Genomic DNA, 115,343 nt, shown 5'->3' on the forward strand with positions numbered 1-115,343 from the left:
TTAGTTACAAAGACCATTTGCTTTTCTTTGCCTTCAAACGTGTATGAAAAGAGGCCTTTGTCTTTACTGTACATTTGCTTCATCCAATCGCCTTCACCTGCCGTTCCGGCCTTGGCTTTCGGGTGGGCAACGTATTTTTGATCAGCGCTTGAAATAAATGCAAATCCGCTTGTGCCGATTTTTACATCATTGGTCGCTTTAATCAGCTCGTCGATGTTCAAACTGAGCGCGGCAACCCCTGAACCGTCTTGATTTTGTTTGGCGATGGTAATGACCGTATTGCCTGTAGCGGCAGACTTGTAAGGCTCAGTGACAATGATTTCGCCTTTTTTCGCAACGGCTTCTTGATACCAGCCTCTTTCGACGGGATCATAGTTTTCCGGCATTTTTGTCCGAGGGTACTGGACATAGATGCTGTCTTTTGAACCCGTAAAAACGGCCTCGACATCTTTGTTCTGTTTTGCGTATTGCGCAAATTTTTCTCTTACAGAAGCCTGATCTTTTTCCTTGTATGTTTTGTCCTGAATCGTTTCGCTAAAATAGGCGATGGCATCGGCCTTTTTTTCGACGTTTTGATCAATCATCTTGTTTAATTGATCAACACTGTTTCTCGCGCTTATCATCATTTCGCTTTCAAGTGAACTTCCAGCCGTATAATATGAGCTGCACGCAAGTACTGCAACAGGAATTGTTAAAATGAATAAAAATGAGAATATTAATCTTTTTGAAATAGACGGACGCTTGATCCAGTCCCATAATTTCACCATGGCCATAACTCCTTTTTTCAAGTCTATGACATGATTATCGGACAATTATCACATTTTTATATTAAATTTAAAAATTTCGTTTTCGAAATAAAAACCGATTCGTAAAAGATGATCTTCATGGGAAAAACGGGTAAAAATAAAACCACCCATATCCATGTTTTCAGCAAACATCAACGTCTGCCGATCGATTGTCATACCATCCCAGAATGTGTCGCTTGATTTTGACTTCACCAGTTTTCAACATCCACACGATTTCATGAATGCCGGGTGCTTCCGCCAAAATGCTTTTTAACCATGACGACGGCTGTCAACAAGAAAGGGATGATGAATTCAAATAAAACAAAAATCGAGCGAAGGACGATTTTTGCCTGTTCGATATGTTCGACATAGCTAGCTGCCGAAGCCATTGAAACCGTTAAAATGATGAAGCCGATCGGAGCGATAAGTGAAGCATGATGTTTCAGATTGAATAAATCGGCTGAACATATGATTGCTGCATAAGAAAAGATGGCCACTTTAAAGAAATTCCCCACGACGAGAACGATCATTGCAAATCCCTGCAAGCCCTGTATAAAACCGCCGATATTGATCTTTTCCACAAACCTCAAAAACGGAAAAGTGGAAGTTGACCATCCGTATACACCCAACACAGCGATTTCTAAGACGATCGTCATGATTAACACAAAGCCCGCAAATATCATGGCAGTCAATCCGAATTTCATCCCATTCCGTGACCTATTGATATAAGGGAAAATAACGGTAAAACAAACCAGCTCGCCGTAAGGGAAGAAAACACGTTCAAGAAATGCTGTTGTTACAACAGGCTCCCAGCCGTTTTCCAGGACGGGAAGCAGGTTTTCAAAGCGGATGACATTAGATGCCGCTAAAAAGACAAATGTCAATATAATCAGAAACAAAAGCAGCGGGAAAATCAATTCTGCCGTTCTGGCCAATACTTCTATACCTTTGTACAGCGCGTAGCAAACGAGAAGCATCGTAATTCCGCTGACGATATACATGGGGGTTTGATTGTATTGAAGCAAAAGGAGTTCGCTTGAATCCCGCAAATCTCTTGAAGCTCCATAGATAAAAAACAGAACATAAGAAAGGCCGATCAGAAAGCCGAGGTGCTTTCCCAATATCTTTTGAAAATAGCGGGTCGGCAGCAATTTAGGGTACTGTTTGTAAAGATAATAATAGTGAAAAAATAACACGGTTCCGCCGATCATACCTATCAGTTCCGCCAGCCATGCGTCTTGTTTGGCACCTATCCCCAACGGAACGATCAGAGCTGTGCCAAATTCGAATAATACAATTAAAGTAAATAGCTGTTTTGGGCTGACTTTTGCTGTTTCCAAGTTTCCTCACCCTCAAAGAACCTTTTTTGTCAATGTACAGTTAATCATTGACAAAAAAGGTTTTGGATAATCAAAGGTCTTGGATGATTCTTCTTCAAAAGGATAAAACGGAGACAATAAAGGGATAGTAAAATCAATTACAAATGAAAAGTGGGTTCATCATGAGTTTGTTTAGAAAGCGGTATAATCGATCCTTTTCCATCACAAAGCCTGCCGAAGATCATGCCGGTCCGAAAGATATATTAAGTGTAGCCCTTGCTGAAAATCTCCAGCGGGTCAAAGAAACGCTAGGAGGAAGCGATGATATTATCATTCGCGAATTTTTAATCGGTAAAGGCGCGAATGTGAAGACGGCAATCATCTATACCGAGGGCTTAATCGATGCACAATCGATTGAACATTCTATTCTCGGGTCCTTATTGTTCCACTTAAGGGACATAGACATCTCGATTGAAGAAAGCCCGCTGGAAAAGCTGAAAGAATCGGTGTTAACCGTCTCTGACATACAGGAGTTGACGGAATATGGCCGGCTTTTCAGCCTGCTCCTGAGCGGTCATGTCATCTGTCTGCTTGACGGTTATCAACGGGGATTTGCCATTGGGATGAAGGGCGGCAAAGACCGGGGGGTTACGGAAGCAACCGTTGAAAATACGGTGCGCGGCCCAAAAGAGGCATATTCGGAAAATCTGCGGACAAATACAGCATTATTGCGGCGGAAAATCAATGATCAACATCTTTGGTTTGAAACTAGGAGCATCGGCAATGTTACGAAAACGAAGGTTTCGATTGCATATATAAAAGGAATCGCAAATCAAAAGATCGTTGAGGAAGTCCGAAAACGGCTGGATCAAATCGATGTTGACAGCATTTTAGAGACCGGCTATGTCGAAGAGTTGATACAAGACGAAACATACACGCCGTTTCCCACCATTTTTCATACTGAACGCCCTGATGTGACAGCGGCAAATCTGCTCGAGGGGAGGGTCGCTATTTTTGTCGACGGAACACCTAATGCGCTGTTGGTTCCTTCTTTATTCGTGCAATTTTTTCAAACTGCTGATGATTATTACCAGAGGGCCGACATCACAACGCTGCTCCGAATTCTTCGTTTTATCGGATTTTATATAGCGCTGCTCGGACCATCATTTTACATCGCCATTACCACTTTCCATCAGGAAATGCTGCCGACCCCGCTGCTTGTCAATCTGGCTGCACAGCGTGAAGGCGTTCCGTTTCCCGCTTTTGTTGAAGCACTTTTAATGGAAGTCACGTTTGAAATCCTCAGGGAAGCCGGCGTGCGCATGCCGAAGACGATTGGACAGGCGGTCTCGATTGTCGGTACGCTTGTTATCGGTACAGCGGCAGTTGATGCAGGGATCGTGTCCGCCGCCATGGTTATTGTGGTTGCGATCACGGCGATTTCAAGCTTTATCGTCAGCTCTTTTAACCTGGCTATTGCCGTTCGAATGCTTCGGTTTATTTTTATGGGACTTGCCGCGTCATTCGGATTATTCGGGCTGATTGTGGGGCTGATTGCTCTTGCTCTTCATTTATGCAGTTTGCGGTCGTTTGGAATACCGTATATGTCCCCGTTCGCTCCTTTTATCCAGGAAGACCAAAAAGATGCGATTTTCCGGATGCCGCACTGGGGATTGTTTTCCCGCCCCCGTTTGATAAACCAGAAAAATGTCCGGCGCGAACATACAGCTTCACCAAAGCCGCGGCGAAGAAACTAAAATTGAGAGGAGGATAAGGGGTGCGAAAACACATCAGTTTATTGATGATACTATTCCTTGCATGGCCTCTGGCATCAGGCTGCTGGAACAGGCGTGAAATGAATGAGCTTGCCATTGTAGGTGCGATGGGGATTGATAAGGCGGGTGATCAAAAGGTTGTCACAACTCAGATCATCGACCCGGGACAAGTTGCCGCCAAGCAAAGTAAAACTGTGCAAACTCCGGTTATGACATATCAGGAAAAAGGCAATACGATATTTCAAGCAGTCAGAAGAATGTCAACCGAGACGGCGAGGGAGCTTTATTTTTCACATTTAAGAGTGCTGGTCATCGGCGAGGAGCTGGCGAGGGAAGGGATAGGTGAAATCCTTGATGTTTTTTCACGGGATCAAGAGGTGCGGCCTGACTTTTTTATTGTCGTCGCAAAAGATGCAAAGGCGGAAAATGTATTGAAAGTTTTAACCGGATTGGAAGACATTCCTGCAAATAAATTGTTTTCCTCTTTAGAAACGTCTGAGAAAATGTGGGCGCCTTCCATGACCGTTACCTTGGACAAGCTCATTTCCGATACGGCTAGTGATGGAGTGCAGCCTCATTTAACAGGGCTTCTGATGACCGGCTCAATGAGAAAAGGGGAAAACCAGGCAAATGTTCAAGAAATTTCACAGGATGTCAGACTAAAATACAATGGAATAGCGGTTTTTAAAGATGACAAATTGATCAGCTGGATGAATGAAAGCAACAGCAAGGCAGTGAATTACGTGTTGGGCAATGTGAGGGGAACGGTTGAAGAAGTGCCTTGTTCAGCCGGAAAAAGAAAAATTGCGCTCGAGGTCATTCGCATGAAATCGAATATGGGAGTTAAAGTCGCAAATGGTTTACCGAGAGGAACCGTTCAAGTCCATGTGGAAGCCAACATTGGTGAAGTTCAATGCAAAGTTAAGCTGATGAAATCAAAAACGATTGAAGATGTAGAGACAAGAGCGAATGAACAGCTGAAAAAGAACATTGAAGAAGCGATCAAAACAGTGCAAGAACAATATAAAATCGATATATTCGGTTTTGGAGAGGCGCTTCATCGCTCAAATCCGGTTTATTGGAAAAAGGTTAAAAACAACTGGGACGAAAAATTTGCAACAATGCCGGTACACATAAAAACCGATGTACAGATTCGACGTGTCGGCACGATCGGAAAATCACCAATGGAAAAACTGGATTGAACAGTCATCTAAAATATTGACAATGTTTCCCTTCGAATATATACTGTTTGATAAATACAGTGAAAGGAAAAGGTATAGGGGACATGATTCAGTAATCTTATTTTCCATCGTTTTTCATATGAAAAAACGGAAACTTGGAGAATAGGATACGTCTGCCCTTTTATACCTTTTTTGCATTGCCTTACACCCGCATGTTTATTTGCCATGCGGGTGTAAGGAGATCAGTTCATGCTGTTTTCACGATGCATATGTTGGCACACGATCCTCTCCGGGTTTCCGCGAGAGGTTTTTTGTTGTTCGGCCAAAAACATACAAGAGGTGAACAGTATGACAGTTTTGATGAAAATAAGAGGATTGAAAAAAAGCTTTGGAGACCAAACGGTGTTAAAGAACATTGAATTTGATTTGGCCACAAATGAACGAATTGGTTTAGTGGGATACAACGGAACGGGAAAAACGACGCTTGCCAACATCCTGGCCGGCCGCATGGACGCTGATCAGGCCTCGATTGAAACAGCGTACCCGCTTAAAATAGGCTATCTGCTGCAATCCATTGAATATTCGATCCATGATTTCAGCCAAATGTTAACTGATGATGAGAGCGGCGGATTATATAAACTGACGAGCCAAATGGGGCTGTCGAAGGTTCAGGCCTGGAAAACTGAACGGCTTCGCCACATGAGCGGCGGAGAAAAACTGAAGCTTGCCCTCGCGCATATCTGGAAAACGATGCCGGAGATTCTCATCTTGGACGAACCGACAAACCACCTGGATATAAACGGCATCAACTGGCTCCTTGAAGAGCTTGAAACGTATCAGGGCGCCGTACTGATCATTTCTCACGACCGCTATTTTTTGGATCAGTCCGTTTCGAAAATTTTAGAGCTTGAAGACGGAAGGCTGCATGCTTATCAAGGAAACTATTCCGACTACCAGCGCGAGAAAAAACGGCTGTATGAAGAGAGGCTGCATCAATATGAAGAACAGCAGAAGTATAAACAAAGAATTGAATCACAGATTGCAAACCTTCAAAACTGGTCCGGGAAAGCCCATCGGGATTCAACAAAAAAAGAAGGCTTTAAGGAATATTACCGGTTAAAGGCCAAAAAGCTCGACAACCAGGTGAAATCTAAATTAAAGCGGCTCGAACAGGAGCTGACGAAACATAAACTCGAAAAACCGAAAGAAGAAGAATCCGTCAAGTTTCAATTTTCTTCAAATGAAAAAAGAGGAAAGCGGATTATTGAGGCGAAAAACCTGGCAAAGGCTTTTGACGGCCGCACGCTGTTTGAAGACAGCAGCTTTTTTATCAAGCATGGCGAGCGGATTGGACTGGTCGGGAGCAATGGGTGCGGAAAGACGACTTTGATCAGAATGATATTGGAAGGTGAACCGGTGACGAGCGGAACCCTTTGGAAAAGCCGCTCCATGAAGGCCGCTTATTTAAGCCAGGATGTCAATGATTTAAATACAGATCAAACGATCGCACAAGCGCTGCAATTGTCTGACAGAGACAAAACGGCAACCGTGCGGACGATTTTGGCCAATATGGGCATAAAAGAAAATCGATTCGACCGGCCGATCGGGACGTTTAGCTTGGGTGAGCGCACTCGGATCAAGCTCGCGGGCATGATCGTAAAGGATTATGACATTCTCATTTTAGATGAACCGACAAATCACCTTGATTTGCCCAGCAGAGAACAGCTTGAGGAAACATTGCTTGAATTTCAGGGAACCATCATCATCGTTTCCCATGATGTATATTTCATGGAAAAATTGTGCGACAAGCTTCTTGTATTTGAAAACGGGAAAGTCCAGCGAATCGAAAGGGGTCTGAAGGACTGGCAGAACAAAAAGGAAAAACCCAAAACCGAACATGATGAAGCCGAGCGTCTGCGGATCGAAACCCGAATGACGGCGGTGCTCGGGGAGTTGGCCGGGCTTTCGCATGAGGATCCCCGATATCATGAATTGGATCAGGAATTTTCACAGCTTTTGAAAATGAAACAAGCGCTTTCCAATGAAAAATAAGGAAAGACAAAACAGCCATCTGTGTTTTTCGACGGATGGCTTTTTTTTGCTTATCCGGATCAATCGTGGTTTAAATTACCATATTTATAGAAGTCATCCAAGGCAATAATAGGTTAAAAAAGATGGTATTAGCAAAACAGACGAGGGTGATGACAATGTGGAATACGATCGTGTCCTTTCTTCCGAATTGGGTGGTTATCATGCAGGCGATTTTTGTATTTTTAATTCCGTATGCCATTTCAAAATTTTTTCATTGGATTCAAATAAAAGAGGATGAGGGATGACATGAGGTGGTGGAAATCAAAAACAAGGCGAATTACAAATCAGTCTCTTGAACGCCGTTCTACAAACAAGACGCCGTCTCAAGAATCAACCGGATTTTTCACCGGTGATTTTGATCATGATCTGAAAGTGATTGAGACGAAAATAGGACATAACTCAGATGTGCATTTCCGTGAATTTGACATCGGAAGAACCGGTACCAAAGGGGCTATCGTGTTTATCGATGGGCTTTCAGATAAAGACCTGATTAACAAACATATCATGAAATCGCTGATGGCCGATTTCTCAGACGAATATAAAATCGAGCCCTCTGCATTAAAAAACAGCCTTATTCCCCTGATTAAAAAACAAATTCTGCCCATTAGTGAATTGACAGAAATCAAGCATATCAGCGAACTGGCGCCGGAAGTATTAATCGGTTCAACAGCCCTTTTAATCGATGGTTCTGCAGAAGTATTCATATTGGGGACAGCCAAAGGAAACAAAAGGAATATTGAAGAACCCGTATCAGAAGCTTTGGTCAGGGGGGCCAGGGTGGGCTTCACTGAAGCATTGAGCACAAATACCGCCCTTTTAAGACAGCAGGGGAAAAATGAAAGTCTGACGATGATTCAGCTTCAAGTGGGAAAACGGGCCGTAAAAAGGCTTGTCATTGCCTATATTGAAGAGTTGGCTGAATCGGAGCTTGTGGAAGAGGTCAAAAAAAGAATTCAACAGATTGACATTGATAATGTTCCGGAATCAGGCTATATCGAACAGCTGATTGAAGACAATTATCTGAGCCCGTTCCCTCAGGCGCAAAGCACTGAACGTCCCGATCGGGTCATGAGCGCATTGATGGAGGGCAGGGTGGCCATTCTGCTCGATGGCACGCCTTTTGTTTTAATCGTTCCGGTTACATTCAGCATGATGCTGCAATCGCCTGAAGATTACTATGAACGCTGGTTTCCAAGCTCATTTATCCGCATCTTACGGTTTGGAGCTGCGATGATTTCGCTATTGGGGCCCGCTTTATATATTTCATTTATTTCGTTTCATCCCGGCTTGATACCGAGTGAGCTGGCGATTTCCATTACAGGGACGAGGGTTGGCGTTCCGTTTCCTTCTTTAATCGAAGCCCTCATTATGGAAGTGGCCATTGAAATCTTGCGTGAAGCCGGTTTGCGTCTGCCAAAGCCGATCGGGCAGACGATAGGAATTGTCGGCGGTCTCATCATCGGCGAGGCAGCCGTTCAAGCGGGGATCGTCAGTCCTATCATGGTCATCGTCGTAGCGGTAACCGCGATTTCTTCATTTGCGATCCCGCAATACAGCGCCGGGATTTCTCTGCGGATGCTCAGATTTGTAGCAATGTTTTGCGCGGGCGTATTTGGATTATACGGCGTTATTATGTTTTTCCTGATGCTCGCAAGCCATGCAGTGAAGCTGAAAAGTTTTGGCGTTCCATATGCAAGTCCAGCCGTGCCATACCGTTTAACCGATTGGAAGGATTTTATCATCCGCATGCCGATTTCGGTGATGAAGCGCAGGCCAAAAATGATGAAAACGAACGATTCGTCGCGCAAATGATAGCCCGGAAAGGAGTGAGGCATGAAGATGATCAGTCAGAAAGAGCGGATGACCACTTCACAGACAGCTGTTATCGTCACCAATTTCCTGCTTGGAACAGGCATCTTGACGCTCCCGAGAACTTCTGTAGCTGAAGTGAAAACGCCGGATGTTTGGATCTCACTATTATTAGGCGGCCTGATCGCCCTTATGGCGGGGATCATCATGGTGAGGCTAAATCATCATTATCCTGATAAAACGTTTTATCAATACAGCAGGGATATTGTGGGAAGTAAGCTCGGCGGATTGTTCAGTTTGTTATATATTTTTTATTTCATGGCGCACTCCGGGTTTCAGGTTCGTTCAATGAGTGAAATTACGCAGTTTTTTTTGCTGGAAGGAACCCCGCTTTGGGCGACCGCCATCATTTTTTTGTGGGTGGGGCTCTACTTGATGATCGGCGGCTTATATCCGATTGCACGTTTGTTCCAGATCATTTTTCCGATTACGGTTCTGTTGTTTTTGCTGGTAGCTTTTATGAGTATAGGGATATTTGAATTGGACAATTTACGGCCTGTAATGGGAAAAGGAGTTTCGCAGGTGCTGAAAGGTGTCAAAGTAACGGCTCTGTCTTTTTCGGGCATTGAAATTATCCTTTTCATGCTGCCCTTTATGAAAAAGCCTGATCAAGCGATAAAAGCCGTCCTGGCGGGGGCGGTTCTCCCGCTGCTCTTTTATATGATAACCGTCGTGATGGTCATCGGCGGCTTATCGGTTGAGGGGGTGGTCACCCGCACTTGGCCGACCATCGATCTGATGCGCAGCTTTGAGCTGCAGGGACTGATATTCGAACGCTTTGAATCCTTGCTGCTTGTGATCTGGATCATGCAGCTTTTTACGACCTTTGTGATTTCTTTTTACGGTGCGGCTTTAGGCATATCACAGCTCTTTCAGAAAAATATTCAGCCGATTATGTACGGGCTGCTTCCAATTATTTATTTGACGGCAATGGCTCCGAAAAATATCAACATCATGTTTGCATTCGGCGATTTCATTGGCAATAGCGGAGTGTTTTTAGGCGGTATTCTCCCGCTTTTGCTCCTTATGATTTCAAAGATTAAAAAACGAAAACAATCGAATCCATGAAATAGGGCGTGCAGAGGGATTGAAAGGAAGTGAATACATTTATGACGGCCAGTCCCAAAGACCGAATTACACTTTCTCAAACCGCCATTATCGTGACGAATTTCCTTTTAGGAACAGGTATCCTGACACTCCCCCGAACATCCGCAGCAGACGTAAAGACGCCGGATGTTTGGCTGACTGTCGTATTTGGAGGACTGATCGCCATGATCACAAGTTTTATCATGGTGAAATTGAACAAGGAATTCCCCAAAAAAACGTTTTACCAATACAGTCAGAGCATCGTTGGCAAGTGGGCGGGAGAACTGATCAGCCTGCTTTTGATTTTTTATTTTCTCATGACCTCGGGCTTTCAGGTGCGTTCGGTTTCTGAAGTGACGCAGTTTTTTTTGCTGGAAGGAACCCCGCTCTGGGCGACCGCGATGGTTTTTTCATGGTGCGGCATTTATGCAGTCATCGGCGGTATAAGCACGATTGCCCGGCTGTTTGAAATCATCTTTCCGATCACAGTCATTATTTTTTTATTGGTGGCATTTATGAGCGCGGGGGTAATTGATTTAGACAATCTGCGGCCTGTATTGGGGAAGGGCATCAAGCCCGTGATGCAAGGCGTCAAAACCACGGCATTCGCCTTTACAGGCATTGAAATCATGCTCGTTATCGGACCTTTTATGGAACGGCCGAGTCAAGCATATAAAGCTGTATTGATCGGAATATGCTTTCCCATCATTTTTTATATGATTACCGTCATCATGGTCATTGGAGCGATGTCTGTCGAAGGCGTTGTAACGAGAACATGGCCGACGATTGATCTGATGAGAAGCTTTGAAATGCCGGGCCTTATATTTGAACGGTTTGAGTCTTTGCTGCTGGTGATCTGGATCATGCAGATTTTTTCGAATTTTACGATCAGCTACTATGCTGCCGCTTTGGGGCTGTCCCAGCTTTTCAAAAAAAAGATTCAGCCGATCATATTCGGACTGCTTCCATTGATTTATGTGATTTCGATGACGCCTAAGAACATTAATCAGCTCTTTCAAATCGGAGATCTGATCGGCAACACCGCCATCTATTTATGCGGCTTGGTTCCTCTGCTGCTCCTTGTCATCTCAAAATTAAGGAGGAAAAAACTTGAAACCAATTAATAAAAAGATCTGCCTCATCTCCGCCGTTATGCTTCTGCTGTTAACCGGATGCTGGAGCAGCCAAGAAATCGAAGAGCGCGGTTTAACATTTGCCATAGGGCTTGATAAAGGAAAGGAAACTTCTCTGGAAAAATCGTTTGATAAAGAAGGTGGATATTATCCAAAAAAAGACCGGATTACCATGACCTTTCAGTATGTAAATGAACAGGCCGCCGGTTCAAAGGCATCCGGAGGAGGAGGAGGCACGCAACAAAAATCTTATATCAATGTATATGAAACAGGAGACTCCATCCAGCAAATCACGACAGAAATCGCCTTAAGAAAGGACAGACCTGTATACAACCCCCACTTAAAAGTCATTGTCATCTCCTCTGATCTCCTGCGCACTTATTCCCTGGAAGAGCTGCTTGATCAGCCTCTCCGTGATAATGAAATAAGACCAAGCAGTCTCGTCCTCATCACAAGAGGCCAGGCGAGAGATACACTTGAGCTAAAAGAAACAGGGGAAATGCCGGCGTTTCGTCTGCGCAAAATCGTTGACAATGCCAATGAGGCCAAAAAGATTCTGCCTCCTGTGACCCTTGCCAAACTGATAGGAAAAATGAGAGCGGGGACTAGCTATTTGATCCAAAATGTGGCTAGTGCCGAAGGAGAAATTAAATATGCGGGAGCCGCCGCAATCAAAGGAAAAACGAATAAACTTCTCGGATTTTTGAATGAACAGGATCTAGACGGGATCATGTGGATTATCGGAAGGGGAAGAGGCGGTGCCATTAAAAGCTATGATCCAAAAACAAAAAAACTGACCACTTTCCAGGTGGAGCACATCAATAGTAAGATCAAGCCAATTGTCAAAGGAAACCGGATCTCATTTGAGGTATCTGTTCAATCCGAAGGCCATCTTGCCGAAAAATGGGTGCCTTCTGAAAAAGCGTTTGATAACAAATTTATAGAAAAAGCAGAAAAGGATGCGGCATCTGTCGTGAAACAATTGATGGAGAAAATCACAAAGAAAATGCAGGAGGAATACAAAGCTGACCTTGCAGGCTTCGGAAATGAGCTCAGAATTACTCATCCGCGGCTTTGGGATAAGCTGAAGAAAAATTGGGATGAGACATTTACTACGATACCGATTAAATATCATGTGAAAATGAACATTAAAGATTATGGAACCGTAGGGGAGCAGTGATAGAACAGCTTTAGGGACCAGATAGGCGGTGATGAAAAATGATCAGTTCCCAGGATAAAATAACGACGCCTCAGGCAATCGTCGTCTTTGTCAGCTACATCATGGCGGCGGGGATTCTTTCGCTGCCGAGAACAGCCGCAGCGGAAGCCGGCACCCCTGATGTGTGGCTGTCCGTGATTATCGGCGGCCTTATTACGATGGTAGCAGGTGTGGTCATGACAAAATTAAGCCAGGGCTACCCCGGAAAGACCTTTTTTGAATATGGCGGAGATATTGTCGGAAAATGGCTGAGCGCGTTGATTAGCTTGTTTTTTATCGGACATTTTGTAATGATCGGAGCATTTGAAGCAAGGATCATGGCGGAAGTCATCGGCTTTTTTTTGCTGGAAGGAACCCCTCTCTGGGCAATCATCATGACGACGATATGGGTCACATTCTATGCAATAAAAGATGGCATGGGTTCAATCGCCCGTTTGGCTGAAATCATATTTCCAATCACAGTGATCATTTTTTTGACGATTGTCTTTTTGAGCAGCAGCATATTTGAACTGGATAATTTGCGGCCCGTTCTGGGAAAAGGGATCATGCCGGTCTTTAAAGGAACAAAAGCAACCGTTCTTTCCTTTATCAGCGCAGAAGTGATGGTGTTCCTTTTAGCGTTTATGAAAAAGCCGGAAAAAGGCGTCAAAGTCGTGGTAGTAGGCCTGACCATTTCTTTGGTTTTTTACTTGATAATCGTTATATTCGTCATCGGCACGCTTTCTGTAGACGGTGTGGTCACAAGAACATGGCCGACGCTTGATCTGATGCGCAGCTTTGAAATTCCAGGTTTGATATTTGAGCGGTTTGAAACATTTCTTCTCGTCATCTGGATTATGCAGCTGTTCGCGACGTTTTCGATTTCGTACTTCACGGCGTCTCTCGGCCTGTCACAGCTGTTCGGCAAAAACATCAGACCGGTGATGTTTGGTCTGCTGCCTCTCATGTATTTGATCGCGATGACTCCCAAAAATCTTAATCATGTATTTGCGTTTGGGGATGTGGTCGGCAGAATAGCCGTTATCTTATTTGGCCTGGTGCCGATTCCGCTTCTTTTGATCTCCAAAATGAAAAAGAAAAAAGCAAAAACGTAAACAACGCTCATTTGAAAAAAGCCGGAAAAATGAGGACGTTTCTCCGGCTTTGTTTATTTGCTTTTGGCGGTTATCTGCATCCGGTCTTTCGGCATAAGGAAAACGAGTAAAAAGGCGGCAGCCGCAGACAAAATCGCCCATGAAAACGTATGGACAATAGAGTTTGACAGCGCTTCTGTTATCCGGTTTAGAATATCCGCCGGAATCGAGGATCTCGCGCTTGATAAGATCTGATTTGCATCATGCTGGGAAGAGAGCCCCGGCATTTCCGCACCTGTAAAAAGATCTGACATTTGTTCTGAAAAACTGTTCTTTTGCAGCATGCCGAAAATGCTGGCGCCGACTGTCATCCCGAGCGAACGCAGGAAGTTGCTCGTCGAAGTCGCCGAACCGCGCTGTCTTGGACCAAAATGGTGAATGGCTGCCATGCTTAACACAGAAAATGAAAACCCTACCCCTAAGCCGACAACGATCATATATCCGGTTAATAAGAGGCGGGCGGTACCGGTATGCAGCGTGCTTAATAAAGAAAAGCCCGTCACTAACAACAAGCCTGAGATCAGCATGATATTCCGGTAGCTCATCTTCGTTGTTAAAAAACCGCCGATTTGCGCGGAGATCACGGAGCCGAGCATCATCGGCAAAAGGATGAGCCCCGAATTTGTCGCTGAGTCACCATAGACGCCCTGGACAAAAATCGGAATCTGGATCGTCGCCGAAATAAACGTCGCTCCGTAACATAATGCAACTAGCGTGCTTGCGGCAAACAGGCGGTTTTTAAACATCTCAAAGGAAATGATGGGCTCGCTCGCCTTCCGCTCAATCAGAAAGAAACAAATAAATAAAATAGCTGAACCGCCAAAAAGCAGAAGAATGATGCTTGAATCCCAAGCATATTTTTCACCGCCAAGCTCAAGCGCGAACATGAGGCAAACGACTGCGCCCACGAGTGTAATCGCGCCAAACCAGTCGATTTTTTGTTTTTCGTGCTGCTTTGCCTCTTTATAAAACAAGAGAATCAAAAGGAAAGAAATCAAACCGAGCGGCAGGTTAATATAAAACACCCAATGCCAACTGATGTAATCTGTGATATAAGCGCCGATGAGCGGACCGAAGATGCTTGACAGTCCAAAAACGGCGCCGAACAGCCCCGAAACCTTGCCGCGTTTTTCCGGCGGAAAGATGTCAAAAATAATCGTAAAGGCAATCGGTATCAGCGCGCCGCCGCCGATTCCCTGTATGGCACGGTAGATGCTGAGCTGCTCAATACTCGCAGCCGTTCCGCACAATGCCGAGCCGGCCATAAATAAGATGCTTCCAAAAAGAAAAAATCGTTTTCGGCCGTACATATCCGACAGTTTGCCGAAAATCGGCATACCTGCCATTTCCGCGACCATAAAAGCCGATACGACCCAGACAAAGCTGTCAAGTCCGCCAAGGTCGCCGACAATCGTTCCCATTGCGGTAACGACAATAGTGTTATCCATAGAGGCCATGAGAATGGCCAGCAGCAATCCTGCTACAATCAATCCTAATCGCTGATGCTGAGTATGTGACAAAATCATCTTGCTCCTTTAATGAAAAATTCAACCTTAGCAGTTGTTTGGCATGAGAAGATCATTCCTGTTATAATCATTTTATATTAGGAAATAAATATCTTAGGCGCTAAGATAATTTGATTTTAAAGAAGGGTGTTACAGATGTCAAGAAAAAATCAAACAACAAGAGAGGAACTGATCAGGGAGCTGGCCCGGCAGCTGAGATATCACAGCACGGCGACCGTTTTCATGCATCAGGCGATCGCCGAAAAGATCGAACTGAACAGAACGGATCACAAATGTCTTGAAATCATCTCGCGAAGCGGAAAGTTAACAGCCGGGGAATTAGCGGAAAAAAGCAACCTGACGACCGGAGCCATCACGGGGGTAATCGATCGCCTTGAAAAGGCGGGATATGTCAGACGCATCAGAGATTCAGCAGACAGAAGGCGGCTTTTGCTTGAGCTCATTCCGGAAAATATGGGTGACATTCACGACATATTTGAAAATCTGACTGAATCTTCCGTCGAGTTTCTCAGTCAATATACGGACGAGGAGCTGAAGATTATTACCGGCTTTATCAAACATAGCACCGAATTTGCCGCAAACTATGCAAAACAATTGAGAAAGGCAAAGGATAAACAAACGAAAAAAGGCGCCGGGGCCCAAAGATGATGGAGCATCTCTTTTGGGCCGGCGCCTTTACTCATGTTTTTAGCGCAGAAGCTGCAACACGTTTTGCGGCTGCTGATTGGCCTGGGCCAGCATCGCTTGGGACGCCTGGGAAAGAATATTATTCTTTGTAAACTCGCTCATTTCTTTCGCCATATCCACATCGCGAATCCGGGACTCTGCAGCTGTTAAGTTTTCAGAAGAAGCCCCTAGGTTGTTGATGGTGTGTTCAAGACGGTTTTGAACGGCACCGAGTTTGGACCGCTGTGCAGATACTTGTTTCGTCGCCGAGCCAATTGCCGCCAGCTGGTTTTGGAACGAGTACTTCGTTTTGTCATCATCGCTTAAAGGCGTTCCATCCGCATTTTTACCGGTGAATTTCGTGACATCAATATCGGCGATTTTGAAACCGGATGTCGTCACTTTTTTCCCGTCTTCGTCCTCTGATGTGCTGTCTTCAAGGCCTAAAGCGGTGACAGACATGTTCTCGATGTTCACGCTGATCGTTTGACCGCTGTTGGCGCCGATTTGGAACTGCAGTTTTTCTCCTCCATCTGATTTAAAGGTGCCGTCCAGCAGGTTCTTTCCATTGAATTGCGTACGGTCCGCAATCCCTTTGCTGGCGTTTTCTCCTTCTTTACCGCCAATCTCTTCGAGCAAAGAGCTGATTTCATCTTGAATGGCGCTCAGGTCAGTCGTATCCTGTGTTCCGGTGTTGTTCGCCTGAACGGCCAGTTCGCGGATGCGCTGAAGGATTGAGTGGGTTTCAGTCAATGCACCTTCTGCTGTTTGAATGAGAGAGATTCCGTCTTGGGCGTTTTTAGACGCCATTTCCAAGCCGCGGATTTGCCCTCTCATTTTTTCAGAGATTGCAAGACCAGCCGCATCGTCTCCTGCTCGGTTGATCCGAAGGCCGGAAGAAAGCTTTTCCATGTTTTTTTGCGATGCTCCGTTGTTTACTGATAGCTGCCGGTACGTGTTAAGCGCTGCAATGTTGTGGTTGATTCTCATGTTTCCTTTACCTCCATGTAATCGGTTGATATGTTGAGATCTTGGAAAAAAGATCCCAGTCGGGCCCTGACATATTTTGCATCGGCATATATTTACTATTTTTAATGATAAAACCTAACAGTTCAAAAAATAGACAAAAATGATAAATAGAAGGAATGTTGGTAATATTGTGAAATGCCTTTCGTTATGATATCAACGCAAAAAAGACCGGTAAAAAACACCGGTCTTTTTCATACTCACCCTTTTTGAATGTCAACTTTTCCGGAAAAAAAGGTTGCACCGCCGCCCATATCTGCTAATCGGTCAGGTGTCAACGCATTGACGAGATAATTTTTTCCCTCTGCATCGGCCCACAGCCCCTGGCTGACCACTACGCCGGGCAGGACGTTTTCTCCGACCGCTGCAGTCAGCACACAATCCCCGCGGTCATTCCAAATTTTCACGGCGTCTCCGTCTTTGATGCCTTTTGCTTCCGCATCTTTTATATTCAGATGTACCTTTGGCTCTTTCTCCAGTTTGATGTGTTTTGCATTATTTGAAAACGTCGAATTTAAAAAATTATGATTTGGCCCAGGCACAAATAAAAACGGATAGTCACTTGTCTCCGCAAGGGGAGTATGGGTCGGCAGAGCCGGATATCCGTCCTGCTCCATCTGTTTGGAATACAATTCGATTTTTCCGCTTGGCGTCGGGAGCCTGTCAGGAAAAATCGCTTCTCTTTTTGCTTTCACAAAATGCTTTTCAGACAAACTGTCGTAATCGATCCCTTCAAGCCAGGGGTTTTCGGGATAGTCGAGGGCCTGCCTGATCATCTCTTCATCCGAATCCTTCAGAGGCTCGTCATCAAAGCCCATCGCTTCTGACAAAAGGCGGAACACCTCTGTATTCGATTTGCTTTCACCGTACTTTTCGATGACGGGTTTTTGAATTTGCGTGTAGTGATGCCAATACGATGTATAAAAATCTGTATTTTCAAAAGCGGAAGAGGCCGGCAGCACAATATCGGCATACCGTGCGGTTTCCGTCAAAAATAAATCATGCACGACCGTAAACAGGTCTTCGCGTTCAAGCCCTTTTCTGACTTTGTTCGCTTCAGGAGCGACAACAGCTGGATTGCTGCTGTAGACAAATAAAGAACGGATCGGCGGGTCGGCGATTTCCAAAAGGGATTTGCCGAGCTGATTCATGTTGATCACCCGCGGCGTTCTGCCATTTAACAAATCCGGACGCTGTAATGCCTTTGTATTATAGGCTAAAAATGCTGTGTTGCCTTTAATCGCACCTCCGCCTTTTACCGTCCATTGACCGGTAATCGCGGGCAGACAGGCAATGGTTCTGACAATCATCCCGCCGTTGTCGTGATGCTGCAGCCCGTTCCCAATGCGGATAAGGGAAGGGGAAGTTTTTCCATACAGGCGGGCGAGCTTGATGATATCCTCACGGGGAACGCCGGTAATTGCCGCAACCGTATCTGGATCATATTGCAAAACATGCCGGCGGAGCTCTTCATGACCGACCGTATATTCTTGAAGAAACGCTTCATCAGCCAGGCCTTCGGCAAATAAAACGTGCATGATGCCGAGGGCGAGGGCGCTGTCCGTTCCCGGCAGGACCGGGATGAACCAGTCCGCCATTCGGCCGGTCTGATTTTTATGAACATCAATTACAACGATTTTCGCGCCGTTTTTTCTCGCTTTCTGAGCGATCGTGATCTGGTGCATGTTCGTTGATACCGCATTGATTCCCCAAAAAATAAACAGCTTCGTCTCTGTTGTATGTTCCGGGTCTGTGCCGATGCTTCCGCCCATTGTGTATTTATAGCCCGTCGAACCGGCAGGCGTGCAAATCGCCCGGTCAAGCTGGCTTGATCCGAAGCGGTGGAAGAAGCGCCTGTCCATTCCTTCGGCTGTCAGATTGCCCATGTTGCCGTAAAAGCTGTAGGGCAATATAGATTCTGCGCCGTCTTTCTCAATCAGCTCCATCCAGCGGGAGCGAATCGTTTCAATCGCTTCATCCCAGCTGATCGGTTCAAATGCCCCTGATCCTTTCGGGCCCGTTCGTTTCAGCGGCGTTTTCAGTCGTTTGGGATCATAAATCCGCTCAGTCATGTTGCGTACTTTGTTGCAGATGTTGCCCTGTGTGACAGGATGATCGGGATCACCCTGTATTTTAACGATTTTGCCATCTTTTTTATGAATAAGAAGACCGCATTGATCCGGGCAGTCAAGTGAACATACCGATTTGAAAATGCCGTCCCTTTGCTGAATATAAGATTCCATGGAATACGTTCCTTTCCGGTAAAATAACTATGATTCTAGCATTATAACATGTCACAACATCCCGTCAATTCTGAAAATATATGCTGATCAAGTCATGTTGCCGGTTTTCCTATACAAACACATCATTTTTTCTAAGTAAGAGACATTCAGCGACAGCTGGCTGACCTAGCGGCCAAGGGGAAATGATATGGCGTGCTGGATGAAAAAACCCCCGGAAGAGAACACCGGGGGAGTAAAAAAGCCGCAGGCAGATATTAATTTTCGTCAAAATCGGGCGCAACAGCTTTTTTAATTAGTAATGAAATAAAGAAAGCGGCGCAGCTTAAAGCCAAGGCAAACCAGTAGGCATGATGGACACCGTGTGTCATTGCTTCATTTATGAGCTGTTTGCCGGCTGAAGCCGCCTGATGTTTTTCCAAGAAGCTTTGCTGACCTTGGCTCATGATGCTTACAAATACCGAAACGCCAAGCGCGCCGGCAACAGGCTGCAACGTATTGGCGATTGCCGTTCCATGAGGATATAAATGCTTTGGCAGCTCATTCAATCCATTCGTCTGTGAAGGCATCATGATCGCGGAGATGGACAGCATCAATATCATGTATACCACGATAAACCACCATATCGGTATCGACGGGCCGATATTGCTGAAGAAAATCATCACACCGACCAATACGATCGTTCCGGGAATGATCAGTTTTCTCGGTCCGAACTTGTCGAATAAAGCGCCCATGGCAGGCGACATGAGGCCGTTTAATAGCGCACCCGGCAGCAGCAATAGCCCGGCGGTTTTGGCAGAAAGGCCGAGCGGGCCTTGTAAATACATCGGCATCACAATTTCAGAAGCAAACATCGCCATGATGACGATGATAAAAAGAATGACCCCGCGCGTATAATTTTGATAGGCAAACACGCGTACATTCAATAACGGCTCGTCCAGCTTCAATTGTCGGAGCACGAACAGCAGCAGACTGATAAAGCTGATCACGATCACGGAAATGACCGTCACGGACGCAAATCCGTGCTCAGCTTCACCTGCGCTGCTGAAGCCGTAGACCATTCCTCCGATTCCAATGGTTGAAAGGATGATCGACAACACATCCGCACGCGGCTTTGTCACTTCTCCGACGTTTTGCAAATATTTCATCGCAAAAAGAATCGAGAATACTGCAAAAGGAATCACAATGATAAACAGCCAGCGCCAGCCTAATAAATCAACGATGACGCCTGACAGCGTAGGACCGATTGCGGGAGCAAACATAATCACCAGTCCGAACGTCCCCATAACCTTGCCGCGGACTTCCGGACGGTAAATTAACAGCAAGGCATTCATGATAATAGGGATTAACAACCCTGTGCCGACGGCCTGTATCATGCGCCCGGCGAGCAGCATGGGAAAGTTCACCGCACAAGCGGCGATCAATGTCCCAACCAGAAAAACGGTCATCACGCCGATAAACATCTGTCTTGTCGTAAACCATTGAATAAGCAATGCGGAAACAGGCATTAACACACCCATGACAAGCATAAACCCTGTCGCCAGCCATTGAACAGTCGCAGCATCCACGCTGAATACCGTCATTAATTCAGTTAATGCAATATTGAGCAAGGTTTCGTTCAATATTGCAAAAAATGCGCCAATCATAAAGGTGATCATTATCGCCTTAGAATTAAGTTTTTTTTCCATACCATTCCTCCTAATCGTTACAATGGTGCCAAAGCCGCGTCACTGTTCCGGCCTTTAGGCACAGCTTACATATTGATCAAATGAAGGTTTCCCGGAAAGTGAATACCAGTTCGGTTTTACTTCCCCCTCTTCATGTTATGTTCTGGATTTTCGTCATATCTGTTTACGTGTCTCCACCGCCATTATATAGATTTTTTTCTTACGATTGGCAACTATATGAGTATACTTGGTCTGTCCCATTTTTACAATAAAATTGTCAGGGTGTTTCTTAAAAAATCTCAACAGCGGATTTATGACAAATGGCTGATATTTATACGGGGTGAAATACGGGGCTGAGCTTTTTATTTGTTTGCGTATTGGGATTTCTTTATACTTTTCATGTGACATACATATGGAAAGGAAGTTTTACTATGCAGTCTCTACAACATAAAACAGCTCTGATTACGGGCGGAGGCAGAGGAATCGGCCGTGCAGCCGCCATCGCCCTGGCTAAAGAGGGCGTTCATGTCGCTCTGATCGGACGGACAAAAGCCAATCTTGAAAAAGCGGCTGAAGAACTGAAGGCGTTCGGTGTAAACGTATCGATTGCAGAAGCCGATGTAAAAGACTTAAAAGCCGTGGAAAGTGCGGTTCAAGCGGTGAAACAAGAGCTTGGCCACATTGATATTCTGATTAATAATGCCGGAATCGGCGGTTTTGCCGGTTTTCTTGAACAGACACCTGAAGAATGGGAGAATATCATCCAGGTCAACCTGATGGGCGTATACAATGTAACCCGCGCCGTCTTGCCTGAAATGGTGGAAAGAAAGACAGGGGACATCATCAATATATCTTCTACAGCCGGCCAACGAGGGGCAGCAGGCACGAGCGCTTACAGCGCATCTAAATTTGCTGTTCTCGGCTTGACGGAATCCTTAATGCAGGAAGTCAGAAAGCACAACATCAGAGTGAGCGCACTTACGCCAAGCACAGTCGCCACAGATTTGGCGATCGATTCAAAATTAACCGACGGCAACCCTGAGCGTGTCATGCAGCCTGAAGATCTTGCGGAATTCATGGTGGCCCAGCTTAAATTACATCCGCGTATTTTCATTAAATCCGCAGGCATGTGGTCAACAAATCCTTAAAGCAAACGAAAAAGGACAAGAGCCCCCCAGGGCCTTGTCCTTTTTTATGATTGAGATAAAAGGCGTACCGGCAGGCGGCGGACGCCGAAAACAAACGGGCTTTGAATCGCTTCGAGCTTCTCTGATGGTTCTCTTACAATTGAAGCGTGCCGCAAGAGATATGAGAGCGCAGTATTTGCTTCCAGACGGGCGAGGGGAGCTCCCAGGCAAAAATGGATGCCAAACCCGAAACTCATATGGGGGTTTGATTTGCGATCAAGCCTAAAGGCTTCAGGATCATCAAATTTTGTTTCATCCCGATTGGCTGAAGCCACCCAGCTGATGATGGTAGAACCTTTTGGAATCGTAACACCCTTGATGTCAGTGTCTTGGGCTGCAATGCGGCCGATCGCCTGCACGGGAGGGTAGTAGCGCAGCGTTTCTTCAACGAGATGAGGGACGAGAGACAGGTCGCCTCTCACGGTCTCCTGCGTTTTTGGATCTTCTGTCAGATAGCGGACGGCATTGGCTATTAAATTGGTTGTCGTTTCATTGCCCGCTACCAAAAGAATCGTGCAGAATCCCAACAGTTCGTCTTCTGTCAATCTTTCTCCTTCCACTTCAGCCTGAATCAAAAGCGAAATCAAATCCTCTTTGGGGTCTTTTTTTCGTTCTTCAATGATCGTTTTAAAGTAGCCTCTTAAAAATTCGCTGCCTTCTTCCCGTTGCTTGTTCATCTGCTTGATGGCTTCATCTGAGCTGTCTTTCGCGCCTGAAACCAAAATATCGGAATAGTGTTTGAAGATGCGCCGGTCTTCGGTAGGAACACCGAGGAGCTCAGCAATGATAATCACCGGAAGCGGTCCGGCCAAATCCTCGACCATATCAAATGTCTCTTTGTCTTTCGCTTCATCAAGCAGAAAAGCGGTCACTTCTTCGATGTGCGCTTCCAGCTGCTTCACTGTCTTAGGGGTAAAAGCCTTATTGACGATCGCCCTCATTTTTGTATGCCTTGGCGGGTCCATCGTCAATATGCTTTTTCCTTCCATGTCGCCGCCCCGTTTTGATGAAAAAAGCTTTGGCGTTTTTAATACGTACTGAACATCTTCATAGGCAAAGATATCCCAGCACTTTCGATCTTGATCATAACGCACCGGGCTAGTCTTTCGGAGCCGGTTGTAAATCGGAAACGGAAAAAGCTGATCTTCATTTGAGCTGATTTCTTTCATCGGAATCCAATTTGCATAACGATTGCCGGATTGAATTGATTTTGCCATGGTACCTCTCCTTTTTCGAATCATTCGATGTCCATGAACCGATTCATAAAGATACGTTATCACTCTTTGTGCGTTCATTTCAACGGACATGTTTTGAAAAAATTGTCAATTGGGCGAAAGTCGCGCTTTGAAAATGCAGTGAAAAGAAATGCGGGCATTATATAAGGATCTGTTTTATGATTTTTAGATTAGCCGCAGAATATTCACTTTTGCGATGGAATCTATTTACATCTCTTTTTCTATCTGTTACATTTTAAACAACAGAATAGTTTAATAGACGAAAGGGATGATAACGCTTACAAATAAGTCGAGATGCGGAAGAAAAGTAGTCTGCCGTGAAAGCCTCGGGCTGTTTTTCATTTTAATCGTAAAGGAGACTGTGCAATGAAAATCAATGTTTCAGAGTCTTTTCACGAGAAAACCGCAGGCATTCGGACAGCAGAATCAGACGGAAGGACAGCGGCAGAGAAAGTGCCGCGGTTTACCGCATACCCGTTTACGTTAGGAGTCTCATCTGGTGAGCCTCTTCCAGACAGTGTCGTGCTGTGGACCCGGCTTGCACCTGAGCCGCTGAATGGAGGGGGCATGCCTCCGGAAGATGTGATGGTAAGATGGGAAGTTGCCCGCGATCCTGATTTCCGGGAAGTTGTCAAGCAGGGAGAGGAGGCGGCCAAGCGCGAGTACGCCCATTCCGTTCATGTCGAAGTAGAGGGGCTTGAACCTGACACTGTTTATTATTATCGGTTCCATGCGGGTTATGAAACAAGCCAAACCGGCCGGACGAAGACGCTTCCTCTCCAAACCTCCGCAGTGGATCGGCTTGTATTCGCATTTGTCTCATGCCAGCATTTTGAAGAAGGATATTACACCGCATACCGCCGGCTTGCCGAAGAAGATCTCGACTTTGTTTTGCATTTAGGCGATGCGATTTATGAATATGGCCCGGGGACTTCCTCTAAGTGCGTCCGCCTTCATAAAGGCGCGGAAACCTTGACGCTTGAAGACTACAGAACACGCCACGCACAATACTTGTATGATGCCGACTACAGACTCGCCCGCTCGCTGTTTCCGTGGATCGTGACTTGGGACGATCATGATGTTGAAAACAATTATGCCGGATTGATCCCTGAAAAAGACCAATCTCCTGACCGTTTTATTTTGCGGCGGGCAAGCGCCTACCAGGCCTATTATGAGCATATGCCGCTCAGACGCTCGTCGATGCCTAGGGGAGGGGACATGCAGATGTATCGCAAAGTGACCTGCGGCGATCTGGCAGAATTCCATATCCTTGATACGCGTCAATATCGGGACGACCAGGCCAATCAAGACGGCAATAAACCGCCGAGCTTTGAATCGACAGATCCTTCAAGGAGCATATTAGGCCATGAACAGAAGAAATGGCTGTATGACGGACTTCGCCGTTCACAGTCGACTTGGAACGTACTCGCCCAGCAAGTCTTTTTTTCACAAGTGGATCATCAGGCAGGTGAAACTAAGGTACTGCCGATGGATGGGTGGGACGGCTATTCGGCCGAACGCAACGAGCTTGTCGAATTTTTGCAAAAACAGCATATTGCCAATCCAATCGTCCTGACAGGCGACGTTCACACGAATTGGGTATTCGACATCAAAAGCGATTATGACAATCCCAATTCCACAACAGTCGGCGCTGAATTTGCCGGAACCTCCGTGACATCGGGGGGAGATCGAGCGAATACGATCAAAGATCCGGACATCCTTTACATGGAAAACCCTCATTTGAAATTCTTTAATGATCAGCGCGGCTATGTGCGCTGCACGGTGACCAAGCAATATTGGCGCAGCGACTACCGGCTTCTCGATTATGTCTCAAAACCCGGCGGGCCGATCAGCACCGTCGCCTCATTCATTTGTGAGAATGGACGTCCGGGTGTCCGCCGCGTATCGGAAACGATGTAAATAAAAAAGGCTGTGCCCAAAAAGCGTTTCCTGACGCTTAGGCACAGCCTTTCCTTTAGCCGGCGGCTTCTTCCTGTGAAAATTGGCTGTTATACAAATCAGCATAAAAGCCATTTTGGCGAAGCAGCTCATCATGGCTTCCTTTTTCAATAATATCTCCGTTTTTCATGACCAGAATAAGATCCGCATCTTTAATCGTAGAAAGACGGTGGGCGATGACAAAGCTCGTACGGTTATCCATCAGTCTGTTCATCGCTTTTTGAATGTTCATTTCTGTCCGGGTGTCGACGCTGCTTGTTGCTTCATCCAAAATCAAAATCTTTGGATCAGCCAAAATCGCTCTGGCGATCGTCAGCAACTGCCGCTGCCCTTGGGAAATGTTTTGCGCATCCTCGCCTAGTATCGTGTCATAGCCGTCAGGAAGGGTGCGGATAAAGTCGTCGGCGTAGGCTCCTTTTGCCGCCTGAATGATGTCTTCGTCTGTTGCGCCTTCACGGCCGTAGGCGATATTGTCGCGGATCGTTCCGTTAAATAGCCATGTGTCCTGAAGAACCATCGCAAACATGCTTCTTGCCTGTTCACGCGACAGATTTTTAAGATCCATGCCGCCGACTTTGATGGTGCCTTTGTTTAATTCATAAAATCTCATCAGTAAATTAATAATCGTCGTTTTTCCGGCGCCGGTCGGTCCGACAATCGCAATCGTCCGGCCTTCTTTGACATCAAGGCTTAAATCATGGATCACCGGAACGTTTTTATCATAGCCGAAGGCGACGTGTTCAAACGATACATCGCCTGATAATGCCGCAAGATCGACATCTGCAGGCGTTTCCCGCATCTCTTCTTCTTCATCCAAAAGGCTGAACACCCGCTCTGCTGAAGCGATCGCCGATTGGATCGTATTCGCGATTCCGGCGACTTGAACAAGCGGCTGGGAAAACTGCTGGGTGTATTGAATGAAAGCCTGGACGCCGCCGACCAGCAATGTTCCGTTTAAGACAAAAATACCTCCCGTGATGCTGACGAACACATAGCCAAGGTTGCCGATGAACGTCATCATCGGCATCATCAATCCGGAGATAAATTGCGATTTCCAGCCGGATTCGTACAAACGCTCGTTCATTTTATCAAATTGCTGAATCGCTTTGTCTTCATGACCGAATGCTTTCACTTCCTGATGTCCGGTAAACATTTCCTCAACATGGCCGTTTATGGAGCCGAGCTCTTTCTGCTGTTCGGCAAAGTGCTTTTGTGAAAAAGATGCAATCAGTTTGACGGCAAGCATGCTGAGCGGAATGGTGATGCATACGACAAGCGTCAGCACCGGACTGATCAGCAGCATCATGATGATGATTCCGAGTATCGTAATCACCGATGTGATCATTTGTGTGAGCGCCTGTTGAAGCGAGTTGTTGATGTTGTCGATATCGTTAACCGCGCGGCTGAGCGTATCTCCGTGCGGATGTTTGTCAAAATATTTTAACGGAAGCCGTGACAGTTTTTCATTGACTTCCTGGCGCATTTCGAATATTGTTTTCTGCGCCACTCCGGCCATTAAATACTGTTGCAAAAATGTAAAGAAAGCCGAAAGAAGATACAGCCCCGCAAGGATCAGCGTGATCTTCCCGAGAAATCCGAACTGAACGCCGGTGCCTTTCGTAAAGCTTGCAAAGAGGGAGGAGGTGGCGTCTCCGAGAAGCTTTGGACTGATGACATTAAACAAGGTTGATAAAATTGCCGCAAAAACAACCAGGACGAGCTGAAATGTCCGCGGCTTCAAATAGCGGGCCAGCCTTAAAATGGTTTTCTTAAATTCTTTCGGTTTTGGCTGCTGCATATTGGGAGACATAGAGCCGGAATGCTGTTGCTCTTTCTTACTCATGCGCTCTCCTCCTCACTCTGCTGGGATGCGACGATTTCTTGATAAATGCTGTTTTCTGCCAGCAATTGTTGGTGTGTGCCGATTCCGGCTATTTTTCCTTCATTTAAAACTATGATTTGATCAGCGTCCATGATCGTGCTGACCCTTTGGGCGACGATGATGACGGCCGCATCAGCAGTTGTTTCCTGCAACGCTTTTCTGAGCTTTTGATCAGTTTTATAATCCAGCGCTGAAAAGCTGTCGTCAAACAGATAGATTTCCGGTTTTCTGACGAGCGCGCGGGCGATCGATAGCCGCTGTTTCTGTCCGCCTGACAGATTGGCGCCGGCTTGTTCGATATTGGAGTCGATTCCGTTTTCCTTATCATTTACGAATTCAGATGCCTGGGCGGTTTCCAGCGCCTCTAACACTTCTTCGTCTGTCGCGTCTTCTTTTCCGAAGCGGATATTTTCTTTAATCGTGCCGCTGAATAAAGACGCTTTCTGCGGAACATACCCGATTTTCTCCCGCAGATCTTTCTGCGGGATCTTTCTGATATCGATTCCGTTTACGAGCACCGCGCCTTTTTCAACATCGAAAAATCGCGGGATCAATTGCAGAATTGTTGTTTTCCCCGCACCTGTGCTTCCGATAATCGCGGTCGTTTCACCGGGCTTAGCCTGAAACGAGATGTTCTCGAGGACGGGTTTTTCAGCTCCGGCATAACGGAACGTCACATCTTGAAATTCAACATACCCGTGCAGCCCGGTGTTTTCTGCAGGCCTGGTTGAATCGGTCATATTCGGATTGCTCATCAGCACCTCATTAATACGGCTGGCGGAAGCCTGAGCCCTCGGGATCATCACGAATGTCATCGCAAGCATGATCAAAGCGATCAGAATCATGGATGCATATTGGAGAAAGGCCATTAAATTTCCGACCTGCAAGCTGCCCTGATCAATGCGAATTCCGCCAAACCAGACGATGGCGATGTTTGTAAAGTTCATCATGATCATCATTACAGGGAACAAAAAAGCCATGATTCGATTGACCGCGATGCCGGTATCGCGAAATACCTGATTGGCCTGACGGAATCTTTCTTTTTCGTCATCCACCCGATTAAAAGCGCGGATGACGCGGACCCCTGTCAGTCCTTCGCGAAGCACAAGGTTGAGGCGGTCCGTCTTTTTTTGCAGGACGCCAAAGAGGGGAACGGCCTTTCTGGTGATCAGAAAAATCAGTCCCGCCAAGATCGGGAGCGCCGCCACAAAAATCAGAGACAGCTTTGCATCCCGGTATACGGCCAGCACGATCCCCCCCATCAGCATCAACGGAGCTCTCGTCATCAGCGAAAGCATCATATTGAGCACATCTTGTATTTGTTTGACATCATTTGTCGTCCGGGTGATGAGGGAAGAGGAGCCGACTTTTCCAAACTCATCCATCGAATAATGCTCGACTTTCACAAACAGCTCTCTCCGGATGTCTCTCCCAAAAGCAAGGGCCGCTTTGGAAGCGAAAAAAGCCTTCGCTATTGTCATCAAAATCGCAAGGAGTGAGCAAGCCACCATCCACACGCCGGTTTTCAGGATATATGTAATATCTGAATTGACAATGCCGACATCAACGACATCAGCCATCAAAGTCGGCAAATACAGCTCAAGCAGGCTGCCGAGCAGCGTAAAAAGCGCCACAAAAATGACCTGCAGCTTGTAAGGCTTTAAATATTTTAAAAGAGAAATCATATGTCACCCTTCTTTTTTATCTGACTTTTCCATTTCCATAAAATCGGACATTTTATCAATCAAAGAGGCAAACTGTTTGCTCTCAGCCTCGCCAAGATAAGAGACGAGCTGGCAAAACCATTGATTCGTCTTGTTATGAACTTCGTTTGCCGCTTTTTTTCCCGCTTCTGTTAAAAAAATGCGGACGATCCGCCTGTCCGTTTGATCCATCTGCCGGATAATCAGCCCTTTGCTCTCGAGTCTGTTTAAAAGCTGCGTCACAAAAGGAGAGGTGACATGCAGAGCCTGGCTGACTTCCGTTACCATTTTGCCTTCCCGTCCGGTTCCTTCATTTAAAAACATCAAGGCTTTGGCTTCGTTTCTCTTCCACTCCATGACGGGAAAGGATTGTTTCATTTCCGTGTAGCGGAGCCGCTTAAATGCTTGAACTAATTGTTCAACCGTTTCATAGTTAATATCATCTTGTTTCATGAAAGCACCTGCTTCTCAAATTTAAATAAGTAAGTAAACTATCATTATATTATATAGAACAACAAAAAATTGTCAAAGAAAAACCATTGAAAAAAGGACGGGCCCGACCCGTGTTGAAAACAGGCCAGGCTATTGGACGAGCTTGCTGAAAAAATCCTTTGCATCAATGTGCCGAAGGTGTGCGGGAGCTTTTTCAGCGCCGATGATAATCATCGGCGCCAGACTGTCCGTTTTATAAAGAGAGCCGTGTCCGCCGCCCCCGGGATGAGTAGGGGATGTTTCGCCGGCAAATTGAAAACCCGGCTTCGCATCTGCGATGATATAACGTCCGGGGTGGGAATGAAGGGCGCCGTAAAGCCGTGCGAGGGCATCGGGATAATTTCCGTAGCGGAGAGAATGTCCACTGGCTGACAGATCCAATACAGAAAAATCGCCGGCAATCGCCCAGGATTGTCCATACTGATCGGCATATGCTCCCTTGGGACGGAAACGCAGCGGATTTGCCGCATGTTTTGCGGCAACATATACCCAGCCATTCTCTTTCCAGGCTGCGAAGCCGACCCGTTCATCCTGCAAGAGCGGTTTTGCCGCATCTTTTGCAGGGATGGTTTGATCCAATACATAAATAAACGACATTCGGTCGTTTACGGCAAAAAGCAGTTGATCTTTCTCATACGGCCCTTTGTTTATTTTCGCAATCCGATAGTGTTTAAATAGAGAGTGCAGCCGGATGACTGCTTTGTTTTGATCGTGGCCGATGGAGGTCTGGCCGCTGTCGCCCATGACGACCCATACCGCTTGCTGGGCGGCCGCATCCCAAGAATCAAATGCGTTTAATATGCGCTGCAGCTGTCGGTCTGTTTTTTCCAAACCTGAAATATCAGCCGGCCCTTTTTTATGAGTGCTGTGGTCATTGTCCGGCAAATAGGCCACCGTCAGGGAAGGAAGCTTGTTTTTCCTGATTAAATAGGAAAGCTCCTGTGCCGTGAATTGATCATTTAATCCATAGCCTTGCCAAAAACGCTGATGGCGGTTTTTCGGATCTAATTGAGCGAATCTGCCGAACGAAAAGATGGCCGGGCCCTTTACGGTCATGTGTTCAGGCATCAGGCGGAGGCGTTGGACAGGAGGCGGAACATTTAGATCATGATGATGGTTTCCGCGGTACACAAGGCCGTTTATGGAAGCCGAATGTTTTTTCCGTCTATCGAGTTCTTCATGAACGGTTTTGACCCGTTGATCTAAATGTTTTTGATTTAACGAATACATGCTGTCTTTAATCGCCCGCCTCACACCGAGTGCGGCGATTTCTTTTTTGCCGCTGCCGTAATTGACGATTCGGCGTTCGTTCTGGTTGTACCAGACGAGGCCTGGTACACGGTGGCGGTCAGGATAGGTGCCTGTCAGCAGGGTGCTGTCAATCGTGACAGACATGGTCGGATAAGAGCTGACGACTTCAGGCTGATAATGTCCGTGTTCGAAAAAGAATTGAAGTGCCGGAGCACGCCCTTCGTTGATGGCCCTTCTTAAAGAATGATCCATTAAAGAATCAATCACCAGCACGATGACAGGCTTTTTGGCAACTTTAACAGCAGCGCTTTCTTCAGTTGAAAGCCCCAGTTTTTCATCTCCGGTATTGATCCAAATGACAAATGAAAGCAGCGCGCATAACAAAACGATGACAATGATGATGGTTTTTTTCATATCGCTTCAGTCCTTTTACAGCCGATCTGATGATATGCATATCTTGGCATAAACGTAAAACATCTATAGCTGGTAATAGGTTCTAACCCAAATGAATTTTTGAAAAAGGGGAAAGCTAATGCTTTAGAAAGGAGGGTAAACCGCTTGAGAAAACATAAATGGCTGACAGGCCTCACAATCGTTGTTGTTTTATTGGCGGCCGGCTACATTACAATTCGGTTCCTCGAACCTGAATATGCTTATATGCCGCCAAAAGAAAAAGTCATTTCCAAAGAAAGCCGCAAAAACGGATATGACATGTGGGGACGTTTCGTTTCAAATGAAGAGGCCCGGCGGTCGGGGTTCTCCAGCAAAAACGGTGCGGTGAAGGTTGATGATCAGCTCTATGATTTGGGCAGGGAAACATTTTATAAGGAAACGTTCGGAAACGAAGTGTTTTTGACAGACATTCTTGGGCTGATTGACGGACCGATTACGTTTGCCAATATGACAAAGGCGATCACTGAACTAAAAGGGAAGGGAACGACAAATTTACGGGTTGAGCTGGCTAAAACGGCCAACATCGGCGGGAGAACGTATAAAAAAGGAGAGAAGATCGACACGGGAATCGATGTGCCAAAAGGAGCGTATGCCCCTCTCGGTATGCCGTTTAAATATTCAGATGGGAAAATCAAAGTCGGCATCAGCTGCGCCGCCTGCCATGCGACGACACACCCAAAAACAATGCAGGTGATGGAAGGGGTGACAAATCCGGATTTAAATACAGGACTGATGCTGGCCCTAGCCACAAATTCTGCCGCTTATTTTACCCATTCAGAAATTAAAAGCATTAAACAGTTCATCAATGGCAACAGTCCGGGGATTACTGGGGCTAATGGGAGGAAGGAGCGCCTTCCTGATCCGGATCGGCTTGAAAAAGCGGTTGATCAAGTCTTTCTGAAATGGCCGCGGGGCTACTTCGATTCGACAATCGATATGAAAAGCAATCCGACGCAAATTCCGGACGCCTTTACATTGGGCGACCATCCGTACAGCTGGAGCGGAGCGGCCATGGCCGGTCCGTTTAAAGGACTGAGTGTGTTCAGCAATAACGTTCATGCGCAAAACTCTGACAGCCTCTCACAAGTACCGGGAAGCCAGGCTCTTTTCGGAATGAGCCGGGACGTATACCTCGGGACGATTTTGCAGCGCGCGGCCAGTAAAACTTATCGCTATCATCCGAAAGGTAAGGATAGCCCTTCTGCATTTTTTGCAAAAGCAGACCCGACACCAGGCGCTCCAGGTGTCAATGAGCTGATTAAGCCGCCGAGCTTTCCGAAAATCACGATGGTTGCGCCGGACGGGGTAAACGCCGGTTCTTCCGACAGAAAAGCAAACGAAGAAAACAATGCCATGGCCGCCTGGCAAAATACGCTTTCGCCTCCTGAACCGCCTCGTAAAGCAAACGAAGAGACGATCAAACAAGGAAGAGCCGTTTTCGAAAAGGCAGGGTGCATATCCTGTCATGCAGGGCGTTATTTGACAAACAACAAAGTTGTTTCAGCGAAAGAAATCGGAACGGAGCCGACAAGGGCGCAGTCTTTCAAAAAAACGGAAAAGCTCTTTGGGAAAAGCACCATATACGCCCCGAATACGAATGTGCCCGTCAAAAACAACGCAAAGGTGCTTAAGGTGCCGACCGGCCATTTTGACAAAGAACAAATCGAATTGGCTTGGGCAAAAAACGGTTCGCCGGGAGGATATAAGGTTCCAAGCCTCATCGGGCTTTATTGGAGCGCACCGTACCTTCACGACGGAGGCGCCGCTGTCGGCAGCTCATTGACAGAAGCCGGCATCCCGGAGACCCTTGCGAAGGGAAAACCGGCTGACCCGTATCACAGCTTGCTTGCCTTGATTGACAGAGATTTGCGACAGCGGGTGATCAAAAGCAATGCCGCTTCACCGGATGCTCGGGCCGTCCGAGTCACAGGGAAAGGACACGAATTTTGGATCGATCAAAAAAGCGGCTTTTCCAAAAAGGAGCAAAAAGCAGTCATCGACTATTTAATGAGTCTTGATCCGCCGAAAAATGAGACAGGCCGCCCATAAGAAAGGCGGCCTGCTGTTTAAAACCCGGTGATTGCGACAACGCTCGGCCGCGGGATATCATCGCCATTGCGGTGCGGCCACATGCTCGTCGGTTTTGCAAGGTCTTCCGTTTCTTCACCGGGGTGCTGAACAGAAAGAAACAGTGTTTTTTCATCAGGGGTAAAGCAGGGGCCGGTCAGTTCTGCTTCGACAGGAGCTGAAGCAAATTGAAAGGCTTCACCCTCTTGTTTGCCATGCGTCGGGATGACAAATACTCCATTATTCCCGAAAGGTGTCCAAATGGCGGTGTTCATACTGCTGCTGGAAATATCTGTGACAGTCCATAGATTTCCGTCTTCATCAAACGTCAGGTTATCGGGGGCGCTGAAGCCGCTTTGAATACCTCCGGCGGCAAAAATCGCAAACTGGAATTCCAGTGCTCCGTGATCATCGTCTTTTTCATAAAACCTTGTAATATGACCGTGGAAATTCCCGTGTTTGTCATTGTTTGTATGAGCGATAAAAATCGTACCGTCAAACGGGCTGATTTCAACATCTTCCGGCCGGTCTGTCGGCGTTCCGCCAAGCAGGAGCGCCGCTTCATGGCAGTTGACCAAAACGTCCGCCTGGGTTTTAAATCGTTCAAGCAGCGCGCTGTTTCCTTCCGCTTTTTTTCTGACGGCTTCAATTGTCAGCGGAATCCATTGTCCTTTTGCAAAATTCGCCGCATATAACACGCCTTCTTCCAACAGCTTCGCGTTCTTTTTGCCGGCTTTTGGCTTGTATGTACCCTTGCTGATAAATTTGTAGACGCAGGCATCTTTTTTGTCGTCTCCCATATACACGACAACCCGGCCGTCTTTTGCAAGCCCCATGCACGTATTTTCATGATTAAATCTGCCGAGCGCCGTATGTTTGCGAATCTGGAAACGAGGGTTGAACGGGTCGACCTCGACGACCCAGCCGTAATGGGGTTGGTTCAGCTTGGCGGCTTTTGAGGTCGACTCAAAGTTTTCTTCACACGTTAAGACCGTATTCCATAATGTACGTCCGCCTGAGCAATTGGCAAATGTCCCTTGCACCGTCACCGCCCCGTCTACGGCCGCACTGCCTCTGGCGGGCCCTGTTAAATCGATCGGCGTCAGTCCCGTGACACGGCGGGCGTATGTTGAAGAAGGGTCCATTTTCCAGCCTTTGCTGTCTTGATACACTTCGATGACAGAGCCGCCCTGGTTGTACAGCAGGGTATTGATCTGTTCCGCTGTGTAGCCGGTTTCAATGGTCCGGCCGAAGACGAACAAGTCTGAAACGTATTCATGGTTGACCCACAGAAGCCCGCGCCCTTTTTTGTTGTCCATAGGGAAATAAAGCGTGTAGTCATTGTTAAATCCAAACGTATCCCCCTTTGGATTGATCTTGTCGCCGTATGAAGCGATTACATCGTAGCGATAGCCTTTCGGAAGCACAAGCTCGTCCTTTGTCGAAGGCTCAATCGGTGTGAATTTTAAAGGGCCGTACTTCGGTTTTTTCGCTCTGCCTGGCTGATGGAACAGGCCTTTCGCTTCAGCCGTTTTGACCAATCCGTCCAGCCCGGCTCCGGCCGCGGCCAATGCGGCTGTGCCTGTGCCAAGATAGCTTAAAAATTTGCGGCGGTTCAATACAGGGGACATATATAGACACCTCATTTTAATAGATTTGCTTTCATCGTAAAGGAAAACTGTTAAGAATGATTTAATGCAGTATAAAGGATTTGAAAATTCGGCATCTTAGTTTGATATGCGACATAAATATATGGGATATGGGCGTTTATTATAGAAGAAACTGATTCGGGGTTAAAAAGACGAAAAATTCAGATATTTATTTTGTTTTATGATAAAATAAAATCAGCCAAGCTTCCCGCCCGGCTGATCGATGTTTTTGAAATGACCTTCTATTGATATTGCTGAAGGCGCGAGAAGAACTTTTTCACAAACTGGTAAAAATCCTTCGTAGAAGGGGAGAGATCCCTGTTTTTTGGGGTAATGATTCCGACGGTCCGTTTGACCTGAGGATAATCAAGCGGGATTTTCTTCGTAAAGCGGGGGAGTGTTTCATTAAAGGCGCTTTCCGGCAAAAGCGTCACCCCTATCCCGGCGGATACCAGCCCTTTGACCGCATCCAAATCTTCGCCCTCCGAGGATATTTTCGGCGTATACCCCACCTGTTTACAAGCATCTACCGCCATTTTCCGAAAGATGAACCCATCCGGAAACAGGACGTAATTGTCGTTTCTAAGATCGCCCAAATGAAGGCTTTTCTGTTCAGAAAGCGGATGGTCGACCGGAACAAGGGCAAAAATGCTTTCCGTAAACAAAATGTCTCCTTTAATATCGGCGTTGTTCGTCGGAACAGGTCCGAGAAAGGCCAAATCGATATCCCTGTTTTTCACCGCTTCAATTAAAAATTTATATGAACCCTGTCTTAAATGAAAAGCGACGTTCGGATACTCTTCTTTAAACGCGGAAATGACGGTGGGGAGAAACTGGCTTGCAAGGCTTGTCGGAAAGCCGATCTTGACGGTTCCTCTGTGCGGATCCAAATACTCATCAATTTGTTCCTTCGCAAAATCGATCGCTTTCATCGCCGTTTCTATATGATCTAAAAACTGCTTTCCGATCGGAGTGAGTTTGACATTTCGGCCTTCACGTTCAAAAAGGTCGACGCCGAGCTCTTCCTCCAGGTTGGCAATCTGCCTGCTGATCGCCGATTGGGCGACGTGGAGATGCATGGCCGCTTCTGAAACGTGTTCTCTTTTTGCGACTTCCATGAAGTAATGCAATTGGCGTAATTCCATCGTGTTTCACCTGCTCATCTCAAAATGAGATAGTTTTAATCTAAATTATATATTGTTTGTATAGATTTGAAAACCTACAATAGAATTAGAGTTTGTAAGATTTTATGACTGGGGACAAACGGGAAAAATGAACGGGGGAGAGGAACTATGACTTATAACCAATTACCGAAGGCACAAGGTCTCTACCGTCCTGAATTTGAACATGATGCATGCGGAATCGGTCTTTATGCTCACTTAAAAGGCCTTCCTACTCATGATATTGTCAAAAAAGGATTGCAAATGCTTTGTCAATTGGATCACCGGGGCGGCCAGGGCAGTGACCCGCATACCGGAGACGGAGCAGGGATTATGATGCAGATTCCTGATGCTTTTTTCAAAAAAGTCTGTCCTGACTTTCGCTTGCCTGTCAAAGGACGCTATGGGGTAGGCATGATTTTCTTTTCAAAAGATGACAGTGAACGCGGTCAAATCGAAGCCCATATTAACCAGCTGATTGAAGAAGAAGGGCAGTCGGTGCTCGGATGGAGAACTGTGCCGACAAATGTCGGAAAAATCGGAACAGTGGCACAACAGAGCGCCCCTGTCGTCCGCCAGGTATTTATCGGTGCTAATGAACAGCTGAAGGACAATTTAGCGTTTGAACGCAAATTATATATCATCCGCAAGCAGGCGGAAAACTGGGCACGCGAACGGGAGAAATCGTTCTACGTCGTAAGCCTCTCAAGCAACACCATTGTGTATAAAGGGCTTCTTACACCTGAGCAGGTTGACGCTTTTTATGAAGATTTGCAGGATGAGGATTTCGTTTCGGCTTTTGCGCTCGTGCATTCGCGCTTCAGCACAAATACGTTTCCAAGCTGGGAAAGGGCGCATCCAAACCGCTATCTCATCCACAACGGGGAGATCAATACGCTTCGCGGCAATATGAACTGGATGAAAGCGAGAGAGCAGCAGTTTGTTTCTGAAGCGTTCGGAGAAGACCTGCAAAAAGTTTTGCCGATTTTAGATGAAAACGGGAGCGACTCTTCTATATTGGACAATGCTTTTGAATTCTTCGTACTGGCCGGAAGAAAGCCGGCGCATGCGGCCATGATGCTGATTCCTGAACCATGGAACGAAAACCCTTATATGTCTAAGGAAAAGAAAGCGTTCTATGAATATCACAGCTCATTAATGGAGCCGTGGGACGGCCCGACGGCGATTTCTTTCACAAACGGAAAGCAAATCGGAGCGATTCTTGACCGGAATGGCCTCAGACCTGCCCGCTATTATGTGACGAAAGACGACTACATCATTTTTTCCTCAGAAGTCGGCGTGATTGATGTTGAACAGGAAAATGTATTGTATAAAGACCGTCTCGATCCGGGAAAAATGCTGCTCGTCGATCTTGAAGAAGGGCGGATCATCTCAGATGAAGAGGTCAAATCAGAAATCGCCGGCGAGTTTCCATATCAGGAATGGCTCAGCGAAGGGCTGGTGCATGTCAGCAATGACATCCAGGAAACCGAAGAAAAGCCGGTGCCGGACCTTTTGACTCGCCAAAAAGCGTTCGGCTATACGTATGAGGATATCCACAAATATTTACTGCCAGTTATTACAGAAGGAAAAGATCCGCTCGGGTCAATGGGGCATGACGTTCCGCTTGCGGTTTTGTCAGACCGGCCGCAGTCGCTGTTCAATTACTTCAAGCAGCTGTTTGCCCAAGTCACCAATCCGCCGATCGATGCGATCCGTGAACAGATCGTCACATCAACTTTGACATGGCTTGGAGCGGAAGGAGACATCCTTCATCCGAACGAAAGCAGCTGCCGCAGAATTAAATTGTATACTCCTGTGCTAACAAACGCACAGTTTAACTCGCTGAAGGGGCTCGTGCATCAAGATTTCAAAAGCAAAACCATCCACACGCTGTTTACCGATGATTTGAAAAGCGGGCTTGACGATATGTTCAAGGAAGCCGACAAAGCGATTGCAGAAGGTGTGACACTGCTGATTTTATCCGACCGCAAAATGGATCAACAAAAAACTCCGATCCCTGCACTTCTTGCTGTCAGTGCGCTGCATCAATATTTGGTTCGCGCCGGGAAACGCACGAAGGTGAGCATCATTGCCCAATCGGGTGAAGCCAGGGAAGTCCACCACTTTGCCGCATTGATCGGCTACGGAGCGGACGCGATCCATCCGTATCTTACGTATGCGACATATAAACAAGTGATTGAAGATGGAGCCCTGTCGATCAGCTATGAAGAAGCCGTTACCAAATACAGCAAGAGCGTAACGGAAGGCGTCGTCAAGGTGATGTCAAAAATGGGAATTTCCACGGTTCAAAGCTATCGGGGCGCACAGATTTTCGAAGCGGTCGGCATCAGCCAAGACGTGATTGACCGTTACTTTACAGGAACGGCGTCGCAGCTCGGCGGGATCGGGCTTGACACGATCGCAGAAGAGGCGAAGCGCCGCCACAGGGAAGCATATACAGACACCTTGAATGAAACGCTCGATTCAGGCAGCGATTTTCAATGGAGAAAAGGCGGGGAACATCACGCCTTCAATCCAAAAACGATTCATACGCTCCAATGGGCGTGCCGCAAGGGTGACTATAATCTTTTTAAGCAATATTCAAAAGCTGCTGATGAAGAAAGAATCGGATTTTTGCGAAACCTCTTTTCCTTCGATGAAACGCGCAAGCCTCTCCCTCTTGAAGAGGTGGAATCTGTTGATTCAATCGTGCGCCGTTTTAAAACAGGAGCAATGTCATTCGGATCATTGAGCAAAGAAGCGCATGAAGCATTGGCGATCGCAATGAACCGCTTAGGCGGAAAAAGCAACAGCGGAGAAGGCGGAGAAGATCCGGCGCGCTTTATTCCGGACGAAAGCGGAGATAACCGCCGCAGCGCGATCAAGCAGATCGCGTCAGGACGCTTCGGCGTGAAAAGCCACTATCTCGTCAATGCCGATGAGCTGCAGATCAAAATGGCCCAGGGCGCCAAGCCGGGAGAAGGCGGGCAGCTGCCGGGAAATAAAGTGTATCCATGGGTTGCCAATGTCCGGGGGTCAACACCTGGCGTCGGCTTAATTTCACCGCCGCCTCATCATGACATCTACTCGATTGAAGACTTGGCACAGCTGATTCATGACTTGAAAAACGCCAACCGCGATGCCCGGATCAGCGTGAAGCTTGTCGCAAAAGCCGGCGTGGGTACAATCGCAGCCGGTGTCGCAAAAGCGACGGCAGATGTCATCGTTATCAGCGGATACGACGGCGGCACAGGGGCTTCTCCGAAAACGAGCATTAAGCATACCGGTCTGCCGTGGGAGCTCGGTCTGGCTGAGGCGCATCAAACATTGATGCTGAACGGCCTCCGCAATCGGGTCGTATTGGAAACCGACGGAAAATTAATGACAGGCAGAGACGTCGTGATGGCCGCGCTTTTAGGTGCGGAAGAATTCGGCTTTGCCACCGCCCCGCTCGTCGTGCTCGGCTGCGTGATGATGAGAGCCTGCCATTTGGACACATGCCCTGTCGGGGTGGCGACGCAAAACCCTGAGCTTCGCAAAAAGTTCATGGGCGATCCGGATCACATCGTGAACTATATGCGCTTTGTCGCGGAAGAAGTTCGCGAACTGATGTCCCAGCTCGGTTTTAGAACGGTTGATGAAATGGTGGGACGCACGGATGTCCTTCGTGTGAGCGAGCGCGCCAAAGCGCATTGGAAAGCCGGGCAGCTCGATTTATCGAATCTGCTGCATCAGGCAGAAGGGGCCCGCACATTCGGTACGCCGCAAAATCATAAAATCGACGAGTCGCTTGATGTCACCGAAATACTGCCGGCGGTGCAGGCTGCAATTGAAGACGGGATTCCGGCGGAAGCGTCATTTGCGATCCGCAATATCAACCGTGTGACAGGAGCCATCACCGGAAGCGAAATTTCAAAACGCTATGGTGAAGAAGGCCTCCCAGATGATACGATCACGCTGCGCTTTACGGGTTCAGCCGGGCAAAGCTTCGGGGCGTTTGTGCCGAAGGGAATGTCGCTATATTTAACGGGAGATGCCAACGACTACATCGGCAAAGGCCTGTCTGGCGGAAAAATCGCCGTCAAGGCGCCCGAGGACTTCAATCCAGCTTTTCGTGAAAATGTCATCGTCGGAAATGTTGCATTTTACGGCGCTACAAGCGGTGAAGCGTATATCAACGGCCTTGCCGGAGAGCGGTTTGCCGTCCGAAACAGCGGGGTAAACGTTGTGGTCGAAGGCATTGGAGACCATGGCTGTGAATATATGACCGGAGGACGTGTCGTCGTTTTAGGCGATGTCGGCAAAAACTTCGCTGCCGGAATGTCAGGCGGAATCGCTTATGTGTATGCCGAAGATAAAAAAGCGTTTAAACGGAAATGCAACCTGGAAATGATCGAATTCGAGACGCTTGAAGCACCTGGGGAAGCGGCAGAAGTGAGGGCGATGGTCGAAAATCATTACCGATATACAGACAGCCCGAAAGCGGCTTCCATTCTCGAAGATTGGGACTCTGCCGTCACCCGCTTTATTAAAGTGATTCCAAAGGATTTCAAACAGATGATAGAGCGCATAAAAGAACAAAAAGAGGCCGGCTTATCAGACGAAGAAGCGATGATGTACGCATTTGAAGCCGGTACAAAGCAAAAAGTTCAAACTTCTGCCTCGGCAAAAGAAGCAGTGGCACAGTAAGAAAGGGGAGGGGAAAATGGGCAAAGCAACAGGATTTATGGAATTCCAGCGGGAAAAGCCTGCTGAACGTGATCCTCTCACGCGGATAAACGACTGGAACGAATATTCGTCTCCATTTTCTGAGGAAGTTTCGAAAAGACAAGGAGCGCGCTGCATGGACTGTGGCACACCTTTTTGCCAAATCGGCATGGATATTGGCGGCTATACGTCCGGATGTCCGATTCATAACCTAATCCCGGAATGGAATGACCTTGTCTATCGGGGAAGATGGAAAGAAGCGCTTGAGCGCCTCCTGAAAACGAACAACTTTCCCGAATTCACCGGGCGCGTCTGTCCGGCGCCTTGTGAAGGCTCTTGTACAGTGGCGATTTCCGATCCGGCCGTATCGATCAAAGGCATCGAACGGACGATTATTGACAAAGGATTTGAAAACGGCTGGATCAAACCGCGCATCCCGAAAAAACGGACCGGCAAGAAAATTGCGATTGTCGGTTCCGGTCCGGCAGGGCTGGCAAGCGCGGACCAGCTGAATCAGGCCGGGCACTCTGTCACCGTTTATGAACGCGCAGACCGCCCAGGCGGCCTGCTGACATACGGGATTCCGAATATGAAGCTTGAAAAAAGCGTCGTCGAGCGCCGCATCAAACTATTGACGCAAGAAGGCATCGATTTTATCACAAACACAGAAATCGGCAAGGATATCACAGCAGATAAGCTGAAAGAACAATATGACGCGGTCATCCTCTGCACAGGGGCGCAGAAACAGCGCGACCTTATGATTGAGGGACGCGAGGCAAAAGGCGTTCATTTTGCAATGGACTATTTAACAGGCACAATCAAAAGCATGCTGGATTCAAATTTTAAAGATAAAAAATTCATTAATACGAAAAACAAAGACGTCATCGTCATCGGCGGCGGAGATACGGGTGCGGACTGTGTTGCGACGGCTTTGCGCCAAAAAGCGCGGAGCGTCGTCCAATTCGGCAAACATCCGAAACTGCCTGACACAAGAACCGGTGAAAACATGTGGCCGGAACAGCCGCACGTTTATTCGCTTGATTATGCCTATGAAGAAGCGGAGGCAAAATTCGGACGCGATCCTAGAGAATATTGCATTCAGACGAAAAAACTGGTCGCTGATCCAAATGGCCATCTTAAAGAACTGCACACGATTCAAATGAAAAAAGTGAAAAACGAACAAGGCAAGTTCGAATTTCATGAAATTCCGGGAACAGAGAAAGTCTGGCCTGCCCAGTTTGTTTTCATCGCCATCGGCTTTGAAGGGACAGATCAGCCGCTATTGGAGCAATTCGGGGTAAAAGCGGTCAGAAACAAAGTTGACGCAGCATACGGGGATTTTAAAACAAATGTCGAGGGGGTTTTCGCCGCAGGGGATGCGCGAAGAGGCCAAAGCTTAATCGTTTGGGCCATTCATGAAGGACGCGAAGTCGCCCGTGAAGTAGACAAATATTTGATGGGGGCTTCTGTACTTCCGTAAAAACAAAGGGGTATGATCATAAATGACAGCCTGGTTCATGAACCTGATTGCAGGATCATGGACCAGGCTTTTTATTGATTCGGTACAATATCTTCGAGTCGGCAAAACATACGGTGGTATGATCTTTTTCAAGATGCGCAAGCCTATCTTGTTTCAAGAAAAAACAGCCCGTTTTGCAAAAGGGGCTGAAGCGGTGCCATAGGTTCGCTATGATTCGGCTCAGACAAGATGGCATGCTATATCCAGGAAAGAGAGGGAATCGGAATTAATCGCGATGTGTACGTACTCCATTTTATGGGATTCTGCATAGCCTAAAGTATTCAATCCCATGAGGAGGTTATGATGTTGGAAGAAAACTACAGTTTCGAAAATGACTTTGAGGAGATCACAGATGAAAGACAGCAGCCCTATTCATACTCTTATCCATACCCACGGCCAAGACCGCGGCCTCGGCCTCGGCCACGTCCGCCGTTTTTTCCTTACCCATACTTTTATTTTCAGTTTCCTTACCCGTATTATCCTTACTATCCTTACTATCCGTGGTAAGAATGAAGGCTTTCCGGCAGCCCGGAAAGCCTCTTTTTTATTTTGATGAATTTTTCAAACCGGCTGAAGCAATAATAAAGTGACAGCGCCCCCAAAAATTTCTTCTCTTGGAACAAGAAAAAAAGATGGATGTGTTGTGTTCATGTCATTATTTTCAAAAAAGATCAGCCGGGAGACCATATGGCTCTTCTTCGGCTTCACTGCAATTTTGCTTTATGTATTGCCGCTTTACATCTTAAATGAGAACGCCCATATCCGCGTTCACGACAACCTTGATTCAAATATTGCCTGGTATAAAGTGCTGGCGCAAAGCGGACAATTGCTCGGAGGCGTGAAAGCCGTCATCCCGCAGATCATCAACGGGCTTCCCCGTGATGCGTACGGAACGGAGTGGAGCGGAATCGTCTGGCTGCACGCCTTGTTTCCGTCAATGACCGCATACGCGTTAAGCCAAACGATCACACGTGTTTTCGCCTTTATCGGCATGTATCTGCTGTTAAAAAAGCACGTCATCCGTGCTGAGAAAGCGTATCTGATCAGAATCGGCGTCTCTCTCGCTTTTGCGCTTACACCGTTTTGGCCGTCCGGAATGCTGAGCACCCTCGGTCATCCGCTTGCACTGTGGGCTTTTTTAAATATCCGGGCGCGCGATTTTTCCTTGAAAGAGTGGCTTACACTCGGTCTATTGCCGTTCTATTCAAGCTTTGTCCTCGGCTTTTTCTTTTTCCTTGCAGCCGTATCGCTCTTTTGGCTGTATGATTTGATCACCAAACGCGATTGGAACCTTCCTTTTTTGGGAAGCATCGCTTTCATGACGGGGATTTTCCTTGCTGCCGAATACCGGCTCGTTTATTCAATCTTCGCTTCAGGCGAGATGATGCACCGTGTGGAGTTTATCTCATCGCGTCACGACATCTGGCACTCTTTCCGGCTGTCTTTTAAAAATTTCGTCCTCGGCCATAATCATGTGATGACGGTTCATACCGCCGTGATTCTGCCGGTGATTTTGCTCACTTTTTTCGTGACAATCGGGAAGCAGGGGCGGCGGCGCAGCGAAGAAAAACTCTTCATTTTTCTCGTTGTGCTGAATTATGCGCTTTCTTTATGGTATGCGTTTTGGTTTAACAAGCTGTGGGCTTTGCCGAAAGAAAAAATCAGCCTTTTGACGGCATTTAACTTCGCCCGTTTTCATTTTTTGCGGCCGCTTGTGATCTATGTCAGCTTTGCGGTGGCGTGCTATATCCTGTGGCGGCTCGGAAAGAGGTGGCGGCTGTTTGTAAACGCCGCACTCATCGCACAGCTGATCGTTCTCATTCCTTTTCACGAGGAGCTGACCTATGGCGCTTACCATCATTCGCCGACCTTCCGGGAATTTTATGCGAAAGAACAATTTCAGCAGATCAAACAATTCATCGGGCGTCCAAAGCAGTCATACAGGGTGGCGAGCATCGGCCTCCACCCGGCGATCGCACAATATAATGGTTTTTATACGCTCGATACATATGCCAATATTTATCCGCTGAAATATAAATACCAATTTCGGAAAATCATTGCCAAGGAGCTCGAGAAGAGTCCCGGCTTGAAGCGCTATTTCGATGAATGGGGGAGCCGGTGCTACCTGTTTGTTTCAGAGCTTGGGAAACACTATGCCTTTAAAAAGAATTCCAGGAAAAAAATCAAGAACCTGGAGTTAAACACTGCAGCCTTTAAAGAAATGGGAGGGCGCTATATATTTTCATCGGTTCCGATTATGAACGCTGAACAAAACAAGCTGACATTTTTAAAACGGTTCAGCCATCCGCAATCGGCCTGGGACATTTATGTATACGAAGCCAAATAACAGCATAGAGGAGGAAGCACATTGAATGTACCGCAGCCTTTATTAACGATCGTCATACCGTGCTACAACGAAGAGGAAGTGTTTTCAGAAACGGCCAGGCGGCTGACCGCCGTTTTAAGCGATTTGGCAAAAGAAAAATTGATTTCAGCCGACAGCAAACTGTTATTCGTTGATGACGGATCAACTGACCGCACATGGTCGTTGATCGCCATGGAAAGCACAAAAAACCATTATGTCACAGGACTAAAATTGGCCCGCAATACCGGGCATCAAAAGGCGCTCTTGGCAGGGATCGACAGGGCGAAGTATAAATCAGACTGCGTGATTTCGATCGATGCCGACCTTCAGGACGATATCTCAGCAATTCGCGAATTTATCAAAAAGTACCATGAAGGATATGAAATTGTATACGGCGTCCGCCGCAGCCGGCAAACCGACACTGTTTTTAAGCGCACCACCGCAGCATGGTTTTACCGGCTGATGAATACACTCGGCATCCGTCTGATTGACAATCACGCCGATTTTCGCCTGTTAAACAAAAGGGCGCTTGCCGAGCTTGGACGATACCGTGAAGCCAATGTTTTTTTGCGCGGCATCGTGCCAATGATCGGACTCCGCTCGGCAAAGGTGTTTTACGACCGAAAGGAAAGACTTGCAGGTGAGACAAAATATCCGCTAAAAAAGATGCTGTCGTTTGCTTTTCACGGCATTACGTCATTCAGCGTCGCTCCGATCCGCTTTTTTACATTTATCGGCTTTTTCTTATTTTTCCTAAGCGGCATTGCAGGCATATACGCGATCATTCAAAAGATGCTCGGCTACACGAATGCTGGATGGGCATCCCTGATCATTTCCATATGGTTTTTGGGGGGCTTGCAATTAATGGGAATCGGTATTATCGGCGAGTATATCGGAACGATTTTTACAGAAGTCAAGAACCGCCCGAAATATGCGGTAGACATCGATCTGTATACAGAACGGCTGGGGCGTTCCGGCCGGCAGGGCCATGAGAAAATCCAAGGAACAAAGCTGATGTAAAGGGCGGATGGATAAGAATAGCATCTACTTCTTGCGGATATTCTAATTGAGATGTCAAGTTTATTTTGTAGAAGGAAGGATGTACAAGCTAATGGCAGAAAAACAAACCTCAGGGCTGACCGTTGTCGCCATCGGATCAATTCCTGTCATCATGACATTGGGAAATTCAATGCTGATTCCGATCTTGCCTAAAATCAAGTCTGAGCTCAATCTGTCGCAGTTCCAGGTCAGTCTTGTCATTACCGTATTTTCGATTACGGCGGCCGTATTCATTCCGCTGCTTGGCTACCTGGCCGACAGATTTTCTCGAAAAGTTGTGATCATTCCGTGTTTGTTTCTGTATGGAATCGGCGGAATTCTCGCGGGATTCGCCTCCACGACATTTGAAAATGCTTTTCCTTGGGTTCTGATCGGCAGGGGGCTGCAGGGACTCGGAGCCGCAGGGACAGCTCCGCTCGCCATGGCGCTGACGGGAGATCTTTTTAAAGGCGCAGACGAAAGCCGTGTGCTCGGACTTGTCGAGGCTTCCAACGGTTTCGGGAAGGTGCTGTCTCCGATATTAGGCTCGCTGATCGCTTTAATCGCTTGGTATTGGGTGTTTTTCGCCTTTCCGGCCTTTTGCATTGCGCCTATCTTGTTGACCTGGATATTTATAAAAGAAAACAATAAAAAGAAAGAGCCCCCCGCTTTTGGAAAATATGCAAAGGGGCTTGTGAGCGTTTTTAAACATGAGGGCAGATGGCTCTTCACAGCATATTTGGCAGGTGCGATCTGTTTGTTCACTTTATTTGGCATTCTGTTTTACTTATCAGATGTGCTGGAGAAGGAGTTTCAAACGGACGGTGTAAAAAAAGGGTTGATTTTGGCGATTCCCCTTCTAGTCATGTGTACGACTTCCTATATAACCGGAAGTAAAATCGGACAAAATCAGCGGCTGATGAAAAGGTTGATGTTGATCGGACTTGGATTGATCACGATTTCTTATGGGACGCTGTCATTCTTCTCCGCTCTGATTCCGTTTATTTCAATTCTTGTCGTCAGCAGCATTGGGACCGGTTTTGTGCTGCCGTGCGTCAACAGTTTCATAACAGGCGCAGTCGGCAAAGAAAGACGGGGGTTTGTGACTTCGCTTTACGGTTCTGTCCGGTTTTTAGGGGTTGCCATCGGTCCGCCGATTTTCGGAAGGCTGATGGAATGGTCAAAATTCGGAATGTTTATGACGATCGCGGGGCTAACCCTCTTCATAGGCGTGCTCGTTCTCACCATGATCCACGTTAAAAAGGAGGACAAGCCAAAGAAGGGGCCAAAAGGGCTGCAGCCGGCTGACGCAAGATAATGGGAAAGGAAGACATGATGCGTATCGAAAGAGTTGAAACGTTTCCGCTATTTCACAAGCTTTCCTCGCCATACGGCGATGCGAATGGCTACAAAAACTACAGGACGTGCTATTTAATCCGGATGACAACGGCTTCGGGGCTCACTGGCTGGGGAGAGTGCGCTGACTGGCTTCCCTTATTGGAAGCCGGCTTTAAGAAACGGATCATCCCTTATGTCATCGGAAAACAAGCGACTGACCGCCTGAAGATCGTCGGCGTTATCAAGAAGTGGCATCAGCGGGCCGCGGCTGCTGTCAGCATGGCTCTCACGGAAATTGCCGCGAAAAAAGCCGGCCTTTCTGTCTGTGATTTATGGGGAGGGAAACTGAGAGAACGCGTCCCGGTTTACGCCTCCTTTCAATCCTATTCAGACAGAGCCGATTGGATCAGTCATTCGCTCCGTTTGATTCAACAAGCTGTCAGTGACGGGTTTGATCAGGTCAAAATCAAAACGGGCGGCAAAGCGTTTGCGGACGATCTCTCACATCTACAAGCTTTTCAAGACATGACGGAGCAAAAGGTCCGTTTTATCGCAGATGCCAACCAAAGTTACGATATGGCTGCCGCCCGCAGATGGGAGCGCTATTTTTCGGGCTGGCCGAACCTCCTTTGGTTTGAAGAGCCGATGCCGTTTGATGATGTCAAGGAGTATCAGCTGCTGCGCTCTGCTCTTTCTGTTCCGATCGCCGGGGGAGAAAATCAGAAGGGCGCCAAACAGTTTTTGCCGCTGCTTGTTGAGCATGCCGTCGACATTATTCAGCCTGATGTTATGCATTGCGATGGAACCGACGATTTTCAGAACGCGCTGCAGCTTGCCCGTCATTTCGGCAGACGTGTATCCCCGCACAGTTATGACGGAGCGCTGTCCAGATTGTACGCGGTTTTCGCCCAGGCCTGCTTGGCGCCGTGGTCAAAAATGTCCGGAGAAGACATCGAACCGGTCGAATGGGATGTGATGGAAAATCCGTTCTCGCGTCTCGTACATTTTAAACTGGAAAACGGCCATGTCCTGGTGCCGGATCAAATTGAAGTGGATGCTGAAATCGTTGAAGCACATCTTTGGGACGGGACAAACTACCGATGACCTTCAGAAGAAAACCTGTTATATTTTTGTTTTCCCCTTTCATATAGTGAAGAGAGGACAAGTTCATTTAAAGGGGATAACATCCGCATGGGAAGAAAATGTAAAATTGCACATGCTATTTTGTGGGGCAGCGTGCTGCAGGGGCTCGGCATGGCGCTGTTTTTATTTCCGAACCATATTCCTTCAGGCGGGGCGGCTGGAATAGCCGTTTTGCTGAATTTTTGGTTTCAGGTCCCACACGGTTTAACGGTCTGGGCTGTGAACTTTTCACTGCTCCTGACAGCCGTCAAATGGCTCGAGCCGGTGACGGTCGTTGGAACGATGGCATCAATTACGATGACATCCGTCTCGGTGCAGATCTTTGAATCTCTTTTTCCTGCAATGACGACGGACAACGTATGGCTCGATTTATTTTACGGAGCCGTTCTTTTAGGAACCGGCGTCGGTATTTTATATAAATACAATATTTCAAACGGGGGATTCGGCGCCCTCGCTTTAATGATTTCGATTTACCGCGGTGGAAAGCCCGGAACGGCATTATTTATGATGAATGCTTGCATCTTTCTTTTAACCGCTTCTGTCATCGCCTGGGGGATCGTGATTCAAGCGTTAGTCTGCCAATGGATTTCAACCAAAATCATCGATGCGATCTATCAGATTCGTCTCCGTCCGCTTTTTATGCCTATTGCCGGTTATCGCAATAAAAAATAGACCCGCCCGGGGGGCGAACCTATTCAAATAAATAAAACGTATCTGAACGAAGACCCAGCCTCAGCGTTTCCAAAGGAATGGCATCTTGAAAAGAAATATTCGCCAAATTCACATCGGGACCGATTTTCTCGATAAAACACGTCTGCAGTTTTTTCGTCGGCGCTTCAAAAATCAAATGTTCCGGATGAACCCCAGACATGAGAATGTCTTCAATCAGCTGGGAGCGCATCTCTCCATCGCTTTTGCATAAACCGCTCGTTCCGCCCTCTCTTGTTTCTGTGATGACCTTTTCAGATCCTGCTGCAAGATCTTCAAGGATGAAATCAATCCATTCTGATGACTGCTGCTCATTGCTGATCGCGCAATCTTTAGAGCCAACCTCGCTGAACACATGAAATTCTTTTGAAAAATCGGAAATAAAGCTGGCTTTTTCTTTATTGGACAGGCGGATCGTCCCGTTGGATATTTCCACATACCGGCAGCCGTAAGATTTGCAATAACGATAATAATCCTCAATCTTATCCTGGCTTAAAAACTTTTCAAATAAGGTGCCTCCAAAAAAGAATTGAACATCATTTTCCTTTAAACAATCGATCTTTTCCTCCAGGCATTTTGTGATGAGAGATGTTCCCCAGCCGAATTTGACGAAGTCTATATAGTCTGCCGCCCCGCTGATGGTATCTTGAAATAAATTTAGGGGAACTCCGTTATCAATCAGTATGGTGATCCCGTTTGTTCTCGGTTTGAGCTGCCTTTCAGGCAGTTTCAATTCAGATGTAATCATTCTATTACCCCTCACAATCTTTGACTTTCATAATATAGTCGCTGTATGTTCCATGCATATAAAAAATGTGTTGTTTGTCACAATGGCGGGCGGCCGTTTCTAAAAGATGTATTTTTTCCGTTTGCTTCCTCTGTCGGCTGTCCTATCAGAAGATGTTTCGCTTATCCGGCAAGGAGTTTTTCAGGTCTTCACCTCCCTAGGGGCAGCGCTGTTTGTAGCCAATCAGTTGTACAGCTGATCGCGCATAGGTATCTATCTATATTGTGAAGTCAAAGTCATTATATTCGCCCCCCTTTATAAGGTTCCTGATTTTGTTCCCGCCGCGGGATAGAGAGGGGGAGACAAACATAACATATATAATTGCCAGATGGGTATCTATTGTTTCTCCTCATTTGCCATGATATTAAATCCCTTTATGATAGGATTTCTCTTTCCCTCCAAGAAGTACTTGATACACCTTCACACCTCAGAATGGATGTATTTTCGCCTGGTGACGTTTTTGAGGCTTAAAAAAACGATGATGAAAAGCTTTTCCGGAGCACGTTTGTTTTGGAAAGTGAATAATCTGCCTATATGTTCTTTCCATTTATTTTATCGGCAGTCGGAAGGCGGAACTGTTTTTGTGACGCGTAATTCTTTATGATCCATCAAAGTGGGGGAAAACAGATGAACGACGTTTTAACGTATGATACGTGGAATGAAGACGATGCAAGAAAGGCCATGGAAAGCTTTAGCGGCGAAATGGATGTTTTGAAATGGGCATACCGCACGTATGACAACATTGTGTATGCCTGCAGCTTCGGGGCGGAAGGCATCGTTTTAATCGATTTAATTTCAAAGATCAAAAAGGATGCAAACATCGTTTTTTTAGATACAGGTTTGCATTTTCAGGAAACCTATGACCTGATTAAAACAATAGAAGAGAGGTATCCGAGCCTGTCGATTCGTTTTTTGAAGCCTGACTTGACGCTAAAAGAGCAGGAAGACCGGTATGGGAGGAAGCTTTGGAAGCATCAGCCAGACCTTTGCTGCAATCTCCGCAAAATCGAGCCGCTTCGCAAACATCTTTCCGGCATGGATGCCTGGATTACCGGACTCAGGCGGGAACAGTCGGAAACAAGAAAGCATGTCCGCTATATCAACAAGGACGAAAAATTTAAACTGATTAAAATATGTCCCCTCATTGACTGGACATGGGATGATGTATGGAATTACATCAAATTAAATACACTCACTTACCACAAGCTCCATGACCGGCATTATCCCAGCATCGGATGTGAGGTATGCACCCTGCCTGTGACAGAGGGAGGCGATTTAAGAGCGGGAAGGTGGGCCCATCGCGATAAAACAGAATGCGGGCTGCATCAATTCCGGTAGGGGCTGTGTAGAAGATGACGATTACAGTTTTGGCATTTATAATCGCTTTATTTTTCGCCATGAATATCGGAGCCAGCGGTGCAGCGGCAGCAATGGGCATCGCCTATGGAGCAGGGGCCGTCCGGAAAAGGCGGGCCGCCCTGTGGATCAGCGGTATCGGCGTTTTTCTCGGAGCGATGATAGGCGGGGGAGAAGTGGTGAAAACGATCGGTTCAGGCCTTATCCCCCCGTCCATTCTTAATGTGAATATTGTCGTGATCATTCTTGGAGCGTCAGCTGTATCGCTTTTTATTGCGAACATGGCGGGCATTCCCCTTTCAACAAGCGAAGTAACAGTCGGCTCGATCGTCGGTGTGGGCATCGCTTTTCAGGCGGTATTTACAGATCAATTGCTTGTCATTGTCATGTATTGGCTGATCGTCCCGATCATTGCTTTTTTTCTCGCTTTTTTCCTCGGACAGTTGATCAAAAGCGCAGAACGAAGACTGAAATGGCTGAAACGCAAAAAATGGTCCCGCATCCTGGCCGTGCTGGTTGTGTTGACGGGTTTTTTTGAGGCCTTTTCGGCCGGAATGAACAATGTCGCCAATTCCGTAGGGCCGCTTGTAGGAGCAGGACTGTTATCAATTGAAAGCGGAACATTTTGGGGCGGTTTGTTCGTTGCAATCGGCGCGATTTGCCTCGGCAGCAGGGTGATTGAAACAAACGGCAAAAAAATCACGAATTTCTCCCTATTACAGGGATCTGCCGTTTCAGGGCTTGGAGCCGCATTAGTGATCGGCGCATCATTGCTTGGCATCCCGGTTTCGCAAACCCAGATTACGACATGCAGCATCATCGGAATCGGACTATCTGAGAAAGGGAGAGGTGATCTTTCGTAAAAGCCTCATTGCGAAACTGCTGAAAGTATGGATTGTTTCACCTGTTTTTTCGCTTGTTATTTCTTATAGTCTTGTCAAAATCTTTCTTGATTTTGATCTTTATTCAGTCGCTGTTGTTTTCTGCGTCTTCCTCGCCACGCTCGGTATTGTCACCTGATGAAGCAGACCGGCAAATGGGAGCCCAGAGACAATCGGCAAAGGAACAATATAAAATCGATCGTCGGGAGGAGAAAACATGAAAGAGAACCAGCCGCATGGAGGGACTTTAGTTAGCCGGATGGACGCCTGCCATCCGGAAAATCAAGCTGTCTATGAAGTCGAACTGGATGATATGGCGTTAAGCGACCTTGAGCTTATTGCCACAGGCGGTTACAGCCCTTTAACCGGGTTTTTAAATGAACGGGATTATCAGTCCGTCGTCAATGAGATGCGCCTTTCAAACGGGATCGCGTGGAGCATTCCGATCACACTGCCCGTTACGAAAGAAGCGATCAGGCGGATCAATATCGGCGACTCCGTCAAACTCGTCAAAAACAAAATCGTCTACGGCGTTTTGACTGTTACCGATCTGTATATGCCCGACAAACTGCAGGAGGCGGTGAACGTCTACGGAACAGCCGACCCGCACCACCCGGGGGTAAAGAAACTGTTTGAACGTCCGAACGTGTATATGGGCGGTCCGGTCATGATGATCCGCCGCCCGGAACGGGAAAAGTTCGGCCGCTTTTATCTTGACCCGAAAGAAACGAGACAGCTGTTTAAAAAACAGGGCTGGAACACCGTCGTCGGCTTTCAAACCCGAAATCCGGTGCACCGCGCCCATGAGTACATTCAAAAATCGGCTTTGGAAATCGTTGACGGACTGCTTCTACATCCGCTCGTCGGACAGACAAAATCAGACGATATCCCGGCTGATGTCAGAATGGAAAGCTATGAGGCGCTTTTAGAACGCTATTATCCTAAAGACCGCGTTTGTTTGGCAGTATTTCCGGCGGCTATGCGCTATGCCGGGCCGCGGGAAGCGATTTTTCACGCCCTCGTCCGCAAAAACTACGGCTGCACGCATTTTATCGTAGGACGCGATCACGCGGGAGTCGGAAGCTATTACGGCACCTATGATGCCCAGCATATTTTCAGCCGATTTACAAAAGAAGAGCTCGGAATTGAGCCATTGTTTTTTGAACATTGCTTTTACTGCAAAATATGCGGACATATGGGATCGCTCAAAACATGTCCACACGGCAAGGAAGACCATGTCCATTTATCAGGAACAAAGGTCAGGGAAATGCTCAGAAATGGGCAAAAGCCGCCAAAGGAATTTACAAGACCTGAAGTGAGCGATGTGTTGATTAAAGGCATGAAAAAACAGACTGCAGAAGAGGTGAGCCCGAAAAGATGACGAATATCGTTTGGCACCAGCCATCTATTACAAAAGCCGACAGGCAGCGGCTCAATCAGCATAAAAGCGGTGTGCTTTGGTTTACCGGACTTCCGGGCTCCGGAAAATCAACGCTAGCGAACAAGGTGGATGAACGGCTGCATCAGTCGCGTATGAGAAGCTATGTGCTGGATGGGGATAATATCAGGCACGGTTTAAATAAAGGTCTCGGCTTCAGCAAGGAAGATCGGGCCGAAAATTTGCGGAGAATCGGAGAGGTTGCCAAGCTCTTTGTTGACAGCGGTCAAATCGTTCTGACCGCTTTCGTTTCACCGCATCGCAAAGACCGCGACCAAATCAGAACGCTGTTTGCCGAAGGGGAATTTATCGAAATTCATGTCAGCTGTCCGCTCGATATATGTGAAAAGCGCGATCCGAAAGGGCTTTATCAGAGAGCTAAAAAAGGGGAGATTCAGAATTTCACCGGGGTGGATGCTCCTTATGAACCCCCTGTCAGCCCTGAATTGACTATCGATACAAACCGCTGCACAGCAGATGAAGCGGCTGACGTCATTATTGGTTTTTTAAAAGAAAAAGAATGGATATAACGTTTGTTCAATAAGACGGCGGATCAGCTTTTTCGATCGTTTTTAGGGATAATGCCGAAAACACCGGAGGTTTAAACTGCATCCCGATTGTTAACAATGAAGAGAGAATCGGGAGGGAACCTTGATGGACTATTTACATTTAGCAGTTGAACTGACAATCGGATTTGCAGCTTTATTTATTACGACGAAGATACTAGGGAAAACCCAATTCGCCCAAATCACCCCGTTTGATTTCATTTCCGCGCTTATTTTGGGAGAGATGGTGGGAAATGCGATTTTTGACGAAGAAGTGACCATTTGGAAGATCCTCTTTGCCATCATTGTTTGGGGAGTCCTCATCTATACGATCGAGATTCTATCACAAAAAGTTCAAAGCATAAGAGGCTTCCTCGAAGGACAGCCGAGCATCATCATCAATAAGGGAAAAATCAATTATCAAGCCTTAAAAAAAAATAAACTGGATCTAAACCAGCTGCAAACATTAGCGCGCGAAAAGAACTGTTTTTCCCTTCATGAAATCGAGTACGCCATATTGGAAACCGACGGCTCAATCAGCGTCCTTCCGAAACATAAATACGGGATCCCGACGAGAGCAGACTTAAACATCCCGTATAAATCCATTCAGCTTCCTATCGCACTTATTCTTGACGGCCAGCTAAGAAAGGAAAACCTGAAGGAAGCCGGGTTTGATGAGAGCTGGCTTCAGCATCAATTATCACGCCAAAACATAACAGATTACAGCAAAGTGCTGTATGCGGAATGGCGGGGTGATGAAGAGGAGCTTTATATTACTCAATATTGACGTGGGAAACCGCGGGTTCCGGCTCTTTCAGACCCGCGGTTTTCCTTTTGCTGCGGTTCTGTCTTGATTTCATCCTATTGAACCGCGCCAAAAGTTCTGGATTTCCCCGCTTTCATAAGACAAAATGCCTTCTCATGACAAAACATGCATAAGGCAAAGGGCCGGTCTTTCCAAATAGACATATTTTATGCTTCCTTTTTTCTGCAAAAATCTCCATTTTCCGCATTTTCAATCCCGTCCAGTCAAAGCATGCAAACTTGACATAAATATCTAAAGTGTTAATATACTAACCGTGTTCGAAAAATACGAACAGAAATGCGAACAAAGGGAGATGTTAAAGATCAATATTAAGCAAAAAAACGTAGCTTTTATTGGAGCAGGCTCCATGGCGGAAGGGATGATTTCAGGCATCATCCAATCCAAAAAGCTGCCCGCCAGCCAAATCTATGTGACCAACCATAAGAATCACCGCCGTTTACAGGAACTCCAAAAGAAATATGGAATACAGGGCATTAAAAAAGAAGAGCTCGATTATCAGAACATCGACTGTTTCATATTGGCGATGAAGCCCAAGGACGCCGAAAATGCTCTTCATTCCATCAAACCGCATATTCAACCCCATCAGCTTATTTTGTCAGTATTAGCTGGCATCCCAATTTCATTTATCGAAAAAGCGCTGCACGATAAGCAGCCCGTCATCAGAATGATGCCGAATACGTCCAGTACGATCGGCGCCTCGGCAACCGCGATGTCTGAAGGAAGCGCAGTCTCCGCCGATCAATCACAAACCGTGAAGCAATTGCTCCAGTGCATGGGAGAGGTCTATGTCATCGACGAAAACAAAATGGATATTTTCACAGGAATTGCCGGAAGCGGGCCAGCCTTCTTTTATTATTTAATGGAGCATATCGAAAAAGCAGGGGCAGAAGCCGGATTAAGCGGAAAATTAACGAGGGAAATCGGAGCGCAGACACTGCTCGGCGCCGCAAAAATGCTTCTGGAAAGCCCTGAAGATACCGCTGTTCTGAAAGACAACATCACATCTCCTAACGGTACGACCGCTGCCGGTTTGAAAGCTTTGGAAGAAAGCGGGGGCGGCGAAGCGATCGAACAGGCGATCAAACATGCAGCCAAACGCTCGAAAACCATCAGCCGGGAATTGGAACGATTCGTCACAGTAAAGTAGCACCGGACATGAACGAAAAAACAGGAGTGATAAAATGACCTCTAAGCAAAAGAGGGTAGTTGTCAAAGTGGGGAGCAGTTCGTTAACAAGCCTCCACGGAGAAATCAGCAGCAAAAAACTCGAAAAGCTCGTCGAACAGATCGTCCGTCTGAAGGATGAAGGGCATGAAGTGCTGCTCGTATCATCAGGTGCGGTTGCAGCCGGATACCGAAAGCTCGGATTTATGAACAGGCCTGATACACTGCCCGAAAAGCAGGCATCTGCGTCAGTGGGCCAAGGGTTGTTGATAGAGGCCTATTCCAAACTCTTTTTATCCCACGGCTATATCGCTTCACAAATTTTAATCACGAGAAGCGATTTCTCTGATGAAAAACGGTACAACAATGTGAGAAACACCATGAATGTCCTGCTGAAGCGCGGAATCATCCCAATCATCAACGAAAATGACACGGTCACCGTAAACCGGCTCAAATTTGGTGACAATGATACGCTTGCAGCGAAGGTCGCCGGCCTGATCGATGCTGATGTGCTGACCATTCTTTCAGACATAGACGGACTTTATGATGCAAATCCGCGGCAAACACCAAATGCCAATCTGATAAGAGAAGTGAATGAAATCACCGCGGAAATGGAAGCATCAGCCGGAGACGCCGGAAGTGATGTCGGCACCGGCGGTATGAGATCAAAACTGGACGCATTTAAAATCACAATGGCCTCAGGCATCAAAGGTTTTTTGGGGCGCGCCGACAGTCCGGATATTTTATATGAAGCCATCAGCGGGACCGCGCGGGGAACGTATTTTGAACCGAACGCCGCTTCACACACCCTCAATCATAAAAAACAATGGATAGCCTTTAACTCTGGCCCAGAAGGCGACATCATCGTCAGCAATGAAAGCAAAGAGTTGATCATCGACCGAAAAAGCCTGTATCCTTCTAGTATTTACGAAATAAACGGCCGTTTCAGCAACGGTTCCGTCGTTCGAATCCTTGACCAGGAGGGAGAAGAAATCGGCCTCGGCGTCGTCAATTTTTCTTCATCCCAGCTTCGTAAATGGAAGAAGGGTACGAATCAGGAAACAGCAGCTTCCTCACAGGCTGTCGTAGACAGAGACGCGTTTGTCTGTCATTTGGAGCTATCCATCCCGCTTTAAGGATCAAAAAAGGAGGAATTGACCATGACGGCAATTGACAAAGGCATCCGGGCACACATCGAAGAAAAAGCGATAAAAGCAAAAAAAGCGGCAAAACGTTTAAGACAGGTCACAAAAAATGAAAAAAACGAAGCGCTGTACACGCTGGCGGACCATCTTGAGAGAAACATGCGACTGATCCTCACTGAAAATAAGAAAGACACAGAAGCCGGACGAGACAAAGGCTATGATGAAGCATATATTGACCGGCTGTCACTGAACGAGGAGAGAGTGCACGGCTTTGCCAAAAGCCTTAAAGAGGTGGCAGAGCTGGATGATCCCGTCGGCGAAACGCTGTCAGCCTGGACGCTTGATAACGGGTTGAAAGCGGAAAAAGTCCGCGTTCCTCTCGGTGTCATCGGCATGATTTATGAAGCGAGGCCAAATGTGACCGTCGATGCGGCCGGTCTTGCTCTAAAATCGGGAAATGCGATCGTTTTAAAAGGCGGATCATCTGCCAGGCATTCCAATCAAGCGATCGTCTCTGTCATGCATGAAGCCCTTGCCGGCACAAACATTCCCCATGATGCCGTTCAATTTATCGGGAGCACTGATCGGAGCGCTGCAAAAGAGCTGTTTACGATGAAGGAACACATCGATGTACTGATTCCCCGGGGAGGCGGCGCTTTAATTCAAGAAGTCGTAGAACATGCAACAGTCCCCGTCCTTGAAACCGGGGTGGGCAACTGCCATCTTTATATCGACAGAGAGGCTGACGCTGAAAAAGCGCTCAGCATTCTGATCAATGGAAAAACAGACCGGCCGGCTGTTTGCAATGCGCTAGAAACATTGATCATCCATGAAACATGGCTTGAAGAAAACAAAAATGCGTTGATCACCGCTTTAAACGAACACGGCATCCGGGTCCATGGCGACGAAAAGGCCATCCGCTTCATTCCAGACGCAAAACCCGCCGATGAAGCCGATTGGCGAAATGAATATTTAAGTCTTGATATCGCCGTCAAAGTCGTCAGCAATCTGAATGAAGCGTGCGACCATATTGAAACATACGGTACAAAGCATTCTGAAGCGATTGTCACGGAAAATAAGGAAACGGCAAAAGCCTTTTTCAGCGCCGTTGATGCCGCGGCGCTTTATCACAACGCATCCACCCGGTTCACAGACGGCGGAGCTCTCGGCTTCGGCGCGGAGATCGGAATTTCAACGCAAAAGCTTCACGCTCGGGGACCGATGGGGCTGAAAGACCTGACGACAAGCAAATATATGCTGACCGGAAATGGACACATTAGAATATAAAGCTTAAAACCCGCCGAAGCCGGCGGGTTTTTTAGTGCGTTCAACCGGGGAAATCCGCGCCTGTCCGAAATCCTCTGGCATGAAGACCGCACGTTTTTAATATAATGTTACAAAGTTTTGCCGCTCAACATATTGACGAGAAAAAAAGGGGGGCATCTGATGAATTTCGAATTGACAAGAGAACAGAAAATGGTCCGCGATCTTGCCAGAGACTTTGCTAAACACGAAATCGCGCCTCATGCCGAGCATGTGGACAAAACAGGAGAATTTCCGATTGAAACCTTTCGCAAAATGGGGAAGCTCGGCCTTTTCGGCATCCCGTTTCCAGAATGCTACGGCGGATCAGGAGGCGATACGATTTCCTATGCGCTGGCTGTTGAAGAAATCGGCAGAGCATGCGGCAGCACCGGGCTCAGCTATGCAGCCGCCGTTTCTCTTGGCGCTTCGCCGATCTATTACTTCGGCACAGAAGAACAGAAACAGAAATATCTTGTACCGCTTGCCTCAGGCGAAGCGCTGGGAGCGTTCGGGCTGACAGAGCCAAATGCCGGATCAGACGCCGGGGGCACACAAACAAAGGCCCGCGAGGACGGTGACGACTTTGTGATCAACGGGGAAAAATGCTGGATTACAAATGCGGGATACGCCCGCACCGTCATTGTCACAGCGGTGACAGGCAAGGATAAAAACGGAAAACATATCATTTCAGCGATCATCGTCCCGACAGACGCCGAAGGCTTCACCATCAAAAGCGAATACGACAAAATGGGGATGCGAGGCTCCAACACATCACAGCTTATATTGGAAGATGTCCGGGTTCCGAAGCAAAATCTGCTCGGCAGCCCTGAGAAAGGGTTTAAACAATTCCTGAAAACGCTTGACGGCGGGCGGATTTCGATCGGCGCGCTTGCAGTGGGAATCGCCCAAGCCGCTTTTGACGCTTCATTGGCTTATGCAAACGAGCGGAAGCAATTCGGCCGGCCGATCTCTTCTTTTCAGGCGGTTCAGTTCAAGCTTGCCGATATGGCGGTGGAGATTGAGCTTGCCCGCAATATGGTGCTGAAGGCCGCCTGGCTGAAGGATCAAGACCGCCCGTTCACAAAAGAAGCCGCTTTTGCCAAACTGTTTGCTTCGGAAATGGCTGTGAGAGTGTGCAATCAGGCGATTCAAATTCACGGCGGATCCGGCTATATGAGGGAATATGGAGTGGAACGGATGCTGCGTGACGCGAAGCTGATGGAAATCGGTGAAGGAACATCAGAAATACAGCGGCTTGTGATCGCGAGACAACTGGGCATGAACAAAATCGCTTATTAATGAAAACGCTTTCTGTAGAAGGGGAGAGAAACGAGTGGCAGAGCGGATCCATTTGACGATTGGAAAGCTATTGGAAAAAACGGCGGAAAAAGCGCCTGATCATGAAGCTGTCGTCTATACCGGCCTCGGCCTTCGCTATACGTATCAGCAATTTGACCAGCTATGCCGGAAAGCGGCAAAAGGATTGATGGCCCTCGGCATTCAAAAGGGTGAACACATTGCCATTTGGGCTTCAAATAGGCCTGAATGGCTGACCGTCCAATTTGCCGCCGCAAAAATCGGAGCGGTCCTCGTCACAGTGAATACGAATTATCAATTATCAGAGCTGGAATACGTACTAAAACAATCGGATTCGACCACGCTTCTTTTCATGGATTCCTACCGCGGCACTTCCTATACTGATATTCTTTATGAACTTCTTCCCGAATTGAGAAACTCCAAAGCGGGCGAACTCAAATCTGACAGACTGCCTTTTTTGAAACATATCATGCTGTTCGGGAAAAACAGGAAACCCGGGATGTATCTCTGGGAAGACCTTTTAGAAAAAGCCTCGCTGACCAGCGAAAAAGAGCTTGAAGAAAGAATGGCCAGCCTGAATGAACACGATGTGATCAATATGCAATATACATCAGGCACGACCGGTTTTCCGAAAGGCGTCATGCTGACCCACTACAATTTAGCCAATAATGCCGTCAATATTGCAGAATGTATGAATTTAACGGCAAATGACCGCATGTGTATCCCGGTTCCTTTTTTTCACTGCTTCGGCTGTGTGCTTGGAAATCTGGCCTGTGTCACCGTGGGCGCCACAATGGTTCCCGTTCAGGAATTCAGCCCGAGGGAAGTGCTCAAGACCGTTGAATCCGAAAGATGCACCGCGCTTCACGGCGTTCCCACGATGTTTATCGCCGAGATGAATGACGAAGATTTCGCTTCATACAATTTGTCTTCTTTAAGAACGGGGATTATGGCGGGCTCAAATTGTCCGACAGAGGTTATGAAAGGCGTCATTGAAAAAATGGGAATTTCCGAAATCACGATCGCTTACGGGCAGACAGAAGCTTCACCGGTGATTACCCAGACAAGAGTTCACGATTCACTCAAGCGAAGGGTTGAAACAGTAGGCCGGGCCCTCCCTCATATTGAAGTGAAAATTACCGATCCTGACAACAACCGGGAGGTGGAAAGAGGGAGGCAAGGCGAGCTTTGCACACGCGGCTATCATGTCATGAAAGGCTATTATAAAAATCCGCAGGCGACAGCCGCCGCGATTGATGATGAAGGCTTTTTGCATACAGGCGATTTGGCTGTGATGGATGATGACGGTTACTGCCGGATTACAGGACGATTAAAAGACATGATCATCAGGGGCGGCGAAAATATATACCCAAGGGAAATCGAAGAATTTTTATATCAGCACCCAAAAATACTCGATGTCCAGGTTGTCGGCGTACCTGACGAAACATTCGGCGAGGAAGTGTCAGCCTGGATCAAGCTCAAAAACGGAGAACATGCAACAGCCGAAGAAATCCGGGAGTATTGCAAAGGAAAAATCGCCCGCTATAAAATTCCCCGCCATGTTGTCTTTGTTGATGAATTTCCGATGACGGCCTCAGGAAAGGTGCAAAAATTCAAATTAAGGGAACAGGCGCATGAGATGTTTAAACTGTAATTTTGTTGTCAATGCCCGACTAACATGAAAGGGGGAGCTTTTTTGTTTAAAAAATTGCTAATTGCCAACCGCGGAGAAATCGCGCTTCGCATCATCCGCACCTGTAAACGGCTCGGCATCCAAACAGCGGCCATATACTCTGAAGCAGATGCGGAATCCCTGCATGTAAATGCAGCCGATGAAGCCTGGCTGATCGGGAAGCCGCGCGTCAATGAAAGCTATTTAAATATCGAAAAAATCATCGAAACGGCTAAACAAGCGGGAGCCGATGCCATCCATCCGGGATACGGGCTGCTTTCGGAAAACAGCCGTTTTGCTGAAAGGTGCAAAGAAGAGAATATCATCTTTATCGGGCCTTCCCCGGATGTCATCGCAAAAATGGGAGATAAAATTGAAGCGAGAAAAGCGATGGAAAAAGCGAAGGTTCCGGTTGTGCCGGGAATCACGCATAGCCTGTCAAGTTTGAATGAGGCCGTCGGCACCGCCCGGTCGATCGGCTTCCCCGTCATGCTGAAAGCCTCATTTGGAGGGGGCGGAATCGGCATGCAGCTGATTCGCAATGAAGACGAATTAAAAAAGGCGTATGAAGGCAACAGAAAGCGGGCGGCCGATTTTTTCGGAGACGGTGCCATGTATATTGAAAAGTTTGTCGAACATGCACGCCATATCGAAATTCAAATTCTAATAGACCACTATGGGAATGCCGTTTACCTATGGGAGCGCGACTGTTCGATCCAAAGGCGGCAGCAAAAAGTCATCGAAGAAGCCCCGGCCCCTCTGCTTGATGAAAACATGAGGGCAAAACTCGGTGAAGCCGCTGTAAAGGCCGCTCTGTCAATCGGTTATACCAATGCGGGGACAATTGAGTTTTTAGTAGATCAGGAGAATCGTTTTTATTTTTTGGAAATGAATACACGGCTTCAGGTCGAACATCCGGTCACAGAAGAAATTACAGGGCTTGACCTTGTCAGGGAGCAGCTGTATATCGCCTCCGGCGAACCGCTTTCTTTCTCACAGAAAGATGTAAAACGGGACGGCCACGCCATTGAAGTCAGAATTTACGCTGAAGACCCGAAAACGTTTTTTCCATCGCCGGGACGCATCACCGCCTTTACGCTGCCGGAACATCCGAACATCCGCCACGAGTGCGCCGTATCAGCCGGCATGACCATCACCCCGTATTATGATCCGATGATCGCCAAGATGATTGCGAAAGGAAAAAGCAGATGTGAAGCGATTGAAACCTTGCTCGCGGCGCTCCCGCAATACAAAGTGGCTGGAATCAAAACAAACATTCCGCTGCTTGAAGAAATCGTACGATCTCCTGCCTTTCAAAAAGGCGGGGTGCAAACCGATTTTATACAGCGGCATGTATTGAAACCAAAAGGAGGGGCTTTATGAATACAGTTGTCATCAATATGGCGGGCAACATATGGAAAATTTTAGTTCGTCCGGGAGATGAAATCGAGAAAGGACAGGAGGTGGCCATTTTAGAGTCAATGAAAATGGAAATCCCGATTGTGGCGGAAACGAGCGGCACTGTAAAAGAGATCAAAAAGCGCGAGGGCGATTTTGCTGATGAAGGAGACGTATTATTAGAGCTTCAATAGCGTCTGGGGGAAAGCAGATGAACATTCCAAATAACATCCGCATAAAAGAAGTCGGACCGCGGGACGGTCTGCAAAATGAGAACGGCGTGCTCTCTACAGGCGACAAAATCGCCTGGATTGACATGCTCTCCCTTACAGGGCTTCCCTATATTGAAATTACATCATTTGTCCATCCTAAGTGGATTCCGCCACTTGCCGATGCATTGGAGGTCGCCAAAGGAATCAAGCGGAAGCCGGGAGTCACATATGCAGCGCTCGTCCCCAATGCAAAGGGGCTTGAACGGGCGCTTGAAGGGGATATCGACGAGGCGGCCGTCTTTATGTCGGCAAGCGAAACCCACAACCTGAAAAACATCAACAAAACAATCGATGAGACGCTTCCCGTCCTGAAAGAGGTGATCACAGAAGCCATCAAGGCGAAACGTACTGCAAGGGCCTACCTTTCTGTTGTATTTGGCTGTCCTTATGAGAAAGCCGTGCCATTGGATCGGATCATCCGCATCTCTGAAACACTATTCGACATGGACATTTGCGAGCTGTCCCTAGGCGACACGATCGGCGCGGCGAATCCCGTACAGGTGGAAATCGTACTGGAAGCGCTGCTGAAACGCTTTCCAAAAGAAAAGATCGCGGTTCATTTTCATGATACAAGAGGGATGGCGCTCGCCAACATGCTGACGGCCATGAACATGGGAATCACGGCTTTTGACGGGGCATGCGGGGGATTGGGAGGCTGTCCTTATGCGCCGGGTTCTTCCGGAAATGCCGCAACAGATGACCTCATCTATATGTGCGCCCAAATGGGCATTGAGACCGGTGTTGATCTTGGGAAGCTTCTCAAGGCAGCGAGATGGGTCGAAGAAAAAATGGGAAGGCAGCTGCCGAGCCGCAATTTGCAGGCCGCCAAATCACTCGGCAAATTGCCATAAAGGAGGGAGACCATCGTGGAGCCGAACATCCTGTATTCTGTTCAGAAAGATACAATCGCCGTCTTAACACTAAACAGGCCGCAGGCCGCAAATTCGCTGTCGCTTGCGCTGCTTGGCGAGCTGTGCGGCCTGCTCCGCGACATGAGAAACAATCCGGACATCCGTTGCGTTATCATTACGGGACAGGGGAATAAAACGTTTTGCGCCGGTGCGGATTTGAAGGAAAGAGCTCGGATGAATCGTACTGAAGCGAAGCAGGCGGTTTCCTTGATCCAAAGCGTGATTCATCAGGTAGAAAGCCTGCCTCAGCCTGTGATCGCCTCTCTCAATGGCAGCGCCTTGGGCGGCGGGCTTGAGCTCGCCTTGGCATGCGACATCAGAATCGCAGCCGACCATATTGAAGTCGGCCTGCCTGAAACAACGCTGGCAATCATTCCTGGTGCCGGCGGGACGCAGCGGCTTCCCCGCTTGATCGGCAGGGGCAAGGCGAAGGAGCTGATCTACACGGGACACCGTATCAGCGCCCAAACCGCACTGGATCTAAACCTTGTCGAACATGTCGTTCCATTATCAGAACTAAGGAAAAAAACCGAAGAGATCGCACAAAAAATCGCAGCAAACGGGCCGGTTGCCGTCAGACAGGCAAAGTTTGCGATCAATAAAGGTCTTGAGACAAACATCGAAACCGGGCTTGCCATCGAGCAAAAAGCGTACGAACTGACGATTCCGACAAAAGACCGTACAGAAGGACTGCAAGCTTTTTTAGAAAAACGAAAGCCCGAATATAAGGGAGAATAACAAGAAACGGAGGGAACAGCCGATGCCGGACGAAAAGGATTTGAACGAGCGAATCAGCGACATCGCAAAAGGCGGAGCGCAAAAATACCATGACGCCAATGCAAAAAAAGGCAAATTGTTTGTCAGGGACCGTTTGAAACTGCTGCTTGACGAGGGGCTTGATCTCGAGGACGCTTTTTTTGCCAATTGTATGTCTGAAGGGCTTCCTGCTGACGGAGTCGTCACGGGGATCGGCAAAATCGGCGGGCAAACCGTTTGCGTCATGGCCAATGATTCAACCGTCAAAGCCGGATCATGGGGAGCCAGAACCGTCGAAAAAATCATCCGCATCCAAGAAACAGCCGAAAAATTGCATTGTCCGCTGTTTTATTTAGTCGACTCGGCCGGAGCAAGGATCACGGATCAAGTTGACATGTTTCCCGGGAGGCGGGGGGCGGGCCGGATCTTTTACAATCAAGTCAAATTATCCGGTCGCATCCCGCAAATCTGTCTGCTGTTCGGCCCTTCCGCAGCGGGCGGCGCCTACATCCCGGCTTTCTGCGATATCGTCATCATGGTCGACGGAAACGCTTCAATGTACTTAGGCTCACCGCGCATGGCGGAAATGGTGATCGGGGAAAAGGTCACCCTTGAAGAAATGGGCGGTGCGAGAATGCATTGTTCTGTATCAGGGTGCGGAGATGTCCTCGCTGAAACGGAAGAAGAAGCGATTCTCTCAGCGCGCCGGTATCTGTCCTATTTCCCGGCAAACTATGCGGAAAAAGCGCCCATTGCCGAAGCGAGACCCGCGCAAACATTTGACAAACCATTGGAGGATGTCATCCCGCAAAACCAAAACACCCCGTTTGACATGATGGAATTGATCCGCCGGGTCGTCGATAAGGATTCATTTTATGAAATAAAAAAATTGTTCGCACCCGAGCTCATGACAGGGCTGGCAAGACTCCACGGGCTGCCCGTCGGCATCATCGCCAACCAGCCGCGGATAAAAGGCGGAGTTTTATTTCACGATTCCGCAGATAAGGCCGCGAAATTCATCAATTTATGCGATGCCTATAACATTCCGCTTCTTTTTTTGGCCGATATACCGGGATTTATGATCGGAACAAAAGTGGAGCGGGCGGGAATAATCCGGCATGGCGCCAAAATGATTTCCGCCATGTCAGAAGCAACCGTTCCGAAAATATCCGTCATCATCCGCAAAGCATATGGCGCCGGATTGTACGCGATGGCAGGCCCGGCATTTGAACCAGACTGCTGTCTCGCGCTGCCGACGGCGCAAATCGCGGTCATGGGGCCGGAAGCCGCGGTCAATGCCGTGTATGCCAAAAAAATCGCAGAGCTCCCTGAAGAAGAACGGTCCGCATTCATCGCCAAAAAGCGTGAAGAGTATCAAAAAGACATCGACATTTTCCGTTTGGCTTCTGAAATGATCGTCGACGGCATTGTTCCGGCCGGCTCTTTGCGGACTGAACTCGGCAAACGGCTTGGCGCCTATATGTCTAAATATGTGGCATTTAGCGAGCGGAAGCACCCGGTATATCCTGTCTGATCATGGAAACACGGAAAGGAGAACGATGATGACTGAAAAAGCGGTTTGGCAGCCTGATCCGGAATTTATCAAAACAACCCGGCTGTTTCAATGGATGAAGACACTCGGCTTTTCCGATTATGCCGATTTCTTGAAAGCCACTACAGATGATATCGCCTGGTTTTGGGAGGAAGCCGAAAAAGCCCTCGGCATCTCCTGGTACAAGCGATACAGCAGCACATTAAACATGGACCGGGGCATCAAATGGCCGAGATGGTATTCCGGCGGCCGCTTAAATGCCGTGTACAATGCCGTCGAAAAATGGGCCGGACAAACAGATACAGCCGCAAAAACGGCAATCATTTGGGAACGTGAAGACGGGAAAACGGAGCAGATTTCATTTTCTTCATTACACGATAAAATTGCGCGGGCGGCCAAAGGTTTTACACACCTGGGGATTTCAAAAGGGGATGTAATTGGGATTTACATGCCGATGATTCCTGAAACGGTCATTGCCATGCTGGCAGCCGCCAAAATCGGAGCGATCTTTTCCCCGATTTTCTCAGGCTATGGGGCTCATGCGGCAGCTGCCAGACTGAATGCCGCCGAAGCGAAAATGCTTGTCACCTGCGATGCATTTGTCAGGCGCGGAAACGTAATCACCATGAAAAAAGAAGCAGATGAAGCTGTGAACAGATCCCCGTCTGTCCAAAAAGTCGTCGTCTGCCGCCTTCATGATGCAGATGTACCATGGCATGAGACAAGAGACGTGGATTGGGATGAATTGATGAAACATGAGCCGCATGAGAGGACGGAAGAGATGGAAAGCTCTGAACCGCTCATGATTCTTTACACGTCGGGAACGACCGGACAGCCGAAGGGCGCCGTTCATACCCATTCCGGTTTTCCGATTAAAGCGGCGTTTGACGCCGGCTTCGGCATGGATGTCAAACAGGGGGATGCGTTTTTCTGGTATACGGATATGGGCTGGATGATGGGACCGTTTTTAATATTCGGAGGTCTCATCAACGGAGCCGCGATTTTATTATACGACGGAGCACCCGATTTCCCCGGGCCTGACAGGCTTTGGGAGCTTGTCAGCCGCCACCGCGTCACACATCTCGGCATCTCACCGACGCTTATCCGCGCCATGATGCAGTATGGCGAAGATTTCCTGAAAAAATATGACCTGGACAGCTTAAAAGCAATCGGTTCGACCGGAGAACCATGGAACTATGAACCGTGGATGTGGCTTTTCCGCCATGCCGGAAAAGGGAAACTGCCGATTTTTAATTATTCGGGCGGAACCGAAATTGCCGGCGGGATATTGGGAAATGTGCCGATATTGCCGATCGCACCGATGACCTTTAATTCGCCTCTGCCGGGTATGGCAGCCCATGTTTTCAATGAACAGGGAGACGAAGTCATAGACGAAGTCGGGGAGCTTGTCCTGACAAAGCCTTGGGTCGGAATGACAAACGGTTTTTGGAAGGAGCCTGACAGGTATGAAAACGCATACTGGAGCCGCTGGAGCGATGTCTGGGTGCATGGGGACTGGGCGGTTAGGGATGAAGAAGGATACTGGACGATCAGCGGCCGTTCGGATGATGTGATCAATGTTGCCGGCAAAAGGATCGGACCGGCCGAAATCGAATCCGTTTTCGTCAGTCATCCGGCTGTGGCAGAAGCCGGGGTGATCGGAGTCCCTGACGATCTGAAAGGGCAGGCCGTTGTTTGCTTCGCCGTTTTGAGAACGGGCGAGCAGCCTTCTGCACATTTGAAAACCGATTTGCTGAAGCTGGCCGCCGAAACGCTCGGAAAAACGATGAAACCGAAAGCGGTATATTTCGTCAGCGATCTCCCGAAGACAAGAAACGCAAAAGTAATGAGAAGGCTGATACGGGCTGCTTATTTACACGAGCCAACAGGCGATTTATCAACATTGGAAAACCCTGAGTCATACAATGAAATCGCACGGCTTTCAGCAGCCGAAGATCTGTAGTATACTTCAAAAGGATGCAAAAACAAAGAAGAAGGATCATGTCCTTCCTCTTTTATTTTGATCAGAACAATTGATGTTCTACATACGGACAATGACCGATCCTCCGCCGCCCGATGTGCAGACGCGGTTTTGCTGCTCTTCAATGGAACGCAGGAGCTGATTGTTGCTTTCCATCAGCTTGATCAGCAAAGCCATTTGATCCTCGAGGTTTTTCAATCTTTGGGTCATATGCTGCGGGTGTTGCCCCGGCGGCAGTTGTGGCGAGGCAGCGGGCGGGTAAGATGTTTCAGAATTCCATTTTGAATGCATGGTAACTGCGCCTCCATCATCAAAACTTATGTACCTTATCGTATGATCTTTAAAAAAACAACGTTCGCCTAAATTCGGACGAAAGGGAATGAGACATGTATTTAACAATAAAAGAAACAGCAGAATATTTGTCGCTTTCTGAAGCATACATTGAACAGCTGATCAGAGAAAAGAAAATCCGCGTGATCGACGACGGGCAGCAATATTTAATTAACAAAGAACAATTCAACTCCCATCTGGAGCAGATGGAAAAGTATAAGGAACTGGTTGAGGCCATCCTGAATGAACCCATCCCCGAAGATCCGGATGTAAAAGACGAAGATTAGTATAATATAAATATATTATGTAAACTAAAACAGCGTATTGTTCTGCCCCCAACGCTACAAAACCGGCGGGGAACTGATAAAAAAGTCACAATTAAGGAAATGAAAGGGATGAAAAAGCGGCATTTTTCAAGTTTTATACGATTTTATTTCATTTCAGAAACAATCACGTTCATTTTTTGTTCAAAAAATGTTATCATTTAATAGTAAAATATATCGTGTTTTGAGATTGCAAGTTTTTCAGTCCATTGACAGGGGTACTGAAAGAAGCAAAACAAACACATCAGGGGGGCTCTTTCTCTGCGGATTTGTTTGTGCATAAATTCACAAACTCCGATCAGAAAGAACTTCCTGCAAAAAATAGCACATTGCTTATTGTAAAGGAGAATTGGTTATGCCGGAAACAATCGATCAAACAAACGAATCTGTTAGCCAAAGCCAACGCGATCTCATTGATCAGCTGCTAAAACCTGAAGTACAGGAGTCTTTGACTGTTCTAGTCGACCAGCTTCCAAAGCTGACTGAACTGGTAAACATTTTGACGAAGTCTTACGATTTCGCGCAATCCGTGGCGACTGACGAAGTATTAAAAAGCGATACTGTAGGTGCCATTACAGAAATTCTCGAGCCGGTAAAAGAAACGGCGAAAGATATCGCGGCGACGGCGATCGAAGCAAAAGACCGCGCTGACGAAAGCAATGAAGTGATCGGACTGTTCGGTCTTCTGAGAATGCTTAAAGATCCGCAGGCTCAAAAACTGTTCCGCTTTGTCCAAAGCTACCTGCAAATCATGTCAGAACGCGAAAAACAAAAATAATACCTTCAGAACACATTTAGAATAAGGACGGAGGATTCATGATGTCAAAACATATAGTCATTCTAGGCGCTGGTTACGGCGGATTACTTTCTGCTTTAACAGTACGCAAACATTACAGTAAAGAAGAAGCAACAATAACAGTGGTCAATCAATACCCGACTCACCAGATCATTACGGAACTGCACCGTCTTGCGGCAGGAAACGTCTCAGAACAAGCCATCGCTATGCCGCTTGCAAAGCTTTTCAAAGGAAAAGACATCGATCTTAAAATCGCAAAAGTAAACTCTTTTTCCGTTGATAAAAAAGAAGTCGCTCTTTCAGACGGTTCTACGCTAACATACGATGCGCTCGTAGTCGGCCTCGGTTCTGTAACGGCTTACTTCGGCATCCCTGGACTTGAAGAAAACAGCATGGTTCTTAAATCCGCAAATGATGCGAAGAAGATCTTCAAGCATGTCGAAGAACGCGTACGCGAATACTCCAAAACAAAAAATGAAGCTGATGCAACAATTCTTATCGGGGGAGGCGGCTTAACAGGCGTCGAGCTTGTCGGTGAGCTTGCTGACATCATGCCAAATCTTACGAAAAAATACGGTGTAAACCTTAAAGAAATCAAATTAAAATTGGTTGAAGCAGGGCCGAAAATCCTTCCTGTTCTTCCGGATGATCTTATCGCACGCGCGACTGCCAGCCTTGAAAAACGCGGCGTTGAATTCTTAACAGGTCTTCCTGTCACAAATGTAGAGGGGAACGTCATTGATCTGAAAGACGGATCAAAAGTAGTTGCCAACACATTTGTTTGGACTGGCGGCGTACAAGGAAATCCTCTTGTCGGCGAATCAGGCCTTGAAGTCAACCGCGGACGCGCGACTGTGAACGAATTCCTTCAATCTACTTCACATGAAGATGTGTTCGTTGCCGGAGACAGCGCTGTCGTCTTTGGTCCGGACGGCCGTCCATATCCGCCGACAGCACAAATTGCATGGCAAATGGGCGAACTGATCGGCTACAACCTATACGCATACTTAGAAAACAAATCTCTTGAAACATTCAGCCCTGTCAACTCAGGTACGCTTGCAAGCCTTGGCCGCAAAGATGCAGTTGCGATCATCGGCGCTAACTCAACAGCCCTGAAAGGACTTCCTGCTTCCTTAATGAAAGAGGCAAGCAACGTGCGCTACCTAAGCCATATTAAAGGTCTATTCAGCCTGGCTTACTAATAAAATTCCAGCACTACTTATAGTGTAAACTATAAGTGGTGCTTTTTTATGCCGTAAATTTGACGGGGAAATGAAATATTTTGAATTTTTTAGTTTACTGTTGTTCCAGGCAGCTTCAAATGCCCACACTACACAATTTTCGAAGTATATCCCGCCCCTTTTTGCAATAAAGTATTAAAACATGAGCGGAAGGGGGGAACTGAATGTCCAAAACCGTAAAGCTTTGCCTGTGCATCATGATAATATTCGTTCTGGGGATTGCGTCCCACACAGTTGGAGAAGAGGTTGCCGTCCATGCGACTGAAAAGAACGACGGCCTTGCCGCCGAACTTGACCGGATATTAAAAAATGAGCCTGACTTAAAAGGAGCGCTTGCGGGAATCAGCGTCAGATCGGCGGACACCGGAAAGGTCGTATACAGCCATATGGGAGACGTCAGAATGAGACCCGCATCCAATCTGAAGCTTTTGACCGCCGCCGCTGCTCTTTCTGTGCTTGGCGAAGATTATTCTTTTACAACAGAGGTGCTGGCTGACGGGCCTGTCCAAGGGAAAAAGGTCAAAGGGAATCTCTACTTAAAAGGAAAAGGCGATCCCACACTGTTAACAGAGGATTTTGATAAGCTGGCTAAAAGCATCCGTCAAAAAGGAATCAGGCAGATCCGCGGAAACCTTGTCGGGGATGATACTTGGTATGACGATGTCCGCTATTCGCCAGATATATCCTGGAGCGATGAACATACATATTACGGAGCACAGATTTCCGCATTAACCGCATCGCCAAATGAAGATTATGATGCAGGCACAGTGATCATCGAGGTGAACCCTGGCGGAAAAACCGGGCAAAAACCAAAGGTTACGGTATCTCCAAAAACGGCATATGTAAACATCGCCAACCATGCCGAAACCGTCCCCGCCGACGGAAAAAAAGAGATCACAATCGCAAGGGAGCATGGCACAAATACGATCAATATCAAAGGCACGATCCCGATGGAAACATCAAGAGTCAGGGAATGGATCGCTGTTTGGGAACCGACCGGCTATGCTCTTGATTTGTTTAAGCAGGCGCTCAAGCGGCACGGCATCAAAGTGCTCGGAAAAACAAAAACCGGCGTCTCGCCGCAAAACGCGCACCGTGTCACAACCCATCAATCCATGCCGCTTTCAGAGCTGATGGTGCCGTTTATGAAGCTCAGCAACAACGGCCATGCCGAAACATTGGTCAAGGAGATGGGAAGGACGGTTAAAGAAGAAGGGAGCTGGGAGAAAGGGCTTGGCGTTTTAAAAGAAACGCTTCCGAGGTTTGCCGTTGATCCAGACGCCATCCTCCTGAGAGACGGTTCGGGAATCTCCCATATCAATCTCATCTCCGCACATCAGATCACAAATCTGTTATTTTCCGTTCAGGATAAAAAATGGTTTTCCGTTTTTCTGCATTCACTGCCGGTTGCCGGCGAAAGTGACAGAATGGCCGGCGGAACATTGCGCAACCGTATGAAAAATCCGGCCCTCAAAGGTAAAGTAAAGGCAAAGACAGGCTCGCTGTCGACCGTCAGTTCATTATCCGGCTATGTTGATACAAAAAGCGGAGAAACGTTGATTTTCTCTGTCATTTTAAATCAGCTGCTTGATGATGAGAAAGGAAAAGATATCGAAGACAAAATCGCCGAGGTATTAGCCGCCCAATGACAGCACCCGTTTCTTAAGAAGCGGGTGTTTTTCTTGTCCTAAATGGAGACAACGCGCCGTTTTTCGGTATTTTGATTTATATATAACAGTTTTGACTTTTTCTTCTTTTATTATAATACAGATTCAATCATGAATTTGTTTTCTAAGGGCTGCATCTTCAATTTGTGTAAGTTCTACGAACTTTGTTAAGAATTTCACATACTTGTGACTTTTTTCACATTCAAACCTGTTCTACAGATCATAAGATATATATGTAACAGCTGTTATAAAAATGATTAAAAAAAGAGGTGGACGAGATGGAACAATGGAAAGGCTTCACCACAAATGTATGGCAAAAAGAAGTAAACGTACGGGATTTCATTCTGAATAACTTTCAGCCTTATGAAGGCGACGAATCGTTTCTGCAGCCTCCAACCGAAGCGACAACTGCATTATGGGATCAAGTCATGGAGTTATCGAAAAAAGAGCGTGAAAACGGCGGTGTTCTTGACATGGATACGGAAATCGTATCAACCGTCACATCGCATGGACCCGGCTATTTAAATCAAGACCTGGAAAAAGTGGTCGGCGTTCAGACAGATGAGCCATTCAAACGCTCCCTTCAGCCATTCGGCGGCATTCGCATGGCAAAGCAAGCCTGCCAATCATACGGATTTGATTTAAATCCGGAAGTCGAAAGAATTTTTACAGACTACCGCAAAACGCATAACCAAGGTGTATTTGACGCCTATACAGATGAAATGAAGCTGGCCCGCAAGGTCGGAATCATTACAGGTCTTCCCGATGCATACGGACGCGGACGCATCATCGGCGACTACCGCCGGGTCGCTCTTTATGGTGTGGATTTCTTAATCAGCGAAAAGAAAAAAGATGCAGCCGGCACATCAAACATCATGTCTGAAGAAAACATCAGGCTGCGCGAAGAGCTGTCAGAGCAAATTCGGGCATTGAAAGAATTGAAAGAGATGGCCGCAGGATACGGCTTTGACATTTCACAGCCGGCTGCAAATGCGAAAGAAGCGTTTCAATGGCTGTACTTCGGATATTTGGCCGCCATTAAAGAGCAAAATGGAGCCGCGATGAGCCTTGGCCGCGTCTCAACGTTCCTGGATATTTATATTGAAAGAGATTTGCAGAATGGGGTGCTGACAGAGGAGGAGGCACAAGAGCTTGTCGATCATTTCGTCATGAAGCTCCGCTTAGTAAAATTCGCCCGTACGCCGGAATACAATGAATTGTTCAGCGGCGACCCGACATGGGTAACAGAATCAATCGGAGGAATGGCACAAGACGGCCGCGCTCTTGTCACAAAAAACTCGTTCAGATTCCTTCATACGTTGGACAATCTGGGTCCTGCACCTGAACCGAACTTGACCGTACTTTGGTCTGTCAGACTTCCTGATGGCTTTAAACAATACTGCGCCAAAATGTCCATAAAAACGAGCTCGATCCAGTATGAAAATGATGATATCATGCGTCCCGAATATGGTGATGATTACGGTATCGCTTGCTGTGTATCAGCAATGGCAATCGGCAAACAAATGCAGTTTTTCGGAGCACGCGCCAACTTGGCGAAAGCGCTTCTTTATGCGATTAACGGCGGAAAAGACGAAAAGCATAAGATGCAGGTCGGACCGGAAATGCCGCCAGTCGCCTCAGACATTTTGGATTATGATGAAGTCATGCATAAGTTTGATCAAACGATGGAATGGCTTGCAGGGCTGTATATCAACACGCTGAACATCATCCATTATATGCATGATAAATATTGTTATGAAAGGGCGGAAATGGCGCTCCATGACACTGAAATTCTTCGCACAATGGCGACTGGAATCGCGGGATTGAGCGTTGTCGCTGACTCGTTAAGCGCTATTAAATATGCAAAAGTGAAAGCGGTCAGGGATGAAAATGGCATTGCCGTTGATTTTGAAACAGAAGGCGATTTCCCGAAATACGGAAATAATGACGACCGCGTGGACGCCATCGCTGTCGACATTGTTGAAAAATTTATGAAAAAGCTGCGCAAACACCAGACATACCGGAAATCCATGCCGACAATGTCCATATTAACGATTACATCAAATGTCGTATACGGGAAGAAAACCGGAAATACGCCAGACGGCCGCCGGGCGGGTGAACCATTTGCCCCGGGAGCAAACCCGATGCACGGACGCGATACAAAAGGTACGCTTGCTTCCCTTTCATCAGTGGCAAAACTTCCTTACAGCTATGCGTTGGACGGAATTTCGAACACGTTTTCCATCATCCCGAAAGCTCTCGGCAAAGATGAAGCAAGCCGCGCTGCCAATTTATCAAGCATTCTTGACGGATATGCCGAAAAAGCGGGCCATCACTTAAATGTTAACGTATTCAACAGGGAAACATTGTTGGATGCGATGGAACATCCAGAGGAGTATCCGCAATTAACCATTCGCGTATCAGGCTATGCGGTGAACTTCATTAAGCTGACAAAAGAACAGCAGTTAGACGTCATCAGCCGCACATTCCATGAAACCATGTAACATCAATCATGCGGGGCGTCCTTCGGCGCTCCGCTCCCATCACAAGGGGTGATCCACATGATGCACGGTCGCATCCATTCGATTGAAACATTTGGCACGGTCGATGGGCCGGGTATTCGCTATGTCGTCTTTATGCAGGGCTGTATATTGCGCTGCCAGTTTTGCCATAATGCGGATACCTGGGAAATCGGAACAGGAAAACAAATGTCCGTTTCTGAAATCGTCGATGATATCCAATCCTATCTCCCGTATATGAAATCTTCCGGAGGCGGGATAACAGTGAGCGGGGGAGAACCGCTTTTACAGCTGCCGTTTTTGATCGAACTGTTCAAGGCCTGCAAAAAACACGGCATTCATACGGCGCTTGATTCTTCGGGCGGATGCTATTCCAAGGCAGACGCATTCCAGGAGCAGATCAGCGAATTGATCCAATATACCGATCTCGTTTTGCTGGATGTAAAACAAATCGACCGTAAAAAGCATATGAAACTAACCGGAATGCCGAATGATCATATTTTGGAGTTCGCCGAATTCCTCAGCGATCATCATATCCCTGTCTGGATCCGCCATGTCCTTGTTCCCGGCATCACGGATATTGATGACGATTTGAACCGGCTCGGAACGTTTATCGGAGGCCTTTCAAACGTCGAAAAGGTTGAAGTCCTCCCATACCACAAGCTCGGTGTCTACAAATGGGAAGCGCTTGGACTTGAATACCCATTAAAAGAGGTCGAACCTCCCGATGAAGAACGGATTGAACATGCATACAGATGTTTGACTGCTCATGTAAACTTCAGGAAGCCGTTTACCGAAACACTTGCATAAAAACGCCGCCTTTTTACAATAGTAAAACAGATGTTGGAAGTGAAACCTGCTTCCCTATATAAAAACGGCAGGCTATAAAAACAATAAACATAAGCAGGGTGGACAGCATGATGTATCATTTGTATTCTCATAATGACCTGGACGGAGTCGGCTGCGGAATCATCGCAAAGGCGGCCTTTGGCGAGCAGGTGGAGGTACGCTACAACTCCGTCACAGGCCTGGATGTCCAGGTTGAACGGTTTTTAGACAGAGCGAAAGACAAAGGAAAAAAAAAGGGCGGTTTATTTATCACGGATTTATCCGTTCATCAAGAAAATGAAAACAGGCTGAATGAATATGCCGAAGCAGGCGGACAGGTCAAACTCATCGATCACCATAAAACAGCGCTCCATTTGAACGAATACCCATGGGGAATGGTAAAAGTCGAATATGAAGACGGAAGACTCGCCTCAGCCACTTCTCTTTTTTATGAATACTTGGCTGAAAACGGCCTGATCGAGAAAACGAAAGCGATGGATCAGTTTGTCGAGCTCGTCCGGCTTTATGACACATGGCAATGGGAAGAAGCCGGCGCACTTCAGGCGAAGCGGCTGAATGACCTGTTTTTTATGGTGTCCATCGATGAATTTGAAGAAAAAATGCTCCGGCGCCTGAAAGAGAACGGCGAATTTTCTTTTGACGAATTCGAGGAAAAAATTCTCGATATGGAAGAAGAAAAAATCGAACGGTACATTCGCAGGAAAAAGCGGGAAATCGTACAGACCTTTATTCACGGGCACTGTGTCGGAATCGTCTATGCCGAAAACTATCATTCAGAAGTCGGAAACGAGCTGGGGAAGGAATATCCCCACCTTGATTATATTGCGATCTTGAATATGGGCGGTAAAAAGGTGAGCCTTCGCACCATTCATGATGAAACAGACGTTTCAGAGATCGCCGGCACATTCGGCGGAGGAGGCCATGCCAAAGCAGCCGGATGCCCGCTGACAGACGAAGTGTTCAGGCTGTTCGTACAAGAGCCGTTTCCGATTGAACCGCTTAGAGCCGACGCTTTCAGAAACATATATAATCTGAAAGAATCTGAAAACGGATCGCTTTATGCAAACAGAGAAGAGGATCAATTTTTCCTCTTTCCGGCCGAAAACGGCTGGAACATTCAATTGAACGGGGTCATACAGCACGAAACCTTTGCTTCCTTTCAAGAAGCCGAGCGGTTTATCAAGCGGAATTATGCGGCTTGGCTTGTCAGGGATGAGCCATTTGTCCAATTTCTGATGCAGCACGTCAAAGACCATCTTCATACAACAGGCTAAGACACAAAAAGTCTTAGCCTGTTATCCTATACAAATGCACCGTTTTGACATATAATAACAGAAAGTTCAGAATTTTTCTAAAAGGGGTGGATGCTCATGAACGTGATGTGCGAAAACAGCCAATCAAGGGAATTCCGGGCGGTGTGGATCGCCACTGTCACAAACATCGACTGGCCTTCGCAAAAGGGCCTCACAGTGGAGCAGCAGAAAGAGGAGTACCTGAAGCTGCTGAATGATGTGACAGAGATGGGAATGAACGCTGTCGTCGTTCAGATCAAACCGACGGCTGACGCCTTTTATCCTTCCGCATACGGACCATGGTCTGAATATTTAACAGGGATCCAAGGAAAAGACCCGGGATATGATCCGCTTTGTTTTTTGCTTGAAGAAGCGCACCGGAGAGATCTCGAATTTCACGCATGGTTCAACCCTTATCGAATCACGATGAATCATACCGATTTGAACAGGCTGTCAGCAGATCATCCGGCGAGAAAGCATCCGGACTGGGTTGTCGCCTACGGAAGCCAGCTGTTCTACAATCCCGGCATTCCAAAAGCGCAGGATTTTATCGTCAAAGGAATAGAGGAAGTCGTCAAAAACTATGACATAGACGCTGTTCACATGGATGACTATTTTTACCCGTATAAGATAGCGGGCAAAGAATTCCCCGACTTTGATACGTATGAACAATACGGAAAAGACCGCTTTGCCAATATTGAGGATTGGCGGAGAGACAACGTCAACCAGCTCGTTAAACAGATCAACAGTGCTATTAAAAAAGAAAAACCGAATGTCAAATTCGGAATTAGTCCGTTCGGCGTCTGGCGGAACAAAGCAGATGACCCGACAGGATCGAACACGACAGCAGGAATGACCAATTATGACGATCTTTACGCAGATACGAGAGAATGGATTCAAAAAGGATACCTCGATTACATTGCCCCGCAAATTTACTGGAGCATCGGTTTTGCCCCGGCAGCCTATGACATCTTAGTCGACTGGTGGAAGAATGAAGTCAATAACCGCCCCGTTCATTTATATATTGGACAAGCAGCCTATAAAATCAATAACAACTCTGATCCGGCCTGGTCCGATCCCGAAGAATACCCAAGGCAGATCGCCTTAAACCGCACATCGCATGTGTCAGGAAGCATTCATTTCAGCCTGAAGGATTTAAACCGCAACCCGCTCGGCGTCAAAGACAGGCTGACGAGTGACCTGTACCGCACCCCCGCTCTGATTCCCGAAATGCCCTGGCTCAATTCAAAGCGGGAAACATCTCATGACCCTTCCTGACAAAAAGAAAGGAACAACAGGACCTTCCGTCGAAAAAGAACCGTACAAAAAGAGTTGACGGAAGCGGGTTCCGGCCTTTATGGATCAAATAGCGGCTGAAAAACCTGCCGGCGTTTATGAAAGAAGACGGTTTTGTTCTCGGTTTGTACGCAAAAGAAGGAAGAATGGGTGATTACAATGGGCGGGATTAGCCGATTAAAAAAATCAATCCAACACATATCGAATGGCAGCTCGGCCACTCGCCACAGCAAAATTCGTTTATACCATGCAATCTGGAATGGGGGCGAAAAAAGTGGAGGGTGTTTGAAGGCGGCGGTATGCGGATGTCCTTCATCCCCGCCCAGCAGTATGACGGGATTTTATTTTTCAAAAACGTGCATCCGGTTTGAAACAAGTGGATACTCCCGAATGTCATTTCGGGGTATTTTTTTGTTTTAAAAATTCCGTTTCAGTAAACCTTAAGAAGTAAAGACACAAAAAGAAAGGTTTACATTCACATGGATATTTTCTTAGCCATTTTACCCGCAATCTTCTGGGGCAGCATTGTATTGTTTAATGTCAAATTAGGCGGCGGACCATACAGCCAGGTGCTTGGAACGACGATCGGCGCTTTAATTTTTTCAGTCGGTGTCTATTTTGTCGTTCAACCTGAATTATCCCCCAAAATTTTTGCGGTTGGTATCATTTCCGGTGTATTTTGGGCGCTTGGCCAAACCAATCAGCTGAAAAGCATCCAATTGATCGGCGTTTCAAAAACAATGCCGATCTCTACAGGGCTTCAGCTCGTGTCGACCTCGTTATTCGGCGTCCTTGTTTTTCATGAATGGGCGACAACGATTTCGATCGTTCTCGGTGTACTGGCGCTGATCTTCATCATCGCCGGAGTCGTATTGACATCATTGGAAGACCGCCGGCAAAAATCTGAAGAAAAAAACGGAGATATGAAAAAAGGAATCATCATTTTGTTGATTTCAACACTGGGTTATCTTGTGTATGTCGTAGTCGCGCGCTTCTTTCATGTCAGCGGCTGGGCGGCTCTTTTTCCGCAAGCCATCGGAATGGTGGCCGGAGGATTGCTGTTTACATTCAGACACCATCCGTTTAATTTTTATGTAATTAAAAATATTATTCCCGGTTTAGTCTGGGCGGCGGGAAATATGTTTTTATTCATTTCCCAGCCGCGGGTCGGTGTAGCGACCAGTTTTTCTTTATCACAGATGGGGATCATCATCTCTACGCTCGGCGGAATCATTCTGCTTGGCGAGAAAAAGACAAGACGCCAGCTGATCGGGATTATCATCGGGATTATACTAATCGTAACAGCCGGCGTATTGTTAGGGATCGCAAAGGCGTAAAAGGACGGCATCCAATGTCCGTCCTTTTACATTTTGATCACGGCCTTCAGCGGCAAATGGTCAGAAGCTCCCGGATTCATGGTAACGACTTCAGCCTGAACCACCTGAAGACAAGGACTGGCAAAGATATAGTCGAGCCGTTTCTTCGGACGCCTGGACGGATAGGTAAAACCAGGTCCGCCTCCGGCAGCTTCCCATACATCGGAGAGCAGCTCTGTGACCGTTTTCCAGCCTCCGGAGCGGGGCTTCATATTCCAGTCACCCAATACAATCGCGGGCTGATCAAGCTGTTTGATCCTTCTGAGGATGTAGCCGGTTTGTTTTCTATGAAGAAAGGGATTTAAACTTACATGCGTGACAAACAGATAAACCAGCCGCCCATCGATCTGCACGGCTGTTTCAAGCAATGACCTTCCCTCAATCACCCCTCGGACAAAATCAAACTTATGATGCCGTTCATCCACAATCGGAAACCGCGTCAAAAGGGCATTTCCATATTGTCTTGCCGGTGAAGAGCATTCTGAGCGCAGCGACAGAGAAGGGCAGTACGCATGCTCCATCTTCAGCTCTTTCGCCAGCCAGCTGATCTGATCTTCATAGCGGCTTCTTTTGGAGAAATGCCGATCCACTTCATTAAGACCGATGATATCGGCCCCGCTTTCAGCAATTAAATCGGCGATCCTTTGCAGATCAAGGCGCCGGTCGCTTCCCTTTCCATGATGAATATTAAACGTCATAATGCTGAGGTTCATGGATATCCCGCCTGTTCAATGGATTCTCAATTAGGGTGCCTCCAAAGCGGAGATTTTATTTTTCCGCCCCATTTTCCGTCATGACATCTGGACAAACTGAAATTCCTGCAATTTCTTGATAAATCATCCTGGGAGGCTGGATTGAAAATCGATCATAAAGCGATCGTTCTTGCTTTTAGCTTTCCTCATTCGTTATCACTGTAAAACCGGTAAAGCAATCAACAAAATTACTTATTGATTATATAAGAAAATGTTTATATAATGATTGTTGACATTTATCAGGCAGGAGGGGAGTGGCATGGCTGTACAAACGAAGCTTGATTGCAAAAGAACCGTGAACTGTATGAAGATATTAAGCGACCCGACAAGACTGCTCATGCTGAAATTGCTTCAAGAAAAACCGTATTGCGTTTGTCAGCTCGTCGACATGTTCGAAACGAGCCAGCCCGCGGTCAGCCAGCATATCCGCAAATTGAAACAGGCGGACATGATCAAGGAAGACCGAAGGGAACAGTGGCGTTTTTATTCACTGCGTGACGATTTTCCGGAACGCGAATTAGTAGAAGCCGTTCTCAATCAATTAGAGGATGATGTTCTTCAAGCGGTCAAACAAAAAGCAAAGCCAGTGTCATGCGGCTAGGGTTTTGCACAAACAGATTCGCCGGACAGTGAAGCGCCTGCAAGCCGCAGGCTGCACACCTTTCCATAGACTATATAACAATTTGCTTATATAAAAGATTTGATACATAGCATAAAGGAGGAATGAAATTGTCTTCAACGATTTTAGCAGCCGTGATTTTTCTGCTGACGCTTATACTCGTGATTTGGCAGCCGAAGAATTTATCGATCGGCTGGTCAGCCTGCGGCGGCGCCGTATTGGCTTTCATCACCGGAGTCGTTGATGTCCAGGATGTTCTGGATGTCACGGGGATCGTATGGAATGCGACATTGACCTTTGTCGCGGTCATCATCATTTCGCTGATTCTCGATGAAATCGGATTTTTTGAGTGGGCTGCCTTGCATATGGCCAAAGCAGCAAAGGGAAACGGGATCAGGATGTTTATATACGTATCCGTCTTGGGCGCCATTGTCGCCGCATTATTTGCCAATGACGGGGCTGCGTTGATTTTGACACCGATTGTTCTTGCGATGGTACGCGCCCTGAATTTCAAAGAGGCACTCGTATTTCCATTTATAATCGCGAGCGGATTTATTGCGGATACCACATCGCTTCCGCTTGTTGTCAGCAACCTTGTCAATATCGTTTCGGCAGATTTCTTTCATATCGGCTTTATTGAATATGCGGCGCGGATGATCGTTCCAAATCTGTTTTCACTTTTAGCAAGCATGGTCGTCCTTTATTTGTTTTTCCGAAAGAGCATCCCGCGGCATTATGACATGACATATGTGAAACAACCGAAGGAAGCCATTAAAGATGAGAAGATATTCCGCTTGTCATGGCTTATATTAGCCATTCTTTTAGCCGGCTATTTCGTCAGCGAGCTCTTTTCCATTCCCGTATCCATCATTGCAGGGGTAATTGCCGTTATTTTCATAATGGCAGCGAAAAACAGTTCGGCTGTTGAAACGAAGAAAGTGCTGAAAGGCGCCCCTTGGGCGATCGTCTTTTTCTCGATTGGCATGTATGTCGTCGTATACGGTTTGCGAAACGCCGGTTTAACAGCTGTCCTCTCTCAGGTGATACAAGCTGCCGCTGATCAAGGAATGTTTGCCGGAACGATCGCCATGGGCTTTATCGCGGCAATTCTGTCTTCTGTCATGAACAATATGCCGACTGTTATGATTGATGCGCTTGCCATTCAGCACACGGATACCCACGGAATCATGAGGGAAGCATTGATCTATGCCAATGTCATCGGCTCCGACCTCGGTCCGAAAATCACGCCGATCGGCTCACTGGCGACACTTTTATGGCTTCACGTCCTTTCATTGAAAGGTGTGAGAATTTCCTGGGGAACTTATTTTAAAACAGGAATCATTTTAACGATTCCGACGCTTTTCATCACGCTTGTCGGACTATATATTTGGCTTTTGATCATTCACTAACAAAGGAGACGATAACCAATGACAAAGAAAACGATTTACTTTTTATGCACAGGAAACTCCTGCCGCAGCCAAATGGCTGAAGGCTGGGCGAAATCACATCTCGGAGACGAATGGGACGTATACAGCGCGGGCATTGAAGCTCACGGATTGAACCCGAAGGCCGTGAAAGCCATGAAAGAAGCGGGCATCGATATTTCCGGGCAGACGTCGGATATAATTGATCCGGACATCTTAAACAATGCAGACCTTGTCGTTACCTTGTGCGGAGACGCGGCTGACAAATGCCCGATGACGCCTCCGCACGTCAAGCGGGAACATTGGGGCTTTGACGATCCGGCAAAAGCCGAAGGGACCGAAGAAGAGAAATGGGCATTTTTCCAGCGGGTTCGCGATGAAATCGGCGAACGCATCAAACGTTTTGCGGAGATAGGGGAATAAAACGACCATTAGAAACAGCCGATCCCCATGATACGGGCGATCGGCTGTTTTTATGCGGCCGCATTTCCAGACCAGTGTCCATTGAATGCCATACCTGCTGCAAGACACGGGGAAAAAATGCCGATGGATACTGACATGTTATCGTTGATGAACATATCTCTTTTGTTCAGATTCCGGCACAGGCAGACTGGGGAAGCCATTACTTCAAATGAAAGACCTCCATATCAAGATCAAGCGGAGGTCTTTTTTTATAGCGAGGTTGACAACGGTGTTATTACTGTTTATATTGTATATATACAGTAATAACGAATTGAGGGATGTTATGCATTGAATATATTGATTTCAAATGCTTCTGATGAGCCGATCTACATGCAGATCGTAAACCAATTCAAGGAACAAATCGTAAAGGGGGAGCTGGCAGAAGCAGAGCCGCTCCCATCGATCAGAAATCTTGCCAAAGAACTTAAAATCAGCGTCATTACAACGAAAAGAGCCTATGACGAGCTCGAAAAAGAAGGATTTATCGTTACCGTTGCAGGAAAAGGGTCGTATGTCGCAGCCATCAACACGGAGATGCTGCGGGAGACGAAAGTGAAAATGATCGAAGAAAAAATGACTGAAGCCATTACAGAAGCCAAGCTTGCCGGCTTAACTTTGAAAGAGCTCCAAGACATGCTCAGGCTGATATATGAGGGGTGGTAGCATTGGATAAGATATTGGAAATCAAGAATGTATCGAAAAACTTTAAAGATTTTTCATTAAAAAACATTAATTTCAGCCTTGAAAAAGGCTATATTATGGGCTTTATCGGGCCAAATGGCGCGGGGAAAAGCACAACAATCAAACTGATCATGAATTTAATCAAAAAAGACCAGGGAGAAATCAATATTTTCGGTCTGGATCATGAACGGCATAATCTCGCGATTAAACAGAGAATCGGCTTCGTTTATGATGAAAATCATTTTTACGAAGAGCTGACCGTAAGCGAAATGAAGGGGATCATCAGCCCGTTTTACGCCAGATGGGATGAAGCCGCTTTTCAGCAATATGCGAAAGACTTCCGCCTCCCTCTAAAGAAACAGATTAAACATATGTCAAAAGGGATGAAGATGAAGTTCTCATTAGCGATCGCTCTTTCGCATCATGCAGATCTGCTTATCATGGATGAGCCGACTTCGGGATTGGACCCTCTTGTCAGATCTGAACTTCTCGATGTTCTGCAAACATTGCTTGAAGACGAAAACAAATCGATTTTCTTTTCGACACATATTACATCAGATTTAGAAAAAGTCGCCGATTATATCACGTTAATCAATAACGGCCAGTTGGTATTAAGCAAGACAAAGGATGAGCTTTTAGAAGAATATTGCATTGTCAAAGGGAGTCATGACACGCTCCATGCAGGAGGGGAAGGCATCCTGATCGGCCTTAAGAAAAACCGCTTTGGTTTTGAAGGGCTGTCCAGACATAAGCGGGAAGTCGTTCAGCAATTCGGGGATTCGGTGATGATTGAAAAACCTACATTAGAAGATATTATGGTGTTTTCCACTGGCAGGAGTGATCAAGATGTTCCATCTTATTAAAAAAGATATTTTGATGCAAAAAAAAGCGTTAAAATTGTCCATTCTATTAATGGTCTTTTTCACTTTTACCCTCGCTAACATCGGGCAAGTCGGATTTTTGGTCAGCGTATTGGCCGTCACATATCAATTGGCCTTAGGCGCAAGCTCTTTGGAGGATAAAAATAACAGCGATAAAATACTGATCAGCCTTCCGATCAGGAAAAGCACGATTGTATTGTCAAAATACGCATCGATCTATGTGTACGCCGCGTTCGCCATTCTGATCTACTATGTCGTTTATCTGGTCATCAAGCTGGTAAACGCTCCGCTTGATATTTCTTTCAATTTAACGGGAATTTTGGGCGCAGCGGTCACGGTCACCTTGTTTTGTTCGATATCGTTTCCGCTGATTTTCAAGTATGGCTATCTAAAATCGCGAATGGCCAATATGGTGATCTTTTTCGTATTCATATTTGGAGGATCAGGCTTATTCAAATTTTTAAACCAGGGGCCGGCGTCTTGGAATCAAAGCATCATAGCGTTTCTCCAAAATGCAACAGAGACGGGGGCGATCGCGCTTTTAATTTGTGTGCTGCTGCTGATTCTGATATTGTCATATACTGTGTCTCTACATTTTTATCAAAAACGAGAGTTCTAGCATGAAAAACCACCGGCAGCGATACCGGTGGTTTTCATTTGCTATGCTTCTTTCGTTTTGTTGAACAGCACCAAAAAACGGCAATGATCGCCATCGTCAGCCCTGCATGTCAGCCTTTTCACCTGTTCCGTGCCCAAGACTTTTTTAAACATCTCGGTCTCACAGGCACAGGCTTTTTTAAATTCTTTTGCCACAGCGAAGATGGGGCAGTTATGTTCAACGATTTCATATGTTTCATCATCTATTTTTGTAACATCGGCCATATAGCCTTTTCCATTTTGGATCGTTGTAAGCTCTTCGATTTTTTCTGATGCTGTCTTCCCCCTCATATTGGGCAAGTAGCTGTTTTTTTGCCGTTCGCTTCTTTTTTCCAACAGATAATCGATAATGTCTTCACCATGCAATTCTTTTAGATCATGAAGAAATTCAACCGCCATATGTTCATAGTTTTTCGGAAAAAGCTCTTCGGCTTTAGGGGACAGCGAATATACCAGAAGCGGGCGTCCCATCGGCTGTCTCACTTCGCTGATGGTGAGAAGTGAATCCCGCTCTAACACATTCAGATGTTTTCTGACAGCCATTTCGGTTATTCCCAAATAGTTAGAAAGCTGATTGACGGTCAGCTGTTTCTCCTTTTTTAACAGTTCAAGTATTTTATCTTTTGTCGAGAGCCTGGAATCCATTTGATCACCCGCCTTTTTTCAAGAATGTTGAACAATTAAGTTTATCATATTTCAGTAAAAGAAACCAAGCTTTAACAAGCGCGCCATCGCCTTAAAACCAACACGAATCGCCGATTGAAAAGGGGCTTCTCGTCACTGTTGGCGGGCTAATCGAACCGATCAGTCAGAGGAGGGAGAAAAACTACCGGCAACTTTTTAAACTTAATGGTTGAAAAAGTTTATAAAATGAATTTATAATAGATTCATAACCTAATCCATACATATGAGGAGGAAATAACATGTCAAAATATGAACTTCCTGAATTGCCATATTCTTTTGACGCGCTTGAACCTTATATTGACGAGGAGACGATGAAGATTCACCATGACCGCCATCATGCTACATATGTGAATAATTTAAATGCAGCATTGGAAGGCCATGATGATCTCGCCGGCAAAACTGTTGAAGAGCTGATTGCAAACCTTGATGCAGTGCCCGACAGTATTCGCATAGCCGTTCGCAACAACGGGGGAGGGCATGCAAACCACAGCCTGTTTTGGAATATCCTTTCTCCAAACGGAGGCGGCGCGCCTTCAGGCGAGATTGCAAAAGCGATCGATCAAACGTTTGGAAGCTATGATCAATTTAAAGAAGAATTTGCGAAAGCAGCGGCCGGACGATTTGGCTCAGGCTGGGCTTGGCTTGCCGTCGACAAAGACCGTTTGGTGATTACCTCTACACCTAACCAGGACAGCCCGCTCATGGAAGGTCAAAAACCGGTCCTCGGACTTGATGTGTGGGAACATGCCTACTATTTAAATTATCAAAACAAACGTCCTGATTACATTTCCGCTTTCTTCAATGTCGTCAACTGGGACGCGGTCAATCAATATTATCAGGCTGCCCGCGGATAGAAGATTTTGTTACAGGGCTTGAACGATGGAGGTTTTTTAAATGGCAAAGGTTTTATTTATCAAAGCAAACTCGCGTCCGGCCGAACAGGCGGTGAGCGTAAAGCTTTATCAGGCATTTTTGGACAGTTATAAAAAATCGCATCCTGAAGATCAAACAACAGAGCTGGATTTATTTAAAGAAAATCTGCCTTACTATGACACAGATATGATCAACGGGATGTTTAAATTGGCAAAGGGCATGGAACTGACAGATGCTGAAAAAGAAGCTGCAGGGCTTGTTCAGAAATATTTAGATCAGTTCCTTGCAGCCGACAAAGTCGTTTTCGCATTTCCGCTCTGGAATTTCAGCGTTCCATCCGTGCTTCACACATATCTGGACTACCTTTCACAAGCCGGCAAGACCTTCAAGTATACGCCTGAAGGACCTGTCGGGCTGATTCATGACAAAAAAGTGGCGCTTCTTAATGCCAGAGGAGGCGTCTACTCAGAAGGGCCTGCACAATCAACGGAAATGGCTGTTAACTATGTGAATAACATTCTGCATTTCTGGGGCGTAAAAGACTTGACAACCGTCATTATCGAAGGACACAACCAATTCCCAGACCGGGCCGAACAAATCATCGAAGATGGATTGAAAAAAGCAGAAGCCGCGGCCGTTAATTTTTAATAAAATTCACAGTCGAAAGCAGGTTTCCATTCATGACAACATCCATCAAGCTCCTGCGCGTCATCGGTATTGGTTGAAGGAATCTCCTATTTGGCCATTGCTCTTCATCGCGATGCCGTTTAAATACTTTGCCGGTTATTCCGGCCTTGTTCAGAGCTTCGGCATGATACACGGATTGTTTCTCCTGTTTGTGCTGATGCTGGTTCCTTCACCGCTGGGCGTTCATCAGCGTTCTCGGAGCTTTCATGGCATCGCTCTTGCCGTTTGGCACGTTTGTTCTCGATATCCGTCTGAGGAAAAGGCAGTGAGGCGGTAAGCGTCTGGTCTTAATCAAAAGAAGGATCTCCCAGGGGAGGCCCTTCTTTTTTATTCTGAAAGAATCTCATCAAGATGCTGCCGCACAGCCTGGGAATTCGCGGAAATATGGTCTGCCCGTTCTTGATCTTTATTCATCTTTTCCAGCGCTTTTAAAAAAATCGTCTCTTCACCTGTCTGCGGGATGATCACCACTCCATCCGCATCGCCTGCAATAATATTTCCCGGCTGAACCTGAACCCCTCCGCAGGAAATGGGCAGATCCCTGCCTTGCCGCTTGCAGCAACAGTCGTTCCCTTTGCATCTATGATTAACGCATTTCCTGGTCTCGCTTTCCGTTTCGCTCTTAGCACCACTGTGTTGTCTCCGACAGGCATTTTTTCCGGTAAAAGCTCTATCATTCTCTTTCAGAGGTTTGATGGCGGGGTCTAAATGGTTCAGTCCCTGCATGGCATCAGAAATACAGTGAGGCGGAATGTCTTCAAGCCGATTCAAAATATTATTCATTTTCATTCCTCCAACATCAAATTGATTTTACTTATGAATAACTAATCATATTAAATGCTGTTTATAAAATGTTAATATAATATTGACAGACATAACCTGTCTGCATAACAGATTCACACGACTCATGGGGGATGAAAGGATGAAGGATCAGGACTGGATCATCATACAAACACTTTATAAACATAAAAACATCACAAAAACGGCCCGGGAATTATTTATATCTCAGCCTTCTATAACGAAACGCCTCCGTCAAATCGAAAAGGAATTCGGCGTCACCGTCGTTCAGAGAGACAGAAGGGGGGTTCATTTTACAACCCAAGGAGAGTTTTTGGCAAAGGCCGCGGATGAAATTCTATTCAAATTTCGCGACATTAAAGAAAAAGTACAAAATATGGGCCAGCAAGTGACCGGAACATTAAGAATAGGCGTATCCCATTATTTTACGAAATACCAGCTTCCAGGGATTTTGAAAAAATTCAAAATGAAATATCCTCAAGTCGACTTTCAAGTGACGACCGGCTGGTCCCGGGACATTTACAATCTGGTGTATCATCGGGAAGTCCATGCCGGATTTATCCGCGGAAATTATGAATGGCCGGATCAGCGGCATTTGCTGTTTAATGAACCGATTTGCATTGCGTCGATTGATGACATCGATCTGCAAAATCTCCCAAGCCTTCCGCGAATCGATTACCAGACAGAACAATCATTTGAAGACATCCTGAAAAACTGGTGGGTCAGTAACTATTCTGAACCGCCCCTTATTGGGATAAAAGTGGACAAGGTAGATACTTGCAGAGAAATGATCATCAACGGTTTGGGATATGCGATCGTTCCAAGACGAATATTCGCTGAGGATGAAAAGGTGAATAAAATAGACATTAAAGACCGGGAGGGACATCGGATTTTAAGGGAAACATGGATGTGTTACTACGATGAAATTCTTGAAATCAACACAGTCCGCGCATTTATCGACTTTATAAAAGAGCTTGATCTGGCCCGGCAAACATTATGAAATCTTCTCCAAAAGAACCTTCTTCACGGTTCTTTTTTGTTTTAGATATTCAAAATTATTATTGTTAATCATCAAAAATGAGTATTTTTTTTATGTCTAAAACTGAACTAAAATAAGCGATATATTGACAGAAATGATATGGAGGTTGATTACAGATGTCTCAGTTTTCTGTTCCGTGCGCAGTTTACAGCGACGGTACAAGCCGCGGGCTATTTTTTATTAAGAGGGGTCTTCCTGAGGAAGCAGTGCTGCAAAGGAAGATTTCTTAGATGGAATCGATTCTTATAACCTTTCGCAAATTAACGGATTAGGAAGCGGAACGTCTCATACCAGCAAGGTTTGCATTATCAACCGGTCATCGTTCGAAGGCGCTGATATCGATTAGACGTTTTACCAGATAGGGATTGGCGAAGAATTAGTTGATTACAAAGGAAAAAGGTACGTGCGGAAACCTAATGGCCGCTGTCGGGACCTTTGCGGTCGATGAAGGGTATGTAAAAGCCGCTCCGCATGATCAAGCAGTTCAAGTTTCGATCTATAAAACGAACATCAAAAAAATGCTTCACAGCGCAAGAATATGTTACGCCGGCCGGAACACCTATAAAAGCAGAGGAGATTGATATTACAGCCAAAATGCTGTCAATGGGCAAATTTCAACGTACATTTGCTGGGAGCGGCTTATATTGTTTGGCTGCGGCTTCTTTGCTGAAAGATACTAAATCGAACCGACTTACCAGAAATAAGGGATGCCAACAGAAGCAAATCATCCGTATCGGACATCTGGAAGGAGTTGCTGAAGTAAATATCGGGTTAACCGCTGATGACCGTGACGTCTCATTCGTCGGATTGAACCGTACGGCGAGAAGAATCATGAAAGGCGATTTATAATCATGAAACAGAAGAGGGAGGAATACGATAATGAGCATGAAAACGATTTTTGACGCCCGCTCATCTTTTTTACTTAACGGAAAAAAATATTATTATTATCGCCTGCAGGCATTAGAAGATGCATGTATAGCGAATGTATCAAAACTTCCTTTTTCAATTAAGATTTTACTGGAGTCTTTATTACGCCAGTATGACGGGAAGGTGATCAGGAAAGAGCACATAGAAAACCTGGCAAAATGGGGAACCGATGAAATGAAACAAAACGTTGACATTCCGTTTAAGCCTGCCCGAATCGTTCTTCAGGACTTCACCGGGGTTCCCGTCGTTGTCGACCTTGCATCCTTAAGAACAGCAATGGCTGAAATGGGCGGTGATCCGGAACAGATCAATCCAGACATTCCGGTTGACCTAGTTATTGACCATGCCGAACAGGTTGATCAATTCGGCACGCCCGATGCATTCAAGCATAATGTAGAACGCGGCTTTGAATTAAATTACGAACGCTATGCGTTCTTTAAATGGGCGACTCAATCGTTTGATAAATTCCGTGCCGTACCGCCGTCAACAGCGATTATTCATCAGGCAAACCTGGAGTACTTGGCTAAAGTCATATGCAAAAGCAGGGGGGACAACGGGGAATATACGGCTTATCCCGATACTTGCTTAGGGACTGATTCCCACACTCCGATGATTAACGGAATCGGAGTTGTTGGCTGGGGGACGGGTGGAATCGAAGCTGAAGCGGCCATGTTGGGACAGCCGTCTTATTTTTCGGCTCCTGAAGTGATCGGAATCAAATTAAAAGGAAAGCTGCCTTCAGGAGCAACAGGAACCGATTTGGCGCTTTACGTCACATCTCTGCTGCGAAAGAAAAAAGTCGTCGGAAAATTTGTTGAATTTTTTGGAGATGGCGTCAGTGCCTTGTCTGCTGCAGACAGAGCCACCGTATCCAACATGTCCCCGGAGAACGGAGCAACCATGACCATTTTTCCAATAGACGAGGAAACGCTGAACTATTTGCGTCTTTCAGGACGTTCAGAAGAGCAAGTCATGCTTGTAGAAACCTACTGCAAAGCAAACGGGCTGTTCTTTTCTTGCGATACCGAAGAGCCGGCCTATACGGAAGTAATCGAACTCGATCTATCAGTGATCGAGACAAGCGTTGCGGGGCCGAAACGCCCGCAGGATATCATGCCGCTGTCAGAAGTTAAAGATACGTTCAGAAGATCGTTAACAAAACAGGTCGAGCATCACGGATATGGACTAACTCAAAAAGAAATCGAAAAAACAGCCGACGTATATCATAAAAACTGTAGAAACTCAAAATTAAAAACCGGGTCAATCGTTTTAGCAGCGATTACAAGCTGTACCAATACATCAAATCCGAATGTTATGATCGGTGCGGGTTTGCTGGCCAAAAAGGCGGTAGAAAAAGGACTGACCGTTCCCCCGCATGTAAAAACCAGCCTCGCTCCGGGATCGAAAGTCGTGACCGACTATTTAAAAAAAGCGAATCTGCTACCTTTTCTTGAGAAATTGGGGTTTTACCTTGTAGGTTACGGCTGTACAACTTGTGTCGGGAACTCGGGACCGCTTTCTCAAGAAGTGGCCAAGACGATCATCGATAACGATATGATCGTATCAGGTGTATTATCAGGAAATCGTAATTTTGAAGGACGCATCCATCCCTTGATTAAAGCAAATTTCCTTGCGTCGCCTCCATTGGTCATCGCATATGCCATCGCCGGAACAATCGATATCAACCTCCGCGATGAACCGCTAGGAAAAGACTTAAACGGCCATGATGTGTATCTGAAAGACTTGTGGCCCCAAGATTCTGACATTCGAAACGCGATATTCGAGACCATCACTCCGGACCTTTATAAATACCGTAACGAGAAAATATTTACCGGAAACAAAGATTGGAATCAATTAGATACCGACAAAGGACTGCTGTACGAATGGGATCCTGATTCAACCTATTTGCAAAATCCGCCGTTCTTTAGGGAAATGTCAAGTGAACCTGATGAAATCGGACCGCTTCAGGAACTTAGAGTACTTGCAAAGCTGGGAGATTCCATCACGACTGACCACATTTCCCCGGCAGGCGGAACAATACCCGAAAACAGTAAGGCAGGCCGATATTTACTGGAGAAAGGGGTAAAACCGGGAGACCTCAGCTCCTTCGGGTCCCGGAGGGGAAATCACCATGTGATGATCCGCGGAGGCTTCTCAAACATACGCCTGAGAAATCAGACGGCCCCGGGAACAGAAGGAGGGGTCACCACCTATTTCCCTACTGGAGAAATAATATCCATTTATGATGCGGCAATGAAATATCAGAAGGACGGAACCGGTCTGCTCGTTATCGCCGGAAAGGATTATGGAATGGGAAGCTCCCGCGACTGGGCGGCAAAGGCGACAAAGCTTCTCGGTGTAAAAGCCGTTCTTGCCCAAAGCTTCGAACGTATTCATCGAAGCAACCTTGCCTTAATGGGGGTTGTTCCGCTTCAATTTAAGGAAGGCGAAAATGCAGAGACACTTGGCTTAACAGGCAGAGAGCATTTTGAATTCCATATCGATGAACATATCACGCCTTGTAAAATGATAAAAGCGATTGCACTAAAACCGAATGGAACAAAAAAAGAATTCGAAGTTACCGTACGTTTTGACAGTGAAGCAGAAATTGAGTACTATCGCCACGGTGGGGTTTTGCAAATGGTTTTAAGAAACAAACTGAAAAAAAAGAACGAAAAGACGCCAAATAGATGAAGTTTGGCGTCTTGCTTTACAATAGATTCGTAAGATCGGAAAACCATATATTAATCCATACGATTTGATTCGTGTACAAGAGAATGCCGATGAAAACGAGCATTCCTCCGCCGATTTTCATCAACACATGCGAGTACTTTGTAAAAAATTTCACCTTTCCGATGAAAAACGCCATCACTAAAAACGGAATTGCAAATCCCAACGAATAGGCCGTCACAAGCATAAGCGTCCTGGCCGGATCGGGATTCGTGAAATTGGCGTACGCAATCGTTCCGAAAATGGGCCCGATACACGGCGTCCAGCCGGCCGCAAAAATAATTCCGACAAGTATGGAATTCAACACGCCGATTTTTCCTTTTCTAAACGAAAACCTTCTCTCCTTCAACATGAATGCCGGCTGAAAAACCCCCAATAAAAACAAACCCATTAAACAAATAAAAATCCCGCCAAGCATCCTGATCAGGTTTTTATATTCAGAGAAAATCGAACCGACAGAGCTGGCCGAAAAGCCGATAATGTAAAAAATCAACGAAAAACCGATCAAAAAAGAAGCCGCATGAAGCAGCACCGTTTGATTGACGCCCTTTGTCTGCCTGCTTTTTAAATCGCTTACAGAAAAGCCCGTAATGTAAGAAATAAAAGAAGGGTACAACGGCAGACAGCACGGGGAAATAAACGATAAGAACCCTGCGCCGAACGCGAGCCATATCGTTACGCTTTGCATCTGATCATCTCCTTAAAACCGCAGTAAACTACAGCAATGATAACATTCCAAATAGTGGGTCGTCTACAATTATATACAAAAGAAAAAGGGAGGCAGCTTATTAGAATCGAATGAGTTTTCTGCACATATTGTATTGTAATTGACAAAAAACCGTCCAGACGGCACAGTAAAATTACGAGGAGGGAACTGAAATGGAATCAAAAGCGAATGCAAAACGGCAGCTTATTTTACATACGGCGAAACAAATCGTCCTTGACCATGATTTTAATGCCCTAACCTTAGATGCAGTAGCGAAACGGGCCGGAATCAGCAAAGGGGGGTTGCTGTATCACTTCCCAAATAAAGAATCGTTGATAAAAGGGCTTGCGCAATTTATTTATGAGGAAATGGGTGCAACCTTAACAAAAGCCGCTGAGGCTGATCCAATTGAGAAGGGAAAATGGACCCGCGCATTAATAGAAGCGGCCAGACTGGACCTGGAACATCACGCTGAACTGAATGTGGGTGTTTTTGCAGCCTCTTTGCTGGACCCGGACGCATCTGTACATATTTCCCACAGCTATCAAGCGATCCTGTCCAAACTGGATGACGACGGAATCGATCCGGTCACCGCGACCATTATTCGATTGGCGATAGACGGTCTTTATTATGCTCAAATGCTAAATGTCGCTCCCGTAGAGAAGGAAATGCGGCAAGAGGTCATTCGGCGGTTGCTCGCGATGACCAAAAAGGAGGGATAACGGTGAACCCTTATGTACTACTAACCTTTGCTATTACCGGTGAAGTGTTCGGCAGTTCCATGCTGAAAGCCGCAAACGGATTTAAAAAATTATGGCCCAGCATTGGCGTAGTGATCGGATACGGGACGGCTTTTTATGCCTTATCTTTAACACTGAAAACGCTGCCGCTTGGAATCTCTTATGCCATATGGTCGGGATTGGGGACAGCATTGACAACTTTGATCGGAATCGCGGTATATAAAGAAGCGTTTAATCGAAAAAAGCTGTTTGGGCTTATTCTCATTATAGGCGGAATCATTCTTTTAAATGCTGCAAAAGGCGGAGCTCATTAAGAAAGGACGGCTAAAGATGAAAGGCTATGTTTATTTAGGATTTTCGATTATTGGAGAGGTATTTGCGACGGCAATGCTCAAAATGTCGGAGGGATTTACAGTCTTGCTTCCAACCATTGGAGTGATAATCGGCTATGCGCTTTCGTTTTATCTGATCTCCTTATCCCTTAAAACGATTCCGTTAAGCTTGGCTTATGCTGTTTGGTCAGGCGTAGGCACGGCATTAGCCGCTTTAATCGGCGTTGTGGTTTGGAATGATCCGTTTAACATGCAGATGTTATGTGCGATCATTCTCATTATAGGCGGAGTTGCACTTTTGAACAGTTCAAAACATCCGCAAACAAAAAAAGAACCGTCAATTTGACGATTCTTTTTTTAACAAATGAAGACCATTTAGCCGGCTTTGACTTGAAAACAGCAGATCAGCGAGTGATTCGGCGCTTACCAAGGGTGGCGGACATAAGGTCATCGGGGATCTTTGTATCAACTATAATATCAATCTGATGAGTGCAGATGAAAAAAGGCTTGACGACTTCTTTTGCCTGATCAGCAAACAAGCCAAAACACTTCCGCCGAAATAGCAGAGTCCCACGATTCAATCAAAATGCAGCAGAGATCACAAATCAATTTATCCAGCACACTTAGACATGTCAACAGTCACCGTATACAGCTAAAATAAAAAATTTGATTTACAAAATGACCAAGCTTGCTAATTATATAGAAACGTTTGTTCCGCATGAAGAAATAACACGAATATAAAAATCAAGCAGGGAACGAAAAGGCTTGAAAAGCTGTGAAAATCGACTAAAACAATGTGTTGGATGATTCAGAGCCGTATAATTTGTGAAGGTCGATACATGATACCCACTCTTTCTTTTTGTGAAAGCAACATCATGTTTCATTCTTCCATTATTTGATAAAGTCTATTTTTCCGGAAGTTTCGGTAAAAAATCGAACTTTTGACACTTTTATTTCACTTTATAATGTAAACGGTTTCGTATGTAGTATACTTATACTATCAATTCATCATATCGCGACATATACAGGAAGGATAGAAAAACAGGTGGCATTCATGAATACTAGGCAAAAAGAAATTTTATATCTGTTGTTATCTGAACCTGAGGACTACTTAATCGTGCAAGATTTCGCAGACAGGGTAAAGTGTTCTGAAAAAACGATCCGGAATGATTTGAAAACGATTGAACATTACCTCAATGAACATTCCAATGCTCAGCTTATTCGAAAACCAGGCTCAGGCGTGTACTTGCAAATAGACGAACATGAAAAAATGCGGTTAAGTCATCAGCTGCACAAAGAACATCAGCGCGTAAATGAACAAAGCGATGAAGAAAGAGTGCTGCAAATTGCATTTCTCTTGCTGATGAATACAAAGCCGGTGACAGCGAAAGAACTCGCCGAGCAGCATTTTTTAAATAAATCCGCGATTAAAGGCGATTTGAACATGATAAAAGAATGGCTGAAACGGTTTCAGTTAACATTGATTTCTAAACAGCGGCTTGGTTTGTTGATAGAAGGAGATGAGAAGAATAAAAGAAAGGCATTGGCCAGAATCTCGGATTTGATTGATAATCAAGAATTGACCAGTCAATTTATTAAAAAGCAGTTTTTGCGTCATGAGGTCACATTTGCGGCGAATGAATTGCGATCACTGCAAAAGCATCATTCTCTATTTTTCACAGACGAAACATTTGAAAGTCTATTATTGCACACATTGCTGATGATCCGCCGAATCAAAATGAAACAGCCGATCGCCATTCCCCAAAAAGAAATGGCGATTGTCCAGGAGAAAAAAGAGTATCAATGGACATCCGAATTGATGAAACGGCTTGAACACGTTTTTTCCATCCATTTCCCTAAAGAAGAGATCGTGTATTTAACATTGCATATTTTAGGCGGGAAGGTGCGCTATCCAATCGAAAAAGAGAAGAACGTTAAAAACCCTTTGCTTTTTAACGTTTTGCAGTATTTGGTTGACCGCGTGTCCGAACTGAAAATGCTTGATTTCCGCAAGGATCAGGCTTTGATCAATGGCTTGGGCGTTCATTTAAATACAGTGTTAAACCGGCTGAATTATGACCTTTCTGTCTCAAATCCAATGCTGAATGATATAAAAAAGATGTATCCATATATGTTTCATACCGTGGTTGACGTTCTGGAGGATATGAATCAGTCATTCTCCCTTTCTATTCCCGAGGAAGAAGCTGCATATCTTACTTTGCATTTTCAAGCGGCTATCGAACGCATGAACGGCATCAGCCAGACAAAAAAGAAGGCCGTCATCGTATGTCATATGGGAATCGGAATGTCGCAATTACTACGGACAAAAATTGAACGGAAATTTCATCAAATCGCTGTGATCGACTGCATCGCAAAAGCGGATTTAGCGGATTACTTAGCTGGGCGCGGTGATGTGGAGCTTGTCATCTCTACGGTATCCTTGGAAGAATTGAAGATTCCCCATGTTGTTGTATCACCGCTCTTGGAGTCAGGTGATGAGAGGAAGCTGGGCGTTTTTATGGATCAGCTTGATGAATCATCCCGCCGTAAGCAAAAAGCATTTCAGATGTTAAATAATACGACTCCTTTTTTAGTGTTCTTGCAGCAAAAATCAGAACACCGCTACAAACTAATTGAACAGTTGGCAACGGCTTTATATGAAAAAGGCTATGTCGAAAAGGAATACGCCGCTCATGCCGTCATGCGGGAAAAAATGTCGGCGACAAACATCGGGGCAGGCATCGCGATTCCACATGCAAATGCAAAATTTATTAAACAATCAGTCATTGCCATTGCCACGTTACAAGAGCCGCTTGATTGGGGGACTGAAAAAGTGTCGCTTGTCTTCATGCTGGCCGTGAAACATGAGGATCAAAGCATGGCAAGACAATTGTTTCATGAGCTTTCCTATCTGAGCGAGCAGCCTGATTTCATTCAAAACCTGACGAAGGAAACAGATGTGATGAGATTCTTATCTTATTTGGATTATTAAAAGCTGGGCAAAGGATGCCCTGCTTTTTTGTTTGATCAGGAAAAAAGCCGATTTTGCCGGAAATTGCGGTAAAAAACGGCGCTTTTATCTTCATGATTTTGATATACAGTAGTTACAAGGCCTACTACAATTCATGAATATATTGTGCCAAAGGAGGATTGACATGAAACTGTTAGCGATTACATCATGTCCAAACGGAATTGCCCACACGTATATGGCAGCAGAAAACCTGCAAAAAGCAGCCGGCAAACTGGGCGTTCAAATGAAAGTTGAAACCCAGGGCGGCATCGGAGTGGAAAACGAGCTGACCGAACAAGACATTCGCGAAGCAGACGCGATTATTATCGCCGCGGACCGCTCTGTCAGCAAAGACCGTTTTATCGGAAAGAAACTGTTGGCGGTCGGTGTTCAGGACGGTATCCGCAAACCTGAAGAATTAATCAAAAGGGCATTAAAAGGTGATATCCCGGTTTATCAATCAGGCTCAACATCGCCTGCCGCCAATCAAAATGAAGAGAAAAAACAAAATCCGATTTACCGTCATTTAATGAACGGTGTGTCTTTTATGGTACCATTCATTGTCGTCGGCGGATTGTTAATCGCGGTTGCACTCACGCTCGGAGGCGAGAAGACGCCGAAAGGTTTAGTCATCCCGGACGATTCTTTTTGGAAAACCATTGAGCAAATCGGAAGCGCTTCCTTCACATTCATGATTCCGATTTTAGCCGGATATATTGCCTACAGCATCGCTGATAAACCCGGACTTGTCCCGGGTATGATCGGCGGATATATTGCAGCGACGGGTAGTTTTTACGGCAGTGCAAGCGGCGCCGGTTTCCTCGGCGGTATTATCGCAGGATTTTTGGCAGGATATGCCGCACTGGGAATCAAAAAATTAAAAGTCCCAAAAGCGATTCAGCCGATTATGCCGATTATTATTATTCCGGTGCTGTCCTCGCTCATTGTCGGATTGGCATTTGTATTCTTGATCGGCGCTCCGGTAGCGCAAGTGTTTGAATCTTTGACGGTTTGGCTGGCGGGCATGCAAGGATCCAGCTCGATCCTTCTGGCATTGATTTTGGGCGCCATGATTTCATTTGATATGGGCGGCCCCGTAAACAAAGTGGCATTCCTGTTTGGCTCGGCCATGATCGGTGAAGGAAATTACGAAATCATGGGACCGATTGCCGTCGCCATTTGTATACCGCCGATCGGCCTGGGGATTGCAACGTTTTTAGGAAAAAGAAAATTCCAGGCGTCAGAAAGAGAAATGGGGAAAGCATCATTTACGATGGGTCTGTTCGGCATCACTGAGGGGGCCATCCCATTTGCAGCGCAAGATCCGCTGCGCGTGATCCCGAGCATCATGGCAGGTTCCATGACAGGCTCTGTGATCGCCATGATCGGCAATGTGGGGGACAGAGTGGCCCACGGCGGACCAATAGTCGCGGTGCTAGGAGCAGTCGATCATGTACTGATGTTTTTCATTGCCGTTATTGCCGGATCTCTTGTCACTGCTTTTTTAGTCAATGTGCTGAAAAAAGATATTCCCGGAGCAGACGATGTGAAAAGTGAAGCCGCAGCGGCGAAAGACATGCCGCAGCAGGAGATTCAAACGGAAAGCAAACAAATTGAAATGCCGGAAATCCAAAAGCTGACTGACATCACCGGCACAGAATTGATCGAACCAACATTATCTGGTGAAACCCGGGACGACATCATTGATGAAATGATTCAAAAATTGTCCCGTGCTGGCGTCCTGCATTCAGCAAGCGAATTTAAACAAGCGATTTTGAATCGCGAACAAGAGAGCACTACGGCAATTGGAATGAATATTGCGATTCCGCACGGAAAATCGGACGCAGTAAAAAGACCAACTGTAGCATTTGGAATCAAGCGTTCCGGAGTAGATTGGAAAAGCCTTGATGGAACAAAGGCGAAATTAATTTTTATGATCGCCGTACCGAAAGAAAGTGAAGGGAACGAACATTTAAAACTTCTGCAAATGCTGTCGCGAAAACTGATGGATGACAACTATCGGGAACGATTGCTGGCAGTCAAAACAAAAGAAGAAGCTTACAAGCTATTGAATGAAATCGTATAAAGCGGGGGATTTTTGATGGCGACGGAACCATTATTTTTTGAACCGATTTTCAAAGAAAGAATATGGGGCGGCAACGCTTTAACCTCTTTCGGCTATGACATTCCATCAGAACGAACGGGGGAATGCTGGGCTTTTGCCGCACATCAAAACGGACAAAGCGTTGTACAAAACGGAACGTACAACGGGCTCACACTGAGCGAATTATGGGAACATCACCGGCATTTATTCGGACACCTTGAGGGAGACCGCTTTCCTCTTCTGACGAAAATGCTGGACGCAGCTCAAGACTTATCCGTTCAAGTGCACCCGAATGACGAATACGCAAATGCTCACGAAAACGGGGAGCTCGGAAAAACGGAATGCTGGTATATCATTGATTGCCAAAAAGACGCGGAAATCATTTATGGCCATCACGCAAAATCAAAGGAAGAACTGAAAGCGATGATACAGCTTGAAAAATGGGACAGGCTCTTGAGGCGAGTAAAGGTGAAGCCGGGAGATTTCTTCTATGTACCAAGCGGAACCGTACATGCGATCGGGAAAGGCATTCTCATTTTAGAGACGCAGCAGAATTCTGATACAACCTACAGATTATACGATTATGACAGAAAAGATGCGGAAGGAAATCTGCGCGAGCTCCATTTGGAAAAAAGCATTGAAGTGATAGACGTTCCATCTGCGCCGCATCAGCCGGCAGTTCATACTGAAAAAACGGATGATCTCCATGTAACCACATTTATCGAATGTCGCTATTTTTCTGTGGAAAAGTGGGATTTATCCGGATCAGCGGGATTCAAACAGGAAAAGCCGTTCCTCCTCACGAGCGTCATCAAAGGAGAAGGCTCCATCATATCCGGCGAAAATGAATATGTCTTCAAAAAAGGCGATCATATTTTACTGCCACACGGGTTTGGAGAATTCGAACTTTCCGGACATGCCCAATTTATCGTTTCAAGCCTGTAAATAAACCGGTTCCTTTATTCGAAGGAACCGGTTTTTTATTTTCTCAATGGCGCTCCGGCTATTCCTTCATAATTCGAAAATCGATGATATTTCCATATCGATCAGATTCGATATGACAGCATCTCATCATCAGCTGTTTTAGTTTTTCCCGTCCCCGCTGCACCCTTGATTTTGCCCCGGAATATGAAATGTCCATTTTTTCGCATAAGTCTTTTTGGGATAATCCTTGGATTTCGGTCAGTTCGAGCGCCACCCGATATTTCTCCGGCAGTTTTTTTATACTGGAGCGGATACATGCAGCCGCTTCCTTTGTAAAGTTTTCTTCATCGGCTTCATCGCTGAATTCAATATGATCAGGAAGTTGATCAATTGATCTTTCTGTTCGGTAAAAATCGATGATGCTATTCCGGGCAATCCGGTAGATCCAGCCGCGGATGCTTTGTTCATCCTTTAGACCCGGAAGATGAATTTGGATTTTCATAAACACGATTTGCAATATATCATCAACCATCGATTGGTCACGGACTCTTGACGCGATAAATTTTTTTAAAGGCTCATGATATCTATTCCATAGATCTTCTACATTCACTTGAAAATCCTCCTGTTTAACCATTTCTTTATTTTTTTGCGTCCATATCAAAGCTGCTTCGTCTTTTAATCGTAACAGGAAGTTGGAAGGTTGTTGAATAAATTTGCTTGCAGCAAGACCTGCTACAAAAAATGATATAAGGAGAGGTTTGTTTTGGAGTATACCTTTTTAGGAAGGACAGGAATGCGTGTCAGCCGTTTGTGTTTGGGGACGATGAATTTTGGAGTCGATACAGATGAAAAGACCGCGTTCCGTATCATGGATGAAGCGCTCGATAGCGGCATTAATTTTTTTGATACTGCCAATATCTACGGCTGGGGCGAGAACGCAGGATTGACAGAGAGCATTATTGGAAAATGGTTTGCCCAAGGGGGACAGCGCCGCGAGAAAGTCGTTCTGGCAACAAAAGTATATGAACCGATTTCAGATCCGAATGACGGACCAAACGATGTGAGGGGCTTGTCTCTTTACAAAATCAGACGGCATCTGGAAGGATCGCTGAAGCGGCTTCAGACAGATCATATCGAATTATACCAAATGCACCATATCGATCGGCGGACGCCGTGGGATGAAATATGGGAAGCCTTTGAGAGCCAGGTTCGATCAGGCAAGGTCGACTATATCGGCTCAAGCAACTTTGCAGGCTGGCACTTGGTCAAGGCGCAGGCGGCAGCCGAGAAACGGAATTTCATGGGGTTAGTCACAGAGCAGCATAAATATAGTTTATTAGAGCGGACGGCGGAAATGGAGGTATTACCGGCGGCGCGGGATCTCGGCCTTGGCGTAGTGGCGTGGAGCCCGCTTGCAGGAGGGCTTCTCGGAGGCCGTGCACTGAAAGGAGCCGCCGGAACCCGAACATCCCAGAGGGCGGACTTAATCGAAAAGCACCGTGCACAGCTTGAGAGATTTTCGGCTTTATGCAAGGAGCTGGGGGAGAAAGAAGCCTATGTCGCTTTGGCATGGGTGCTGGCAAATCCGGCATTGACCGCTCCAATCATCGGCCCAAGAACAGTAGACCAGCTGCGGGACACTGTCAGAGCGGTTGAAATCATTCTGGATGAGAACGTCATCAGCGAGCTGAATGACATTTTCCCCGGACCTGGTGGGGAAACACCTGAAGTATACGCTTGGTAGGAGCAGGGCTTTTCAATTAAAAAATGATTTTAGCAAAACGATCATTTGTTGAACTGATATTTCCGAAAAACCCATTTTGATGATGCTTTATCAAAATGGGTTTTTTCTTACAGAACAATTGCGATTTCATGTAAATAAAGCAAAAGAAAAGCTTATAGGTCTCCATTTCACTTGCGGGCTCGCCGAAGGGGATGCCGGCTAAATTAATAAAGTTGTCATGATCACAGGTTGATAGGAGAGGCGGCTCTTCCATTTAAAGCTGCAATTTTGCCTTATCGATAGCATCGTATTCATTGCCCCCGGTGATAACAAGGTAATGTACGTTTATGCACACTTCATCACCTGATGGGGGATCGGGAAGCAGATCACAAAAGACCATCAGTCGGCAGGAAAGGTTGGCAAGCCTTAAGAATATAACCAAGCCTGTAGCAGTAAAATAAATGCAACCGCAAAAACATTTGGAAACTTTCCAATTATTTGATATGCTTAGTTTGGAAACAAAATTGAACATCAAGAGCTTTGGAAGATTTAAGGTTAGTCGGTCTAACGAAATGCAAACCAGAAGCAAGCAATATGACTCAATATCCAACTCCGAATAAAGAAATGGCAAAAGACCTTAGCGTAAAAACACACCATAGAAGAGAAGGCGATGTTTCGCAGCACGAAATAAATGTAAGCGGATACATCACCTTTTTATCACAGCTTTTATTCATGAATGAAAGCGAGGCGGAAAGCGATGGGCAAAGCGGAAGTTCAACGGAATGAACCCTTCATGTTTCATCATGAATCAGCCGCTGAAGTATTTACTTCAGACGATTTTAACGAAGAAGAACAACTCATTTCAAAAACGACAGAATTATTTGTCAGAAACGAAGTCATGCCCTTACTCGAATCGATTGATCAGCATGATCACGAGAGTGTAAAAAAATTGTTTCAAAAAGCGGGAAATCTAGGCTTGCTCAGTATCGAAGTGCCGGAAGAATATGGCGGCCTGTCTCTGAACAAGAAGCTTTCAGGGCTTGTAGCCGAGAAGATGGGGGCCGGCGGATCGTTCAGCGTCTCCTTTAATATTCATGCAGGTGTCGGGACATTGCCGTACATTTATTATGGAACAGAAGAACAAAAACAAAAATACCTCCCAAAGCTCGCGACGGGAGAATGGATCGGAGCATATGCCCTAACAGAGCCTAACGCAGGATCAGACGCTTTAAACGCAAAAACGACGGCCGTTTTGAATGAGCAAGGAACCGCCTGGATTTTAAATGGCGAAAAACAGTGGATTACAAACGCTCAAGTGGCTGATGTCTATGTCGTCTTTGCGAAAACGGCGGAAGGCATGACCGCATTTATCGTAGAGCGGTCGTTCAAAGGCGTCTCGATTGGACCTGAAGAGAAAAAGATGGGGATAAAAGGTTCTTCAACAGCAACCTTAATCTTGGAAGACGTCACAATACCGGTCGAGAATGTTCTCGGAAAAGTCGGAAAAGGTCATCATGTCGCCTTGAACATTTTAAACATGGCGCGATTAAAGCTGGCGTTTTCGAACATTGGAACATCAAAACAGGCTTTGATGCTTGCCGTGAACCACGCCAAACAGCGTAAACAGTTTGACAGGCCCATCATCAGTTTTTCGATGATTCAAGAAAAAATTGCGGATATGGCGATTTCGATTTATGGAGCGGAAAGCGCCGCCTACAGGACGGCGGACAGCTTGGACCATGTTTTTGATTCTGCCGATCCATTAAACGAAAGATTGAAAAAACTAGCAAACTATGCGTCCGAATGTGCGATCAATAAAGTAAACTGCTCCGAAGTGCTCGACCGGGCCGCAGACGAGGCGGTGCAGATTCACGGCGGCTACGGATACATGCAGGAGTATGAAGTGGAACGATTGTATCGGGATGCGCGGATCAGCCGGATTTTCGAAGGAACAAACGAAATAAACCGTCTGACGATCGCAAAATTTTTGATGAAAGAGATGCAACAAAAAAGCGGCACAAAGCCTGAAACCTCATTAAGCCGAAACCGGCAATTCCTTTACTTGTCCTACCAGCTTCTCAACAAATCTCTGAATGCACTGATATATTCTAACATTGATATTCAGCAGGAACAGGAATACTCACGGCTGCTCGCCGACATAAAGAAAGGAATCTATGTGATGGAATCCGTTGTCATGCGAACGGAAAAAGCGATCCAAAAGAATGGGAAAGAAAAAGAACGGTTGAAAGAGATGATGACAAACGTCATATGTGAAGAAGGGTTTCGCAAAATTAAAGAGATGACGGTGTCTGTTTTATCAGGGGCAGAATCAGATGAAACCGAAAGAAAACTCATATTGGAAGAGATTCATAGCCTTCCTGTCCCCCTCTTCAGCGACCTGTTTATTCAAAAACGTGAAATCGCAGAAATCATAGCCGATCATGAAAAATATATAGTGTGAACGGAGTGAAGTCTTGTGAAAAAAATCGGATTTATCGGTTTGGGAAACATGGGTCTGCCTATGTCGCGAAATCTGCTTTTGGCAAACTTTACTGTGTATGGAATGGACCTCAGCAAAGAAGCTGAGATGTCCTTCCATCAAGCAGGAGGAACGATCGGCCTTCCGGTTGAAAAAATGGTTGAATTATGTGACGTCATCCTTACGAGCCTTCCTTCGTCAAACGCAGTAGAAAAGGTTTTTCTAGGGGAAAAGGGACTCGTCAACCTGGCTGAACCCGGCATCCTGCTGATCGATACGAGCACGGTCACTCCTGAACTGAATCACCGGATTGAAAAGGCGGCCAGACATAAAGGCGTTGATTTTCTCGCGGCGCCTGTCAGCGGCGGTGTGATCGGGGCGAAAAACCGGACGCTTACCTTTATGGTAGGGGGTGCGAAGTCCGCTTTCGATAAGGCCATGCCTGTTTTTAACGCAATGGGCGAAAATATTTTTCATGTGAATGAGAACATTGACAGCGGAACGAACACAAAGCTGATCAACAATCTCTTAATCGGGTTTTATACAGCCGGTGTCAGTGAAGCTCTGCATCTTGCAAAACATAGCAATCTGGATCTTGATCGGCTGTTTGAGATGCTCAACGTCAGCTATGGGCAGAGCCGTATCTATGAACGCAACTATAAAAGTTTCATAGCAGATGATCACTTTGAACCCGGGTTTTCTTTAAAGCTGCTGCTCAAAGACCTCGGCTTTGCACTGGATTTAGCCAAAAAGAACAATGTGGAACTGCCGGTGAGCAAAATCCTTTTTGACCTATATGAAGAAGCCGAAAAGAGCGGATACGGCGAAAAGGATATGTCTGTCTTATACAAAAAAATAAGCGGACAAACGACAACTTTTTCGTAAGGAAAGGTGAGAAAGCAAATGATAACAACCAATGCAAAAAAAATGAAAAACAATATCAATGGAGAATGGGTGGATTCTACAGGCACCGAATCAGAAGAAGTGATCAACCCTGCTAACGGAAAGATCATCGCCTATGTGCCTCTATCTACGAGAGCAGATGTAGATCGGGCCGCACAGGCTGCCCAACATGCTTATCAGGCTTGGTCATTGGTGCCCGTCCCCAACCGGACAAGACTGCTATACAAATACCTGCAGCTTCTGCAAGAGCAAAAAGAACAATTGGCTGACATCATTACGATGGAAAACGGCAAAACATTAAAGGATGCCCGCGGAGAAGTGCAGCGGGGAATCGAAGTCGTTGAGCTTGCGACCGCTACACCTACTTTAATGATGGGAGAATCCCTGCCCGCGATCGCAAACGGCATCGATGGATCGATTTGGCGCTATCCATTGGGAGTCGTTGCCGGTATTACGCCATTTAATTTTCCGATGATGGTTCCCCTGTGGATGTTTCCACTCGCGATCGCGTGCGGAAACACGTTTGTCCTGAAAGCTTCGGAACGGACGCCTATTCTTGCCGAGAAACTTGTCGAGCTGTTCTATAAATCTGGTTTTCCAAAAGGAGTCCTGAACCTTGTCCATGGTGGGAAAGAAGTCGTAAACGGTTTATTGGAGAATGAAGATATCAAAGCCATTTCCTTCGTTGGTTCAGAGCCGGTCGCAAGGTATGTGTACCAAACGGGTACAGCTAACGGAAAACGCGTTCAGGCACTTGCCGGAGCTAAAAACCATGCGATTGTCCTGGCGGATTGCCATCTTGAAAAATCGGTTCAAGGCATCATTGGAGCGGCTTTCGGCAGCAGCGGGGAACGCTGTATGGCATGCTCTGTGGCTGCGGTCGTTGATGAAATCGCCGATGAATTCATGGAGTTGCTCGTTTCTGAAACGCGAAAGCTGAAAACAGGAGACGGCAGATCCGAGGATCACTTTGTCGGTCCGCTGATCCGTGAAGTCCACAAAAACCGCGTCCTAGATTATATCGACAGCGGCATACAAGAAGGAGCCGCTTTAGCCGTTGACGGACGCGATCCGGATGTTCAGGAAGGATACTATGTGGGAGCCACGATTTTCGATCACGTGACACCTGACATGAAAATCTGGCAGGACGAAATTTTCGCTCCGGTATTGAGCGTCGTCCGGGTAAAAGACCTTGACGAGGGGATCGAACTCGCCAATCAATCCAAATTTGCCAACGGTGCTGTCATCTATACGTCGAGCGGCAAAAGCGCCCAGCAGTTCCGCGACAAAATCGATGCCGGCATGATCGGCGTCAATGTCAATGTACCGGCTCCAATGGCGTTCTTCTCGTTCGCAGGGAACAAAGCCTCATTCTATGGAGATCTTGGGACAAACGGAAAAGACGGCATCCAATTTTACACACGTAAAAAAGTCGTCACCGAACGCTGGTTCTAACCTTTAACATACGCCCCCTCTAATAGCTGGATAAAGACCTTTAGGGGGGCTTTTTGATTTATACTGGAGGGATAAATCTTGAGCTATAAATACGTAACGCTTAAAAAAGAACATTTTATCACGACTGTCACACTGAACAATCCGCCGGCAAATACATTATCTTCTTCCTGTATCGCCGAATTGCGATCACTATTTCAGGAACTGGCCGCAGATGATGATACAAGAGCGGTTATTATCACAGGAGAGGGCCGCTTTTTTGTGGCGGGAGCGGACATAAAAGAATTCGTATCAAAATTAGGGGATCAGGAACAAGGCTTGGCCCTCGCCGAAGGAGGCCAGGCGCTTTGTGATGAAATCGAAGCGTTAAAAAAACCCGTCATCGCCGCGATAAACGGACCGGCTCTTGGCGGAGGACTTGAACTGGCGATGAGCTGTCATTTCAGAATCGTATCAGATGAGGCGATAGTAGGGCTGCCGGAATTAAAGCTCGGTCTGATCCCTGCGTTTGGAGGTACACAGCGGCTTCGCAATATAACAGGGACTGCCACAGCACTTGATCTCATCCTTACAAGCCGAACACTTTCAGCTCATGATGCGGTAGAGCTTAAGATCGCGCAGCTGGCCGTGAAGAAAGAGGAGCTGTTAAAGACGGCAACTGCTGTCGCGGCGTCATTTATAGAAGGAAAAAGCATGACAAGTGTCATGCGCGCAGTGGAATGTATTATACAGGGCAGCAACGAAAGCATGGAACAAGGGCTGGAAAGGGAACGAAAAAGATTTGCCGAGCTGTTTTTGACTTCCGATGCTAAAGAAGGAATTCACGCATTCGTCGAGAAACGCAAACCAGACTTTCATCATTCATAAAAGGAGGGGGATCAAGATGTCCGACGACGTTTTATATTCCGTCAACCAGCACGGTACCGCAACCATTGTTTTGAACCGCCCGAAAGCGCTCAACTCACTCACTTATGACATGGTCCGTGTGATTGGCGAAAAGTTAACAGAATGGAAGACAGATCATAACGTTTCTGTCGTCGTCATAAAAGGCGCAGGTGCAAAAGGGCTTTGTGCCGGCGGTGACATTAAAACGCTCTATAAAGCCCGCTCGTCCAAACAAGCTTTGCATGATGCAGAGCGATTTTTCGAAAAAGAATATGAGGTCGACAAGGCCGTCTATCGATTTCCGAAGCCGATCATCGCTTGCCTGGACGGGATCGTCATGGGCGGAGGGGTAGGCCTGACATATGGAGCCAGCCACAGGATTGTGACGGAGAGGACGAAATGGGCGATGCCGGAAATGAATATCGGGTTCTTTCCGGATGTCGGTGCAGCCTATTTTTTAAACAAAGCCCCAGGTCACGTCGGACGCTACCTTGGACTAACGGCGTCTGTCATTCGCGCTGCTGATGTGCTGTTTATAAACGGTGCAGACACCTATATGGAGAGCGATGCTTTAGAGCGCTTGATCAAACAAGTGGAATATACGAACTGGCGCCTTGTCAACGTTAAAGAAACGCTTGAACAGATGATCAAGGAATTTCAAGCGGAACCGCCTCAAGAAAGCAAGCTCGCTCCTGATCAAGACGCGATTGATCATCATTTTAGGTTTGATACGTTGGAAGAGATCCTTCAATCGCTCGAAAACGAAGGAAGCGGCTTTAGCGTGAATGTGAAGAAACTTCTTCTTTCCAAGTCGCCATTTTCATTAAAAGTCGCCTTAAAACAGCTGGTCGACGGCAAACAAAAAACGATGGAAGAATGCTTTGCTACAGATCTGCTGCTGGCAAAGAACTTTTTGAGACATAAAGATTTCTTTGAAGGCGTACGGTCTGTCCTCATCGATCGTGATCAATCACCAAACTATGAGTATCAGCACGTTTCAGATGTAACCGATGATGAGGTGAATCAGTTCTTTCAACCTTCTGAAACTGTCCGTCGGAGCTGACCTTTGATGTCAGCTCTGTTTTTGTTGTGGGTTTAACCCTTTGAGATCTTAGCGCTTGCACTTAAAGTCAACTGTAAACATGACGATGAATCATGCAGAAAAATTTTAATAATCCACTTACATTCAAGTTTACTTGCTGCCTAGTTAAGTTTCGTTTATCGGTCTTTTTTAAATCGCAATTTTTCGGTATTAATATCCACCTTTGGAATATGAATACTAACAAAATATGGTTGGAGGTTGATAACATGAAGACTGGAAAATCAGGCAAGTTCCTCATGTCACTTTTGATCGCTATAATGACGGTTTTATCCTTTCATACCGCATCTGCACACGCTGCACCAGACGCCATTAAGCCAAGCGAATGCTCAACTCATATCTTCACCGTTTACGACGAAACAGTTGGCATTGGCGATATTGGCCATTCGCGTTTCTATTGTGGCAGTATAAACAACGGTGTTCCAATTGAGTTTTCCGATGCCGATTTAGAAATTGCTGTTGACAATCCCCATATTCTTCATGCCTATGCCAATCCAAGCTTGAACTCGGTGGACTTTGAAGGACTCGAAAAAGGGGATGCGGAGGTCACGATTTACTGGAAAAACAAGCCTGAGGGCACAAAGTACACATTTTTATTGGTGCAGGTAAAATAATTGGCAAGGCTTGCCGCTGTAAGTATAAAAACCTTGATTGGCTGTGCGCCTTATCGCAGCGGGCGCGCAAATGATATACTCATGAAAATCGTTTGCATTTGGTTTATCGTAGCCCGCCGGGTAAGTGAAAGTTATGTTATAGAGAGTATATAAGAAACGATAATACAAGCCGCACCGACGTGTTTATTCACAAAACGAACCTCTTTTCAAATGATATGGGTGTAAGAAAGACGCCAAACAGAATGAGGGTGATGCTCAAACATCACCCTTTTTATCATTTCCTGAATCAATCGAATCAAAAACATCACCCTAATCAAAAAAAGGAGGGAATATTGTGCTTGATGAGAAAACAATTAATTGCGAAATCGACCGCTCCAATATTAAAGGATCATAGTCATGAAATCGGTAAACATTTTTATGAATTATTATTTTCAAATTGATCAGCGGCGGCGTTGGGATTACACCGCTACTAAGCATGTTGCATACGATCGTTTTACAACAACAAGAAAGACTATTCACTCAGCAAAGAACAGCGAATTTCACGCATTTATAGAATACGCGGCCGAATTGGCGGAACAGCATCCGAATATCCGTTCATTTCATTTATATGCTATGAAGCCCCCGCCTCCCTGCAAAACTTTAAAACGGGAGGTTTTGAAAAAGTGAAATAGTAATAACTAAAGTTGATAAAGAGCCTAGAGATATCAAGGACACAATTTTTCGGTTGTTTTGCTTTTTTGAAGGTTTACTTAGTTCATGGGTTAATGCGCCCCATAAAAGCATGGATGCTAAAATAATAATACTCATATACATTTTAATCCTCCCTTTCTTATATTTTTATAGTTTTAACATTTGTCATCGATTTTACCACATTTAGGATTGAGAAGTCGATGAAATAAGGATCTCTACCTCATTCGCAGATTTTTAAATCATGATAAAATTCTATATTTGTTATTTGATTGTTAATATAAGTAATCTAAATCAGTGTTTAAGTTGTCATTCATGCTGTCATCTCCTTTATACAGCGATGTCTGTGATAGCAAATTTTTGATACCAAAAAATCGGTTTAATTCTGAAAACTCTTCGAAAACCCCTTGCAAAGAACAGCAAAAACACTGATATTTTGCGCTTTTGTGTTTTTCTTGGCCTTTATATTTATATAGGAAGGTTATATTAACTTGGAATGGCTGCAATCCATTCTTCCAGACAAGGATGCTGATTTTTATTTTTGCGGGCCGATTTCCTTTATGAAGGCTATTAACAATGCGCTGAAGCAATGGGGTGTGCCGAAAAACAACATCCACTATGAAGTATTTAACCCGATCGCTATTTTAGGAGAAGAATGAACTGAGCCTCACCCTGTTACAGCTTTTTTGGTTTCCGCATATCTTTACCATTCGTGAACATCGCCGCCCCTGGAATATTTCATTTGCAAAACTAATAGTCCTGCGAAAGAAGTTGAAATTGTCGTAGAAGGGGGGCTTCTTTATTAAACGAGTGGAAATAAATGCATAACAGCCAATGATTTGGGGATATTGAAAATACATAAAATGATAAGAAAGGGCATCCAAAATGAAACGAACTAAAATCCAGCTGCCTCTTCAAACATTGAGCCTAATTGTGGGGTTTATGGTATGGGTTGTGATTTCCTCATTAATGACATATATCAAAGAAGATATCTCCCTGTCATCAATTCAATTATCATGGGTGACGGCCATTCCGGTCATTCTCGGATCTGTTCTTCGGGTGCCGATTGGTTATTGGACGAATCGATTTGGAGCGAAGCTGATTCTTTTTATAAGCCTCTTATTTTTAATACTGCCCGTCTATTATTTAAGTCTGGCCGACTCTTTTACTGATTTATTAATATCCGGTCTTTTTTTAGGGGTTGGAGGAGCGATATTTTCGGTCGGTGTTACTTCTTTACCGAAGTACTATCCAAAAGATCGGCATGGATTTGTCAATGGAATTTATGGAGTCGGCAATATTGGAACAGCGTTTACTTCGTTTGGAGCACCTGTTCTTGCAAATCAATTAGGCTGGGAAGTTACTGTCAGGCTTTTTCTCATTCCGCTCATTCTATTGGCTGCCCTAAATTTCTTATTGGGGGATAAACATGAACCGAAAGTGAAAACAGCTTTAAAGGAGCAAATCATCAATGTTTATCGGGATGAGAAGCTATGGTTCCTCAGTCTTTTTTATTTTATAACATTCGGCTCATTTGTTGCATTTACCGTATATCTTCCTAATTTTTTAGTAACCCAATTTAAGCTTAGTGAAGTGGATGCAGGATTGCGCACAGCGGGGTTTATCACCATATGCACATTGGTGCGTCCTCTTGGAGGGTGGCTCGGAGATCAATTTAATCCGTTTAAAGTTCTTATCATTGTATTTTCGGGTTTAACTTTCTCAGGTATATTACTGTCTTTTTCCCCAACGATTACATTATATACCGTGGGAGTTTTAACAGTTGCTGTTTGTTCGGGGATTGGAAATGGAACAACGTTTAAACTTGTACCTCTATATTTTTCAAAGCAAGGCGGAATTGTTAACGGAATCGTTTCAGCCATGGGAGGACTTGGGGGATTTTTCCCACCCCTTATTCTAACAACTGTTAATCAGATGACTGGAAATTATGCGATTGGTTTCATGGCATTATCTGAATTTGCTTTAGCAAGCTTAATTATCGTGATATGGATGTTTTATTCAGACAAACTCAGACTGGCGGACAACATCGTTGAAAGCACAGGTCAAGGAGTAATGGTTACAGATACTAAAGGCATGATTCAAAAAGTAAATCCCGCATTTAGTGCCGTAACAGGATACAAAAAAGAAGAAGCTGTCGGCAAAACCCCCCGGCTCTTAAGGTCTGGAAGACATGACAAAAGTTTTTATAAAGCGATGTGGGATGAACTCGAGAAAAACGGATATTGGCAGGGTGAAATTTGGAATAAGCGTAAAAACGGCGAAGAATATCTCGAATGGCTGACAATCAGTGCAGTGGATAACGATGCTGGCGAAGTCATGTATTACGTAGCAATCTTTAGCGATATTTCGCAAACAAAATAAAACAAACTGCAGGGAAGCTTACTGTATACGGGCTTAGTAAAACAATCGAAAGGGAGTATCATCATGAAGAAAAAAATGTCCCCATTGCTTAAAAAGCTGACTTTTTTTGGACGCACCACTGATCTCAACACTCACAGCACTCTATCTGCCGCAGACCGCGAATCTGAGAAATACTACCGAAAAAGATGGCAGCATGATAAAGTGGTTCGCACCACCCATGGCGTGAATTGCACCGGTTCGTGCAGCTGGAAAGTCCATGTGAAAGACGGAATCATTACTTGGGAAACACAACAAACAGACTATCCGACGACAGGGCCGAATATGCCGGAATATGAACCGAGAGGATGTCCGCGCGGTGCAAGTTTCTCATGGTATACATACAGTCCCATCCGTGTCCGCTACCCGTATGTGAGAAGTGCATTGTTGAAGGTCTGGAGGGAAGCGGTGCAACAAGCAAACGACCCTGTAGAGGCATGGAAAATCATTTCTGAAAATCCAGATTTGCAGAAGACATACAAGTCAGCCCGCGGCAAAGGCGGATTTGTCAGGGGAAACTGGGACGAAGTCAACATGATGATTGCTTCTCAATTGATGTATACAATTAAAACATATGGCCCTGATCGCATTATTGGTTTTTCTCCGATTCCGGCGATGTCCATGGTTAGTTATGCGGGCGGCGCCAGGTTTTTAAACTTAATTGGCGCACCGCTTCTCAGCTTTTACGATTGGTATGCCGATCTGCCGCCAGCATCACCGCAGGTGTGGGGCGAACAAACAGATGTTCCTGAAAGCTCTGACTGGTATAATTCAAGCTACATATTAGTTTGGGGCTCTAATTTGCCGCAAACGAGAACTCCTGATGCGCATTTCTACGTAGAGGCAAGGTACAACGGTACAAAAGTGGTTTCTATAAGTCCGGACTATGCTGAGTTTGTGAAGTTTGCCGACCATTGGTTAAACATTAGTCCAGGTATGGATGCAGCGCTAGCGATGGCAATGACACATATCGTTCTCAAGGAATTTTATGTTGATAAAAAAACGCCGTATTTTGAGGATTATATAAAAAAATATACTGATTTGCCTTTTTTAATCACATTAAAGAAACATGGCAACCACTATAAAACAGATCGATTTTTACGCGCAAGCGATCTGGGGATGAACGTAACCAAGGCAGAATGGAAAACCATTGTATTTGATAAAAATTCAAATCAATACGCTGCTCCTAATGGAACCATGGGCCACCGCTGGTCGGAAGGGGGAGAGTGGAATTTACACCTGAAAGATACTGAAAATCAGCTCGGAGATCTTGAGCCTGCACTCACCTTTCTAGGAATAGAAGACAAAACCGTACTGCTTCAGTTTCCTTACTTCGGCCAAGAACAAAAGCAAATTATGCCACGCGGAGTACCAGTCAAGGCAATTCAACAAAATAGCGAAACCGTTTATGTCACTACAGTGTTTGATCTCATGCTGGCGCAAACAGGCGTAAATCGCGGTTTGCCTGGTGATTATCCAAAAGATTATGATGATCCCACACCATACACTCCCGCATGGCAGGAACAAATAACAGGTATCGACCGCAAGCTCGTCGCTCAAATCGCAAGAGAATTCGCTCAAAATGCTGTTGATAGCAAAGGACGTTCGATGATTATTATGGGGTCGGGCATCAATCATTGGTATCATTCCGACACCATTTACAGGGCGATCCTTAACCTTGTTTTGCTAACGGGCTCACAGGGAGTAAACGGCGGTGGCTGGGCACATTATGTCGGCCAGGAAAAAGTGCGGCCCCTTGAAGGATGGCAAACTGTCGCGATGGCTCGTGACTGGGGAGGCCCGCCGCGTTTACAAAATGGAACCTCTTTCTTTTATTTCGTCACAGAGCAGTGGCGGTATGAAGACCAAAAGTCTTCAGATTTAATTTCACCGTTAGTCGACAAGCCCAGATACCATCATCTTGGAGATTATAATGTGCTCGCCGCAAGATTGGGATGGCTTCCTTCCTATCCGCAGTTTAATAAAAACCCCATTAGATTATATGAAGAGGCGAAGGCAGCCAGTAACGATGAAGCCGTGAAGTATGTTGTGGATCAAATTAAAAATGGCCAAATGAAATTTGCAATTGAAGAGCCGAGCAATCCCGTTAATTTTCCAAAAACGTTATTTGTATGGCGCGGGAATTTAATTGGAAGTTCTGCAAAGGGGCATGAATACTTCCTAAAACACCTGCTCGGTACACATTCAAGCATTTTAGGAGACCAAGATCAATCCCTGCACACAGAAGAGGTAGATGCAACATCGGTTGCACAAGAAGGAAAGCTCGATTTATTAATCAATCTGGATTTTCGGATGTCTGGCACAGGATTGTATTCCGATATTGTCTTGCCGGCTGCAACCTGGTACGAAAAGTATGATATCAGCTCAACCGATATGCATCCTTTTATTCACCCATTCAATCCGGCGATTACACCTCCATGGGAAAGCCGGTCTGATTGGGATACATTTAAAAAGTTGGCCAA

General features: G+C 46.2%; 94 protein-coding genes and 4 pseudogenes (1 of these 98 running past the window's edge). 77 read left to right on the plus strand and 21 right to left on the minus strand.

Translation table 11 applies throughout. From position 1 onward, the window contains the following. The 3 genes from BTR1S_RS05445 to BTR1S_RS05455 all read right to left on the minus strand — a co-directional run. Window positions 1-767: cache domain-containing protein (locus tag BTR1S_RS05445; protein ID WP_169802088.1), on the minus strand; the 767-nt coding region annotated here is incomplete at its 3' end. Between the two features lie 48 nt (window positions 768-815). Then, window positions 816-998 carry a hypothetical protein gene (locus BTR1S_RS05450; RefSeq protein ID WP_029418789.1) on the minus strand — a complete coding sequence of 61 codons (183 nt, stop codon included), beginning with the start codon at window positions 996-998 and terminating at the stop codon, window positions 816-818. A gap of 23 nt (window positions 999-1,021) precedes the next feature. After that, window positions 1,022-2,125, minus strand: a complete 1,104-nt coding sequence (locus BTR1S_RS05455) for a GerAB/ArcD/ProY family transporter (protein WP_006637198.1) — start codon at window positions 2,123-2,125, stop codon at window positions 1,022-1,024. A gap of 161 nt (window positions 2,126-2,286) precedes the next feature. Here BTR1S_RS05455 and BTR1S_RS05460 point away from each other — a divergent pair, with 161 nt between their 5' ends. The 9 genes from BTR1S_RS05460 (at window position 2,287) to BTR1S_RS05495 (ending at window position 13,552) form a co-directional block, all read left to right on the plus strand. Next, entirely contained in the window at window positions 2,287-3,861 is a 1,575-nt protein-coding gene (locus BTR1S_RS05460; protein ID WP_006637197.1) for a spore germination protein, read from the plus strand. Between the two features lie 20 nt (window positions 3,862-3,881). Further along, window positions 3,882-5,081, plus strand: a complete 1,200-nt coding sequence (locus tag BTR1S_RS05465) for a Ger(x)C family spore germination protein (protein WP_006637196.1) — start codon at window positions 3,882-3,884, stop codon at window positions 5,079-5,081. 327 nt (window positions 5,082-5,408) lie between these two features. Then, window positions 5,409-7,112 (plus strand): ribosomal protection-like ABC-F family protein, encoded by a 1,704-nt coding sequence (gene abc-f, locus BTR1S_RS05470; protein WP_006637195.1) that lies wholly within the window; start codon window positions 5,409-5,411, stop codon window positions 7,110-7,112. Window positions 7,113-7,234: 122 nt separating this feature from the next. Continuing rightward, window positions 7,235-7,396 carry a hypothetical protein gene (locus BTR1S_RS22415; RefSeq protein ID WP_155910111.1) on the plus strand — a complete coding sequence of 54 codons (162 nt, stop codon included), beginning with the start codon at window positions 7,235-7,237 and terminating at the stop codon, window positions 7,394-7,396. A gap of 1 nt (window position 7,397) precedes the next feature. Further along, complete coding sequence (locus tag BTR1S_RS05475) at window positions 7,398-8,963, plus strand: spore germination protein (protein ID WP_029418790.1); 1,566 nt, start codon at window positions 7,398-7,400, stop codon at window positions 8,961-8,963. 27 nt (window positions 8,964-8,990) lie between these two features. Further along, window positions 8,991-10,088, plus strand: coding sequence for a spore germination protein (locus BTR1S_RS05480; RefSeq protein WP_006637192.1), 1,098 nt, complete (start codon window positions 8,991-8,993; stop codon window positions 10,086-10,088). Between the two features lie 41 nt (window positions 10,089-10,129). Then, window positions 10,130-11,230, plus strand: a complete 1,101-nt coding sequence (locus BTR1S_RS05485; protein WP_006637191.1) for a spore germination protein — start codon at window positions 10,130-10,132, stop codon at window positions 11,228-11,230. Next, complete coding sequence (locus BTR1S_RS05490; protein WP_006637190.1) at window positions 11,217-12,419, plus strand: Ger(x)C family spore germination protein; 1,203 nt, start codon at window positions 11,217-11,219, stop codon at window positions 12,417-12,419. The genes BTR1S_RS05485 and BTR1S_RS05490 overlap by 14 nt, the downstream gene beginning before the upstream one ends. 38 nt (window positions 12,420-12,457) lie before the next feature. Then, window positions 12,458-13,552 carry a GerAB/ArcD/ProY family transporter gene (locus BTR1S_RS05495; protein WP_029418791.1) on the plus strand — a complete coding sequence of 365 codons (1,095 nt, stop codon included), beginning with the start codon at window positions 12,458-12,460 and terminating at the stop codon, window positions 13,550-13,552. A gap of 53 nt (window positions 13,553-13,605) precedes the next feature. On the opposite strand, the gene BTR1S_RS05500 is transcribed toward BTR1S_RS05495, so the two are convergent. Beyond that, the gene (locus BTR1S_RS05500; protein ID WP_255265705.1) at window positions 13,606-15,048 is read right to left on the minus strand and encodes an MDR family MFS transporter; all 1,443 of its coding nucleotides are present in this window, start codon (window positions 15,046-15,048) and stop codon (window positions 13,606-13,608) included. 204 nt (window positions 15,049-15,252) lie between these two features. On the opposite strand from BTR1S_RS05500, the gene BTR1S_RS05505 reads away from it, so the two are divergent. Then, on the plus strand, window positions 15,253-15,765 hold the full coding sequence (locus BTR1S_RS05505) for a MarR family winged helix-turn-helix transcriptional regulator (protein WP_006637187.1): 513 nt from the start codon (window positions 15,253-15,255) through the stop codon (window positions 15,763-15,765). A gap of 39 nt (window positions 15,766-15,804) precedes the next feature. Here BTR1S_RS05505 and hag read toward each other — a convergent pair whose 3' ends face one another. The 3 genes from hag to BTR1S_RS05520 all read right to left on the minus strand — a co-directional run bounded on the left by hag (window position 15,805) and on the right by BTR1S_RS05520 (window position 20,737). Next, the gene (gene hag / locus BTR1S_RS05510) at window positions 15,805-16,773 is read right to left on the minus strand and encodes a flagellin Hag (protein WP_029418793.1); all 969 of its coding nucleotides are present in this window, start codon (window positions 16,771-16,773) and stop codon (window positions 15,805-15,807) included. Between the two features lie 236 nt (window positions 16,774-17,009). Beyond that, window positions 17,010-19,052, minus strand: a complete 2,043-nt coding sequence (locus BTR1S_RS05515) for a molybdopterin oxidoreductase family protein (RefSeq protein WP_029418794.1) — start codon at window positions 19,050-19,052, stop codon at window positions 17,010-17,012. Between the two features lie 254 nt (window positions 19,053-19,306). After that, window positions 19,307-20,737 carry an MDR family MFS transporter gene (locus BTR1S_RS05520; RefSeq protein WP_029418795.1) on the minus strand — a complete coding sequence of 477 codons (1,431 nt, stop codon included), beginning with the start codon at window positions 20,735-20,737 and terminating at the stop codon, window positions 19,307-19,309. A gap of 410 nt (window positions 20,738-21,147) precedes the next feature. On the opposite strand from BTR1S_RS05520, the gene BTR1S_RS05530 reads away from it, so the two are divergent. Then, complete coding sequence (locus BTR1S_RS05530; RefSeq protein WP_006637183.1) at window positions 21,148-21,864, plus strand: 3-ketoacyl-ACP reductase; 717 nt, start codon at window positions 21,148-21,150, stop codon at window positions 21,862-21,864. A gap of 44 nt (window positions 21,865-21,908) precedes the next feature. Here BTR1S_RS05530 and BTR1S_RS05535 read toward each other — a convergent pair whose 3' ends face one another. Beyond that, the gene (locus BTR1S_RS05535; RefSeq protein WP_029418797.1) at window positions 21,909-23,120 is read right to left on the minus strand and encodes a cytochrome P450; all 1,212 of its coding nucleotides are present in this window, start codon (window positions 23,118-23,120) and stop codon (window positions 21,909-21,911) included. Window positions 23,121-23,504: 384 nt separating this feature from the next. Between BTR1S_RS05535 and BTR1S_RS05540 the strand changes: the two genes are divergently transcribed. Beyond that, window positions 23,505-25,058, plus strand: coding sequence for an alkaline phosphatase D family protein (locus tag BTR1S_RS05540; RefSeq protein ID WP_029418798.1), 1,554 nt, complete (start codon window positions 23,505-23,507; stop codon window positions 25,056-25,058). Between the two features lie 55 nt (window positions 25,059-25,113). On the opposite strand, the gene BTR1S_RS05545 is transcribed toward BTR1S_RS05540, so the two are convergent. The 4 genes from BTR1S_RS05545 to BTR1S_RS05560 form a co-directional block, all read right to left on the minus strand. Further along, complete coding sequence (locus BTR1S_RS05545; RefSeq protein WP_029418799.1) at window positions 25,114-26,940, minus strand: ABC transporter ATP-binding protein; 1,827 nt, start codon at window positions 26,938-26,940, stop codon at window positions 25,114-25,116. Then, on the minus strand, window positions 26,937-28,664 hold the full coding sequence (locus BTR1S_RS05550) for an ABC transporter ATP-binding protein (protein ID WP_029418800.1): 1,728 nt from the start codon (window positions 28,662-28,664) through the stop codon (window positions 26,937-26,939). Before BTR1S_RS05550 ends, BTR1S_RS05545 begins: the two co-directional genes overlap by 4 nt. A gap of 3 nt (window positions 28,665-28,667) precedes the next feature. Next, complete coding sequence (locus BTR1S_RS05555; RefSeq protein ID WP_006637178.1) at window positions 28,668-29,135, minus strand: MarR family winged helix-turn-helix transcriptional regulator; 468 nt, start codon at window positions 29,133-29,135, stop codon at window positions 28,668-28,670. Between the two features lie 129 nt (window positions 29,136-29,264). Further along, a complete protein-coding gene (locus tag BTR1S_RS05560; protein ID WP_029418801.1) occupies window positions 29,265-30,839 on the minus strand; it encodes an alkaline phosphatase family protein in 1,575 nt (524 codons plus the stop codon). Window positions 30,840-30,983: 144 nt separating this feature from the next. Between BTR1S_RS05560 and BTR1S_RS05565 the strand changes: the two genes are divergently transcribed. Continuing rightward, a complete protein-coding gene (locus BTR1S_RS05565) occupies window positions 30,984-32,927 on the plus strand; it encodes a hypothetical protein (protein WP_029418802.1) in 1,944 nt (647 codons plus the stop codon). 17 nt (window positions 32,928-32,944) lie between these two features. On the opposite strand, the gene BTR1S_RS05570 is transcribed toward BTR1S_RS05565, so the two are convergent. Together BTR1S_RS05570 and gltC are read right to left on the minus strand one after the other, a co-directional pair. Then, window positions 32,945-34,576: a PhoX family protein gene (locus BTR1S_RS05570; RefSeq protein ID WP_034326002.1), complete on the minus strand. Its 1,632-nt coding sequence runs from the start codon at window positions 34,574-34,576 to the stop codon at window positions 32,945-32,947. A 260-nt stretch (window positions 34,577-34,836) separates the two neighbouring features. Then, a complete protein-coding gene (gltC, locus tag BTR1S_RS05575) occupies window positions 34,837-35,739 on the minus strand; it encodes a glutamate biosynthesis transcriptional regulator GltC (RefSeq protein WP_006637174.1) in 903 nt (300 codons plus the stop codon). Window positions 35,740-35,886: 147 nt separating this feature from the next. Here gltC and gltB point away from each other — a divergent pair, with 147 nt between their 5' ends. The 8 genes and pseudogenes from gltB (at window position 35,887) to BTR1S_RS05615 (ending at window position 48,539) form a co-directional block, all read left to right on the plus strand. After that, window positions 35,887-40,446 carry a glutamate synthase large subunit gene (gltB, locus tag BTR1S_RS05580; RefSeq protein ID WP_006637173.1) on the plus strand — a complete coding sequence of 1,520 codons (4,560 nt, stop codon included), beginning with the start codon at window positions 35,887-35,889 and terminating at the stop codon, window positions 40,444-40,446. A gap of 16 nt (window positions 40,447-40,462) precedes the next feature. After that, a complete protein-coding gene (gene gltD / locus BTR1S_RS05585) occupies window positions 40,463-41,944 on the plus strand; it encodes a glutamate synthase small subunit (protein ID WP_006637172.1) in 1,482 nt (493 codons plus the stop codon). 342 nt (window positions 41,945-42,286) lie between these two features. Then, window positions 42,287-42,484: pseudogene (locus BTR1S_RS21640) on the plus strand (hypothetical protein); the annotation flags it as partial. A gap of 148 nt (window positions 42,485-42,632) precedes the next feature. Further along, the gene (locus tag BTR1S_RS05595) at window positions 42,633-44,330 is read left to right on the plus strand and encodes a DUF6044 family protein (RefSeq protein WP_006637171.1); all 1,698 of its coding nucleotides are present in this window, start codon (window positions 42,633-42,635) and stop codon (window positions 44,328-44,330) included. A gap of 21 nt (window positions 44,331-44,351) precedes the next feature. Then, on the plus strand, window positions 44,352-45,368 hold the full coding sequence (locus tag BTR1S_RS05600) for a glycosyltransferase family 2 protein (protein WP_006637170.1): 1,017 nt from the start codon (window positions 44,352-44,354) through the stop codon (window positions 45,366-45,368). A 91-nt stretch (window positions 45,369-45,459) separates the two neighbouring features. Beyond that, window positions 45,460-46,704 carry an MFS transporter gene (locus tag BTR1S_RS05605; RefSeq protein WP_006637169.1) on the plus strand — a complete coding sequence of 415 codons (1,245 nt, stop codon included), beginning with the start codon at window positions 45,460-45,462 and terminating at the stop codon, window positions 46,702-46,704. A 17-nt stretch (window positions 46,705-46,721) separates the two neighbouring features. Further along, on the plus strand, window positions 46,722-47,828 hold the full coding sequence (locus BTR1S_RS05610) for a mandelate racemase/muconate lactonizing enzyme family protein (RefSeq protein ID WP_029418805.1): 1,107 nt from the start codon (window positions 46,722-46,724) through the stop codon (window positions 47,826-47,828). An 87-nt stretch (window positions 47,829-47,915) separates the two neighbouring features. After that, the gene (locus BTR1S_RS05615; protein ID WP_006637167.1) at window positions 47,916-48,539 is read left to right on the plus strand and encodes a YitT family protein; all 624 of its coding nucleotides are present in this window, start codon (window positions 47,916-47,918) and stop codon (window positions 48,537-48,539) included. A 19-nt stretch (window positions 48,540-48,558) separates the two neighbouring features. Here the strand turns inward: BTR1S_RS05615 and BTR1S_RS05620 are convergent, their stop codons facing one another. Continuing rightward, window positions 48,559-49,323, minus strand: a complete 765-nt coding sequence (locus BTR1S_RS05620) for a phosphosulfolactate synthase (RefSeq protein WP_006637166.1) — start codon at window positions 49,321-49,323, stop codon at window positions 48,559-48,561. A 666-nt stretch (window positions 49,324-49,989) separates the two neighbouring features. On the opposite strand from BTR1S_RS05620, the gene BTR1S_RS05625 reads away from it, so the two are divergent. The 16 genes and pseudogenes from BTR1S_RS05625 to BTR1S_RS05700 all read left to right on the plus strand — a co-directional run bounded on the left by BTR1S_RS05625 (window position 49,990) and on the right by BTR1S_RS05700 (window position 67,863). Further along, entirely contained in the window at window positions 49,990-50,700 is a 711-nt protein-coding gene (locus BTR1S_RS05625) for a phosphoadenylyl-sulfate reductase (protein ID WP_029418806.1), read from the plus strand. A gap of 14 nt (window positions 50,701-50,714) precedes the next feature. Then, window positions 50,715-51,738 (plus strand): annotated as a pseudogene (gene cysP / locus BTR1S_RS05630) (sulfate permease). 78 nt (window positions 51,739-51,816) lie between these two features. Continuing rightward, on the plus strand, window positions 51,817-52,980 hold the full coding sequence (gene sat, locus BTR1S_RS05635; RefSeq protein ID WP_029418807.1) for a sulfate adenylyltransferase: 1,164 nt from the start codon (window positions 51,817-51,819) through the stop codon (window positions 52,978-52,980). After that, window positions 52,977-53,567: an adenylyl-sulfate kinase gene (cysC, locus tag BTR1S_RS05640; RefSeq protein WP_006637163.1), complete on the plus strand. Its 591-nt coding sequence runs from the start codon at window positions 52,977-52,979 to the stop codon at window positions 53,565-53,567. The genes sat and cysC overlap by 4 nt, the downstream gene beginning before the upstream one ends. Before the next feature lie 124 nt (window positions 53,568-53,691). Further along, window positions 53,692-54,369, plus strand: a complete 678-nt coding sequence (locus BTR1S_RS05645) for a YetF domain-containing protein (RefSeq protein ID WP_006637162.1) — start codon at window positions 53,692-53,694, stop codon at window positions 54,367-54,369. Window positions 54,370-54,700: 331 nt separating this feature from the next. Further along, window positions 54,701-55,555: a pyrroline-5-carboxylate reductase gene (gene proC, locus BTR1S_RS05650; protein WP_029418808.1), complete on the plus strand. Its 855-nt coding sequence runs from the start codon at window positions 54,701-54,703 to the stop codon at window positions 55,553-55,555. Between the two features lie 34 nt (window positions 55,556-55,589). After that, window positions 55,590-56,708 carry a glutamate 5-kinase gene (gene proB, locus BTR1S_RS05655; RefSeq protein ID WP_006637160.1) on the plus strand — a complete coding sequence of 373 codons (1,119 nt, stop codon included), beginning with the start codon at window positions 55,590-55,592 and terminating at the stop codon, window positions 56,706-56,708. Between the two features lie 24 nt (window positions 56,709-56,732). Then, window positions 56,733-58,004 carry a glutamate-5-semialdehyde dehydrogenase gene (locus BTR1S_RS05660; RefSeq protein ID WP_029418809.1) on the plus strand — a complete coding sequence of 424 codons (1,272 nt, stop codon included), beginning with the start codon at window positions 56,733-56,735 and terminating at the stop codon, window positions 58,002-58,004. A gap of 159 nt (window positions 58,005-58,163) precedes the next feature. Beyond that, the gene (locus BTR1S_RS05665; protein ID WP_006637158.1) at window positions 58,164-59,321 is read left to right on the plus strand and encodes an acyl-CoA dehydrogenase; all 1,158 of its coding nucleotides are present in this window, start codon (window positions 58,164-58,166) and stop codon (window positions 59,319-59,321) included. A gap of 34 nt (window positions 59,322-59,355) precedes the next feature. Beyond that, window positions 59,356-60,993, plus strand: coding sequence for an AMP-binding protein (locus tag BTR1S_RS05670; RefSeq protein WP_006637157.1), 1,638 nt, complete (start codon window positions 59,356-59,358; stop codon window positions 60,991-60,993). Window positions 60,994-61,035: 42 nt separating this feature from the next. Further along, window positions 61,036-62,394, plus strand: a complete 1,359-nt coding sequence (locus BTR1S_RS05675; protein WP_029418810.1) for an acetyl-CoA carboxylase biotin carboxylase subunit — start codon at window positions 61,036-61,038, stop codon at window positions 62,392-62,394. Then, window positions 62,391-62,603: an acetyl-CoA carboxylase biotin carboxyl carrier protein subunit gene (locus tag BTR1S_RS05680; protein ID WP_029418811.1), complete on the plus strand. Its 213-nt coding sequence runs from the start codon at window positions 62,391-62,393 to the stop codon at window positions 62,601-62,603. Before BTR1S_RS05675 ends, BTR1S_RS05680 begins: the two co-directional genes overlap by 4 nt. A gap of 17 nt (window positions 62,604-62,620) precedes the next feature. Beyond that, the gene (locus tag BTR1S_RS05685; RefSeq protein WP_006637154.1) at window positions 62,621-63,532 is read left to right on the plus strand and encodes a hydroxymethylglutaryl-CoA lyase; all 912 of its coding nucleotides are present in this window, start codon (window positions 62,621-62,623) and stop codon (window positions 63,530-63,532) included. A gap of 15 nt (window positions 63,533-63,547) precedes the next feature. Beyond that, the gene (locus tag BTR1S_RS05690; protein WP_006637153.1) at window positions 63,548-64,330 is read left to right on the plus strand and encodes an enoyl-CoA hydratase; all 783 of its coding nucleotides are present in this window, start codon (window positions 63,548-63,550) and stop codon (window positions 64,328-64,330) included. Between the two features lie 22 nt (window positions 64,331-64,352). Beyond that, window positions 64,353-65,882 carry an acyl-CoA carboxylase subunit beta gene (locus BTR1S_RS05695; protein ID WP_006637152.1) on the plus strand — a complete coding sequence of 510 codons (1,530 nt, stop codon included), beginning with the start codon at window positions 64,353-64,355 and terminating at the stop codon, window positions 65,880-65,882. A 28-nt stretch (window positions 65,883-65,910) separates the two neighbouring features. Then, window positions 65,911-67,863, plus strand: a complete 1,953-nt coding sequence (locus tag BTR1S_RS05700; RefSeq protein WP_029418812.1) for an AMP-binding protein — start codon at window positions 65,911-65,913, stop codon at window positions 67,861-67,863. 78 nt (window positions 67,864-67,941) lie between these two features. On the opposite strand, the gene BTR1S_RS05705 is transcribed toward BTR1S_RS05700, so the two are convergent. Further along, entirely contained in the window at window positions 67,942-68,172 is a 231-nt protein-coding gene (locus tag BTR1S_RS05705; RefSeq protein ID WP_006637150.1) for a hypothetical protein, read from the minus strand. A 95-nt stretch (window positions 68,173-68,267) separates the two neighbouring features. Between BTR1S_RS05705 and BTR1S_RS05710 the strand changes: the two genes are divergently transcribed. The 9 genes and pseudogenes from BTR1S_RS05710 to BTR1S_RS05750 all read left to right on the plus strand — a co-directional run bounded on the left by BTR1S_RS05710 (window position 68,268) and on the right by BTR1S_RS05750 (window position 79,531). Further along, window positions 68,268-68,498 (plus strand): excisionase family DNA-binding protein, encoded by a 231-nt coding sequence (locus BTR1S_RS05710; RefSeq protein ID WP_006637149.1) that lies wholly within the window; start codon window positions 68,268-68,270, stop codon window positions 68,496-68,498. Between the two features lie 391 nt (window positions 68,499-68,889). Next, window positions 68,890-69,312 carry a helical membrane plugin domain-containing protein gene (locus tag BTR1S_RS05715; RefSeq protein ID WP_006637148.1) on the plus strand — a complete coding sequence of 141 codons (423 nt, stop codon included), beginning with the start codon at window positions 68,890-68,892 and terminating at the stop codon, window positions 69,310-69,312. A gap of 41 nt (window positions 69,313-69,353) precedes the next feature. Further along, the gene (locus BTR1S_RS05720) at window positions 69,354-70,532 is read left to right on the plus strand and encodes an NAD(P)/FAD-dependent oxidoreductase (protein WP_029418813.1); all 1,179 of its coding nucleotides are present in this window, start codon (window positions 69,354-69,356) and stop codon (window positions 70,530-70,532) included. Window positions 70,533-70,735: 203 nt separating this feature from the next. Then, window positions 70,736-72,220, plus strand: coding sequence for a D-alanyl-D-alanine carboxypeptidase/D-alanyl-D-alanine endopeptidase (gene dacB / locus BTR1S_RS05725; protein ID WP_029418814.1), 1,485 nt, complete (start codon window positions 70,736-70,738; stop codon window positions 72,218-72,220). A 296-nt stretch (window positions 72,221-72,516) separates the two neighbouring features. Further along, window positions 72,517-74,742, plus strand: a complete 2,226-nt coding sequence (gene pflB / locus BTR1S_RS05730; RefSeq protein WP_029418815.1) for a formate C-acetyltransferase — start codon at window positions 72,517-72,519, stop codon at window positions 74,740-74,742. A gap of 60 nt (window positions 74,743-74,802) precedes the next feature. Then, the gene (pflA, locus tag BTR1S_RS05735) at window positions 74,803-75,567 is read left to right on the plus strand and encodes a pyruvate formate-lyase-activating protein (RefSeq protein WP_029418816.1); all 765 of its coding nucleotides are present in this window, start codon (window positions 74,803-74,805) and stop codon (window positions 75,565-75,567) included. Between the two features lie 110 nt (window positions 75,568-75,677). Next, on the plus strand, window positions 75,678-76,880 hold the full coding sequence (locus BTR1S_RS05740) for a DHH family phosphoesterase (RefSeq protein ID WP_006637143.1): 1,203 nt from the start codon (window positions 75,678-75,680) through the stop codon (window positions 76,878-76,880). Between the two features lie 114 nt (window positions 76,881-76,994). Next, a pseudogene (locus BTR1S_RS05745) lies at window positions 76,995-78,146 on the plus strand (glycoside hydrolase family 10-like protein); the annotation flags it as partial. Between the two features lie 527 nt (window positions 78,147-78,673). After that, complete coding sequence (locus BTR1S_RS05750) at window positions 78,674-79,531, plus strand: RhaT/GlcU family sugar-proton symporter (protein ID WP_006637140.1); 858 nt, start codon at window positions 78,674-78,676, stop codon at window positions 79,529-79,531. A gap of 26 nt (window positions 79,532-79,557) precedes the next feature. On the opposite strand, the gene BTR1S_RS05755 is transcribed toward BTR1S_RS05750, so the two are convergent. Then, complete coding sequence (locus BTR1S_RS05755; RefSeq protein WP_029418818.1) at window positions 79,558-80,283, minus strand: endonuclease/exonuclease/phosphatase family protein; 726 nt, start codon at window positions 80,281-80,283, stop codon at window positions 79,558-79,560. 298 nt (window positions 80,284-80,581) lie between these two features. Between BTR1S_RS05755 and BTR1S_RS05760 the strand changes: the two genes are divergently transcribed. From BTR1S_RS05760 to BTR1S_RS05790, 6 genes are all read left to right on the plus strand, one after another. Then, window positions 80,582-80,923 carry an ArsR/SmtB family transcription factor gene (locus tag BTR1S_RS05760; RefSeq protein ID WP_006637138.1) on the plus strand — a complete coding sequence of 114 codons (342 nt, stop codon included), beginning with the start codon at window positions 80,582-80,584 and terminating at the stop codon, window positions 80,921-80,923. Window positions 80,924-81,051: 128 nt separating this feature from the next. Continuing rightward, complete coding sequence (locus BTR1S_RS05765; RefSeq protein ID WP_029418819.1) at window positions 81,052-82,350, plus strand: arsenical efflux pump membrane protein ArsB; 1,299 nt, start codon at window positions 81,052-81,054, stop codon at window positions 82,348-82,350. 18 nt (window positions 82,351-82,368) lie between these two features. Further along, the gene (arsC, locus tag BTR1S_RS05770) at window positions 82,369-82,788 is read left to right on the plus strand and encodes an arsenate reductase (thioredoxin) (protein WP_006637136.1); all 420 of its coding nucleotides are present in this window, start codon (window positions 82,369-82,371) and stop codon (window positions 82,786-82,788) included. Between the two features lie 327 nt (window positions 82,789-83,115). Further along, window positions 83,116-83,490: a GntR family transcriptional regulator gene (locus BTR1S_RS05780; RefSeq protein ID WP_029418821.1), complete on the plus strand. Its 375-nt coding sequence runs from the start codon at window positions 83,116-83,118 to the stop codon at window positions 83,488-83,490. An 11-nt stretch (window positions 83,491-83,501) separates the two neighbouring features. Continuing rightward, window positions 83,502-84,371 carry an ABC transporter ATP-binding protein gene (locus BTR1S_RS05785; protein WP_488168120.1) on the plus strand — a complete coding sequence of 290 codons (870 nt, stop codon included), beginning with the start codon at window positions 83,502-83,504 and terminating at the stop codon, window positions 84,369-84,371. After that, window positions 84,355-85,008 (plus strand): ABC-2 transporter permease, encoded by a 654-nt coding sequence (locus tag BTR1S_RS05790; RefSeq protein ID WP_006637132.1) that lies wholly within the window; start codon window positions 84,355-84,357, stop codon window positions 85,006-85,008. The genes BTR1S_RS05785 and BTR1S_RS05790 overlap by 17 nt, the downstream gene beginning before the upstream one ends. A gap of 41 nt (window positions 85,009-85,049) precedes the next feature. Here the strand turns inward: BTR1S_RS05790 and BTR1S_RS05795 are convergent, their stop codons facing one another. Then, window positions 85,050-85,691 (minus strand): helix-turn-helix transcriptional regulator, encoded by a 642-nt coding sequence (locus BTR1S_RS05795; RefSeq protein ID WP_006637131.1) that lies wholly within the window; start codon window positions 85,689-85,691, stop codon window positions 85,050-85,052. Between the two features lie 278 nt (window positions 85,692-85,969). Here BTR1S_RS05795 and BTR1S_RS05800 point away from each other — a divergent pair, with 278 nt between their 5' ends. The 3 genes and pseudogenes from BTR1S_RS05800 (at window position 85,970) to BTR1S_RS23100 (ending at window position 87,559) form a co-directional block, all read left to right on the plus strand. Continuing rightward, the gene (locus BTR1S_RS05800) at window positions 85,970-86,584 is read left to right on the plus strand and encodes a superoxide dismutase (RefSeq protein ID WP_029418822.1); all 615 of its coding nucleotides are present in this window, start codon (window positions 85,970-85,972) and stop codon (window positions 86,582-86,584) included. Between the two features lie 40 nt (window positions 86,585-86,624). Beyond that, complete coding sequence (locus BTR1S_RS05805) at window positions 86,625-87,251, plus strand: FMN-dependent NADH-azoreductase (protein ID WP_029418823.1); 627 nt, start codon at window positions 86,625-86,627, stop codon at window positions 87,249-87,251. A 32-nt stretch (window positions 87,252-87,283) separates the two neighbouring features. After that, window positions 87,284-87,559 (plus strand): annotated as a pseudogene (locus tag BTR1S_RS23100) (DUF3817 domain-containing protein). Between the two features lie 58 nt (window positions 87,560-87,617). On the opposite strand, the gene BTR1S_RS05815 reads toward BTR1S_RS23100, so the two are convergent. Next, the gene (locus BTR1S_RS05815) at window positions 87,618-88,073 is read right to left on the minus strand and encodes an RraA family protein (RefSeq protein ID WP_051397519.1); all 456 of its coding nucleotides are present in this window, start codon (window positions 88,071-88,073) and stop codon (window positions 87,618-87,620) included. Window positions 88,074-88,212: 139 nt separating this feature from the next. Here BTR1S_RS05815 and BTR1S_RS05820 point away from each other — a divergent pair, with 139 nt between their 5' ends. The 5 genes from BTR1S_RS05820 (at window position 88,213) to acnA (ending at window position 92,748) form a co-directional block, all read left to right on the plus strand. Beyond that, window positions 88,213-89,088 (plus strand): LysR family transcriptional regulator, encoded by an 876-nt coding sequence (locus BTR1S_RS05820; RefSeq protein WP_029418825.1) that lies wholly within the window; start codon window positions 88,213-88,215, stop codon window positions 89,086-89,088. 298 nt (window positions 89,089-89,386) lie between these two features. Further along, window positions 89,387-89,473, plus strand: coding sequence for a hypothetical protein (locus BTR1S_RS23695; protein WP_411809802.1), 87 nt, complete (start codon window positions 89,387-89,389; stop codon window positions 89,471-89,473). A gap of 34 nt (window positions 89,474-89,507) precedes the next feature. Further along, complete coding sequence (locus tag BTR1S_RS22960; RefSeq protein WP_029418826.1) at window positions 89,508-89,708, plus strand: PrpF domain-containing protein; 201 nt, start codon at window positions 89,508-89,510, stop codon at window positions 89,706-89,708. 1 nt (window position 89,709) lies between these two features. Beyond that, complete coding sequence (locus BTR1S_RS22965) at window positions 89,710-89,976, plus strand: PrpF domain-containing protein (RefSeq protein ID WP_255265706.1); 267 nt, start codon at window positions 89,710-89,712, stop codon at window positions 89,974-89,976. Between the two features lie 30 nt (window positions 89,977-90,006). Then, a complete protein-coding gene (gene acnA, locus BTR1S_RS05835; protein WP_029418828.1) occupies window positions 90,007-92,748 on the plus strand; it encodes an aconitate hydratase AcnA in 2,742 nt (913 codons plus the stop codon). 16 nt (window positions 92,749-92,764) lie between these two features. Here the strand turns inward: acnA and BTR1S_RS05840 are convergent, their stop codons facing one another. Next, window positions 92,765-93,472, minus strand: coding sequence for a cytochrome c biogenesis CcdA family protein (locus BTR1S_RS05840; protein WP_029418829.1), 708 nt, complete (start codon window positions 93,470-93,472; stop codon window positions 92,765-92,767). Window positions 93,473-93,663: 191 nt separating this feature from the next. On the opposite strand from BTR1S_RS05840, the gene BTR1S_RS05845 reads away from it, so the two are divergent. The 6 genes from BTR1S_RS05845 (at window position 93,664) to manA (ending at window position 100,621) form a co-directional block, all read left to right on the plus strand. Beyond that, window positions 93,664-94,212: a TetR/AcrR family transcriptional regulator gene (locus tag BTR1S_RS05845; RefSeq protein ID WP_029418830.1), complete on the plus strand. Its 549-nt coding sequence runs from the start codon at window positions 93,664-93,666 to the stop codon at window positions 94,210-94,212. A 2-nt stretch (window positions 94,213-94,214) separates the two neighbouring features. Then, complete coding sequence (locus BTR1S_RS05850) at window positions 94,215-94,544, plus strand: DMT family transporter (protein WP_029418831.1); 330 nt, start codon at window positions 94,215-94,217, stop codon at window positions 94,542-94,544. A gap of 16 nt (window positions 94,545-94,560) precedes the next feature. Further along, window positions 94,561-94,908 carry a DMT family transporter gene (locus BTR1S_RS05855; RefSeq protein ID WP_029418832.1) on the plus strand — a complete coding sequence of 116 codons (348 nt, stop codon included), beginning with the start codon at window positions 94,561-94,563 and terminating at the stop codon, window positions 94,906-94,908. Between the two features lie 708 nt (window positions 94,909-95,616). Continuing rightward, the gene (gene manR / locus BTR1S_RS05860; protein ID WP_034326013.1) at window positions 95,617-97,554 is read left to right on the plus strand and encodes a mannose transport/utilization transcriptional regulator ManR; all 1,938 of its coding nucleotides are present in this window, start codon (window positions 95,617-95,619) and stop codon (window positions 97,552-97,554) included. 163 nt (window positions 97,555-97,717) lie between these two features. After that, window positions 97,718-99,658: a PTS fructose transporter subunit IIABC gene (locus tag BTR1S_RS05865; RefSeq protein WP_029418834.1), complete on the plus strand. Its 1,941-nt coding sequence runs from the start codon at window positions 97,718-97,720 to the stop codon at window positions 99,656-99,658. Window positions 99,659-99,673: 15 nt separating this feature from the next. Then, entirely contained in the window at window positions 99,674-100,621 is a 948-nt protein-coding gene (gene manA, locus BTR1S_RS05870; RefSeq protein WP_006637121.1) for a mannose-6-phosphate isomerase, class I, read from the plus strand. Between the two features lie 58 nt (window positions 100,622-100,679). Here manA and sigZ read toward each other — a convergent pair whose 3' ends face one another. Then, window positions 100,680-101,210, minus strand: a complete 531-nt coding sequence (gene sigZ / locus BTR1S_RS05875; protein ID WP_006637120.1) for an RNA polymerase sigma factor SigZ — start codon at window positions 101,208-101,210, stop codon at window positions 100,680-100,682. A gap of 153 nt (window positions 101,211-101,363) precedes the next feature. Between sigZ and BTR1S_RS05880 the strand changes: the two genes are divergently transcribed. The 11 genes from BTR1S_RS05880 to BTR1S_RS05930 all read left to right on the plus strand — a co-directional run. Continuing rightward, window positions 101,364-102,344, plus strand: a complete 981-nt coding sequence (locus tag BTR1S_RS05880; RefSeq protein WP_006637119.1) for an aldo/keto reductase — start codon at window positions 101,364-101,366, stop codon at window positions 102,342-102,344. A 573-nt stretch (window positions 102,345-102,917) separates the two neighbouring features. Beyond that, window positions 102,918-103,109, plus strand: a complete 192-nt coding sequence (locus BTR1S_RS05885; RefSeq protein WP_006637117.1) for a hypothetical protein — start codon at window positions 102,918-102,920, stop codon at window positions 103,107-103,109. Next, window positions 103,081-104,784, plus strand: a complete 1,704-nt coding sequence (locus BTR1S_RS05890) for an acyl-CoA dehydrogenase FadE (protein WP_029418835.1) — start codon at window positions 103,081-103,083, stop codon at window positions 104,782-104,784. Before BTR1S_RS05885 ends, BTR1S_RS05890 begins: the two co-directional genes overlap by 29 nt. Window positions 104,785-104,799: 15 nt before the next feature. Then, entirely contained in the window at window positions 104,800-105,687 is an 888-nt protein-coding gene (locus BTR1S_RS05895) for an NAD(P)-dependent oxidoreductase (RefSeq protein WP_006637115.1), read from the plus strand. A gap of 18 nt (window positions 105,688-105,705) precedes the next feature. After that, a complete protein-coding gene (locus BTR1S_RS05900; RefSeq protein ID WP_006637114.1) occupies window positions 105,706-107,160 on the plus strand; it encodes a CoA-acylating methylmalonate-semialdehyde dehydrogenase in 1,455 nt (484 codons plus the stop codon). Between the two features lie 78 nt (window positions 107,161-107,238). Further along, window positions 107,239-108,024, plus strand: a complete 786-nt coding sequence (locus BTR1S_RS05905) for an enoyl-CoA hydratase-related protein (protein WP_029418836.1) — start codon at window positions 107,239-107,241, stop codon at window positions 108,022-108,024. Between the two features lie 16 nt (window positions 108,025-108,040). Next, a complete protein-coding gene (locus tag BTR1S_RS05910) occupies window positions 108,041-109,105 on the plus strand; it encodes an enoyl-CoA hydratase/isomerase family protein (protein ID WP_029418837.1) in 1,065 nt (354 codons plus the stop codon). Window positions 109,106-109,350: 245 nt separating this feature from the next. Next, window positions 109,351-109,755, plus strand: a complete 405-nt coding sequence (locus tag BTR1S_RS05915) for a hypothetical protein (RefSeq protein WP_029418838.1) — start codon at window positions 109,351-109,353, stop codon at window positions 109,753-109,755. Between the two features lie 1,178 nt (window positions 109,756-110,933). After that, the gene (locus BTR1S_RS21660; RefSeq protein WP_411803184.1) at window positions 110,934-111,101 is read left to right on the plus strand and encodes a hypothetical protein; all 168 of its coding nucleotides are present in this window, start codon (window positions 110,934-110,936) and stop codon (window positions 111,099-111,101) included. 226 nt (window positions 111,102-111,327) lie between these two features. Beyond that, window positions 111,328-112,824, plus strand: a complete 1,497-nt coding sequence (locus tag BTR1S_RS05925; RefSeq protein WP_029418839.1) for a nitrate/nitrite transporter — start codon at window positions 111,328-111,330, stop codon at window positions 112,822-112,824. A gap of 63 nt (window positions 112,825-112,887) precedes the next feature. Then, window positions 112,888-115,343 carry the 5' portion of a nitrate reductase subunit alpha gene (locus BTR1S_RS05930; RefSeq protein WP_029418840.1) on the plus strand. It continues 1,228 nt past the right edge of the window, so 2,456 of the gene's 3,684 nt are visible here — the first part of the coding sequence; its start codon is at window positions 112,888-112,890; the stop codon falls past the right edge of the window.

The organism is Bacillus sonorensis NBRC 101234 = KCTC 13918 (genome assembly GCF_001592005.1).
Taxonomy (GTDB): domain Bacteria; phylum Bacillota; class Bacilli; order Bacillales; family Bacillaceae; genus Bacillus; species Bacillus sonorensis.

Bases quoted from the DNA above. Each gene is read 5' to 3' on its own strand.
- BTR1S_RS05460 (WP_006637197.1), top strand. From the start codon at position 2,287: ATGAGTTTGTTTAGAAAGCGGTATAATCGATCCTTTTCCATCACAAAG.
- abc-f (WP_006637195.1), top strand. From the start codon at position 5,409: ATGACAGTTTTGATGAAAATAAGAGGATTGAAAAAAAGCTTTGGAGAC.
- BTR1S_RS22415 (WP_155910111.1), top strand. From the start codon at position 7,235: ATGGTATTAGCAAAACAGACGAGGGTGATGACAATGTGGAATACGATC.
- BTR1S_RS05475 (WP_029418790.1), top strand. From the start codon at position 7,398: ATGAGGTGGTGGAAATCAAAAACAAGGCGAATTACAAATCAGTCTCTT.
- BTR1S_RS05480 (WP_006637192.1), top strand. From the start codon at position 8,991: ATGATCAGTCAGAAAGAGCGGATGACCACTTCACAGACAGCTGTTATC.
- BTR1S_RS05485 (WP_006637191.1), top strand. From the start codon at position 10,130: ATGACGGCCAGTCCCAAAGACCGAATTACACTTTCTCAAACCGCCATT.
- BTR1S_RS05495 (WP_029418791.1), top strand. From the start codon at position 12,458: ATGATCAGTTCCCAGGATAAAATAACGACGCCTCAGGCAATCGTCGTC.
- BTR1S_RS05500 (WP_255265705.1), bottom strand. From the start codon at position 15,048: ATGGCCTCTATGGATAACACTATTGTCGTTACCGCAATGGGAACGATT.
- BTR1S_RS05505 (WP_006637187.1), top strand. From the start codon at position 15,253: ATGTCAAGAAAAAATCAAACAACAAGAGAGGAACTGATCAGGGAGCTG.
- hag (WP_029418793.1), bottom strand. From the start codon at position 16,773: ATGAGAATCAACCACAACATTGCAGCGCTTAACACGTACCGGCAGCTA.
- BTR1S_RS05515 (WP_029418794.1), bottom strand. From the start codon at position 19,052: ATGGAATCTTATATTCAGCAAAGGGACGGCATTTTCAAATCGGTATGT.
- BTR1S_RS05520 (WP_029418795.1), bottom strand. From the start codon at position 20,737: ATGGAAAAAAAACTTAATTCTAAGGCGATAATGATCACCTTTATGATT.
- BTR1S_RS05530 (WP_006637183.1), top strand. From the start codon at position 21,148: ATGCAGTCTCTACAACATAAAACAGCTCTGATTACGGGCGGAGGCAGA.
- BTR1S_RS05535 (WP_029418797.1), bottom strand. From the start codon at position 23,120: ATGGCAAAATCAATTCAATCCGGCAATCGTTATGCAAATTGGATTCCG.
- BTR1S_RS05540 (WP_029418798.1), top strand. From the start codon at position 23,505: ATGAAAATCAATGTTTCAGAGTCTTTTCACGAGAAAACCGCAGGCATT.
- BTR1S_RS05545 (WP_029418799.1), bottom strand. From the start codon at position 26,940: ATGAGTAAGAAAGAGCAACAGCATTCCGGCTCTATGTCTCCCAATATG.
- BTR1S_RS05550 (WP_029418800.1), bottom strand. From the start codon at position 28,664: ATGATTTCTCTTTTAAAATATTTAAAGCCTTACAAGCTGCAGGTCATT.
- BTR1S_RS05555 (WP_006637178.1), bottom strand. From the start codon at position 29,135: ATGAAACAAGATGATATTAACTATGAAACGGTTGAACAATTAGTTCAA.
- BTR1S_RS05560 (WP_029418801.1), bottom strand. From the start codon at position 30,839: ATGAAAAAAACCATCATCATTGTCATCGTTTTGTTATGCGCGCTGCTT.
- BTR1S_RS05570 (WP_034326002.1), bottom strand. From the start codon at position 34,576: ATGTCCCCTGTATTGAACCGCCGCAAATTTTTAAGCTATCTTGGCACA.
- gltC (WP_006637174.1), bottom strand. From the start codon at position 35,739: ATGGAATTACGCCAATTGCATTACTTCATGGAAGTCGCAAAAAGAGAA.
- gltB (WP_006637173.1), top strand. From the start codon at position 35,887: ATGACTTATAACCAATTACCGAAGGCACAAGGTCTCTACCGTCCTGAA.
- gltD (WP_006637172.1), top strand. From the start codon at position 40,463: ATGGGCAAAGCAACAGGATTTATGGAATTCCAGCGGGAAAAGCCTGCT.
- BTR1S_RS05595 (WP_006637171.1), top strand. From the start codon at position 42,633: ATGTCATTATTTTCAAAAAAGATCAGCCGGGAGACCATATGGCTCTTC.
- BTR1S_RS05605 (WP_006637169.1), top strand. From the start codon at position 45,460: ATGGCAGAAAAACAAACCTCAGGGCTGACCGTTGTCGCCATCGGATCA.
- BTR1S_RS05610 (WP_029418805.1), top strand. From the start codon at position 46,722: ATGCGTATCGAAAGAGTTGAAACGTTTCCGCTATTTCACAAGCTTTCC.
- BTR1S_RS05615 (WP_006637167.1), top strand. From the start codon at position 47,916: ATGGGAAGAAAATGTAAAATTGCACATGCTATTTTGTGGGGCAGCGTG.
- BTR1S_RS05620 (WP_006637166.1), bottom strand. From the start codon at position 49,323: ATGATTACATCTGAATTGAAACTGCCTGAAAGGCAGCTCAAACCGAGA.
- BTR1S_RS05625 (WP_029418806.1), top strand. From the start codon at position 49,990: ATGAACGACGTTTTAACGTATGATACGTGGAATGAAGACGATGCAAGA.
- sat (WP_029418807.1), top strand. From the start codon at position 51,817: ATGAAAGAGAACCAGCCGCATGGAGGGACTTTAGTTAGCCGGATGGAC.
- cysC (WP_006637163.1), top strand. From the start codon at position 52,977: ATGACGAATATCGTTTGGCACCAGCCATCTATTACAAAAGCCGACAGG.
- BTR1S_RS05645 (WP_006637162.1), top strand. From the start codon at position 53,692: ATGGACTATTTACATTTAGCAGTTGAACTGACAATCGGATTTGCAGCT.
- proC (WP_029418808.1), top strand. From the start codon at position 54,701: ATGTTAAAGATCAATATTAAGCAAAAAAACGTAGCTTTTATTGGAGCA.
- proB (WP_006637160.1), top strand. From the start codon at position 55,590: ATGACCTCTAAGCAAAAGAGGGTAGTTGTCAAAGTGGGGAGCAGTTCG.
- BTR1S_RS05660 (WP_029418809.1), top strand. From the start codon at position 56,733: ATGACGGCAATTGACAAAGGCATCCGGGCACACATCGAAGAAAAAGCG.
- BTR1S_RS05665 (WP_006637158.1), top strand. From the start codon at position 58,164: ATGAATTTCGAATTGACAAGAGAACAGAAAATGGTCCGCGATCTTGCC.
- BTR1S_RS05680 (WP_029418811.1), top strand. From the start codon at position 62,391: ATGAATACAGTTGTCATCAATATGGCGGGCAACATATGGAAAATTTTA.
- BTR1S_RS05685 (WP_006637154.1), top strand. From the start codon at position 62,621: ATGAACATTCCAAATAACATCCGCATAAAAGAAGTCGGACCGCGGGAC.
- BTR1S_RS05695 (WP_006637152.1), top strand. From the start codon at position 64,353: ATGCCGGACGAAAAGGATTTGAACGAGCGAATCAGCGACATCGCAAAA.
- BTR1S_RS05700 (WP_029418812.1), top strand. From the start codon at position 65,911: ATGACTGAAAAAGCGGTTTGGCAGCCTGATCCGGAATTTATCAAAACA.
- BTR1S_RS05705 (WP_006637150.1), bottom strand. From the start codon at position 68,172: ATGCATTCAAAATGGAATTCTGAAACATCTTACCCGCCCGCTGCCTCG.
- BTR1S_RS05710 (WP_006637149.1), top strand. From the start codon at position 68,268: ATGTATTTAACAATAAAAGAAACAGCAGAATATTTGTCGCTTTCTGAA.
- BTR1S_RS05715 (WP_006637148.1), top strand. From the start codon at position 68,890: ATGCCGGAAACAATCGATCAAACAAACGAATCTGTTAGCCAAAGCCAA.
- BTR1S_RS05720 (WP_029418813.1), top strand. From the start codon at position 69,354: ATGTCAAAACATATAGTCATTCTAGGCGCTGGTTACGGCGGATTACTT.
- dacB (WP_029418814.1), top strand. From the start codon at position 70,736: ATGTCCAAAACCGTAAAGCTTTGCCTGTGCATCATGATAATATTCGTT.
- pflB (WP_029418815.1), top strand. From the start codon at position 72,517: ATGGAACAATGGAAAGGCTTCACCACAAATGTATGGCAAAAAGAAGTA.
- pflA (WP_029418816.1), top strand. From the start codon at position 74,803: ATGCACGGTCGCATCCATTCGATTGAAACATTTGGCACGGTCGATGGG.
- BTR1S_RS05740 (WP_006637143.1), top strand. From the start codon at position 75,678: ATGTATCATTTGTATTCTCATAATGACCTGGACGGAGTCGGCTGCGGA.
- BTR1S_RS05750 (WP_006637140.1), top strand. From the start codon at position 78,674: ATGGATATTTTCTTAGCCATTTTACCCGCAATCTTCTGGGGCAGCATT.
- BTR1S_RS05755 (WP_029418818.1), bottom strand. From the start codon at position 80,283: ATGAACCTCAGCATTATGACGTTTAATATTCATCATGGAAAGGGAAGC.
- BTR1S_RS05760 (WP_006637138.1), top strand. From the start codon at position 80,582: ATGGCTGTACAAACGAAGCTTGATTGCAAAAGAACCGTGAACTGTATG.
- arsC (WP_006637136.1), top strand. From the start codon at position 82,369: ATGACAAAGAAAACGATTTACTTTTTATGCACAGGAAACTCCTGCCGC.
- BTR1S_RS05790 (WP_006637132.1), top strand. From the start codon at position 84,355: ATGTTCCATCTTATTAAAAAAGATATTTTGATGCAAAAAAAAGCGTTA.
- BTR1S_RS05795 (WP_006637131.1), bottom strand. From the start codon at position 85,691: ATGGATTCCAGGCTCTCGACAAAAGATAAAATACTTGAACTGTTAAAA.
- BTR1S_RS05800 (WP_029418822.1), top strand. From the start codon at position 85,970: ATGTCAAAATATGAACTTCCTGAATTGCCATATTCTTTTGACGCGCTT.
- BTR1S_RS05805 (WP_029418823.1), top strand. From the start codon at position 86,625: ATGGCAAAGGTTTTATTTATCAAAGCAAACTCGCGTCCGGCCGAACAG.
- BTR1S_RS05815 (WP_051397519.1), bottom strand. From the start codon at position 88,073: ATGAATAATATTTTGAATCGGCTTGAAGACATTCCGCCTCACTGTATT.
- BTR1S_RS05820 (WP_029418825.1), top strand. From the start codon at position 88,213: ATGAAGGATCAGGACTGGATCATCATACAAACACTTTATAAACATAAA.
- acnA (WP_029418828.1), top strand. From the start codon at position 90,007: ATGAGCATGAAAACGATTTTTGACGCCCGCTCATCTTTTTTACTTAAC.
- BTR1S_RS05840 (WP_029418829.1), bottom strand. From the start codon at position 93,472: ATGCAAAGCGTAACGATATGGCTCGCGTTCGGCGCAGGGTTCTTATCG.
- BTR1S_RS05845 (WP_029418830.1), top strand. From the start codon at position 93,664: ATGGAATCAAAAGCGAATGCAAAACGGCAGCTTATTTTACATACGGCG.
- BTR1S_RS05855 (WP_029418832.1), top strand. From the start codon at position 94,561: ATGAAAGGCTATGTTTATTTAGGATTTTCGATTATTGGAGAGGTATTT.
- manR (WP_034326013.1), top strand. From the start codon at position 95,617: ATGAATACTAGGCAAAAAGAAATTTTATATCTGTTGTTATCTGAACCT.
- BTR1S_RS05865 (WP_029418834.1), top strand. From the start codon at position 97,718: ATGAAACTGTTAGCGATTACATCATGTCCAAACGGAATTGCCCACACG.
- manA (WP_006637121.1), top strand. From the start codon at position 99,674: ATGGCGACGGAACCATTATTTTTTGAACCGATTTTCAAAGAAAGAATA.
- BTR1S_RS05885 (WP_006637117.1), top strand. From the start codon at position 102,918: ATGACTCAATATCCAACTCCGAATAAAGAAATGGCAAAAGACCTTAGC.
- BTR1S_RS05890 (WP_029418835.1), top strand. From the start codon at position 103,081: ATGGGCAAAGCGGAAGTTCAACGGAATGAACCCTTCATGTTTCATCAT.
- BTR1S_RS05900 (WP_006637114.1), top strand. From the start codon at position 105,706: ATGATAACAACCAATGCAAAAAAAATGAAAAACAATATCAATGGAGAA.
- BTR1S_RS05910 (WP_029418837.1), top strand. From the start codon at position 108,041: ATGTCCGACGACGTTTTATATTCCGTCAACCAGCACGGTACCGCAACC.
- BTR1S_RS05915 (WP_029418838.1), top strand. From the start codon at position 109,351: ATGAAGACTGGAAAATCAGGCAAGTTCCTCATGTCACTTTTGATCGCT.
- BTR1S_RS05925 (WP_029418839.1), top strand. From the start codon at position 111,328: ATGAAACGAACTAAAATCCAGCTGCCTCTTCAAACATTGAGCCTAATT.